This is a genomic window from Bacillus sp. NPDC077027 (assembly GCF_050269555.1).
Lineage (GTDB): Bacteria > Bacillota > Bacilli > Bacillales > Bacillaceae > Bacillus.
This window is the reverse complement of the sequence record NZ_JBNNIO010000005.1, coordinates 1-115,343: the sequence shown is the minus strand read 5'-3', so window position 1 is coordinate 115,343 and position 115,343 is coordinate 1. Positions and strand designations below refer to the sequence as shown.

The 115,343-nt window shown below is 39.6% G+C and carries 113 protein-coding genes, 7 tRNA genes, 1 rRNA gene, 1 pseudogene, 1 riboswitch and 1 other annotated feature (1 of these 124 running past the window's edge); of the genes and pseudogenes, 35 read left to right on the top strand and 87 right to left on the bottom strand.

The window, feature by feature from the left end; translation table 11 throughout:
- From ACQKEZ_RS16480 to ACQKEZ_RS16455, 6 genes are all read right to left on the bottom strand, one after another.
- A protein-coding gene (locus ACQKEZ_RS16480; RefSeq protein WP_427302625.1) for an FtsW/RodA/SpoVE family cell cycle protein crosses the window boundary here: on the bottom strand, positions 1-759 show its 5' portion. The gene continues 501 nt to the left of window position 1, outside the view; 759 of the gene's 1,260 nt are visible here — the first part of the coding sequence; the start codon lies at positions 757-759; its stop codon lies off the left edge, out of view.
- Positions 750-1,094, bottom strand: coding sequence for a PadR family transcriptional regulator (locus ACQKEZ_RS16475; RefSeq protein WP_427302623.1), 345 nt, complete (start codon positions 1,092-1,094; stop codon positions 750-752). The genes ACQKEZ_RS16480 and ACQKEZ_RS16475 overlap by 10 nt, the downstream gene beginning before the upstream one ends.
- 530 nt (positions 1,095-1,624) lie before the next feature.
- The gene (locus tag ACQKEZ_RS16470; RefSeq protein ID WP_427302621.1) at positions 1,625-2,494 is read right to left on the bottom strand and encodes an alpha/beta fold hydrolase; all 870 of its coding nucleotides are present in this window, start codon (positions 2,492-2,494) and stop codon (positions 1,625-1,627) included.
- Between the two features lie 121 nt (positions 2,495-2,615).
- Complete coding sequence (locus tag ACQKEZ_RS16465; RefSeq protein ID WP_427302619.1) at positions 2,616-2,981, bottom strand: VOC family protein; 366 nt, start codon at positions 2,979-2,981, stop codon at positions 2,616-2,618.
- Between the two features lie 104 nt (positions 2,982-3,085).
- Positions 3,086-4,468, bottom strand: a complete 1,383-nt coding sequence (locus ACQKEZ_RS16460; RefSeq protein ID WP_427302617.1) for an amino acid permease — start codon at positions 4,466-4,468, stop codon at positions 3,086-3,088.
- 64 nt (positions 4,469-4,532) lie between these two features.
- Positions 4,533-6,044 carry a class I adenylate-forming enzyme family protein gene (locus ACQKEZ_RS16455; protein ID WP_427302615.1) on the bottom strand — a complete coding sequence of 504 codons (1,512 nt, stop codon included), beginning with the start codon at positions 6,042-6,044 and terminating at the stop codon, positions 4,533-4,535.
- A 263-nt stretch (positions 6,045-6,307) separates the two neighbouring features.
- Here ACQKEZ_RS16455 and ACQKEZ_RS16450 point away from each other — a divergent pair, with 263 nt between their 5' ends.
- Positions 6,308-6,745, top strand: a complete 438-nt coding sequence (locus ACQKEZ_RS16450; RefSeq protein ID WP_427302613.1) for a MarR family winged helix-turn-helix transcriptional regulator — start codon at positions 6,308-6,310, stop codon at positions 6,743-6,745.
- A gap of 62 nt (positions 6,746-6,807) precedes the next feature.
- On the opposite strand, the gene ACQKEZ_RS16445 is transcribed toward ACQKEZ_RS16450, so the two are convergent.
- The 4 genes from ACQKEZ_RS16445 to ACQKEZ_RS16430 form a co-directional block, all read right to left on the bottom strand.
- Positions 6,808-7,830, bottom strand: coding sequence for a quercetin 2,3-dioxygenase (locus tag ACQKEZ_RS16445; protein ID WP_427302611.1), 1,023 nt, complete (start codon positions 7,828-7,830; stop codon positions 6,808-6,810).
- A gap of 91 nt (positions 7,831-7,921) precedes the next feature.
- Positions 7,922-8,473: a TetR/AcrR family transcriptional regulator gene (locus ACQKEZ_RS16440; protein WP_427302609.1), complete on the bottom strand. Its 552-nt coding sequence runs from the start codon at positions 8,471-8,473 to the stop codon at positions 7,922-7,924.
- A gap of 56 nt (positions 8,474-8,529) precedes the next feature.
- A complete protein-coding gene (locus ACQKEZ_RS16435) occupies positions 8,530-9,639 on the bottom strand; it encodes a DUF4272 domain-containing protein (protein WP_427302608.1) in 1,110 nt (369 codons plus the stop codon).
- A 24-nt stretch (positions 9,640-9,663) separates the two neighbouring features.
- Complete coding sequence (locus ACQKEZ_RS16430; protein WP_427302606.1) at positions 9,664-11,148, bottom strand: amidase; 1,485 nt, start codon at positions 11,146-11,148, stop codon at positions 9,664-9,666.
- A gap of 167 nt (positions 11,149-11,315) precedes the next feature.
- Here ACQKEZ_RS16430 and ACQKEZ_RS16425 point away from each other — a divergent pair, with 167 nt between their 5' ends.
- Positions 11,316-12,947, top strand: a complete 1,632-nt coding sequence (locus ACQKEZ_RS16425) for a S8 family serine peptidase (protein ID WP_427302605.1) — start codon at positions 11,316-11,318, stop codon at positions 12,945-12,947.
- An 84-nt stretch (positions 12,948-13,031) separates the two neighbouring features.
- Here the strand turns inward: ACQKEZ_RS16425 and ACQKEZ_RS16420 are convergent, their stop codons facing one another.
- On the bottom strand, positions 13,032-13,562 hold the full coding sequence (locus ACQKEZ_RS16420; protein ID WP_427302603.1) for a GNAT family N-acetyltransferase: 531 nt from the start codon (positions 13,560-13,562) through the stop codon (positions 13,032-13,034).
- A gap of 230 nt (positions 13,563-13,792) precedes the next feature.
- Here ACQKEZ_RS16420 and ACQKEZ_RS16415 point away from each other — a divergent pair, with 230 nt between their 5' ends.
- Positions 13,793-15,007 carry a multidrug effflux MFS transporter gene (locus tag ACQKEZ_RS16415; protein ID WP_427302601.1) on the top strand — a complete coding sequence of 405 codons (1,215 nt, stop codon included), beginning with the start codon at positions 13,793-13,795 and terminating at the stop codon, positions 15,005-15,007.
- Positions 15,008-15,054: 47 nt separating this feature from the next.
- On the opposite strand, the gene ACQKEZ_RS16410 is transcribed toward ACQKEZ_RS16415, so the two are convergent.
- Positions 15,055-15,393 carry a putative quinol monooxygenase gene (locus tag ACQKEZ_RS16410; protein WP_427302599.1) on the bottom strand — a complete coding sequence of 113 codons (339 nt, stop codon included), beginning with the start codon at positions 15,391-15,393 and terminating at the stop codon, positions 15,055-15,057.
- Positions 15,394-15,407: 14 nt separating this feature from the next.
- Positions 15,408-16,238 (bottom strand): YitT family protein, encoded by an 831-nt coding sequence (locus ACQKEZ_RS16405; protein ID WP_427302597.1) that lies wholly within the window; start codon positions 16,236-16,238, stop codon positions 15,408-15,410.
- Positions 16,239-16,563: 325 nt separating this feature from the next.
- On the opposite strand from ACQKEZ_RS16405, the gene mmuM reads away from it, so the two are divergent.
- Both mmuM and mmuP read left to right on the top strand, forming a co-directional pair.
- The gene (gene mmuM, locus ACQKEZ_RS16400) at positions 16,564-17,508 is read left to right on the top strand and encodes a homocysteine S-methyltransferase (RefSeq protein WP_427302595.1); all 945 of its coding nucleotides are present in this window, start codon (positions 16,564-16,566) and stop codon (positions 17,506-17,508) included.
- Between the two features lie 42 nt (positions 17,509-17,550).
- Positions 17,551-18,954 (top strand): S-methylmethionine permease, encoded by a 1,404-nt coding sequence (mmuP, locus tag ACQKEZ_RS16395; RefSeq protein ID WP_427302593.1) that lies wholly within the window; start codon positions 17,551-17,553, stop codon positions 18,952-18,954.
- A gap of 355 nt (positions 18,955-19,309) precedes the next feature.
- On the opposite strand, the gene ACQKEZ_RS16390 is transcribed toward mmuP, so the two are convergent.
- From ACQKEZ_RS16390 to ACQKEZ_RS16380, 3 genes are all read right to left on the bottom strand, one after another.
- Positions 19,310-19,444, bottom strand: coding sequence for a hypothetical protein (locus ACQKEZ_RS16390; RefSeq protein WP_427302592.1), 135 nt, complete (start codon positions 19,442-19,444; stop codon positions 19,310-19,312).
- Positions 19,445-19,569: 125 nt separating this feature from the next.
- On the bottom strand, positions 19,570-20,673 hold the full coding sequence (locus tag ACQKEZ_RS16385) for an aspartate phosphatase (RefSeq protein ID WP_427302591.1): 1,104 nt from the start codon (positions 20,671-20,673) through the stop codon (positions 19,570-19,572).
- Positions 20,674-20,819: 146 nt separating this feature from the next.
- Entirely contained in the window at positions 20,820-21,101 is a 282-nt protein-coding gene (locus ACQKEZ_RS16380; protein ID WP_427302589.1) for a DUF5839 family protein, read from the bottom strand.
- Positions 21,102-21,266: 165 nt separating this feature from the next.
- Between ACQKEZ_RS16380 and ACQKEZ_RS16375 the strand changes: the two genes are divergently transcribed.
- On the top strand, positions 21,267-21,404 hold the full coding sequence (locus tag ACQKEZ_RS16375) for a hypothetical protein (RefSeq protein WP_264010066.1): 138 nt from the start codon (positions 21,267-21,269) through the stop codon (positions 21,402-21,404).
- 51 nt (positions 21,405-21,455) lie between these two features.
- Here ACQKEZ_RS16375 and ACQKEZ_RS16370 read toward each other — a convergent pair whose 3' ends face one another.
- The 3 genes from ACQKEZ_RS16370 to ACQKEZ_RS16360 all read right to left on the bottom strand — a co-directional run bounded on the left by ACQKEZ_RS16370 (position 21,456) and on the right by ACQKEZ_RS16360 (position 26,073).
- Positions 21,456-22,181: a hypothetical protein gene (locus ACQKEZ_RS16370; protein ID WP_427302587.1), complete on the bottom strand. Its 726-nt coding sequence runs from the start codon at positions 22,179-22,181 to the stop codon at positions 21,456-21,458.
- Positions 22,182-22,465: 284 nt separating this feature from the next.
- Complete coding sequence (locus ACQKEZ_RS16365; protein WP_427302585.1) at positions 22,466-23,176, bottom strand: hypothetical protein; 711 nt, start codon at positions 23,174-23,176, stop codon at positions 22,466-22,468.
- A 224-nt stretch (positions 23,177-23,400) separates the two neighbouring features.
- On the bottom strand, positions 23,401-26,073 hold the full coding sequence (locus ACQKEZ_RS16360; protein ID WP_427302583.1) for a S8 family serine peptidase: 2,673 nt from the start codon (positions 26,071-26,073) through the stop codon (positions 23,401-23,403).
- A gap of 257 nt (positions 26,074-26,330) precedes the next feature.
- Here ACQKEZ_RS16360 and ACQKEZ_RS16355 point away from each other — a divergent pair, with 257 nt between their 5' ends.
- Genes ACQKEZ_RS16355 through ACQKEZ_RS16330 form a run of 6 tightly spaced genes read left to right on the top strand, consistent with a single transcriptional unit; the run spans position 26,331 to position 33,819 of the window.
- Positions 26,331-26,789, top strand: coding sequence for a PTS sugar transporter subunit IIA (locus ACQKEZ_RS16355; RefSeq protein WP_427302581.1), 459 nt, complete (start codon positions 26,331-26,333; stop codon positions 26,787-26,789).
- Positions 26,786-27,115 (top strand): PTS fructose transporter subunit IIB, encoded by a 330-nt coding sequence (locus tag ACQKEZ_RS16350; RefSeq protein WP_427302579.1) that lies wholly within the window; start codon positions 26,786-26,788, stop codon positions 27,113-27,115. The genes ACQKEZ_RS16355 and ACQKEZ_RS16350 overlap by 4 nt, the downstream gene beginning before the upstream one ends.
- A gap of 36 nt (positions 27,116-27,151) precedes the next feature.
- A complete protein-coding gene (locus ACQKEZ_RS16345; protein ID WP_427302577.1) occupies positions 27,152-28,270 on the top strand; it encodes a PTS fructose transporter subunit IIC in 1,119 nt (372 codons plus the stop codon).
- 28 nt (positions 28,271-28,298) lie between these two features.
- On the top strand, positions 28,299-30,959 hold the full coding sequence (mngB, locus tag ACQKEZ_RS16340; RefSeq protein ID WP_427302576.1) for a mannosylglycerate hydrolase: 2,661 nt from the start codon (positions 28,299-28,301) through the stop codon (positions 30,957-30,959).
- A gap of 56 nt (positions 30,960-31,015) precedes the next feature.
- Positions 31,016-31,900: an ROK family protein gene (locus ACQKEZ_RS16335; protein ID WP_427302574.1), complete on the top strand. Its 885-nt coding sequence runs from the start codon at positions 31,016-31,018 to the stop codon at positions 31,898-31,900.
- Positions 31,897-33,819, top strand: coding sequence for a BglG family transcription antiterminator (locus ACQKEZ_RS16330; protein WP_427302572.1), 1,923 nt, complete (start codon positions 31,897-31,899; stop codon positions 33,817-33,819). The genes ACQKEZ_RS16335 and ACQKEZ_RS16330 overlap by 4 nt, the downstream gene beginning before the upstream one ends.
- Positions 33,820-34,095: 276 nt before the next feature.
- On the opposite strand, the gene ACQKEZ_RS16325 is transcribed toward ACQKEZ_RS16330, so the two are convergent.
- The 3 genes from ACQKEZ_RS16325 to licT all read right to left on the bottom strand — a co-directional run bounded on the left by ACQKEZ_RS16325 (position 34,096) and on the right by licT (position 38,475).
- Positions 34,096-35,523: a glycoside hydrolase family 1 protein gene (locus ACQKEZ_RS16325; protein WP_427302570.1), complete on the bottom strand. Its 1,428-nt coding sequence runs from the start codon at positions 35,521-35,523 to the stop codon at positions 34,096-34,098.
- Positions 35,524-35,544: 21 nt separating this feature from the next.
- Positions 35,545-37,401, bottom strand: a complete 1,857-nt coding sequence (locus ACQKEZ_RS16320) for a beta-glucoside-specific PTS transporter subunit IIABC (RefSeq protein WP_427302568.1) — start codon at positions 37,399-37,401, stop codon at positions 35,545-35,547.
- Between the two features lie 237 nt (positions 37,402-37,638).
- The gene (licT, locus tag ACQKEZ_RS16315) at positions 37,639-38,475 is read right to left on the bottom strand and encodes a BglG family transcription antiterminator LicT (RefSeq protein ID WP_427302567.1); all 837 of its coding nucleotides are present in this window, start codon (positions 38,473-38,475) and stop codon (positions 37,639-37,641) included.
- A 192-nt stretch (positions 38,476-38,667) separates the two neighbouring features.
- Between licT and ACQKEZ_RS16310 the strand changes: the two genes are divergently transcribed.
- The gene (locus tag ACQKEZ_RS16310) at positions 38,668-38,871 is read left to right on the top strand and encodes a hypothetical protein (protein WP_427302566.1); all 204 of its coding nucleotides are present in this window, start codon (positions 38,668-38,670) and stop codon (positions 38,869-38,871) included.
- Positions 38,872-38,905: 34 nt separating this feature from the next.
- Here the strand turns inward: ACQKEZ_RS16310 and ACQKEZ_RS16305 are convergent, their stop codons facing one another.
- From ACQKEZ_RS16305 to ACQKEZ_RS16295, 3 genes are all read right to left on the bottom strand, one after another.
- Entirely contained in the window at positions 38,906-40,525 is a 1,620-nt protein-coding gene (locus ACQKEZ_RS16305) for an APC family permease (RefSeq protein WP_427302565.1), read from the bottom strand.
- Between the two features lie 285 nt (positions 40,526-40,810).
- Positions 40,811-41,257 (bottom strand): hypothetical protein, encoded by a 447-nt coding sequence (locus tag ACQKEZ_RS16300; protein WP_427302563.1) that lies wholly within the window; start codon positions 41,255-41,257, stop codon positions 40,811-40,813.
- Between the two features lie 81 nt (positions 41,258-41,338).
- A complete protein-coding gene (locus ACQKEZ_RS16295; protein WP_427302562.1) occupies positions 41,339-42,307 on the bottom strand; it encodes a rhodanese-related sulfurtransferase in 969 nt (322 codons plus the stop codon).
- A gap of 225 nt (positions 42,308-42,532) precedes the next feature.
- Here ACQKEZ_RS16295 and ACQKEZ_RS16290 point away from each other — a divergent pair, with 225 nt between their 5' ends.
- Complete coding sequence (locus ACQKEZ_RS16290; RefSeq protein ID WP_427302560.1) at positions 42,533-43,615, top strand: iron-containing alcohol dehydrogenase family protein; 1,083 nt, start codon at positions 42,533-42,535, stop codon at positions 43,613-43,615.
- Positions 43,616-43,681: 66 nt separating this feature from the next.
- Here the strand turns inward: ACQKEZ_RS16290 and ACQKEZ_RS16285 are convergent, their stop codons facing one another.
- From ACQKEZ_RS16285 to ACQKEZ_RS16255, 7 genes are all read right to left on the bottom strand, one after another.
- A complete protein-coding gene (locus tag ACQKEZ_RS16285) occupies positions 43,682-44,509 on the bottom strand; it encodes an aldo/keto reductase (RefSeq protein WP_427302559.1) in 828 nt (275 codons plus the stop codon).
- Positions 44,510-44,568: 59 nt separating this feature from the next.
- Positions 44,569-45,045 carry a DUF523 domain-containing protein gene (locus ACQKEZ_RS16280; RefSeq protein ID WP_427302557.1) on the bottom strand — a complete coding sequence of 159 codons (477 nt, stop codon included), beginning with the start codon at positions 45,043-45,045 and terminating at the stop codon, positions 44,569-44,571.
- A 54-nt stretch (positions 45,046-45,099) separates the two neighbouring features.
- Positions 45,100-45,318: a hypothetical protein gene (locus ACQKEZ_RS16275; RefSeq protein WP_427302555.1), complete on the bottom strand. Its 219-nt coding sequence runs from the start codon at positions 45,316-45,318 to the stop codon at positions 45,100-45,102.
- Between the two features lie 159 nt (positions 45,319-45,477).
- Positions 45,478-45,936 (bottom strand): MarR family transcriptional regulator, encoded by a 459-nt coding sequence (locus tag ACQKEZ_RS16270; RefSeq protein WP_427302553.1) that lies wholly within the window; start codon positions 45,934-45,936, stop codon positions 45,478-45,480.
- A gap of 138 nt (positions 45,937-46,074) precedes the next feature.
- Entirely contained in the window at positions 46,075-46,473 is a 399-nt protein-coding gene (locus tag ACQKEZ_RS16265) for a RidA family protein (RefSeq protein WP_427302551.1), read from the bottom strand.
- 286 nt (positions 46,474-46,759) lie between these two features.
- A complete protein-coding gene (locus tag ACQKEZ_RS16260) occupies positions 46,760-47,224 on the bottom strand; it encodes a FixH family protein (protein ID WP_427302550.1) in 465 nt (154 codons plus the stop codon).
- A 16-nt stretch (positions 47,225-47,240) separates the two neighbouring features.
- Entirely contained in the window at positions 47,241-48,602 is a 1,362-nt protein-coding gene (locus tag ACQKEZ_RS16255) for a PepSY-associated TM helix domain-containing protein (RefSeq protein ID WP_427302548.1), read from the bottom strand.
- A gap of 171 nt (positions 48,603-48,773) precedes the next feature.
- Here ACQKEZ_RS16255 and ACQKEZ_RS16250 point away from each other — a divergent pair, with 171 nt between their 5' ends.
- Entirely contained in the window at positions 48,774-49,151 is a 378-nt protein-coding gene (locus ACQKEZ_RS16250; protein WP_427302754.1) for a hotdog domain-containing protein, read from the top strand.
- A 7-nt stretch (positions 49,152-49,158) separates the two neighbouring features.
- On the opposite strand, the gene ACQKEZ_RS16245 is transcribed toward ACQKEZ_RS16250, so the two are convergent.
- Positions 49,159-49,434 carry a DUF4288 domain-containing protein gene (locus tag ACQKEZ_RS16245; RefSeq protein ID WP_427302546.1) on the bottom strand — a complete coding sequence of 92 codons (276 nt, stop codon included), beginning with the start codon at positions 49,432-49,434 and terminating at the stop codon, positions 49,159-49,161.
- 342 nt (positions 49,435-49,776) lie between these two features.
- The gene (locus ACQKEZ_RS16240) at positions 49,777-50,937 is read right to left on the bottom strand and encodes an MFS transporter (RefSeq protein WP_427302544.1); all 1,161 of its coding nucleotides are present in this window, start codon (positions 50,935-50,937) and stop codon (positions 49,777-49,779) included.
- A gap of 79 nt (positions 50,938-51,016) precedes the next feature.
- A riboswitch (purine riboswitch) is annotated at positions 51,017-51,116 on the bottom strand.
- A gap of 139 nt (positions 51,117-51,255) precedes the next feature.
- Here ACQKEZ_RS16240 and ACQKEZ_RS16235 point away from each other — a divergent pair.
- The 3 genes from ACQKEZ_RS16235 (at position 51,256) to ACQKEZ_RS16225 (ending at position 53,712) form a co-directional block, all read left to right on the top strand.
- Positions 51,256-51,654: a VOC family protein gene (locus tag ACQKEZ_RS16235; protein ID WP_427302543.1), complete on the top strand. Its 399-nt coding sequence runs from the start codon at positions 51,256-51,258 to the stop codon at positions 51,652-51,654.
- 53 nt (positions 51,655-51,707) lie between these two features.
- Positions 51,708-51,902, top strand: a binding site (T-box leader).
- A 44-nt stretch (positions 51,903-51,946) separates the two neighbouring features.
- On the top strand, positions 51,947-53,380 hold the full coding sequence (proS, locus tag ACQKEZ_RS16230) for a proline--tRNA ligase (protein ID WP_427302541.1): 1,434 nt from the start codon (positions 51,947-51,949) through the stop codon (positions 53,378-53,380).
- Between the two features lie 155 nt (positions 53,381-53,535).
- Positions 53,536-53,712, top strand: a complete 177-nt coding sequence (locus tag ACQKEZ_RS16225) for a hypothetical protein (RefSeq protein ID WP_427302540.1) — start codon at positions 53,536-53,538, stop codon at positions 53,710-53,712.
- Between the two features lie 42 nt (positions 53,713-53,754).
- Here the strand turns inward: ACQKEZ_RS16225 and ACQKEZ_RS16220 are convergent, their stop codons facing one another.
- The 5 genes from ACQKEZ_RS16220 to ACQKEZ_RS16200 all read right to left on the bottom strand — a co-directional run bounded on the left by ACQKEZ_RS16220 (position 53,755) and on the right by ACQKEZ_RS16200 (position 57,100).
- Positions 53,755-54,531, bottom strand: coding sequence for a sulfite exporter TauE/SafE family protein (locus tag ACQKEZ_RS16220; protein ID WP_427302538.1), 777 nt, complete (start codon positions 54,529-54,531; stop codon positions 53,755-53,757).
- Between the two features lie 61 nt (positions 54,532-54,592).
- Positions 54,593-54,820, bottom strand: a complete 228-nt coding sequence (locus ACQKEZ_RS16215) for a sulfurtransferase TusA family protein (RefSeq protein ID WP_427302536.1) — start codon at positions 54,818-54,820, stop codon at positions 54,593-54,595.
- Between the two features lie 38 nt (positions 54,821-54,858).
- Positions 54,859-55,986: an MBL fold metallo-hydrolase gene (locus ACQKEZ_RS16210; RefSeq protein WP_427302534.1), complete on the bottom strand. Its 1,128-nt coding sequence runs from the start codon at positions 55,984-55,986 to the stop codon at positions 54,859-54,861.
- Positions 55,987-56,016: 30 nt separating this feature from the next.
- Positions 56,017-56,574: a sulfurtransferase TusA family protein gene (locus ACQKEZ_RS16205; RefSeq protein ID WP_427302533.1), complete on the bottom strand. Its 558-nt coding sequence runs from the start codon at positions 56,572-56,574 to the stop codon at positions 56,017-56,019.
- A 46-nt stretch (positions 56,575-56,620) separates the two neighbouring features.
- Complete coding sequence (locus ACQKEZ_RS16200; RefSeq protein ID WP_427302531.1) at positions 56,621-57,100, bottom strand: DsrE/DsrF/DrsH-like family protein; 480 nt, start codon at positions 57,098-57,100, stop codon at positions 56,621-56,623.
- Between the two features lie 243 nt (positions 57,101-57,343).
- On the opposite strand from ACQKEZ_RS16200, the gene ACQKEZ_RS16195 reads away from it, so the two are divergent.
- Positions 57,344-57,886: a hypothetical protein gene (locus ACQKEZ_RS16195; protein WP_427302529.1), complete on the top strand. Its 543-nt coding sequence runs from the start codon at positions 57,344-57,346 to the stop codon at positions 57,884-57,886.
- 96 nt (positions 57,887-57,982) lie between these two features.
- On the opposite strand, the gene ACQKEZ_RS16190 is transcribed toward ACQKEZ_RS16195, so the two are convergent.
- Complete coding sequence (locus ACQKEZ_RS16190) at positions 57,983-58,441, bottom strand: stage III sporulation protein AH (RefSeq protein WP_427302527.1); 459 nt, start codon at positions 58,439-58,441, stop codon at positions 57,983-57,985.
- Positions 58,442-59,054: 613 nt separating this feature from the next.
- Between ACQKEZ_RS16190 and ACQKEZ_RS16185 the strand changes: the two are divergent.
- Positions 59,055-59,225: pseudogene (locus ACQKEZ_RS16185) on the top strand (DUF255 domain-containing protein); the annotation flags it as partial.
- A gap of 141 nt (positions 59,226-59,366) precedes the next feature.
- On the top strand, positions 59,367-59,909 hold the full coding sequence (locus ACQKEZ_RS16180) for a hypothetical protein (protein WP_427302525.1): 543 nt from the start codon (positions 59,367-59,369) through the stop codon (positions 59,907-59,909).
- 1,001 nt (positions 59,910-60,910) lie between these two features.
- Here the strand turns inward: ACQKEZ_RS16180 and ACQKEZ_RS16175 are convergent.
- Together ACQKEZ_RS16175 and ACQKEZ_RS16170 are read right to left on the bottom strand one after the other, a co-directional pair.
- Positions 60,911-61,453, bottom strand: a complete 543-nt coding sequence (locus ACQKEZ_RS16175; protein WP_427302752.1) for a stage II sporulation protein M — start codon at positions 61,451-61,453, stop codon at positions 60,911-60,913.
- A gap of 119 nt (positions 61,454-61,572) precedes the next feature.
- Entirely contained in the window at positions 61,573-61,863 is a 291-nt protein-coding gene (locus ACQKEZ_RS16170) for a hypothetical protein (RefSeq protein ID WP_427302523.1), read from the bottom strand.
- 657 nt (positions 61,864-62,520) lie between these two features.
- Between ACQKEZ_RS16170 and ACQKEZ_RS16165 the strand changes: the two genes are divergently transcribed.
- The 4 genes from ACQKEZ_RS16165 to ACQKEZ_RS16150 all read left to right on the top strand — a co-directional run bounded on the left by ACQKEZ_RS16165 (position 62,521) and on the right by ACQKEZ_RS16150 (position 68,126).
- A complete protein-coding gene (locus ACQKEZ_RS16165; protein WP_427302521.1) occupies positions 62,521-64,581 on the top strand; it encodes a thioredoxin domain-containing protein in 2,061 nt (686 codons plus the stop codon).
- Positions 64,582-64,736: 155 nt separating this feature from the next.
- Entirely contained in the window at positions 64,737-65,507 is a 771-nt protein-coding gene (locus ACQKEZ_RS16160; protein ID WP_427302750.1) for a SurA N-terminal domain-containing protein, read from the top strand.
- A gap of 311 nt (positions 65,508-65,818) precedes the next feature.
- On the top strand, positions 65,819-67,153 hold the full coding sequence (glpT, locus tag ACQKEZ_RS16155) for a glycerol-3-phosphate transporter (RefSeq protein ID WP_427302519.1): 1,335 nt from the start codon (positions 65,819-65,821) through the stop codon (positions 67,151-67,153).
- Between the two features lie 91 nt (positions 67,154-67,244).
- Positions 67,245-68,126: a glycerophosphodiester phosphodiesterase gene (locus ACQKEZ_RS16150; protein ID WP_427302518.1), complete on the top strand. Its 882-nt coding sequence runs from the start codon at positions 67,245-67,247 to the stop codon at positions 68,124-68,126.
- Between the two features lie 35 nt (positions 68,127-68,161).
- Here ACQKEZ_RS16150 and ACQKEZ_RS16145 read toward each other — a convergent pair whose 3' ends face one another.
- The gene (locus ACQKEZ_RS16145; RefSeq protein ID WP_427302516.1) at positions 68,162-69,550 is read right to left on the bottom strand and encodes an amino acid permease; all 1,389 of its coding nucleotides are present in this window, start codon (positions 69,548-69,550) and stop codon (positions 68,162-68,164) included.
- 321 nt (positions 69,551-69,871) lie between these two features.
- Positions 69,872-70,762, bottom strand: coding sequence for a helix-turn-helix domain-containing protein (locus ACQKEZ_RS16140; RefSeq protein WP_427302514.1), 891 nt, complete (start codon positions 70,760-70,762; stop codon positions 69,872-69,874).
- Between the two features lie 334 nt (positions 70,763-71,096).
- Here ACQKEZ_RS16140 and ACQKEZ_RS16135 point away from each other — a divergent pair, with 334 nt between their 5' ends.
- Together ACQKEZ_RS16135 and ACQKEZ_RS16130 are read left to right on the top strand one after the other, a co-directional pair.
- The gene (locus ACQKEZ_RS16135) at positions 71,097-71,456 is read left to right on the top strand and encodes a hypothetical protein (protein ID WP_427302512.1); all 360 of its coding nucleotides are present in this window, start codon (positions 71,097-71,099) and stop codon (positions 71,454-71,456) included.
- A 4-nt stretch (positions 71,457-71,460) separates the two neighbouring features.
- Positions 71,461-71,850 carry a hypothetical protein gene (locus ACQKEZ_RS16130; protein WP_427302510.1) on the top strand — a complete coding sequence of 130 codons (390 nt, stop codon included), beginning with the start codon at positions 71,461-71,463 and terminating at the stop codon, positions 71,848-71,850.
- A gap of 96 nt (positions 71,851-71,946) precedes the next feature.
- On the opposite strand, the gene ACQKEZ_RS16125 is transcribed toward ACQKEZ_RS16130, so the two are convergent.
- The 16 genes from ACQKEZ_RS16125 to ACQKEZ_RS16050 all read right to left on the bottom strand — a co-directional run bounded on the left by ACQKEZ_RS16125 (position 71,947) and on the right by ACQKEZ_RS16050 (position 83,852).
- Complete coding sequence (locus ACQKEZ_RS16125; protein ID WP_427302508.1) at positions 71,947-73,074, bottom strand: DUF418 domain-containing protein; 1,128 nt, start codon at positions 73,072-73,074, stop codon at positions 71,947-71,949.
- Between the two features lie 224 nt (positions 73,075-73,298).
- On the bottom strand, positions 73,299-74,057 hold the full coding sequence (locus tag ACQKEZ_RS16120; RefSeq protein WP_427302507.1) for a DUF4097 family beta strand repeat-containing protein: 759 nt from the start codon (positions 74,055-74,057) through the stop codon (positions 73,299-73,301).
- Between the two features lie 29 nt (positions 74,058-74,086).
- Positions 74,087-74,785, bottom strand: coding sequence for an ABC transporter permease (locus tag ACQKEZ_RS16115; RefSeq protein ID WP_427302505.1), 699 nt, complete (start codon positions 74,783-74,785; stop codon positions 74,087-74,089).
- Positions 74,778-75,497: an ABC transporter ATP-binding protein gene (locus ACQKEZ_RS16110; protein WP_427302503.1), complete on the bottom strand. Its 720-nt coding sequence runs from the start codon at positions 75,495-75,497 to the stop codon at positions 74,778-74,780. Before ACQKEZ_RS16110 ends, ACQKEZ_RS16115 begins: the two co-directional genes overlap by 8 nt.
- A gap of 1 nt (position 75,498) precedes the next feature.
- Positions 75,499-76,161, bottom strand: coding sequence for a TetR/AcrR family transcriptional regulator (locus ACQKEZ_RS16105; RefSeq protein WP_427302502.1), 663 nt, complete (start codon positions 76,159-76,161; stop codon positions 75,499-75,501).
- A gap of 214 nt (positions 76,162-76,375) precedes the next feature.
- Entirely contained in the window at positions 76,376-77,320 is a 945-nt protein-coding gene (locus ACQKEZ_RS16100; protein ID WP_427302500.1) for an alpha/beta fold hydrolase, read from the bottom strand.
- Positions 77,321-77,374: 54 nt separating this feature from the next.
- On the bottom strand, positions 77,375-77,671 hold the full coding sequence (locus ACQKEZ_RS16095) for a hypothetical protein (protein WP_427302748.1): 297 nt from the start codon (positions 77,669-77,671) through the stop codon (positions 77,375-77,377).
- Positions 77,671-77,883 (bottom strand): helix-turn-helix transcriptional regulator, encoded by a 213-nt coding sequence (locus tag ACQKEZ_RS16090; RefSeq protein ID WP_427302498.1) that lies wholly within the window; start codon positions 77,881-77,883, stop codon positions 77,671-77,673. Before ACQKEZ_RS16090 ends, ACQKEZ_RS16095 begins: the two co-directional genes overlap by 1 nt.
- 208 nt (positions 77,884-78,091) lie before the next feature.
- Entirely contained in the window at positions 78,092-78,697 is a 606-nt protein-coding gene (locus ACQKEZ_RS16085) for an ABC-2 transporter permease (RefSeq protein WP_427302496.1), read from the bottom strand.
- The gene (locus ACQKEZ_RS16080) at positions 78,690-79,556 is read right to left on the bottom strand and encodes an ABC transporter ATP-binding protein (protein WP_427302495.1); all 867 of its coding nucleotides are present in this window, start codon (positions 79,554-79,556) and stop codon (positions 78,690-78,692) included. Before ACQKEZ_RS16080 ends, ACQKEZ_RS16085 begins: the two co-directional genes overlap by 8 nt.
- A 5-nt stretch (positions 79,557-79,561) precedes the next feature.
- The gene (locus ACQKEZ_RS16075) at positions 79,562-79,933 is read right to left on the bottom strand and encodes a GntR family transcriptional regulator (protein ID WP_427302493.1); all 372 of its coding nucleotides are present in this window, start codon (positions 79,931-79,933) and stop codon (positions 79,562-79,564) included.
- Positions 79,934-80,346: 413 nt separating this feature from the next.
- A complete protein-coding gene (locus tag ACQKEZ_RS16070) occupies positions 80,347-80,757 on the bottom strand; it encodes a RidA family protein (protein ID WP_427302491.1) in 411 nt (136 codons plus the stop codon).
- Between the two features lie 469 nt (positions 80,758-81,226).
- Complete coding sequence (locus ACQKEZ_RS16065) at positions 81,227-81,583, bottom strand: DUF2200 domain-containing protein (protein ID WP_427302490.1); 357 nt, start codon at positions 81,581-81,583, stop codon at positions 81,227-81,229.
- A gap of 228 nt (positions 81,584-81,811) precedes the next feature.
- Complete coding sequence (locus ACQKEZ_RS16060) at positions 81,812-82,099, bottom strand: hypothetical protein (RefSeq protein ID WP_427302488.1); 288 nt, start codon at positions 82,097-82,099, stop codon at positions 81,812-81,814.
- Between the two features lie 336 nt (positions 82,100-82,435).
- Positions 82,436-82,603, bottom strand: coding sequence for a pentapeptide repeat-containing protein (locus ACQKEZ_RS16055; RefSeq protein ID WP_078061742.1), 168 nt, complete (start codon positions 82,601-82,603; stop codon positions 82,436-82,438).
- 448 nt (positions 82,604-83,051) lie between these two features.
- Complete coding sequence (locus ACQKEZ_RS16050; RefSeq protein ID WP_427302486.1) at positions 83,052-83,852, bottom strand: RNA polymerase sigma factor; 801 nt, start codon at positions 83,850-83,852, stop codon at positions 83,052-83,054.
- Between the two features lie 272 nt (positions 83,853-84,124).
- Between ACQKEZ_RS16050 and ACQKEZ_RS16045 the strand changes: the two genes are divergently transcribed.
- Entirely contained in the window at positions 84,125-84,865 is a 741-nt protein-coding gene (locus ACQKEZ_RS16045) for an MBL fold metallo-hydrolase (RefSeq protein WP_427302484.1), read from the top strand.
- A gap of 276 nt (positions 84,866-85,141) precedes the next feature.
- Here ACQKEZ_RS16045 and ACQKEZ_RS16040 read toward each other — a convergent pair whose 3' ends face one another.
- From ACQKEZ_RS16040 to ACQKEZ_RS15980, 13 genes are all read right to left on the bottom strand, one after another.
- Positions 85,142-85,417 (bottom strand): Tn7-like element transposition protein TnsE, encoded by a 276-nt coding sequence (locus ACQKEZ_RS16040; protein ID WP_427302482.1) that lies wholly within the window; start codon positions 85,415-85,417, stop codon positions 85,142-85,144.
- A 901-nt stretch (positions 85,418-86,318) separates the two neighbouring features.
- Entirely contained in the window at positions 86,319-88,121 is a 1,803-nt protein-coding gene (gene glmS, locus ACQKEZ_RS16035; RefSeq protein WP_427302480.1) for a glutamine--fructose-6-phosphate transaminase (isomerizing), read from the bottom strand.
- A gap of 571 nt (positions 88,122-88,692) precedes the next feature.
- Positions 88,693-90,039 (bottom strand): phosphoglucosamine mutase, encoded by a 1,347-nt coding sequence (glmM, locus tag ACQKEZ_RS16030; protein ID WP_427302478.1) that lies wholly within the window; start codon positions 90,037-90,039, stop codon positions 88,693-88,695.
- Between the two features lie 24 nt (positions 90,040-90,063).
- The gene (locus tag ACQKEZ_RS16025) at positions 90,064-91,485 is read right to left on the bottom strand and encodes a CdaR family protein (protein WP_427302476.1); all 1,422 of its coding nucleotides are present in this window, start codon (positions 91,483-91,485) and stop codon (positions 90,064-90,066) included.
- A complete protein-coding gene (gene cdaA / locus ACQKEZ_RS16020; RefSeq protein WP_427302474.1) occupies positions 91,478-92,299 on the bottom strand; it encodes a diadenylate cyclase CdaA in 822 nt (273 codons plus the stop codon). The genes ACQKEZ_RS16025 and cdaA overlap by 8 nt, the downstream gene beginning before the upstream one ends.
- A 223-nt stretch (positions 92,300-92,522) precedes the next feature.
- Positions 92,523-93,149 carry an anti-sigma-W factor RsiW gene (gene rsiW, locus ACQKEZ_RS16015; protein WP_427302472.1) on the bottom strand — a complete coding sequence of 209 codons (627 nt, stop codon included), beginning with the start codon at positions 93,147-93,149 and terminating at the stop codon, positions 92,523-92,525.
- Between the two features lie 13 nt (positions 93,150-93,162).
- On the bottom strand, positions 93,163-93,726 hold the full coding sequence (gene sigW / locus ACQKEZ_RS16010) for an RNA polymerase sigma factor SigW (RefSeq protein WP_427302470.1): 564 nt from the start codon (positions 93,724-93,726) through the stop codon (positions 93,163-93,165).
- Positions 93,727-93,933: 207 nt separating this feature from the next.
- Positions 93,934-94,845, bottom strand: a complete 912-nt coding sequence (rocF, locus tag ACQKEZ_RS16005; protein WP_427302468.1) for an arginase — start codon at positions 94,843-94,845, stop codon at positions 93,934-93,936.
- Positions 94,846-94,979: 134 nt separating this feature from the next.
- Positions 94,980-95,051: transfer RNA gene (locus ACQKEZ_RS16000), tRNA-Gln, on the bottom strand.
- Between the two features lie 4 nt (positions 95,052-95,055).
- A tRNA-Tyr gene (locus ACQKEZ_RS15995) sits at positions 95,056-95,140 on the bottom strand.
- A gap of 28 nt (positions 95,141-95,168) precedes the next feature.
- A tRNA-Thr gene (locus ACQKEZ_RS15990) sits at positions 95,169-95,241 on the bottom strand.
- 3 nt (positions 95,242-95,244) lie between these two features.
- A tRNA-Val gene (locus ACQKEZ_RS15985) sits at positions 95,245-95,320 on the bottom strand.
- Between the two features lie 16 nt (positions 95,321-95,336).
- Positions 95,337-95,411, bottom strand: a tRNA-Glu gene (locus ACQKEZ_RS15980).
- A 260-nt stretch (positions 95,412-95,671) separates the two neighbouring features.
- On the opposite strand from ACQKEZ_RS15980, the gene murQ reads away from it, so the two are divergent.
- Genes murQ through ACQKEZ_RS15950 form a run of 6 tightly spaced genes read left to right on the top strand, consistent with a single transcriptional unit; the run spans position 95,672 to position 103,403 of the window.
- Positions 95,672-96,583 (top strand): N-acetylmuramic acid 6-phosphate etherase, encoded by a 912-nt coding sequence (gene murQ / locus ACQKEZ_RS15975; protein WP_427302466.1) that lies wholly within the window; start codon positions 95,672-95,674, stop codon positions 96,581-96,583.
- Positions 96,584-96,596: 13 nt separating this feature from the next.
- Entirely contained in the window at positions 96,597-97,466 is an 870-nt protein-coding gene (locus ACQKEZ_RS15970) for a MurR/RpiR family transcriptional regulator (protein WP_427302465.1), read from the top strand.
- Complete coding sequence (locus ACQKEZ_RS15965; protein WP_427302463.1) at positions 97,463-98,839, top strand: PTS transporter subunit EIIC; 1,377 nt, start codon at positions 97,463-97,465, stop codon at positions 98,837-98,839. The genes ACQKEZ_RS15970 and ACQKEZ_RS15965 overlap by 4 nt, the downstream gene beginning before the upstream one ends.
- A 19-nt stretch (positions 98,840-98,858) precedes the next feature.
- Positions 98,859-100,214 (top strand): penicillin binding protein PBP4B, encoded by a 1,356-nt coding sequence (pbp4b, locus tag ACQKEZ_RS15960; RefSeq protein ID WP_427302461.1) that lies wholly within the window; start codon positions 98,859-98,861, stop codon positions 100,212-100,214.
- Between the two features lie 13 nt (positions 100,215-100,227).
- Positions 100,228-102,150 (top strand): glycoside hydrolase family 3 protein, encoded by a 1,923-nt coding sequence (locus tag ACQKEZ_RS15955; RefSeq protein WP_427302459.1) that lies wholly within the window; start codon positions 100,228-100,230, stop codon positions 102,148-102,150.
- 11 nt (positions 102,151-102,161) lie between these two features.
- Positions 102,162-103,403, top strand: a complete 1,242-nt coding sequence (locus tag ACQKEZ_RS15950) for an exo-beta-N-acetylmuramidase NamZ family protein (RefSeq protein ID WP_427302457.1) — start codon at positions 102,162-102,164, stop codon at positions 103,401-103,403.
- A 54-nt stretch (positions 103,404-103,457) separates the two neighbouring features.
- On the opposite strand, the gene ACQKEZ_RS15945 is transcribed toward ACQKEZ_RS15950, so the two are convergent.
- The 11 genes from ACQKEZ_RS15945 to ACQKEZ_RS15895 all read right to left on the bottom strand — a co-directional run bounded on the left by ACQKEZ_RS15945 (position 103,458) and on the right by ACQKEZ_RS15895 (position 113,896).
- Positions 103,458-104,420: a bile acid:sodium symporter family protein gene (locus ACQKEZ_RS15945; protein ID WP_427302455.1), complete on the bottom strand. Its 963-nt coding sequence runs from the start codon at positions 104,418-104,420 to the stop codon at positions 103,458-103,460.
- Between the two features lie 264 nt (positions 104,421-104,684).
- Positions 104,685-106,070: an MFS transporter gene (locus ACQKEZ_RS15940; RefSeq protein WP_427302746.1), complete on the bottom strand. Its 1,386-nt coding sequence runs from the start codon at positions 106,068-106,070 to the stop codon at positions 104,685-104,687.
- A 156-nt stretch (positions 106,071-106,226) separates the two neighbouring features.
- Positions 106,227-106,982, bottom strand: a complete 756-nt coding sequence (locus ACQKEZ_RS15935) for a glucose 1-dehydrogenase (RefSeq protein ID WP_427302453.1) — start codon at positions 106,980-106,982, stop codon at positions 106,227-106,229.
- Between the two features lie 11 nt (positions 106,983-106,993).
- On the bottom strand, positions 106,994-108,004 hold the full coding sequence (locus ACQKEZ_RS15930) for a zinc-dependent alcohol dehydrogenase (protein ID WP_427302451.1): 1,011 nt from the start codon (positions 108,002-108,004) through the stop codon (positions 106,994-106,996).
- A gap of 66 nt (positions 108,005-108,070) precedes the next feature.
- Positions 108,071-109,324: an enolase C-terminal domain-like protein gene (locus ACQKEZ_RS15925; RefSeq protein ID WP_427302449.1), complete on the bottom strand. Its 1,254-nt coding sequence runs from the start codon at positions 109,322-109,324 to the stop codon at positions 108,071-108,073.
- A gap of 96 nt (positions 109,325-109,420) precedes the next feature.
- Positions 109,421-110,116, bottom strand: coding sequence for a FadR/GntR family transcriptional regulator (locus ACQKEZ_RS15920; protein WP_427302447.1), 696 nt, complete (start codon positions 110,114-110,116; stop codon positions 109,421-109,423).
- A gap of 559 nt (positions 110,117-110,675) precedes the next feature.
- Complete coding sequence (locus ACQKEZ_RS15915) at positions 110,676-110,876, bottom strand: RapH phosphatase inhibitor (RefSeq protein WP_427302445.1); 201 nt, start codon at positions 110,874-110,876, stop codon at positions 110,676-110,678.
- A complete protein-coding gene (locus tag ACQKEZ_RS15910) occupies positions 110,866-111,984 on the bottom strand; it encodes a tetratricopeptide repeat protein (protein ID WP_427302443.1) in 1,119 nt (372 codons plus the stop codon). The genes ACQKEZ_RS15915 and ACQKEZ_RS15910 overlap by 11 nt, the downstream gene beginning before the upstream one ends.
- A gap of 339 nt (positions 111,985-112,323) precedes the next feature.
- A complete protein-coding gene (locus tag ACQKEZ_RS15905) occupies positions 112,324-112,455 on the bottom strand; it encodes a hypothetical protein (RefSeq protein WP_427302442.1) in 132 nt (43 codons plus the stop codon).
- A gap of 17 nt (positions 112,456-112,472) precedes the next feature.
- Positions 112,473-113,402 (bottom strand): hypothetical protein, encoded by a 930-nt coding sequence (locus tag ACQKEZ_RS15900; protein WP_427302440.1) that lies wholly within the window; start codon positions 113,400-113,402, stop codon positions 112,473-112,475.
- 8 nt (positions 113,403-113,410) lie between these two features.
- On the bottom strand, positions 113,411-113,896 hold the full coding sequence (locus ACQKEZ_RS15895) for a hypothetical protein (protein ID WP_427302438.1): 486 nt from the start codon (positions 113,894-113,896) through the stop codon (positions 113,411-113,413).
- Between the two features lie 378 nt (positions 113,897-114,274).
- Here ACQKEZ_RS15895 and ACQKEZ_RS15890 point away from each other — a divergent pair, with 378 nt between their 5' ends.
- On the top strand, positions 114,275-114,889 hold the full coding sequence (locus ACQKEZ_RS15890) for a site-specific integrase (RefSeq protein WP_427302437.1): 615 nt from the start codon (positions 114,275-114,277) through the stop codon (positions 114,887-114,889).
- 169 nt (positions 114,890-115,058) lie between these two features.
- Here ACQKEZ_RS15890 and ACQKEZ_RS15885 read toward each other — a convergent pair.
- The 3 genes from ACQKEZ_RS15885 to rrf form a co-directional block, all read right to left on the bottom strand.
- Positions 115,059-115,131 (bottom strand) — tRNA-Thr (locus tag ACQKEZ_RS15885).
- Between the two features lies 1 nt (position 115,132).
- Positions 115,133-115,207, bottom strand: a tRNA-Asn gene (locus ACQKEZ_RS15880).
- Positions 115,208-115,248: 41 nt separating this feature from the next.
- Positions 115,249-115,343, bottom strand: a 5S ribosomal RNA gene (gene rrf, locus ACQKEZ_RS15875); the annotation flags it as partial.

The window sequence follows — 115,343 nt, the reverse complement described above, 5'->3', positions numbered from 1 at the left end:
TATGATGATTTGTTTAAGGTTAGCTGTTGACGCATGCATAATCGCTATACAAACAATCATGCTGATGATGATCGTTGACAGAGCTCCTGTTGTATACAATAAGATGATTGGCAATGAAAGCACTCCTACTCCAAGCCAAGACTTTGAACGGTCTCTCCAATCCCATGATTGAAAGATCCCTGCAAAGGAAATGGCAAGAAGGAACGGTGTGATGTCAATTAAATTAATATTGAAATAATTCAGGCTTAAATATGGAACGCCATTGACTTTAACGCCAAAAAGCACAGAGAATAAAAGAGCAACATGCGTTGCTATATATAAATGCCAAGAGTACATGAACAATCTTCTATAATCAAAAGTAGATAAGCTGAACATGAGAAGAGCACCAAACAAATAAAAACCAAGGCTTTTATTGAATACTTTCATATCTCGAAGATTTGTAAAAGCAGAATGAAATTGCAAATAATACATAACAAGCAACCCAAATAAACAAGCTCCCAGCACTAGAAGTATTGTTTTAACATCTATTGGCGCTTTATGCGTTTCGTTCAACTGTTTCCCAAGTATTGCAGCATCTCCGATATAAGTTAATGCTTGATCTATAGCCTCTTCTTCAGAAAGTCCTGTACGCATAGCTTCCTCTTTAAGTGTATGAAGATGATCATTTATTTCAAGCCTTATACTAGCATGTACATCTTTATTTCTGATCTGTTTACATAAATCATTTGTATATGTTTCAAATTTTTTTTCTAGTCCCATATGATTTTCTCTCCATTCAGAACTCTATCAACCGCACCTTTGAAAACTTTCCATTCTTCTTTTTTTTCCTGTATAAACTCTTTACCTTTGTCATTTATTTTGTAATATTTCCTTTTTCGATTGCCATTTCCTTCACCCCAGTAAGATACAATTAACCCCTTATCCTCAAGATTGTGAAGAATAGGATAGATCGTGCCCTCTTTGAAGCTGAAAATACCTTCAGATTTCACCTCTAACTCTTTAATCATTTCATATCCATACATTGGTTTGGAATTTAGTAAGCTTAAAATAAGGGTAGCAGTACTACCTTTAAGAAGCTCTTTACTTACCTTCATATACACTTCACCTCTAATACATAGAATTACTATGCATATATTTAATATGTATATACTACATGAAAAATAAATATATGTAAACATTTTATAAAGACGACCTATGGTTGTTTTGTTTATCCTCTCTATTCATCATTACTCTTTTTTTATCTTGGAAAAATTATCATTAGCGAACAAATGGTCAAACAAGAATGGGGAACGGTCAATGTTCGTGTACATCCATATACATTGTATTCACATGTCATAAAACAACTTTTGAACCCATAGAAAAACACCTCCAAATTGGTTGCAGGTATTCTATACCCGATTTTCAACTTAAAGGTGTTTTTTATTTGCCTCACTTTGTGAGGTAAGGTGAGGTCAGTCCCGTCCCGGATGCTATGGTTTTCTTTTTTTCACTTTTAATAATATAGAATATCGCTGGGATCATGACCGACCACAGGTATGGCAACTGCTAGCCCTAAAGTGATCATCGTATTCCAAGGCAATGAACCTAGCTCCCTTCTTGATCCGGTCATCATGCCAGAGCTTTTTTATGTTGTTTGCTGAACAAACTCAAGAAGTAGCTGATTGACAATCTCAGGTTTTTCGTGATTCACCCAATGAGATGCACCATCAATAAAAATCAATTGACCGTTTGGACAAATTTTCATCGTTTCTTTTGCCAATTTTCTACTAAGAAATTGATCTTCCATTCCCCATATCATTCGCACTGGTAGTAAAATCCGCTGGGAGACAGGCTTTTCAAATCCTCCTTTTTTTATCGCTCGATACCAATTCAGCATTGCTGTCAACGCACCAGGCTGTGTCCAAGCAAGTTTATAGCTTGTGATATCTTCTTTCGTAAACAAATGAGGTCTTGATGAGAGTCCAATGGCATCATCCAACTTTTGAAAATGCCTCTCTTGCAAAGCCGCTTCAGGCGCATTTGGTAGCTGGAAGAAAGCGATATATGCACTCTTTTTCCATTGCGGTGGATAAACAGGAAGTACCTTCATCATCACACGGGGATGTGGCATATTGACAACGATGAGCTTTTCTACAAATTGAGGACGTGTCGAAGCTAAATGCCAAGCAACAGCCCCGCCCCAATCATGACCAACTACAAAGGCTTTTTGATTCGGGCTAAGCATTTCAATTAAGCCAACAATATCGTCTCTCAACTGATCTAATACGTATTGCTCAACGGCTTCAGGTTTATCACTTAAATGGTAGCCTCTCTGGTCTGGAACGACCACTCGAAAACCAGCCTTTGCTAGAGGTAGAATTTGGTTTTTCCAACCATACCAAAACTCAGGGAATCCATGTAACAGCACAATTAACGGCCCATCCTTAGGACCTGCTAAAGCCGTATGCAGAGTCACAAAATTTGTGCGTATATATTGAAATTCAATCTTGTCCATCCCCATTGTCATCCTTCTCCCCTTGTTATTGTTATTCTCCCAACATAGCATATTTCACATTTTTCAGAAAATAAAAACACTCACAAAAAAGCCCCCACCAGTCTTGGCGAAGGCCATCACTTTACTTCATATAATTCAGAACCCAGCAAATGCTGTTCTTTCGATCTTGAACCTGTCCATGGAGTGCACCAAAAAAAGTATCTTGTAATTCAACCACAACATCACCATCTGCTTCTAGCGCTTCATACACAGCCTTTAATTCTTCTTCATTATCAAACTGAATGATGATACGTAGATTTTCCGGCTTAGGTGTACGTCCGAACGTATCTGAGAAATGGAGAAATGATTCGCCAAGATGCAACTCTGCATGTAAAATTTGATCTTGATGCTCATTCAATATACGAATGTCCCCACCAAAAATGCTTTGATAGTATTGGAGTGATTCCTTCACATCTTCAACGACAATATAAGGACTAACACTAATCATGATCCATCCTCCTCTTCTTCCTCAAAAACGCTTATTCCTATCTATCTTACCCCAAATCGTAAGAAAAAAGGTGCCAATCGTCTATGGATTCGCACCTTTTGTTCTTATGATTGTTTAGCTAATTGGCTATGTTTATTTGAATAAGCCGCATACATGATCACTCCAAGGAATAACCAAACACCGAAATATAGCCAAGTACGCAGTGGCAAATTCAGCATAAGGAACAGACAGCAAGCCATAGATATAATTGGCAGTACCGGAACAAAAGGTACTCTAAATCCCCGTTCAAGCTGTTTGTCCGTTTTTCTTAGAATCAGGACAGATAAACTAACCATGGCAAATGTTAATAATGCACCGATATTCGCTAGATTCGATAAGTCCTTTAAATCAATAAAACCGGAAATACATGCTGTGATCCCGCCGATCATCCATACACTTGCAACTGGTGTATCGCTTTTGTTTGTTCTTGAGAACAGCTTTGGCAAAAGCCCATCTCTTCCCATAGCGAAAGCAATTCGTGTGGCAGCATAGTTGTTGGCAAAAATAACAGCCATCAAGCCAATGACCGCACCAACAGAAATAATACCTGCCACGCTATTTTGATGAACACTTTGTAGCACGTATGACATCGCTTCTGTCACATTCAAGTGAGTGTAATGCATCATCCCCGTCATCACAAGGCAGACCACAATATAAATAATGGTACAAATTAACAATGATCCAATAATCCCAATTGGCAAATTGCGCTGCGGATTTTTGACCTCTTCAGCAGATGCAGAAATGGCATCAAATCCTAAAAAAGCGAAAAATACAGCTGCTGCCCCAGCAATAACACCTTGCGTACCATATGGCATAAATGGCTGCCAATTTTCAGGCTGTACATAAAAACCACCAACCACAATAAAAAGAAGAATAATTGCAAGCTTCACGAACACCATAATGTTGTTAAAATTCTTACTTTCCTTTGTACCTTTTGATAAAATCCATGTGATCAACAAGGCAATCAAAATTGCTGGCAAATTCATGATACCACCCTGCTCAGGACCAGCTAGGAATTGGTCTGGAATAGACAGGCCAAAGCCCTCCAGCAAACTATTAAAATAGCTGGACCAGCCACTCGCTACAGCAGATGCAGTCAGCATATAAACCGAAAGAAGCGTCCAGCCCATTAAGTGACCTACGATCTCACCCATCGTAGTGTATGAATAAATGTACGCACTTCCGTAAACAGGTAGTGTTGAAGCCATTTCTGCATAGCAAAGGGCGGCTAAGCTACAAACAATGGCGGCAATAGCAAAGGAAATCATCACAGCAGGCCCTGCATCATTTGCCGCTGTAATTCCCGTTAATACCATAACACCCGTCCCAATGACAGCTCCGATACCAAGGAGTGTTAAATCGAGACCGCCCAATGTTTTCTTTACTTTCTGTTGTTTACTCTGTTCCAATAAATCATGAATGTGTTTTTTCCGAAGTATATTCCGCAAACCCTATCCCTCCAAAACATCAGAAAACCAAAATCACTCAAATTTCATTATATCAGAATAGGGACTATACATTCATGACCAATTCACGTAAATCTCTCTTCATAATTTTACCAAGTTTGTTCTTCGGCAGGTGTTTAGTAAAATGGATAGACGGCACTTTATAATCCGCCAATCGCTCCTGACAGTATCGCATCACATCCTGCTCTGTTAATTCGATATTTGGATCCTTCACAATGTAGGCGCTCGGTACCTCACCATATAAGTCATCAGGTACACCGATGACTGCTGATTCAATTACGCCAGGGACTTGGTCAATGACCTCTTCCACTTGATCCGGATAAATATTATCTCCGCCATATACGATAACATCCTTATACCTCCCTGTAATGTAAAGAAAACCTTCATCATCTAATAAACCTGCGTCTCCCATATGGAACCAGCCATCCTTGAGGACCTTTGCCGTCGCATCTGGTTGCTGGTAGTAGCCAAGGAAATAAAAGGGACTTCTCATCACAATTTCTCCTATTTCCCCTACAGGCAGTGTCTCTTGCGTATCTGGATCGACAATCATCACTTCAACATCAGGATCGACCTTACCAGCAGACCCCATTTTGTCTGCCCCCATTGCGGGATGCCACGCACTAACTATCCATGCCTCCGTACTGCCGTAGCCATGCATAAGTACAATCCCTCCATCTTTATACTCCTTTATCAATCGCACCGGAACCTTCGTTCCACCAGATATGCCAAACTCAAAGGAGGATAGATCATAACAGCCTCGCTTCAATTCCTCTAACATATATGTATAGGCGGATGGGAACGCCATCATAAAGGTAATACGTTCTTTTTCAATGGTTTCTAAAATACGCTTAGGTGTTGCATCAGGTAGAAAAACAATCGTATAGCCTTCAATTGCTCCTGCAATTAAATGATTAATAGAGCTCATATGATAAAGTGGATGGCTCGCTAAATAGCGTTTTCCTCTCAGGTCAAACCCTTTATCATTATCATGTCTGGTTAAAAACTGATAAATTCGTCCATGACCGACCATACAGCCCTTCGGATTACCTGTTGTCCCAGAAGTAAATAAAATCATGGCTAAGTCATCCTCTGATACGTCCTCTGCTAGATAGGTGTCATCACTTGAAGCAAGGATGTCTTCAAACAGCTCGGTGGTCTTTTTGTTCACACCCGCTTCAATTATCAAACAGTTTTTAAGTGATACGTTCACAGCAGAAATGACATCTTCGAATTCTCGATCAAAGAAAATGGCTTTTGGGGTCGCTTTTTTCAAAATCCCTTCCAGTTCATAGGAAGTTAATTGAAAGCTTAAAGGAACTGCAACAGCACCCGCTTTTATTGCAGCTAGCATGATGGTTGAAAAGTGATGGTGATTTTGACAGATAAAACAGACTCTATCACCTTTTTTAATTCCTTTTCTGTTTAAATAATTTGCCAGTTGGCTGATGCGATATGCATATTCCTCAAACGTATAAGACACACCTCCGCCAGAAACTGCCTCAAGCTCAGGTGACCGTTCCATTCTGTCGTTTAGTAATGTCTGTAAAGTATTCAATGTTTTCATCTCCAAACTCTTTTTTTCGTTTGGCATTTCTCATATGTCAAACTGGTCGTCAGATTTTATTTCAACACCATTCTAAAATAAAAAAAGAAGAAAGTAAAACTGTTTCATTTTAGAATTATTCTATTAATTAATTGATAATATAGGAAATTTAATAATCGAATTCCATTTAAGTTTAATTTCCTGGTGCTGTTATGATAAGATAGACCTAGTTATGACGGAAAAATCAATGTGCAATAGGAAAAGAGGTATGGAGAATGCATCATTTCGGGCTAGAGGCAAGTTTGCTGGATCACGCACTGACGAAGTACTTAAAGGCGACAAAAAAGATAGATGAAGAAAACATTCCAAAGAACGTGACGAATGTGAAAGGCTTCATTTTACGCATCATCTATCGCCATCAATCATGTACAGTCAAAAATATTTTACAAGAAGTCTCATTATCTCCCTCTGCTACAACCACCGCTCTCAATCATCTGGAAGATGAAGGACTCATTATACGTTCTAGAAACAACAGTGATCGTCGTACAGTATGGATTACGTTGTCTGAATCAGGCGAACAAATTGCAAAACAAATGATCGAAAATCGACAACTACTCGTAAATCAACTATTTGGGCATTTATCAGAAGAAGATAAAAGAACTTTCTTTGAATTAGTTGAAAAAATGATGAATGAACGCACAATAAAGGCTTAGGAGTGACTCCCTAAGCCTTTATTACTTCCTATATTAAAAAGACTGTGTAACCCGTTACACAATCAGTCTTGACATACAATATACATATCGTAATCAGCATATGTCTCAACAGTTGGAATGCGCTGGTCAGCTTTAGTTATATAAGGACAAATATGAGGCCCGCCGGATTCTCCAAACTGCTCAAATACTTTGCCAATTCCTCCGGGTAATAAGAAAGCAAGGAACTTATTTGAATGAGCTTCCAAGCGGTAAGAATGCACTGTGTTTGGCGGAATATACACAAAATCCCCCGGCATAAGGCAAATCTCCTCACCATTTAGATGAAGGATCATCTGCCCTTCCAGACAATAAAACGCTTCTGTGTGAATCTTATGATAATGAGAGAAAAATGCGCTACCTCTTCCCCCTTCTGTCACACACATACAGAAGTTGCTGTCTGTTGTTTCCTCTGTTGCAATTAATTCATGAAGCTGTCCATCAACAAGAAAGCGCTTACCTTCCCCTGCCTCAAGCACATACGACTGAACGTTTACAGGTAATTGACTTTCAAATACAGGAGACGGTCTCGTTGTACTGGATAACTCTCTCAATCCATGGACAAGCAATATATCACTCTGAACTTCAGCTTGCTGAAACAAGTCCAATTCAAATGCATTGTCCATTTTAGACCATTCATCTAAAGAAACGACTTTGCCGATTTGGCTATAAATATCTGTTATCGTTCCGCCCACTGCAAAAGATATAAATCTTGTTTTATGACTGTGCATCCGGTAACCATGAATCGTTTTTGGTGGGATATGAATATAATCATAGGCTGTCACCATATACTTTTTACCATCTAGGATCACTTCTAGTTTTCCCTCTAGGACAAAAATCGTTTCGTACAGATGGTCATGGCGATGAAGAGGGAAATAAGCCCCTTTTCCTCCTGTGACCAACACAAGTTCAAACAATTGATTGGTTTGGCTTGCTTCCGCAAGAACATGGACAAGCTGATTCCCTACAACATAATACGTTCCTGCACCAGAGGCGGCAATAAACGAGTGGTTCCCAAATGGCTCCGTCCGCTCTATTTGCACCGACATCCCATCACTCCTTATGACTATTTGACTATCCTTATTATATAGACCAATCACTATAATAGATAGCCCTTACAACTAGTAATTTCATTCACTTTTAAAATAAACGATGAAGATGTTTTTTCACATCGTGTAAGGGCTTCGTATTTTTTAGCACAATCGTCATTGAAATACTGCCGAGTATCATCGAATGAATGAATGATGCCAGTTCTTCAGCTTCTTCCTCCTCATAATGGCTTGTCATTAATTTTTCTTTCACCATTTGCTGCCAACGAAACATCTCAATTTTACAAGCAAGATGTAGCTTTGTATGTGTGACTTCTGATTCCGCCGCAATTAGCACAATCGGTATACCACATCTTTCTTCCTCATTCGTAAAGCTTGTCATGAATGTGCTAACAAAGTGCTGAAGAGCTTTCAGTGGATCATCTGAAAAGGCAAGACTTTTCTCTATATCTGCAATGATCTTTTTGCTTACAAATTGGACAGCTGATATGGCCAGCTCTTCTTTACCGTTTGGAAAGTAATGATAAAGTGAACCCTTCGGCGCGCCACTTTCCTTGATAATTTGATTCAAACCAGTCGCATGATAGCCTTGTTTTCGAAAAAGAAGCGCTGCTGTTTTAACAATCTTCTTCTTTGTTGTCATGGACACATCCCCCTAACTCAATATCCGCTGATGAGCATGCATCAGCGGATCAATCTTCATGTATGTGTTTCGACTTCATCCCAGTTGTCGTATTCTTCGTCATACACCCAATTTAAGGCTTTATGCCATTCCTTGACAACATCTTCTATAATTGGAACAGGGACGGTCATTCGGCCGCCATTGATTCGTTGTTCAACCGAAATCCAGTGTAGCATATAGACCAAATCAACCCGTTCTCTGACATCTGCTTGAAGCGCTATCTTCTCCAGTAATTCTTCTTTATTTTTCAGTTTGAAAAATAGCTCATTGATAGCATCAACATCACACATATGATCAGGCATCGTTCTCGTTTCGATCATACCTGTTGCTCCCATTAACGCATATAACGCTTCATAGCTCCATACAGCCGTTCGGGCAGCCACTTCCTCTGGCTCTGCTTCACTCATAAATGCCCACTCCTGCGGAGAAAAAAACGACTTCGCCTCAAATCGATCCATTAGCTTAGTGACGACCTCGTTTACTTCAGAGGATGGGACACCTTGCTGATGACCATCACCCTTTACGCTATATATAAATAACGCAATCATGCGACGGCAAATGTCTTCTCTACTTTTAAATGAATCCCGCTCTTCATATAAGGGTAACTGGCCAATTGGCAATTCGTGTGTCACCAATTGATCAATAGTTTGGAATCGTACACCTTTCATATGAAGAGGGTCTAAGCGCCGAAGTTCATTGATTTCTAAAAGCGACTGTCCGTCTCCATCTATGTAGTCGACTCCGTCCACAAATAAAAAACCAGAGTACTGTTTTGCTAGCTTTAATAGAAGCTGAATGACATCATCTGGCATGCTTCGCTTTGAAACAAGTGCAATTGCTGTGCGAGTGTTCGCATTCTTTCGGATCAATTGTTTTTTCACTAAGGGCGCCTCTATTACTTGATCAATATAGCCTCGTTGCCCCATCTTAAGTTCACATAATGCTTGATACTGATCTTCTTCTGATAAAATATTTAACGTATAAACGACTTTAGATAAAAACCTGCCTCGTTGAATGGAGACTCGGTTTTCATCCATATGCAGTGTTTCCCCTTGAAATAATTCCTGAATGGTTTGTATGATTTCCTGCTTACTTCCTTGTGTTAAAAAAATGGTCCCGTTTTTCATTGATAGCTCCGTTTCTATTCATAATTACTCTGGCAACCGTTTGTCTACACCTTGCCAAATAGGAGATTGCTCAATTTCTGCCGCGAGTCTCAGTAACCAATCCTCTTTCCCCTTTGGAGCAGTAAACTGAACACCTAAAGGTAAACCTTCTTTTGTGACATGAACAGGAACACTCATAGACGGCTGTCCCGTTAGATTCGCTAATTGCGTAAATGGTGTATAGGTAAGGCTTTTGAGAAACATCTCGTAAATCATCTCTTGTTGTTTAGGCATATCTAGTTCAGACACCTTCAATAGGCTTTCCGTTTCTTCCTCTGTATGAGTGAGTTCTCCAATACGTGGGGCTGAAAAAGCAGTCGTTGGTGTCACATATAAATCGTACGTATGGTGGAAAGATGCCATTTGTGCGGCAGCTGCATCCCATGCATCAAGGCTTTCTGTATAGGCGGCAACTGTGACATTTTTCCCTGCCTCTGCGAGAACCCATGCTACTATTTCTGTTTCTTCCACTTTAACAGGTCTTCCAAGTGACCGTTCTAATGAAGTGAACAATGCTGACATTTCCCCACTGTTCATCACGTAATATTGCTCCATTAAATGAACACCATCGATTGATGGCTTCGCTTCTTTTATCTCATGTCCTTGTTCACTCAGCCACTTCACTGTTTGAAGAACTGCTTCTTTTGCCTCCTTACTCACCTTCGTTCCTACTGGGGAGTCCACACAATAGGCAATCCGCATGCGTGACGTACGCTTCACAAGGTCTTCAGCATAGCTTCCTGCGTATAATGGTGTTTGAAATGCTGCTTCCGGTTGAATCACTTGGAGCAAATCAAGGAGTGCGGCACTGTCTCGAACTGTTCTTGTGAGGGCAAAATCAATTGACGCACCTTGCCACTGTCTTCCAATCCCAGGTCCTACTGGGGTTCTTCCTCTCGTCGGCTTTAAACCGAATAAACCGGAAAATGAAGCTGGAATGCGTATGGATCCCCCGCCGTCACTTGCTCCCCCTGCTGGAACAATGCCAGCAGCAATAGCTGACGCAGTTCCTCCGCTAGAGCCTCCCGGTGAATGTTCTAAATTCCATGGATTCCTTGTTGGCCCATATAGCACTGGCTCCGTAATATTTTTCAGCCCAAATTCAGGTGTATTCGTATGTCCAATCATCAGAAGTCCCGCGTGTTTCAATCGCTGGACCAGATGAGAATCCGTTTTCGCCTTCAAATCTTTTAGCAACTGAGCACCTGCTGTTAGCGGTTCACCCTTTAACCCCTGTGAAATATCCTTTAGCACAAACGGTACACCCGCAAACGGCTGATGTGAGGTAAGGTGCTGCATCTCTTCCTTGACCTTCTCCTGTCTTGTCCGGACAACTGCATTCAGTACAGGATTCACTTGCTCTAGTCTTGAAAAGGCTGTATCTAACAACTCTTGTGGTGTCACTTGTTGATTTCGAACAAGCTCTGCCAGACCCGTTGCATCATATGTCATATATTCTTTTATATCCATCAGGCATGTCCCTCTTTCTATTATCAATATCTACTATTGTCTACTACATTTGCATGGAATTCAACGAATTCATCACGATAAAAAAGTTCGGTTTCTTCTATGAATCTTTTAACAACAAACCCAAATTCTCCGATATAATAAAGAAAAAAGACGGAGGTATCACACGTATGCACGGAATGCATGCCCTTAAAAAGCGGGCGTTTTTCATCATCGCCTTTCTTATGTTTTTGACAACAACTTCGCCTCACCATGCCTGGGCTGCTTCATCGACAAAAGAAACCGATGTCATTATCGTTTATAAGAATCAAAAAGGAAAACAGAAGGCGATTCATGCTAGCGATAAAGTACAGGCACAATACAAGCACGTTCCTGCTGTTGCTGTGACAGCAGACGAGAAGACAGTTTCTTCACTCAAAAAAGATCCAAATATCGCTTATATAGCCGAAAATACGAAAGTACAACTGTCATCTTCTGCTACAAAAAAATCGACCAACACAGCACAGGACAACCTATTTCAACAGTCCTATAACTTAAAGAAGCTAAACATCAAGCAAGCAATGAAGGACGGCGTTACTGGTAAAAATGTAAAAGTCGCTGTTTTAGATACAGGTATCTACCCCCACGAGGACCTCAAAATTACTGGAGGGAAATCATTTGTCAGCTACACATCCTCTTATTCTGATGATGTTGGACATGGGACACATGTAGCAGGCATCATCGGTGCATTAAATAATGATTATGGCACAATTGGGGTGGCATCCGATGTAAAACTTTATGCTGTCAAAGTGTTGAATAAAAAAGGCAAGGGTGATTTAGTTGACCTTCTTCGCGGAATCGACTGGTCGATCACCAATAAGATGGACATCATCAATATAAGCCTAGGCTTTGAGGAAAACATTCCAATTTTACGCGCTGCTGTTGATGAAGCCTATAAAAAGGGGCTACTCATCGTTGCAGCCAGCGGAAATGAAGGAAATAAAACACCTGTGATTTATCCTGCGGCTTATAGCAGTGTCATCGGTGTATCAGCTACAGACGCCAAGGACAAACTTGCCTCTTTCGCCAATACAGGGAGCTCCATTGATTTTACCGCTCCTGGTGACCAGATCATAAGCACATATGTCAATAATGAATATTGGTATGCAACAGGGACATCACAAGCAACACCGCATGTAACCGGAATGCTTGCTCTGCTGAAACAACTTCACCCAAACAAGACAAATGTTCAGCTTCGGACATTGCTTCGTAGCTACGCATTAGATCTCGGCACAAAAGGAAAGGACAAGCAATTTGGTTACGGTCTTGTTCGCTATGTCTCGCAGTCAACATTTACAAAAACGGCTGACACTTATGTAAAAAAAGCAGAGAAATCGAAGAAACAAGTAGATGTAGATCAAGCGAAGAAAAAGATTAGCATACTTGTAGCTAGCAAAAGTAAAACAGCGTTAAATAAAAGAGTGATTGCTGTCCAAAAAAACATCCATATCAGCTCGGCACGTGCTAAAGTCAAAACGGCTGAAACGAAAAAAACACAAGCAACCATCAAAAGTGCCCAAACAGCCATTAACAAGCTGGACACTGGAACTGAGAAGCAGAAGCTACAAAAACGACTTGATCAAGTGAAAAAACATGTCGCTTATCAAAAAAAGGTCGCTTCCGCAAAACAAAAAGTAAAGACAGCAGAAACCAAAAAAACGAAGAAAACAAAGGTAACTGCTCAAAGCGCAGTCAATCAATTAAAGGCTTCAAAAACAAAAACCACTTTACAAAAACGATTGAATCGCATCAAGGTTCGATAACGAGGAAATCTTCCTCGTTGAATGAGAAAAAGGAAGGACGACATGAGATCGTCCTTCCTTCTTTATGTCTTACACCCTAGCTTATCATGTGGACTGTTCCTTTTTTATGACAAAGCGATAGCTTTTTACATGCGTACCATTGTTCACAAACTCTTTGTCGTAAGCACGCTCAAAGCCCAATTTTTCATATAATCGAATGGCTGCCTGCATTTTATCAGATGTATGGAGATACATGACGTCCTCGCCCCACTCTTTCGTCATATCTAAACTTCTACGTAGTAATGTCTCCGCAATCCCTCTTCCTCTCACTTCTGGATCGACACCTAGAAAACGAACAATAGGAGAGGTGATCCCCATCTCAGGCTTGTCATATGCCTTTTCAGATGAACGGAACATTTGCAGTGCACCGACAATGTGACCTTCCCATTCTGCAACAAGCATGAGCTCTACATGAGGATTTTCTGCTGCTTCTGCCACCTTAGCAGAGTAATCACGCCAGCCTTCTTCTGTAAATTGCGGTTCATACTGTGCATATGATTTCACTAGAACTTGCCGAATTGCCTCTCCATCTTCAGGTTTTGCTTCACGAATGGTGATACCATGATTTTGCGTCATTTCAACGCCTCCCATATACTATATCCGATGATGATATTGAATCTTTATTCCTTTTAGACGAATTTCTTTTTCAACACTACTTATCCAATGTAAAGAGTCGGCTGATAAAGATCAATCATTTTGCTTATGGTGAATTTTCTTCTTTTCTTATTGAAAACAAAACCATTATTCATTATGCTGATGTGAGGATCATTTTCCGTATATAAAACAAACAGGAGCGTTGTCATCATATGAACTCATTATCTCATTCACAAGAAACCAGACAGGGTCGTTTTCTTCTTGCAGCCCTGCTAGGATCATTAACGGCATTAGCACCTCTTGCCATGGATATGTATCTCCCTGCTTTACCTAGTATTGCCCGAGACTTCCATGCGAACACGACACTATCACAGCTCAGCTTGATGGCATGTCTTATCGGCTTAGCACTCGGACAGCTCATTGCCGGACCAATCAGCGATACCATCGGCAGACGAAAACCGCTAATGGTCGGTCTTATGATCTTTATCGTTGCATCTATTTTGTGTACAACCGTCACATCCATATGGGCGTTTATTGCGTTAAGGCTTGTTCAGGGACTTGCTGGTTCAGCCGGGATTGTCATCGCCCGTGCCATTGTTCGTGATCACTATGAAGGATCGGAAATGACCAAGTTTTTCGCACTGCTCATGCTAGTGAATGGCGTTGCGCCAGCAGCAGCCCCTATTGTTGGCGGTCAGATTCTACGTTTTACCACATGGCAAGGAGTCTTTATTTTACTGAGCATTCTTGGAGCATTGATGCTTGCACGTGCCCTGTTTAGCTTGGAGGAAAGCTTACCTGTTGAACGAAGACAGACAGGCGGTTTTAAACAAATCCTTTCGTCCATGAAGCTACTCGCAAATGATCGTTTATTTGTCGGGTATGCTTTATCTCAAGGTCTTGTGTTTGCCGCAATGTTTGCCTATATTTCTGGTTCACCCTTTGTCCTACAGGAAATTTTCAACCTTTCACCACAAGGATTTAGTGCGGCGTTTGCTATAAATAGTCTTGGAATTATCACTGCTGGGCAAGTATTTGCTCGGGTTGCAGCAAGAATTGGTGAAGAAAAAGTCCTGCAAATCGGATTACTGATTGCCGCAACAGGCGGGATAACACTCTTTGTCATGATCGCAATGAATGCCGGTCTTTTTGGTATCCTCATCCCATTATTTTTTGTCGTCTCAAGTGTTGGAATCGTTGGTACATCCGCACCTTCTCTCGCGATGCAACACCACGGAGCAAATGCAGGAAGTGCCGCCGCATTAATTGGTGTAGCCCAAATGTTGCTCGGTGCTTGTGTTACACCGCTTGTCGGCTTAGCAGGCAGTCAAACTGCCTTCCCGATGGGACTTGTCATTATGATTTGTGATGTAGGTGCCCTACTTTGCTATATACTGCTCATTGCGCGCTTTAAGAAAACATCATAAGGAATGAAATTAGACCCGAATCTCACGTAAATCGGGTCTTTGTTTATTTATGCATAATCATATGTTTGAAACGTATACGGCTGTCTGAGATAGTCTCCAATTTCAGCTTTCCATACCTTGAAATGCTCAGTTTCTCTATGCTGAAGCTGATCTTCTCGTGAGTAATAGAATTCAGTCAATAAAAACAATGTAGGATTGTCCGTTTGTTGCAGTACATCGAACCGAAAGACACCCTCTTCTTGTTGACTGGCTGTCGCATTCTTTTCACATGCCTTCTTGAATGCCTCCACATCTTCTTCATTTATGTCAAAAAACACATGGACAATATGCAAAACCGCCTCGCCTCCTACCTTCTTTTCATTAGCTTGTCCAAAAACGATAGTCAATGAACCAGTCTCTCTTATATATTCACGAATCCTTCACCAAACACATCACGCACATCATGAACAACGACAAAAGCATCTCGGTCAATCTTCTTAATGATTTTCTTTAATCGCATCAGCTCTTGCTTTTGAATGACGGCATAGAGGATTTCTTTCGATTCCTTTGAATAATGGCCTCTTCCATTTAAAATGGTCACCCCTCGGTCAAGGGTATGATTGATTTCTTCTGCAATATCATCCTTGCATGTAGAAATGATGGTGACGGCTTTTTTCGTATTGATGCCTTCAATGACAAAGTCCATCACTTTCGTTGCTACGTAAAGCATCACAATGGTAAACATTAGTTTTTCCGCACCAATGATAAAGTAAGAAGCAAACACCACAATGAGATCAAAAAATAAAATCGCATAGCTCACGTTCCAGTCAAGGTACTTATTTGCAATTCTTCCTAATATCGCTGAACCGGCTGTCGTACCACCAGCACGCAGGACAAGACCAATCCCGACCCCAATAATGATCCCTGCAAATATAGCGCCAATAATCATTTCGTGTACGTTTACGACCCAGTTCGTCGTCAAATGTAAAAATAGCGAATTGCTTGCTACAGCAATGACCGTATAAACCGTTGTTTTTTTGTCTAAATATTTATAACCAACGAGTAGCAATATGGTGTTAAACACAAGGCTTGTCAGCCACGGGGAAATCTCAAATAAATAATAGAGAATAATGGATAAACCCGTTACTCCACCTTCTCCAAACTCAAGTGGAATGACAAACATATTAACGGCTGCCGCAAATAAAAATGAACCAATGAGAATAATGGCAATATCTTTCACTTGTTTTTTCATTCTAACCTTCCTCCTTTTTCGGCATATAAAAAACCCTCTTTCTACACGAAAGAAGACTGTCGATTCGCAAAAAAATAAAAATCAAAAGACTGCGACTGCGTCTTTTGACCCTCTAAGCATTCCGATATTTACTTTCCATAATATATATCTCTTTTTTCAGGCTGTCAATGACTTGGTTTTCTATTATTTCCGCTGCATTTTTATGCGTTCCATCCGTTGATATTTAAGGGTTTATCGCATTTTCCTCTCCTTGACAAAAACCCTTTAGTCATTTAAACTACTTCCGCATATAGTTTAAATAATCTGAAAAGGATGCTGCATTCATATGAATCCAATTCAAAGACGACTAAACGTACAGTCTCCTCTTATACTCGACGGCGCACTTGCCACTGAGCTTGAACGACAAGGCTGTGATTTAAATGATAGTCTCTGGTCTGCAAAAATACTCGTGGAACAGCCAGAAATCATCAAACAGGTCCATCTCGACTACTTCAAGGCAGGTGCCGACTGTGCGACAACCGCAAGCTATCAAACAACCATCGACGGTTTCGCCAAAAAAGGCTTCACAGAGAGAGAAGCCATCGAACTGATGAAACGATCCGTTGAATTGGCAAAAGAGGCGCGAGATCTTTTCTGGAATGATAAGACGAATCGCGTGGGGCGTTCAAAACCATTTGTTGCCGCATCTGTTGGTCCATACGGCGCTTATTTGTCTGACGGTTCTGAATACAGAGGGAACTACGGACTGACAGAAGAAGAACTCATGGACTTTCACAGACCACGTATTGAAGCGCTTGTCGAGGCAGGTACTGATATACTTGCTTGTGAGACAATTCCTAGCCTTATTGAAGCAAAGGCACTCGCTCGTTTACTTCAAAATGAGTTTCAAGGTATTTATGTTTGGCTGACATTTAGCGCAAAAGACGAAGCACATATTAGTGAAGGTGACCTCATCAAAGATTGCGTAAAAGTACTCCAGCCCTATGACCAGATTGCGGCCGTTGGCGTCAATTGTACACCACCACAATTCATTTCATCATTAATCACAGAAATGAAAAAAGGAACAGACAAGCCACTTGTCATCTATCCAAACTCTGGAGAAACGTATGACCCAGAGCAAAAGGTTTGGAATGGAGATCCATCAGGCAAAACCTTTGGTAGCTGTGCACATACGTGGTATCAGGATGGTGCGACCATCATCGGCGGGTGCTGCCGGACAAATCCTGAAGATATTAAGGGAATTGTTCAATGGGCTAGACAAACAACATAATCAAGAGCCTACATCACATCAAGACGAAAAAGGCGGGAAGACATGGAGCAACAAAAAGATCAGTCTCAACATTATCAACGAAAAATGACGAGCCGCCACCTGTTTATGCTTTCTCTTGGAGGTGTAATTGGGACTGGCTTATTTTTAAGCTCAGGCTATACAATTAGCCAGGCAGGGCCAGCAGGAACCATTCTTGCCTATCTCGTTGGCGCATTCATTGTGTATTTGGTGATGCTGTGCCTCGGCGAGCTATCTGTCGCAATGCCAGTCACAGGTGCCTTCCACACATATGCAACAAAGTATATCGGCCCAGGTACGGGCTACACCGTTGCATGGCTATATTGGCTAACATGGACCGTTGCCTTAGGGTCTGAATTCACAGCGGCAGGTCTCTTGATGCAACGCTGGTTTCCTCACACTTCTGTTTGGGTGTGGAGTGCTGTTTTTGCGATTCTTATTTTTTTATTAAATGCTTTTACAGTCAAGTTTTTTGCAGAATCAGAATTTTGGTTCTCTAGCATTAAAGTCATGGCCATTATTCTATTTATTATTCTCGGCGGTGCCGCCATGTTTGGTCTCATTCCGCTAAAAGGCAATGAAGCCGCTCCGTTCTTTTCAAACTTTACTGGAGAAGGTGGACTTTTCCCAAATGGATTTCTGCCAATTTTAATGACAATGCTTGCTGTCAATTTTGCTTTTTCAGGAACAGAATTAATCGGGATTGCGGCTGGTGAAAGCGTAAATCCAGATGAAACAATACCTCGTGCCATTCGGACCACCGTTTTGCGCCTTGTCTTATTCTTTGTTGGAACCATTATCGTGCTAGCTGGTTTAATTCCGGTTGAAGATGCTGGAGTCATCAAAAGTCCTTTTGTCGTTGTGTTTGATCGGATCGGGATTCCATATGCGGCCGATTTCATGAACTTCGTCATCTTGACAGCAATTTTATCTGCGGCCAATTCAGGGCTATACGCGTCATCACGTATGCTATGGTCTCTTTCAGAGGAACGCACATTACCTAAACAGCTTGCCAAGCTGACGCCAAAAGGGATTCCGCTGAACGCTTTAATTTTAAGTATGGTTGGAGGTTTCTTATCATTACTCTCAAGTGTCGTTGCACCAGAAACGGTCTACCTTGTCCTCGTTTCTATTTCAGGACTAGCTGTTGTTATCGTTTGGATGGGAATCGCCGCCTCCCAGTTCATGTTTAGGCGATCATTTTTACAAAATGGCGGACAACTGAGCGACCTAAAATTCCGAACGCCATTATATCCAATTGTCCCTATTGCGGCATTTCTTCTATGCTTGGCTTCCGTCATCGGAATTGCCTTTGATCCAAATCAACAAATAGCACTCGTTTGTGGAATTCCATTCATTATTTTATGCTATGTCGCCTATTATCTCACTGTCTATATCAGAAAAAAGAGAGAAGAAAATTTGAATTAGACGATATGAAAGGATATTTGTAGATGAATCAAAAAAAGCTAAATATAGCCTCATTTTGTTGTTTTACGATTGGATTATTATTATGGGCGCCTAACTTACTTTTTAGTTATGGCAGTCCCTTATGGTTGCTGAATTATGCAATCGGGCCTTTAGGAATCGCTCTAAGTATCCTAGGCAAAAACTATCTCCTTACTTTTCTAAATTTGTTCATCACTTTTAGTTTTTTTATTTTTATGTATGTAGGTTATCTGTTTTAGGACCATAATGATTAACGGAACCTGATGCTAGTGCATCAGGTTCTCAGGCTGTCGAGATTTTCTCGACAGCCTGAAGCCCTACGGACAGGGCTTTTTCTTTATTCATTTTTCAACCATTTACCTGGATGCTTTGGGCATTCTTTTTTGCGTTTAATAAAGTACACTATAGCTGTGATGATGACTACAGGTATCACAACAAAAATACCAGCACCGATAATTGTATTCCAAGGCATGTTTGCTATCTTCTACCCAAAGTATCCGTTTTCTGCGGTTTGAAAATCATTTGAGGAATTTATATGTACTGTGGTTGTGATACCCATTAATAAGGTAAGGCTTATTATCATAACTTTCAGGTGCTTCATTCAGTTTCCTCCATCCATGTCAATTTTTTGGTTTGAGATTCCAAACCTTCATCAAAATATTTTGATGCCAGTTTGTGATTATCCTGCTTTTTATAAAATCTTGCTGCCATGATTGACAATTCTGTGGCATCCGTCCAAAGTTTTTGAGTTTTCAGTACATTCAAAGCCTCATCAAGCTTGGTTTCATCATCAGATACATATATTGAATGTATGATGTTTAACTTAGCAATATACGCATTGTCAGATAGTTCATTCGCTAACATTAGAGACTCGTTGTACACATCCAACCCTTCAGCTGTTTTATCTAACTGGAAGAGGACACGTGCTAACATGTACTTTGTTCTCATATGCAAAGTTTTGTGTGGCTTTTTTAGTTCAATAGACAAGACATTTTGGAAAGAGTCCATTGCTTGCCGAAGCTTTCCTTGGCGTTCATAGCATATACCTAGGTTGAGATATCCTAGTGCTTGTGGCAAATCAAGGTTAGAATCTGCTGCTAAATTGATAGCATCCTTATAAGTGGATTCAGCTTGGACAAATTGGTTTAAATCCATTTTGTTTGAAGCGATCACCATTAGAGTAGTCGCTACCCGACTCTCTTGTAAATCTGCTGATTTAAAGCTTTCTAAGGCTTTTTTTGCATGGTTAATGGAGAAGTGACTTTGTGCGATTTCGTAGTAAGCAATTGAAAGCTGATAATTGAATTCAGCGCGTTCTAACTCGTCAGGAACGTTTCTCAGACGAGTCTCTGCAATATGGTAATAGTTGATAGCATCTGAAAATCTCTTCTTATAGAACTCATACATGCCATTGAAGAAGAAATAATAATACTGAATCATGTCATCCGTTTTCTGCTTCTCTTCAATGTCTATTTGCTTCAATAAAGCTTTTGACCCCTCAAACTCCTGCACCATCATTTTGTATCTGGAATCAATCAAGTTAAAGTATAATAAGACATTTTGGTCTTCTTCCATATTTTCAAAAGCTTGTACTATCTCGTTTCTTTTTTTTTCAGCTTTTAGGATATCTTGTTTTTTTATAAGTCCGTACCAATCACCGATCATCTTAGCAACAAATGGGCTTGCTACTTTCTCCGGCAAACAAACCTCCCCCTATCATTTTTCCCTTTATTTTCATTATCGCAGATCACATGACCTTTTTAAACAAATTATGTAAAAATAAGTAATGCGGCTTACCGCCAAATATGAAGAACCCTAAAGCAGAGGAAAATCCACCTGCGAAAGTGCTACTTTACTTTTTCGCGGTCTTTACTGGTTTTATCTACTTGATCCAGAATCTTAATAACCCTCTTATAAAAGCAGCCTGTTTCCTCTAGCTCTTCTCTTGAAACATCAATGACCAGAACCGGCTTTTTTCTGCCTAGGGATTCCACCAGTACAATATCACCTTGTTTAATAAGCCCCCTTAACCTCTTTGGTATATGCCACTTAAAAGGTTTAGGTCTTACCTTTAATTCACCATTTTGCTTCTTACAATGAAAGGCTGTAATCGTATTTTTTTCGTCCATTACATACACACTCCTATTCATTTTAATCTAAGGATATTAGAACTTTCACTTCAACCCAAAACAAGGTGTAGTAAGGAAATTCAATCAATGGTACGATATTGAAAAGATACATAAATATTCAATCCGTTAAAATACAGACAAATTGCACTTTAGGAGGGGTTTTATTTGTTTTTTGTGGGCATTGCGATTTTCATTGTGATCTTTATTTCAACTTTCACCATCGAGAAGAGCTTGAAAAACATCGAGCAGCAAAACAACACCATCATAGAACTGTTAAAAGAGCAATTGAACAATAAAAAATAGCTTGGAAAAACACGTAAGACAACCATATGGTCAGCTTACGGGTTTTTTAGTTTAGTAGTAATTTAACCTTGCAAACATCTTATCATTCTGTGCGTACAGTGTTAGAGTTCGAGACACCGAGTACAATCCCGTCTTATGTGTAAATTGGTTAGTAAAATCAGCTCTTGCGGCATGACTCTTCGTTTCGGTTTTCCGAGTTATTTTGAATTTCTTCTCGGAAACATTATACAAGACCGCATCTACAGCCTGTTTGTTGATTTTTGAGATACTGTCATATCCTTTAGAAACGGTACTTACTGTTGCCTCAAATCGTACATCCCAAATACCATCATGATATCTTGCTTTTACTCGGCAGTTTCTGTACCCCGACCCAGAGGTACAGGATAATTTTGTGACAGTTCCAGTAGCATAATCAAACGCTTGGAATGGAGGAGGTTCTTCTTCCCCTTCTTCCACTAAAAGCACGATGCGTGATCCGTCATCAAATTCAACATATTTCTCTAGATTATCTGTACTAACTGTTAACTGATCGGCACGCTTTGCTACTTCGCTTTCTTTTTGCGCGTCAACCATTTCCCCCTTGGCTACCTTTTGAGTGAGTTTTTCGGCAGTTTTTTCATCAATGCCGATTTTCATAAAATTCTCTTTTTGTTGCTGCAATTCTTCTTTTGTAATTGTGTTTTCACTTGCCTGAGATATTTCGGTATTTACAAAATAGAGTATACAGCCCAAAAGCAAAGTCGCAGCAATTTTTGAAACGATCTTAAAGTTTAACATTTCCCACTAACATACCCCTTTAATGTAAACGAATTATTATTATGTCATAATTAGGTATTATAGTATAGTAATCGAAACATAATGACACAAAAAATCCCTATCCAATTGGAAAGGGATTTTGTAAATATTTAATTGTTCCAGGAGAATCACCTAGAGCTTAGATACGTCTTTTACGCTTTTTTCGTTCCTCGTTTGCTTTAATTAACATTAAAGCCGATACCCCTAGAATGAGTAGCCCTATTTCATAGAGATTGATTATTACCTCTACCAACACATGATTCACCTCACTTTTCCCGCTTCGCGTTCCCTGTTTTTGGGAGGTCATCTTCTACTACATATTGATAATCTTTCTTATCTTTCTGTATAAAGGGTTTAAATAACCATACTATCAAGCGAAACATCATGATATTTATAAAAATCAGATTCACAATCCCTGTTCTATCTTTATTTTCAGCTACAATATTTGTTATCGAATCTAACTTAAAAGGAAGGTGAATATTATTCTCCGTTAATAACACAGAAAATAGTACAACGGCCACGCTAAAGATGTACGTTTTAAGCAACGTTTTTATTGGCTTTATACAATCATTCAAATAACCTTTAACATAAGTTGAGAAGCCCAATTTCCTTGCATATTTAAAAAAACGAATATCTATGCCTTCTTCAATACAGATTCTTTCGGCGTGTTCCCAGGCACTCCATTCATCATATAACATAATTAACCCGCAAAGCGGTCTTAATCTTTCTGCATTACGGCATTTATGAATGAACTTCTGAAAAGTTCTACTCCTTTTTATAGAATCATAATAATGTCCTAACTCATGAGCTAGTGAATGGGCTTGCCTATTGATTCCGCTTTCTGGATGAAGAGGCTCAATTATATAGTTGCCGATCACACTATCATCAGCAACATTTGTTTCAGATTTAAACGTATATTGATTAGGTGAATGAGAATTAGACTGGGAACCTGATGCTAGTGCATTAGGTTCTTTCAAAATTTCACGTTAACAATTTTTTAAAACGCTACATTATTTCGTTCAGTGACATGCTTCACTCCATACCATTTGACGCCAACTTTAGAGTACCTAGAATTTGTCATGGTTGCCGCCCAGCTGTTTAGCTAACAATCATAGGTGGATGTTCATTACGCCCGTCATCTTTTGGCACTTTTCCTGCATCCAACAAAAAACTCCCCCTCTTTTAAAGGGGAAGTCTTGTATTATTTCTTCACAACGACTTTGACAGCCTTGCTTTCTCTTTTTCTTATATCGGTAGCTGTCACATACAACACCGTTTTGGCTTTTTGCTTTTTAATCTTTGCTGAATAGACACCTTTGCTGTTTACTTTTACAGTGCTAATGACTTTCTTTGATTTATTTTTCACTTTGATCGTTAGACCTGCACCTGCCTTACCTTTGACTGCCTTACTTTGGACAGTGACTTTATTAACCTTTGGCTTTGCAGGTGTTTTTCCCTTTTTGACAACGATTTTGATGGCAGTCGCTGCCTTGCCTTTTGCTACTTTGACATGCAGCACTTTGTTTGTCTTCTGATGAGGAATGCTGACATTGAAATTGCCTTTCTTGTTAGCAGTCGTTTTACCAAGAAGCTTTTTGCCACTGTAAACAGACACCGCTGAGCCTGCTTTTGCTTTTCCAGTGACTTTTTGATGATGATCTTCAATTTTGCTGACAGATACATTGAGATCAAGTGCGCTTAATGCAGCATATATATTGAGTCTTCCATGTCCAGTCATCCAATCAACACCAGGGATTTTTGGGTCGTAAACTGGTTCATCGTTTAAATCATAATATTCAACATTTCCGCCATCTACGCTTTTGAACGAAATATCATTTGCCGTTTCTTGTAGAATTTTTTTCACTTGATTTGGCTTCAAGGTTGGGTTTTTCGATAGAATCAAACCAGCCGCAGCAGCTACATAAGGTGTAGCCATTGAAGTACCGCTTAAATAAGTAACGTTTCCATCAGGCATGAGGCTTGGAATATCAGAACCAGGCGCTGACATGCTAAGACCCTTACCAAAGCTTGAAAACTCGGCAACCGTATCCATTCGAGTACTTGCTCCAACAGACATGACATGTTTTGATGTCGCTGGGTATCCCATATCAGGAATCCCATCATTTCCGCTTGCCGCCACAATTAGGACATTCTTATTGGCAGCATAGTTTAACGCATATTCTATAACACGACTATACTCACCACCAAGGCTCAAATTGATGACCTTTGCTCCTTTATCCGCAGCATGTTTAATCCCAAGAGCAATGTGTTCTGTGTCGCCAAAACCCATTTCATCTAGCACTTTGATTGGAATAATGCTTGTATGCTGATTCAGCCCTGCCATGGAATAATGATTATCTGCTTCTGCTGCGATGATGCCAGCCACATGTGTTCCGTGTCCCTCATCATCAATCGCATTTTTATTACGCTCTATGAAGTTTCTACCTAAGTCTGTTCTCACTTTCCCACTTAAATCTGTTAATCTACTATCTACGCCTGTATCTACAACAGCGATTAGGTTTTTATTCATTTTACTAGAACCGATGAGTGTATTCATTTGTTCGAATTTCACATCGGCTCCCTTCGTTCCACTATTCTGCGCACTATTTTTCAATGGCCATTGGTATTTATACTGAATGTCTGTGCTATATGCCTGATAGGTTTTAACAGGTTCAGCAAATTCAACGTTTGGTAAGTTTGATAGTTTTCTCGCAGTGCTTTTAATGGTTGCCTTACTTGCTTTCATCGTCTTTCCACTTGTTTGTTGGTCAGCTGGAACATCATACACGTACATGCCCTTAAACAATTCGTTTGTCGATTGCTGGCTTACTTGCTTCTCTTTAATGCCGTAGCTTTTCATTTGTTTTTTTGACGATTGGAGCGTCTGACCATCTTTTAATTTAAAGATAATTTTGTTCGTGTTGATCTTTTGTTCTGGGACAAGCTTCTGTTTCTCAAGCACGTATCCTACAGATTTTCCTTCTAACTGATGAATGCCTACCTTCTTTCCGAAAGCTTGAATTTGTTTTTTCAAGTAGGATGGGCTTGTTTTTTCGATCATTCGATAAATGGCGGTCATCGCCTTCTGTTCTTTTGCAGTGACGATGTGTCCACTTGAAGCACCATTTTTCTCAATATCCTCAAGCAGTGGTTTTAATGTAAGTAGATGATTGTACAGTGATTGTTGCTCAGAAGGTTTCTTAAGTAGCTTTGATACGACAAATGGTTTCGTCTTGTCAAAAAGCCGAGCTAGCTTCTTCCCTTCATTGGTCTGATCCAATCTTTTGTCTTGGACAGTTCTGATTGTCTTCATGATAGAACGCCCATGTTTTTTTTGATCAATAATAATGAAAAATTCTTCTTCTTCAATAGGGAGCGGTTCAGACGGCGGTTTGTTTTCACCTTGATAACCGATTGTATAAGCTGCTTTTTCTACAGTCGTCTGATCTTGCTCTTCATCTTCTTCACCTAAATATTGCACCTTAATATAGTAAGGTCCCGTCCACGCGTGAGGGAGATGTAGTTCTGCCTCTCCACTTGCTGTATCCACTCTATATCGGATATACGTGTCATCCTTCACTGCTCTATCCTTACTTGGATATGCAGTAATTGCAAGGATTTGTTTACTTTTAATCTTGATTCGCATATGAGAATTTTTTGCGACTTCATTTGACGTTGGTGTGATGTTGTACCAAGATTCTTCCTCAAGCTTTGTGAATTCTCCAGAAATGATTCCACCATTTTTCAAACTGATCGCACTGTTGATGCCAGTTCCTTCACTTGCTGCTGAAGCCTGGTAAGGCGTAAAAGCTGCAAGACATAAAATCGCTGCCATCATCACGATGACAAGTGATTTAACTTGTTTTTTCAACATGAAAAGACCTCCTTTTCTTTGATCATACCTATGGAAGAATATCACAAAACGCAGCAAAGATGTATGGATTTTGAAGATAATTAAACTGGAATTAAGCTACGATTTGAGATGAATCGGTCCAAACATCGCAAAGCCGAAACCATTCATAAACTTTTTGCCGTTTCAAACGGAAAATCATTCTATTTAACACCTTTAAAAAGTGCATTACAATCAACTTGTAAGCGCTTAACAGAAAAGAAAGAGAGAAGGGATCAGCTTTGTTTCAAAAAGATCATGTTTTCACACAAGTTAACGGTCAATCAAAGAATGAGATTTTACAATACATTTCAGAGAAAGCTGAAAACCTTCATATTACAAACGATCCGGCGGGATTATTAAGAGACTTACTTAAACGTGAAGAGGAAGTATCAACTGGACTTCAACAAGGTTTTGCGATTCCGCATACAAAAAGCCAATCTGTCCAAGTAGCTTCTCTCCTTTTTCTAGAACTCGCAGAACCGATTGACTGGGGCAGCTTCGATGATTTGCCAAGCAGCTACCTTTTCACACTCCTTGTACCCGAGGATGAAGCAAATGTGACACATCTCAAATTGCTTTCAGGTGTGGCAACTAGCTTAATGGAGCCTGCCTTTGTCGACAAAATTTTACCTGGTCAAACAGCTGATTATTATTTCAATGTCATTGAACAACAGTTGAAAGAGGGGATCACAAAATGAGAATTGTAGGCGTTACTTCATGCCCAGCAGGTTTAGCACATACACCGATGGCAGCAAAAGCATTGGAAAATGCGGGAAAACAGCTTGGGCACGACATTAAAATTGAACAACAAGGGATTATGGGACAGGTCAATGGCATCTCACCTGAAGAGGCAAAGCAGGCAGACCTATGCATTATTGCCTCGAATCAACACATCAATGATGCCGAACGTTTTGAAGGCATCCCAACCGTTCGTGTTGACATCGGACGTGCGTTAAAAAATGCCGAACAAATTATTACGAAAGCGGTTGCACTTGTCGAGAAAAAGAAATCTGAATCTCAATAAACATGCGCAGTGCCATATAGAAAGGAGCAAAGTAGAATGAAAGCAAAATTAAAAGTAATTGAAGGCCATCTAATGACGGGGATTTCTTATATCCTTCCTGTCATCATCGGAGCGTCACTCATCGTTGGTTTGGCTAAACTCGTCGGTCTTGGCTTTGGTGTATCAGATTTAAGTGCGTATAAAGATGCAAGTGGCTTATTACACGGTGCCTATTTAATGGAACAAGTGGGCTGGACAGGTATCGGCTTAATGAACGTACTCCTTGCAGGGTTCATCGCCTACTCAATTGCTGATAAATCTGGTCTCGCGGCTGGTTTTATTGGCGGGGCTCTTGCTAGTTCCACAAATGCTGGATTTATCGGAGCAGTCGTTGCAGGTTTCTTCGCAGGCTATGTAGCTTTATTGATTAAAAAGAAAATCCAAATTCAAGGCTCTGCCGCAGGACTTGTTCCACTATTAATTTTGCCGCTCATTACTGTTGGCTTAACTGGACTTCTGATGTCTGTTTTAATTGGTGGGCCTCTTGGCGCATTGAACACAGCACTTATTGAATGGATTAAAGGCATGGTTGCTGATGGAACAAGCACAATCGTCCTTGCATTAATTCTTGGTGCGATGATTGGGTTTGACCTTGGTGGACCAGTAAATAAATCCGCTTGGATGGCAGGAAATGCCCTCTTTTTATCAGGTGTTTATCTTCCTGCGATTCTCGTTAATATCGCCATTGTCATTCCACCTCTAGGGTATGGAATTGCGACATTAATTCGCAAACGTAACTTTTCACCAACATTCAAAGAAGCAGGGCGAGGCGGCTTAGTGATGGGGATTATCGGGATTACAGAAGGTGCAATTCCTTTCACACTTGTCAATCCGCTTAAATTGATTCCACTTAATGTCATTGCTTGCGCTGCTGGTAGTGGAATTGCTGCATTATTAGGTGTTCATGAAATTATGCCGCCAATCGGTGGACTATATGGCTTCTTCTCTGTTGGAAACTGGTGGGCATACTTAATTGGCGCGATAACTGGTGCACTCATCATTGGTATTGGTGCTAACCTTCTAGTCAATTTTTCAGAGCGAAAAGAGCCGAATCAACCAAAGAATGATCAGAAGCAAAAAGAAGAAGACGATTTTGACCTTGTACTAGAAGGATAATTTGAAAAAAGAAAGGTGTCGTTATCTTATGACAGTCGACGTACATGTGATTCCACATACTCACTGGGACCGGGAATGGTATTTTACCACCTCCCGCTCCCGTATTTATCTAATGAAAAATGTAATGGACATTTTAGACACCCTTGAGACAGATGAACGCTTCCATTACTTCATGCTCGATGCTCAGGCATCACTACTAGATGACTATTTAAAATGGCGACCAGAGGATGAAAAGCGAATTCAGCGACTCGTATCTGCAAAACGCCTAATCATCGGTCCTTGGTATACTCAAACAGACCAGCTCGTCATTTCAGGAGAATCCATCGTGAGGAACTTGCAATACGGCATTGAACGCTGTCTCCATTTTGGTCATGTGATGAAAGTTGGATATGTACCGGATTCCTTTGGACAATCAGCACAAATGCCACAAATTTATCAAGGCTTTGGCATTAAAGATACTGCCTTCTGGCGCGGGGTATCTGACCATATGACAAACCATACAGAATTCAACTGGCGTGGTGCTGATGGCAGTGAAGTCTTTGCTGTGAATCTACCATTTGGCTACTACTATGGTGGCAATATTCCTGAAAAAGAAGAGGATTTGAAGGCATTTCTCGCAGAAAAAATTGGCGCACTACAAGCGAAAGCAACAACAAATCATGTATACTTCCCGAATGGATTTGACCAAGCACCCATTCGTAAAAACCTACCTGACTTACTTGAACAAGCTAATACCCTTGATGAAAACAACTACAAGATTAGTAGCTTAGAAGATTATATTGCTGCTGTGAAAAAAGAACGCACCTCCTTCGAGACATTAGAAGGCGAACTGATTCATGCCAAGCATATGCGCATTCACAAATCGATTTTCTCAACGAGAGCCGATTTAAAAATATTAAACAATCGAATTGAGAACTATATAGTCAATGTCATGGAGCCGATTTTAACGATTAGTTACTCACTTGGCCACGAATATCCACATGACACTGTACGTGATATTTGGTATCTCATGTTTGAAAATGCAGCACACGACAGCATTGGTGGCTGTAATAGTGATTCAACGAACAAAGATGTCTTTTATCGCTATAAACAAGCAAAAGAAATTGCCGAGAATCTCGTTGATCTACACATGCGTCTCATTGCCATTCGCTTGCAAACTGAACAAGAAATCACACTCACACTTTTTAACACATTGCCAGAAAAGCGTTCAGAGGTCATTGAAGTGGAAACCTTTATCACAGAGCGTCCCTTTACATTAAAGGATGCCAATGGAAAAGTCCTTTCTTACACAGTGAAAAGCAAAACAGATGTCACAGATTATGTGCTCGCACAGCAGATTTCCTTAAATCCAAGTAAAGACGTTTACATGCCAAAGAAGGTGTATCAAGCTGTTCTACTGATCGAAGCGGTTGACCTGCCATCTGTTGGTTATATACAAGTGAATATGGTATTTGACGAATCAAGTGAAACCGCATGGGAAAAAGCAGAGGGACGTGTCATCGAAAATGCGTACTATCGTATTACAGCAAACGATAACGGCTCTCTCGAGATTACAGACAAACAAACAGGCAGAACCTTTGCAGAGCAAATGATCTTTGAAGACAATGGTGACGATGGCGATTCATACAACTATTCTCCGCCAAGAGAGGATTTATACGTCTCCTCTAAAGAAATACAGGCAGATATCACGACTGCAAAAAGTGGGCTACAAGAAGAACTAACAATTAACCTTTCACTGAAAGTACCTTATGACTTGACAGAACGAGCAAACAAAACAACAAGCACAGACCTGCCGATTGTAGCAAAAGTCGCTCTAAACAAAGACGACCAGCTCATTCGCTTCGATGTTCATGTTGATAATCATGCACTAGATCATCGTTTACGTGTTCTCTTTGATACAGGTATTGCTTCACGAGTATCACTAAGCGATCAACAGTTTGGCACGATTGAACGTCCAACCGAGCTGACGCAAGAGCTTGAATGGTGGAATAACGAGCACTGGGAAGAAAAGCCGATTACAATTGAGCCAATGCAATCATTTGTGGCGCTACGTGAGGAAGAATATGGCGTTTCACTCTTCACAGATTGCGTGAGAGAATATCAAATTACTGGTGAGAACTATTCAACAATTGCTTACACACTCTTCCGTTGCTTCGGAAAAATGGGGAAAGAAAACTTACTATATCGCCCAGGTCGAGCTTCAGGAGAAAAAATTGTCGATACACCAGATGCCCAGCTTCAAGGACCGCTCGATTTCACATTTGGCGTTCTCTATAGCACGAAAGCTATCAACGAAGGACTCTTGGCTAAAATTGCTAAAAACTATACAACACCCGTCCAATGCTATGAACGGGCTGACTTTTTAAACGGTCGTTTAATTTTCTCTTTCCGAGATGAGCAAGAAGACTTACAATCTATTTATAGCTTGTTACACATTGAAACAGATGGAGCCGTTTTAAGCGCATTGAAGAAGGAAGAACATGGAACAGATCTTGTGATCCGTCTCTTCAATCCATACTTAGAGCGTCAAACAGCCGCTTCAATTTATAGTTCATCTCTACATCACGGAGAAACAGCGAATCTAGGCGAAACACCTGAAGGACACACCCTCAGGGAGCTTGACGGAGGACTGAGCGTACACCCGCTAAAACCTTGTCAGGTACAAACCTACATTGTAAAGAAAAAATGAACATGTAGGGGCGGATCTTTTTGGATTCCGCCCCTCTTTAATGGAGGGCATTGATCATGCGAATTGGAGGCATCGAAGCAGGCGGTACAAAATTTGTCTGCGGCTATGGAACATCAGACGGAACCATTGAACACATGACTTCCTTTCCAACAGGAAACCCCGTTGAAACATGCCAAAAGTTGATTGAATATTTTACTGAGCATCGTGTTGATGCACTTGGCATCGGGGCATTCGGTCCAGTTGATGTAAAGGAAGATAGCCCAAGCTATGGCACCATTTTAGAAACACCAAAAGTAGCATGGAGACAGTTCAATTTACTGAAAACGCTCGAACAAAAACTGGGTATTCCGATGAAGCTCGATACAGATGTAAACTGTGCTGCACTTGGAGAAGCCCGTTTTTCAACTGAGACAGATCAACCTGCATCTTTGGTTTATTTGACCGTTGGCACTGGAATTGGCGGAGGCGCTTATGTTGAGAATCGCCTTGTCCACGGTATGCTCCATCCAGAAATGGGGCATGTCACTGTACAACGCCACCCTTATGACGATTTCGGCGGATGCTGTCAGTCACATCTTGATTGTTTAGAAGGACTTGCATCAGGTCCAGCTCTAGAAGGGCGCTATCATACCCTTGCACAAAATCTACCTGAAGACCATCCTGCTTGGTCACTCACTGCCTATTATCTAGGCCAATTGGCTGCTAATCTCATCCTCACCCTTTCACCAGAGCGAATCATCTTCGGCGGGGGAGTCATGAAACAGCCAGCTTTATTACCACTCATACATGAAGAAACGGAGAAACGACTCGGCGGTTACTTACACCTACCAAAGCCATTAAAAGAGATTGTGACACGACCTTCCTTTGAGGGCCTTTCAGGCTTAATGGGCGCCATCGCCTTGGGATCTGAAGCCCTTCATACAAAAGGAGCTGCACAATGATGATGACGGCAGATACTCGAACCTATCAACTCATCCAACGACTTTTCGAGACCAAAGGGTTCGTGAAGCTAGAGGAATTGACTGCCTCTTTCCATCTATCTGACCGCTCTATTCGCAATTTAATTAAAGAAGCAAATGAATTATTAACACAAACAGGTGCAATGATTAAAACCATTCGCGGCAAGGGCTATACGTTGTTAACAGGGGATCAGGATACATTTCTACTTTGGCTCCATCAACAAAAACTCCCTGCACGATCACTCGTACCAGTCATGCCGGAGGAACGTGTCCGCTTTATCCTAAGAAAACTCCTGCTACAATCAGATTATTTAAAAATTGATCAATTAGCAGAAGAGTTGTTCATTAGCCGAATGACTGTCAGCAGTGATTTAAAGAAAGGCAGAGATATTTTATCACGCTACGGCATGTCACTTGTCACAAAACCGGGATTTGGCATGAAAGTAGCAGGTGACGAACTGCAAAAGCGGACTTGCTATGCTGATTTGTTACTTGAAGAAGAGCCCGCTTTGTCAGACATCACAGAGCGGGAACAGCTTCACTTCCAGGACATTTCACTAGAGACCATTCGCTCCATTGTTCTGACCAATCTTTATCAGGAATCCTTGTTAATTAAGGACATTGCTCTGAAAAATTTGGTCATCCATTTAGCGATTGCCATCCAGCAAACAAGAGCGGGAAAACGAACAACCGCCAGTAGTAAACCAACGAATCGGCCCCCTGAGCTGACACGCATTGCCAAGAAAATCACACAACAGGTGTGCGAAATCTTTGATGTCATCTTGTCAGAGGACGAAACAGACTACTTACTAATGCATTTATTAGCAAATCAGACATGGAAAAAGACCGATGAGCACCCAGCAACAGAAGAAGTACAAGAAGCGATTTCAGCATTTCTTCATCACTTGGAAACAATAAGTGGTCACCGATTTTCTGAAGATGACATGTTGCGTAAAGACTTATCGCTTCATATGAAGCCATTGTTAAATCGCATTCGTTACGGCATTTCTTTGCAGAATCCACTTCTGCAAGAAATCAAAACATCCTACCCATACCCTTTTGATTTGGCGGTGAGCGGTTTGAATGCATTACACTTAAAGCGAACGCCAAATGAAGATGAAGCAGCATATATCGCACTTCACTTAGCTGCATCTTTAGAAAGAAGTCAGCTAGAAGCATCACAAAAAAAGCGTGCCATTATCGTCTGTGGATCAGGGCTTGGTACAGCAAGACTGCTTGAAATTAAGCTAAAATCAGCTTTTCATCATGAATTAGACATTGTAGAGCTTTTTTCATATCAGGATTATTTGTTTCATGCGACATTGCCATGTGATTTGATCATTACGACTGTTCCACTCGAACCAAAAGGCAAACCAATCGTTCAAGTGAATGCCTTTTTTGAAAAACACGATGTACAGCGTGTCAACCAAGTCATTCAGACATTAAATGGACATGGTATGCCCACACAAGAACTCATGGCTTTTTTCAGAGAAACAACTACCTTACTTGATGCCCATCTAACAACTAAAGAAGAGGCATTGAATGCTTTATGTACCTTACTAGAAGAACAAAAACTTGTGTCTCCAACCTTTCGTTCATCTGTGTTCGAGCGGGAACGGATGTCCTCTACCTATCTAGGGAAAGGCATTGCCATGCCACATCCCCTTGTCACAAACGAAGGCGCATCCTGTGTGGCAATCGCTCGCTTAAAACAACCGATAAACTGGGAAGGTGAACAGGCTTCATTAATTTTCCTATTAGCCATCCAAAAGGAAGATGCCACCTTAATGAACCAATTCTTTGAACAGGCAGTGGACCTTCTAGATGACCCAGATCGAATCAACACACTGATGCACGCTGAAAACTTTGATGAGTTAATAGATCGTTTTTTCCAAGAATAGAATGGTTAAAAGAGTGGCGGGGCAGTCACTCTTTTTAGGCTATTTTATCTGTTAGGCATCCGTATTCTAGTGAAGCAGATCGCGTATTCGTGTAGTCAGTCCTTGTCGGATGTGCAGAGAATTGATCTCTGACTATGCACCTGACTGTTATATCATTGTAGAAATAGATGGGAATTTGGTCAAAACAACAATCCAAGAGCTCCTCCCATTAAAATATACACGTCATTAATGGATATTACATGCAAAAAAGCACCCTCACTGAAGGTGCTTGCTTGTCTATTCTTCATCCACTAAATTTGCGCCATTTTGCTTGATAAGCTCTTCATACCAGTAAGAGCTTTTTTTACGGATTCTGCGGAGGTCTTTCAAGTCAAATTCATCACGGTGCACATAGATAAACCCGTATCTCTTTGAGCATCCTTGATGTGTACTAATTAAGTCGATGGCAGACCACGGAGAATAACCGAAGACCTCTACACCGTCTGTAATAGCCCATCTAATTTGCTTGATATGTTGCTCTAAATAGTCAATACGATAATCATCGTTGATTGTTCCGTTTTCCTCAAGCTGATCAAACGCACCTAGACCGTTTTCCGTTACAATCAGTGGAAGCTGATAGCGGTCATAAATTTCACGCAGTGTTGAGCGGAAGCCGACAGGATCAATTTCCCATCCAAAGGCATTTTTGCTGAGGTAAGGGTTGTTTCCACCTTTGTAAACGCCCTCTTCCCCTGATTTCAAATGCTGGTCTCCCCCACGCGCAAATTCATCCGTTCCATCGCCCTTACTTGCCTCTACTGTTTGAGATGTGTAGTAGTTAAAAGCGATAAAATCAGGTTTCGCACTTTCGAGAATGTCCATATCACCGTCTTCAATCACAGGAAGAATACCTTTTTCCTTCATATAAGCCCATGCCAAGTTGTTGTAACGACCATATACCGCCATATCAAGATACAGCCAGTTGCGAATGGCATTGTAGTTAGCCGCCGCAAGAATATCCTCTGGTTTTGATGTCGATGGATAGATTAAAGCGATATTTGGTGCAGGACCAATCTTCGCCTCAGGTAGCAGACGATGACAAAGGCTCATTGCCTTCGCTTGAGCTACGAGCATATGATGATTTTGCTGATACAGTTCCTTTTTCGGGTTTTCTAAATTAGGATCGAGGGTTCCTAGCGCTGATCCATGCAGAATCATCATATTTTGTTCATTAATGGTAAGCCAATATTTCACCTTCTGCCCATACTCTTTGAATAAAATCTCAGCATAACGCTCGAATGCATCAACAGTCGCGCGGTTTGACCAGCCACCTTTTGTTTGCAGTGCATGAGGCAGGTCAAAATGATACATCGTCACAATCGGTTCAATGCCATAGTGATTAAGTTCGTCAATGAGAGAATGATAGAAGTCGATGCCTTTTTGATTGATTTCCCCATCACCATCTGGAATGATACGTGTCCACGCAATGGAAAAACGATATGTTTTCAAGCCTATTTCCGCAAAGAGCTTCACATCTTCTTTGTAGCGATGATAATGATCACTTGCCACTTTAAAATCTGTTGTACCTTCAGGATAGCTCTCTCTCATATCAATGACAGAAGGTCCTTTTCCATCCTCATTCCATGCACCCTCTACTTGATAGGCGGATGTAGATCCACCCCATAAGAAATCCTTAGGAAATGGTGCCAATGTTGAATATTTCATTTATTTTTCCTCCTCAACCGTTTAGAGTAAGTGTAAAAAAGATTGCCCTGGTTTTGTTTGTTTTTCTTCTGTCTCTATTATATCGCTAAACTGATCTGAGTTTGTAATAATGACAGGCGTCGTGATGAGCAGACCTTCATTTTGGATCGCTTCTATATCAAATTCAGCAAGCAATTCTCCTTCTACTACCTTTTGGCCTTGCACGACTTTCGGAGTGAAATGTTGACCGCCTAGCTGTACAGTATCAAGTCCAATGTGAATCAGAATTTCCGCTCCACTCTCTGATGTCAAACCGTAAGCGTGACCTGTTGGGAATACGGTTGTGACCTCTCCTGTAACAGGGGCAAACAGCTTTCCTTCAGTTGGTATAATGGCCGCACCTTGTCCAAGAGCACCAGATGAGAAAGCCTTATCCTCTACTTCTTCTAGCTTCACAACCTCACCCTTTAACGGGCTTTTGATATGCTCTGCCTTCACACCATGTTCATTCTCTGCCTTTGGCACAACAGGTGCTGGAGCCTCGTCTTCATCAACTGGATCTTTAAATCCAATCAAGTACGTTAACACAATAGACAATACGAATGAGACTGAAATCCCAATTAAAAAGCCGGTAAATCCTTGTCCGTAGAAGATAGGAAGGGTCAATAAACTTGGTAAGCCGGACGCAATCGCAACACTCTGTGAATAACCGATAATCGCGCCACCGACTCCCGCAGAAATGACTGCTGCAATGAACGGTTTTTTCAAGCGAAGTGTAACCCCATACACAGCAGGTTCTGTAATACCAAACACAGCAGAAACTGCTGTAGACCCAGCAAGTGTTTTCAGTTTCTTATTTTTCGTTTTGAGCATAACACCAATTGACGCACCAGCTTGTGAAAATACAGCAGGAGCCGTCGCAGGCTTAATATGATCCTTACCATGTACCGCAATATTGTTTAAAATGACCGGCACAAGTCCCCAGTGGATACCGAAGATGACAAGAATTTGCCATGCCATCGCAATTAAAGCACCGGCAAGCGTTGGGCTAAAGGAGAAGACCTTTAAAATGACAGCTGCAATTCCATTCCCTGCATATACGCCAAATGGACCGAAAATAATTAATGTAAGGGGCACGATGGTCACTAGCAAAATAAGCGGTGTAATAAAGTTTTTCACACTTTCGTGAATGACTTTGTTAAAGAATCGTTCGATATAACTCATTACAAACACTGCAAGAATAATCGGAATGACTGTGGATGTATAAGACATTAAGACAACAGGTATGCCAAAGAATGAGACATCTCCCCCGCCTTTTGCTAACTCCTGAATTGAAGGGTAAATGAGTGCACCCGCAATGGTAACAGCGACAAATGGATTCGCCTTAAATTTCCTTGCAGAGGTGAACGCCAATAGCAATGGCAGGAAGTAAAATAAACTATCGGATGCAGCAAATAAAATTTGATACGTCGTATCCTCTGGTGTCAGCCATTTTGCATTAATACAAATGCCTAAAAGACCCTTTAAAATACCGGCACCCGCCATGACGCCAAGTAGTGGTGTAAATATACCTGAAACGATATCAACGAATTTCCCAAATAGGCTTGTGCTTTGTTCAGATGGACGATCAGATGACTGATTGGAATCATTTAATAGATTCGTGAATTCACCGATCTCCTTATACACTTCTGGTACGGTATTTCCTATCACGACTTGGAACTGACCGCCACTTTCCATAACGGTGACAACACCATTTAATTTCTCGATGGCAGCCTTGTCCGCTTTCGATCTGTCATTTAACGTGAAACGAAGCCTTGTTGCACAATGGACAAGCGAGTGTACATTCTTCTCTGTGCCAATATGTTTGATAATATCTTCTGCTAATTGACGATAACTCATGTAAAAAACCCCCTTCTTTTCAAAAAAAATACGATTTTAGACAAAATAAAAACCCAAACGGACACCAAAAATAATCGCAATTGCTATTGCGTATTTTTTCAGTGAACGTTTAGGTTTTGCCTGCCGAACAGTCACAATCCTCTAAGACGATCATTGTGAAAACGTATTCTTTTATGTTTATGAGCAAATAGTACCACTCTATTTTTTTTATGTCAACGCTTTCTAAATAAATAATATTTAATTTTCTCTTTTGATGAGTCGATTCAAGTGAATGGATAAATAGAGCATTTCCTCAGATGTAAGGTCTCTATGATACGTCTGATAGACATATTCAGCAATTTTCTTTGCACATTCATACGCCTTTGGATATTTGATTTTAATCAGGTGATATAAATCATGATCTTCACTGACAAGCAGCGTTTCATTGATCAGGCGTTGGACAAAGAATCGTAAATGCGTCAGAAAGCGATAATAGTTGAGGGAATCCTCGTCAAACTCCAGATTGAGGTGATATTTGACAATCGTGAGAATGGCGTTGACTTCCTTTGTAATATTGATCGTTGTTGTCATATTTTCATTCAGTTCTGCATTGATAATATGCATCGCAATAAAGCCTGCTTCATCTTCTGGAAGCGCGACATGAAGTCTTTCATGAACCATCTCAAGGCAGTCCTTTGCCACTTGGAATTCATCTTTATATAACCGTTTAATTTCCCAAATGAGGGAATTCTCGATCAGATAATTTTTCTTGAATCGTTCAATCGCATATTGGATATGGTCTGCTAACGACACATGCAGGCTTTCATTGAGCTTTCGATCTAGCTTACTGCTCGCATGTTCAATGATTTCCTCTGTCACCTTCACAACATCGTAAGGAACCTCTTGAAGCAGTAGCTTCATCCGCTCATGAACCGAATGATCCTCTAAGCGAAACACCTTATCAATCAATGCTTCATCCACTGGATCTCCCTGTCTTTTTTGAAAAGCAATTCCTCTGCCCATGACGACAATTTCTTTTCCTAGTTCATCGAGGACACTAATGACATTATTGTTTAGTACCTTTTGAATGCGCACATCCAAACACCTCCACTCTTGCCAACAGCATGTTCAAAATCTGCTCTCATCTTAACACAACTGTCAAAATACTTGCATATTTATATCTGACTTTTGAAACAGAACTGAACAATTTACAGAAACAATCTACCTACTTTTTCACCAGTCTTGCATCCTCTGCTTGTGCATATAATGCATCAAGGAGGCGCGGAAATGAAAAAATTCTTTTGGTCTAAAACATTCTTAATCATGCTCAGTTTGACGCTCGTTTTTCTTGGCACCGTTTTTATCCTCAGTGGACAAGGTTTTCATCAAATTTGGCGGCTTTTAATCATTTCTCTGATCACCGCTTCTGTGCTAAACGGAGTAACGAAATGGCTAAAGCAACAGCTTGCCCAAATGACGTCATCATCATAAAGGCTGCCCAAGATTTTCTTAGGCAGCCTCCGCTTTATTCCTTCGCTGATGCTACTTCTTTTTGTGCATCACGTAGCTCATCATTGATTTTTCTTGCATCCTCTAAAAACTCTGTTTGATAGCCGCTTTTCAGTGCCCACATATAGAATAAAAGTGCCACCACAACAATCAATCCCATATCCCATCCATAATGAATCACATTATATCCGCCAAATTTTTCACTGCCAAGACAGGAAATCGTCATCATCACTAGGAGATAGACAACCATCCAAGCCCCTGCTTTAAAGCTACGCCCAAATCCTTTCCACTTAGCTTTTGCCTGATAGTAAAAATAGATCGGTAGACCAATCAGAATAATAAAAAGAACTTGTCCTGTTAATGGCCATCTTGCCCAATATAGGGTCAAAGAAGCGAAAACGAAGCCGAGTGGCGCAATGATACTTAATCCCTTCAATTTTAAAGGACGATATAAATCCGCACCTGTTTTTCTTAGCGTCATGACTGTCACTGGCCCTGTCAAATATGAAATGAGGGTAGCCACAGAAATAATTTCGGCTAAAACGCCCCATCCTCTGAATAAATACAGAAATATAAAAGAAACTGCCAGGTTGAAGAACATCGCCTGACGTGGCACTCCATATATCGGGTGCAAACGACCAAGTACACTCGGTAAGTATTTATTCTTCTCCATTCCATAAATCATACGAGACGTTGTTGCTGTATACGTAATACCTGTTCCCGACGGAGAAACAAAAGCATCTGCATACAAAATAATGACGAGCCAGTTGATCCCTAGCGCAATCGCCAAATCGGCAAACGGAGAATTAAAGTTTAAGTGACTCCATCCATTCACAATCATTGATGGATCAACCGCACCAATAAAGGCAATCTGCAACAAAACATAAATGACGGTCGCAATGAGGATCGATCCGACAATGGCAATCGGAATCGAACGCCCTGGATTCTTCGCTTCCCCCGCCATATTAATCGGACTTTGGAATCCATTAAATGCAAAAACAATACCTGATGTTGCTACAGCCGTCAATACACTTGCCCAGCCATTCGGTGCAATACTGTTACCAGATGTGAAATTACCACCATGAAAGCCAACAAATAAAAGCGCACCGATCGTCAATCCCGGTATGATGATTTTAAAAATCGTGATCAATGAATTTGCCTTTGAAAACAACCCAACAGTCCAATAGTTTAAGAGAAAATAAACGACAAGTAGCACACTTGCCACGAGTAGACCTTCAGTAGTCAGTACACCCTTTGTCACCAAATGGCTTGTCCACTTCGCCCAATCCCAGGGCCAAGAGCTCATATATTGAACCGAAGCAACAGCCTCAACAGGAATAACGGATACAATCGCAATCCAGTTTGCCCATGCAGCAATAAAACCAATAAAAGAGCCATGTGAATATTGCGTATATTTTACCATTCCGCCTGCTTCTGGGAACATCGATCCGAGTTCACTATAAGACAAAGCAATAAATAAAATCACAACCATCCCAATCAACCAGGATAAAATGGCTGCAGGCCCAGCAATTTGTGCTGCCCGCCAAGCGCCAAAAAGCCATCCAGAACCAATGATTGAACCCAGTCCTACCATCAATAAAGCGAAAGTTCCCATTCTACGATGCAAATGATTCATGTCAAATAACACCTTCCAATTAAATTGCAAAGCTTCTTTTCAATTAAACTAAAAAATAATTCCATAACAGAATCTTTACCTTTATTTAGTTTTTTCGCCTGTTATATTATCTCTTAAAAATTTCTTTTCTGAAATAGTCGAACGTACTCATTTGAGAAGAAAGCGCTATGCAACGAACCAACAAACTATTAGGCCGATTGACTACCTTTACCCTTTTTCTGAAAAAAACAAAACCACATGAAAAAAAGAAGAGGCGATCCCTCTTCTTTTGAAAAAGTGCTCAAGCTAATTGACTTCAACTACAAAGGGATAAGAACCCTCCCCATACCACCAAGATGCTTTGATTTCATATATGAACCGACCAGTTGCTGTCGATGCTTCCCACAAGTTGTTTTTTAGCTTTTTTGCTTTGCCAGATTTATCATCTTTCCATAGTGATATAGAAAGCTTCGGGTTATTTGGAATATGAATCTTGAGGACGGACCCTTTTGGCACAGCGATTGTTTCTAACGTTTCCTCTATTTGATTAGGGCTCGCTGCATCCGTACCTTCAAACACTGACATACTTCCCTTTTTGTATGCCAAACGGTAATTGCCAACTTTTATTTTATATGTCTCCCCTTCTACTTCCATCATTCCAGAAGGTGGAATCGTATATTCTTTTTCTTGTGTACAGCCACAAAGTAAAGAAAAAAGACATGCAATCAGCAAATAAATACGCCATTTATTCATATATGCCCCCTCCTATCTATAAGTTAGTCACATCTCCTGATGAAACGTTACAACAAAAAAAGGATAAAAGGGAGTACCCATTTATCCTTTTGAAACTGTATGCTCGTTTTCAATCACTGCTAATCTCGCCTGTACTTCTTCTTCAGACATATTATGCTGTTTAACGTAAAGATTGCGCTCGCTTGTACGGCATTCATGACTACAACTACGCATATATTTATGCTCGCTTTCCTCTGTTGCAATAATTTTACGATTACATGCCGGATTCGCACAGTTGACATAGCGTTCACTCGGCTCACCTGTGAAGAAGTCCTTACCAACGACGACATGTTCTGTTTGGTTCACTGGCACAGTAATACGGTTATCAAAGACATAGCATTGACCATCCCATAGTTTCCCTTGTACTTCTGGATCTTTTCCGTAAGTGACGATTCCACCATCAAGCTGAGACACATCCTCGAAGCCTTCGCGTTTTAACCAACCTGAGAATTTCTCACAGCGTACACCACCTGTGCAGTATGTGAGGATTTTTTTTCCCTCTAGAATCTCTTTGTTCTCACGAATCCAATCTGGTAGCTCACGGAATGTCTCGATATCCGGACGAACCGCTCCTCTAAAGTGACCGATATCAAATTCATAATCATTACGAGCATCAATCACAACCGTATCAGGTGATTGCATTTGATGATAAAATTCAACTGGGCTTAAATGATTCCCCGTTAATTCTAACGGATTAACATCGTCCTCAAGACTGAGGTTCACAAGTTCGTGACGGTGACGCACATGCATTTTTTTAAAGGCATGACCGTCGGCTTCATCAATTTTAATCGGCATGGATGCAAAGCGTGGGTCTTCTTTTAACGCCTGCATGTACTTGTCCGTCTGTTCAATCGTGCCTGAGACTGTTCCATTTATCCCTTCAGATGACACAAGAATACGTCCTAGTAAACCAAGCTCCTTACAAAACGCAAGATGCTCTGCTGTAAACGTTTCTGGATCTTCAATCGGTACATATTGATAGTAAAGTAATACTCTATATTGTTTTTCCATATATATAAACACCCTGTTCATAGAATTAATAAAACATACCATTCTATATCATACAGGAAATAGGTACTTAAAGGCAATGCGAGAAGCGCAATTTCAAAAAATATCAAGGTGTATATTTTCATTTTACATAAAAAATAGTTCTCATGACCTGTAAGGAAAGTTGACAGAACTTTCTTAAAAATGAGATGATCATCACAATATCATAAAACAAAGGAGTTACATACAATGATACAACCAGAGGATATTGTCAGAAGTGGCCCTAACCAATTCATTTCACAAAATGGTATTTATCAAAAGATTGCTGATTTTACACAATCGTTTAAACGACCTGCTGTCATTACTGGCATCAAGTCATTTGAAGCTTTCTCCCGTTATACAAAACTCCCTGACAGTTGGCAGGTTGTTCAGCATACAGGCTATAGTTCAGCAAACGCCATTGCTCGCATGGCAGATGAGTTACTTGACGCAGACTTGATTATCGGAATTGGTGGAGGCACCATACTAGACACCGCCAAATCAGTGGCAGACGCACTCGATGTAGAAGTGATCATGGTGCCAACAGTTGCTGGGACATGCGCTGCATCAACACCACTTAGCGTGATTTATGATGATCAGGGGAATTTTATTCGTGTCGACTATCATAAACGATCAAGCTACATCACCTTTATTGATCACACCTTTTTGCTCTCATCACCACTCACCTATTTTCAAAGTGGAATTGGTGATACATTGGCCAAATGGTATGAAGCAGAAGCGATCATTCGCAACACACAAGAGACCTTGCCGTTGATGGTGCATGCGGCCTTAAAGCAATCCGTATATGTTCGAGACATTCTTTTATCAGGTAGTAAAGAAGCCGTCAAAAGTATAGAAACGGGTAAGCCCTCTCAGGCATTTGCTAATGTCACTGACACCATCATTGCATTGGCAAGTACTGTCGGTGGATATGGCGGGAAATACGGGCGAATGGCAGGAGCACATGCTATTCATAATGGACTTACGTTTATTGAAGAAACACATCATGTTCTTCACGGTCAAAAAGTCGCTTATGGTATCCTCGTTCAACTGGCAGTAGAAAAGAGACTAGCGGAAGTAGATGAGCTCATTCCTTTATATGAAGCGCTTGGTTTACCTACATCATTACGTGAACTCGGCATTTCCACTCGCCCTATCGAGGCAGCACATATTGTGGCAAAGCATGCAGCAAACCCGCAGGAGACATTTTGCTTAATTGGCAGCTACTCAGCTGATGACATTGTAGAAGCTATTCAAACAATAGAGCAATATGATCTTTCAGAAACGGTTTGACCTATCCTCTCTATATAAGCAAATGAAAAAGCACAGGCGAAGCATTGCCTGTGCTTTCTCTTGCAATTAAAAGTCAAAGTTGTCTGGATCTGGTCCAGTACGTTCGTCTTCATTTAACTGATCAATCACGCTCATATCCTGTGTCGATAGTGAAAAGTCAAAGATCTGTGTATTTTCAATAATACGGCTCTTTGTGACAGACTTTGGAATGGTGATCAGATCATGTTGCAAGTCCCAACGTAGAATCACCTGTGCCACTGATTTACCATGCTTCTTTGCAATGTCTTGAAGCACTGGGTGATTGAGTAGCTGTCCATTGCCAAGTGGTGACCATGCCTCTACATGAATGCCTTTCTCCTTGCAATATTCTCTCAAAGGCTCCTGCGTCAGTTTAGGGTGAAGTTCAATTTGATTCACCATCGGCGCAATCTCTGCATCTGCCAATAAATCCTCTAAATGATGCTGATGGAAGTTACACACGCCAATTGCACGCACACGACCATCTCGATAAAGCTTTTCGAGTGCCTTCCATGTCTCTTTATATTTGCCTTCAACAGGCCAATGAATTAAATAAAGATTTAGCACATCAAGACCGAGCTTGTTCATACTTGTTTCAAAGGCTTCAAGCGTTGATTCATAGCCTTGATCGGGATTTCTTACCTTTGTTGTGATAAAAAGATCCTCTCGAGGAATGCCTGATTGTTTGACGGCTTGTCCTACGCCTTCTTCATTTTGATAGGACGCCGCGGTATCAATACTGCGATAACCAGCTTCAAGCGCTTCATTAACTACACGTACAACCTCGTCCCCGTCCTTTACCTGCCATACACCAAAGCCAAGCTTGGGCATTTTTACTCCATTTGCTAATGTGACGGTATCCCCTAATCCACTCATCCAACAAACCCCCCGCTTCTTTTTTTGCTACGCATGCACTTTACCCTTTTTTCCTTTAATCATGCAGAAATGCGAGAATGAATCCACTCTTCAGTGAGCTGTTCCTCTGATATGACCTCTACACCGTTTTGTTTTAACAATGCAGAAGTGACCCCATCCCCTGACAACACTTCTCCGGTAAAGGTCCCATCATAAATCATCTGACTTCCACAAGAAGGACTGAATTCCTTTAAAACAACAGCCTTTGCCGAAAACGCTTTTACCTGTTTGAACGTTTCATACGCCCCCTTGACGTACATATCCGTTACGTCCGTTCCATACGTATCCATGACCTGTGCCTTACCTGCTAACACATCCGCTCCATCCCCTCCAACAATCTCCGCTGGGGGTCTTGGTGTAGAGAAGCCGCCTAGAAGCTCAGGGCAAACGGTGATTACTTTTCCTTCATCAACGAGCTGCTTAATCCGCTGATCTAGCCGGTGACTGCCGTTATAGCGTACCTTCAACCCAGCAAGACAAGAACTGACTAATATCATGGTGCTCCCCCCGTTTCTACCACCATTTTACCCTCTTTTCAGCAGAAACAAATTTTAATAATCAATTTTTTTCATGGCAAACCTTAAAGGAATGGCAAAGACACTGCACGAGATAAAAGGTAACGCGCAATATAAAACCGCTAGCCAAATATCCTCCTTCTCCACACCCACTACGCCAAAAAAGAAGGCAAATAAGATCAGACTGCTGATAAACCCGGTTACCGGTAGCCACTTCACATATTTCCTTATATTCTCTCTCATTTTTTCGTCCATATCGAAAACCCCTTTACTCCGTTCACTATAGATAGCCATAATTCATTACCAAGTTGTTAATATATAAACATTTTACCATATTACGTTAAAAAAACTGTAAACAATCGCATTGGCTATTGGCGTTTGTTTACAGTCTAAATGACATGCTACCCTATAGTTTTATAGTTTTTCCTTCCATGCACGTAAAAATCGTTCAATGACATCGAGCTCATTCGCACTGAATTGATGCAGGAGATCTAAATAGGATTCCACTGCTCTTGCATGGAGATGATCATGTAATACAGCTAGTTCCTTCCCTTGTTCGGTCAGAGAATAGTACACCGATTTTTTATCTCCGTTTCGATGACTATAATCAATCACGTCACTCTCAATCAACTTCTTGACCGCTTTCGTAATGGCTGGCTTTGAAAGCCTAAGCTGCTGAGATAAAAATGTATTGTTTGATTCTTCTGGATGCGCTTGAATGATCGATAAAATATGGAGCTGGGTCAGCGTCCATTCCTGTTTCAATGTATCCTCCGTCGTAATGAGTGGATCTGTTGGGTCGTTTCGTCTTTTCTCTCTTTGCAAAATTAAATCTTGAATCGCCTTTAATACATGTTGTTCTTTTGTCTCCACCTGAACCCCCACCCATCTCTATTAACTGGTTAATAAAATGTTACTAATAATCTCTACCCGAGTCAAAAGAAAAGTCCGCCCACAGCAAAAATAAAAACCAGAGACACGTAGTCATCTCTGGTTTTTATGAACAAGATTTTATTCAACTTTAGCACACCATAGTTCTATTTCAATTTTTAAGTCGGGCAACCCTAATTGAGAGATATATGCTATCGTCATCGCCGGATAATCATTGCCAAACAGCTCTTCCCACTTCGCGTACAAATAATCCCAGTCTATTTCTTCTGTAGCCCATATGTTCACTTTTATAATATGTTCTTCGTTCAGTTCTTCCGAGTCGAGCACTTTTTTGATATTGATAAAAGTGTTTTTTACTTGATCGTTGAAGTTGGATGGAATATGACCATCCATATCAACTCCAATTTGACCTGATGTGACAAATAAATCAGCTTCTTTTGGAACCCTTGTCATATGAGTGTAGTTCCCAACAGGTTTGGGCATAGAATCAGGGTTTTTTCTTGTAATTTTTCCGTTCATGTCATTACCTCGCCATCAAAAATTTTACTGCTTGCTTTCTACTCCATGAAGACAGACTTCACCAATTTCTTGATGAATCAAAGAAAACAGCAGTAGAGTATCCATAGCCCATAGATAGAAATAAAAGTATTTTTTTCTTCATGACTGAGACACTCCCCTCTTTATACTGGCGAAATAATTTTCATTAAAAATACCATAGCTCATGCTAAATGTCTAATTTAACAAACGAGAACACAGTACTCATCCACATCTAGCAACCGATGCCGATTGAACGACTTCATCACCACTAATGATGGGAATGTGTCTCTTTCTTTTCCCTCGTTTTGTCTTCTAGTGCCAACTTCTCTTCACTCGTCAACTCACCAATCGCCACTCTCTTCGTTGGCATCAAATGCTGATCCCCTATACGCACATCTACTTTAATATCATAGAGCCCATCCTGAGAAAACGTATATTTGACCGCATACGTACCATTGCCTTGATGAGCTGCTTTCATTGAAATCGACTTTCTCTCATCTTGAAATCTCCAAAGGTACACTGTGATATCCGCACCGTCTGTCACAGGCTTACCATCTTCTTTTAAAATAAAGCGGAGTGTTTGCTCCTTTTCAAGAGCGATGTTGCTAGGAATCTTTGTATCTACTTGAATTGGCCTTGATTTTTCGTAAAGATCCTCTGTATTCGGATGAAGTTGACAGGCTGTTAACAATAACACCAAGAAACCTAGTGCACCTACTTTCTTTATCATCATTCATTCTCCTTTCCCACTATGCACCTAAAAACGCCTTTAGCCTTGGTATTCTCTGAATGAGCAAAATATCCACAAGTAAAACAATGATCAGTGAAACGCCGACAAGCGGGAATAAAATACCTAATCCAATCAGCAATAAAAGAAACCACTTCATTCTTCCTTTGGAAGGTGCCTTCGGTGCACCTAGTGAGCCGTTTGGTTTCCGCTTGAGCCAAAGCAGAAAACCGCTGACCACAACCCCTACTATGCCAAGACAAATGAGTAAACCTGCAAGCTGATTGAACAATCCAAATTCAGTTCCTTTATGAAGCGTAATCCCAAGTGCAATGGTTTTACCAATCCATCCATAGTGATCATAGCGATAATCAGCTAAAATCACTCCGGTGTATTGATCAATATGCATGGTTGCCTCATCCTTCGCTTTTGGCGGGAATACAGATAGTGTATACACCCCGTCTGCCTTTTGAGGGATATAAATATCATAAGCTGGATGAATCCTTTGCCCCTCTGCAATCTTTACCACATCATCAATGGATAGTTTCAGAAAGGTTGATTGATTAGACGTTGGCACATCTAGTTGTTCAGCAGCCCATGGCACATCAGCCACATCCTCTGTTTTCAACTGAGACACAGGTGCATCTCCTACCCAAATAGACGGCGGATAGCCCTCTCCTGTGTTCGTCATGATCTTTTGAAACGATTCCCCCCATAGACCAGACCAAGGTAGGCCCGTTAGAATCAAAAACAACATACCGGCAGAAATCCAAAAGGCTGGAACAGCATGTAAGTCTCGCAATAACAGCTTTTTCCCTTTTGAAAATCGAGGAATGACCACACCGCCAAATCGCTTTGGTATAGATGGCCACCATAAATAGATTCCTGTCACAATCAGCACAATCCCCCAACAAGCGGTTAGCTCAATGATGCGATCACCAATGGTACCTGCCATCAATTCACCATGAATCTCTTCTACCCGATTCATCAATTTTGCTTCGTCCTTCATTCTCCCCATGACTTGCCCAGAATAAGGATTCACATAAGCCGTATATGTTGTTCCGCTCTCACTGATTCCGACTTCAGCAGAACGCTCCTTAGATTCACCCGGACGATACCTGACAGCTTCTGACTCAGGATATACTTCCAAAACAGCATCTATTTGCCTTGTTGCGGATATTTTCTCGCCTTCTGCTGTAACACGATATTGCTTATCATACATTGATTGCTCAATCTGAGGCTTAAATAAATAAATCGCACCTGTTATCGCAAGTAGTACGAGTAACGGCATAAAGAACAGACCCGCATAAAAGTGCCAACGCCAAGCGATTTGATAGAAGGATGCCCCTCCCTTTAATCGTTTCTTCTTTTCGGTCTTCTTCAATTTCCCATTCCTCCTCTAAAATATCTCCTCTTATCAGATTACTGAGATAGACAGACCCAAACAAGCAGACAGTGATCATAATTGTGAAGTAAGCCTGAACAATACAAATCCGCAAATGAATGTACATTCATTCATTGTTTTGCTACAGTAAAAAAAAGGAGATGACACATGATGATTCAACAAGGAGACAAATTTCAAGCAAAAAGAACATTTACCCATGAGGATGTATTCAAGTTTGGAGATCTGACCGGAGATCAAGGAGAACAACATACGATTCCAGATGAAAAAGGAAGACTCATGGTTCACGGCTTCTTAACCGCAAGTCTTGCAACAAAACTCGGTGGAGATTTCAATTTTATCGGTAAAGAAATGACATGTACCTTTATCCGACCTGTTTATACTGGTGATACCATCACATGCAACATGAGCGTTACTACAGTTGAAGAGCAGGAGCGTTATCACTGTATAGATTTATTCTCCACCTATCACAATCAATACGGGGAAGATGTCATTATAGGAAAAAGTAAAGGGGTTATTCTAAAAAAATAGCTTTCGTTCACTTATCTAAAGAGTGTTTTTTGATGACTTCTTCTGCCGTAGTTTCTTCGTCAAATATGAGAAAACGGCTATACACTTCACCTAAATGCAATGACTCTTTTTCTAAATGATCTACTAGCTCAAATATATCTAAAATAGCGACGACTTTTTTAGTTGTCAATCCACCTTCTGCATTTTCATAAGTGTCCTCTTTAAAATACTCATGAATGATTTTGCTAATATCATCGGGGTTTTCTGTTTTTACTTGCCCCCATTTATTGAAGACAGAGTACAAACTCTATAGAATACTTCATTCCATGTTAATTGGAGTTGATTTATTAAATGAATCAGATACGTTCTTGGCTAACTGACATGAAAATCATACGTTACTAATAGGAAAGTGTATACCCCCATCTCCGCAATGCCTTTTTGATAATCACCTGTGTTCATTTAACTAAATTCAACAATTTCTTTTAGAAAAGCACACAGATGAATCTAATTGTAGAGTTCACTGGCAAAACTACATAAACATACCTCCCTCTCATGCTCTACCCTAATAAAATGCAAGTTACATGCCAGCATTCATCCATTATCAAGGAATACGAAAAAAGAGCTACCCATCGCAGGTAGCCCTCTCTTATTTACTCTCTATATAAAGTGGTGGCCTTTTCAGCGAGATCACAGTACAGCTGACAGCAATCAGCACAAACACCGCGCCGAATTTCGCTAAATCCACTGATGAACCTGTCATTGAAAAAACTGCGCCGCCTACAGCAGAACCAATGGAAATCCCAATTTGTAATGCAGATGTATTTAAGCTTTGTTGAATATCAGAAGTGACGGGGTCCGTTTGGATCAAATAACTTTGCAGTGCCGGTGTCAAGGCCCAGCTTAGCGCCCCCCATAACACAACCATGATCATAAACAAAACGAACACACCAGCTGTATAAGGAATGATAAACATCACAATCGCAAAGGCAGACGTAACCAATAATATCGCCTTGCCTGAGCCCATTCGGTCGCTTAGCCAGCCGCCAAGACCATTTCCTCCGATAGACGCAAGACCGAATACCAAGTAGCAAATACTAATCCAAAATGGTGTCATATGCAGCACTTCCATTAGAAACGGTGTGAAATAAGAATAAAGCATATAATGGCCTGCAAGCATAAACAAACTAATCAAGTGTGCACTGAAAATTTTCGGATGACCTAATGAACGAATCTGCTCTTTCAGCGGTGTTACTCTCTCTACAGGCATGCGGTCTAATGAGAAATAAATAAGAATCATCGAAATCGCTGCTAATACACTGATCCCTAAAAACATAAACCGCCATCCAAAGGCCTCTGTTACAAAAATACCGATTGGCACGCCGAGCACCAAAGAAGAACTGATCCCGATAAAGATTAATCCGAGTGCCTTGGCACGATGCTTCGGCTCTACCATTTTTGCTGTGATTGTCAGTGACAGCACAACAACGAGAGCCGTACTCATTGCAATGAGTACCCGAGAAATCATCACGAGTAAAAACGTTGAACTAAAATACGTCAATACATTCCCAATTGTAAATACAAACAGTGATATCAAATACAGCCGTTTTCTCTCTATTTTTGCTGTCAACGACAAAAGAACAGGCGCTGAGATGGCGTACGCGATCGCAAAAACAGTAATAAGCTGACCAGCAGTTGCAAGAGAAATGTGAAGATCCTCTGCAAGGCTTGGTAAAATACCGCCCACCACTAGTTCCACCAGTCCTACAGCAAATGTAGAAACAGCCAATATATATACTCTCCAATTCATGTCTATCATCCCTTCTGTACATGTTTGCTTTCACTTTTGTACAGGAGGTTAAAGACAAATAAAAAAACCCTGATTACAAAAAATGAAAGCACACTTTTGTAATCAGGATTTATCGGATCCTGGTAGAAACCCTCAAACCATATTATTGAGGTTATACAAGTCTATTTTTTCATCAGTTATCTTAGCATAACGGTACATAACTGGCAAGCTAGTATTCTTCATCTTTTCTAAAAAACAGAAAAACCTTTTGTAGCCAATACACACCTCTGATAACATCATGTGTGTGATACATTGAACCCTAGAAGGAGTGGACATTCGTTGACAAAAGGACTCATTCACCATATCGAGCTTTACGTATCTGACTTAGAAAAATCCTCTGAATTTTGGGGATGGTTTTTAAAGCAACTAGGCTATCACCCATACCAAACATGGGAAAAAGGACAAAGTTGGAAATTAAAAGATACCTACCTAGTCTTTGTACAGGCTGAGCAGCATAACATCAATCCCCCTTATCACAGATGTCGTGTTGGTTTGAATCACTTAGCCTTTCATGCAGAATCAAGACAAGAAGTTGATGATATGACAGCTAAGCTCAAGAAAAAAGGAATTTCCACCCTTTATGAAGACAGGCATCCCTTTGCAGGTGGAAAAGAGCACTACGCCCTTTACTTTGAAGACCCAGACAGAATCAAAGTCGAATTGGTCGCACCTTCTTAAGAAACTTGATTTTCATTCATTTTACATGTAAACTAATTGAAAATTTCATGAATCAATTAACGCAGATTAGGAAAAGTAGCTGGGATGAGCTTTTACAGAGAGGGAACGGATGTTGAGAAGTTCCTATTGAAATCTCCCGAGTGAACCTGCCTATGAGTTCTGATTATACAGCGGTGCATACCGTTATCATGTTCAAGTGTAAAGCTGTGCTTTAAATTAGGGTGGTACCACCAGGAATGGTCCCTAAATTAAAGCACAGCTTTTTTGTCTAATGAAAAGGAGGAAAGGGATTATGTCAAAGAAGCAATTTGTTGAAAAAATCACCAGCATGGAAGATGATTTTACCCAGTGGTATACAGATGTGGTCACAAAAGCAAGACTTGTTGATTATTCAAGTGTAAGAGGAAGTATGATCATCCAGCCGTACGGCTATAAAATCTGGGAAAACATCCGAGATGAACTTGATCGCCAAATCAAAGAAACAGGACATGAAAATGTGTATATGCCACTCTTCATTCCTGAAAGCTTGTTACAAAAAGAGAAAGATCACATTGAAGGTTTTGCACCAGAAGTTGCTTGGGTCACACATGGTGGTGAATCAAAATTGCATGAACGGTTGTGCGTCAGACCAACCTCTGAAGTGCTATTTGCCGAGCATTACAAAAACATCATTCACTCCTATCGGGATTTACCAAAGCTATACAACCAGTGGTCTAATGTCGTCAGATGGGAAAAAACGACGCGACCATTCCTAAGAACACTTGAATTCTTATGGCAGGAAGGACACACTTGCCACGAAACTGAACAAGAAGCCATCGAAGAAACAGAAAAAATGCTCAATGTGTATGCCTCTATTTGTGAGGAGTTATTAGCCATTCCAGTTATCAAAGGAAGAAAAACAGAGAAGGAGAAATTTGCAGGCGCAAGATTCACCTACACTGTTGAAAGCCTGATGCATGACGGAAAGGCACTACAAACGGCCACCTCTCATTACTTTGGAGATGGGTTTGCTCAAGCATTCGGCATTGAATTTCTCAATCGAGAAGGAAAACGCGAGCACGTCAAGCAAACATCATGGGGATTCACAACAAGAATTATCGGTGCCATGATCATGGTTCACGGTGATAACAGAGGCCTTGTCCTCCCGCCAAATATCGCACCAACACAAGTCATGATTGTCCCAATTGCTACACATAAAGAAGGGGTACTCGACCACGCCTATGATATAAAAGATCGACTTACCTCCACTGTTCGCGTGGACATTGATGCAAGTGATAAACAGCCAGGATGGAAATTTAATGAATGTGAAATGCAAGGAATTCCTCTACGTGTTGAAGTCGGACCAAAGGATATGGAAAAAGGGCAGGTCATGCTCGTTAGACGAGACACCGGCGAAAAACAAGCTGTCTTATTTGAGGAACTTGAAGCAACCATAAGTACATGCCTCAAGGACATCCAACAAACACTTTATGAAAAAGCCAGTCAGCGACTCAAAGAAAAAACATGGATCGCCCATACACTAAAAGACATGGAGCAAACCTTAGAAAAAGAAAACGGTTTGATCAAAGCCATGTGGTGTGGCGACCAGGCATGTGAGGATGAGATCAAAGACAAAACGGGTGCTACATCACGCTGTATTCCATTTGATCAAGAAACACTACATGACACCTGTGTATGCTGTGGTAAGCCAGCGTCAGACATGGTATTTTGGGCAAGGGCTTATTAACAACATTGAAAAAGGAAGCACACATCGTCGTGCTTCCTTTTTCATGAATTTCGTGCAAATAAAAACCAATTATTCATTGACCTCACACATCAAATAACCTATAATTCACATTAAAATAATAGGTTTTTAATCCTTTGAACATGAGGTGATTGCTAATGAAGTTATGGCATTTTTTATTTGCCGAACGTTGTCCTAAATGCGAAAAAACATTAGACGTTACACGATCCAATGCGCTACAAGGGAAAATCATTAAAACCTGTCCAAATCGCCACTACCAAAAAGAATATCATCCAGCACTTGAGACATATATAGAACAAGATGAAGTCAAATAAAAAAAGACCAACGATGTTAAAAAAAGCTGTTGGTCTTAACTCTTATAGAAGCTCTAACCAAATCTTTATAGCTGTCACCGAAATAATGATCGCTAGCGCCCACTGCAAGATTGTCGCATTGATTTTTTGCCCAACCTTTGCACCTAAAGGGGCAGCGATTAAACTCGCAATGATCAAAACAAGTGCAGGCACAAAAAGCACCTGTCCTGTCGCAACCTTTCCTACCGTTGCGCCAATGGAAGAGAGAAAGGTAATCGCAAGTGACGAAGCAATTGTCACGCGAACAGGTATCTTCAAAACTGACAACATGATCGGTACAAGGATAAAAGCACCACCTGCCCCTAAAATACCTGATAAACCGCCAATGATAAAAGCAAGCGAAGTAGCCAATCCTTTATTGAATGACACTTCCTCATCTATTTCAAGCTCACGTCCTTTTTTAGAAATCATCATGAGGATCACTGCAATAATCGCTAGAATGCCATAGATGAAATTGATGCCCTCCTCAGGAATAAGGTCGGACATGTAACTACCCAATAAACTCCCAATGAGAACACTGCTCCCCATATAAAGGATTAAAGAATGATTTAAAAACCCGCTCTTTCGGTAAGCCCAAACACCGCCAAGTGTCGCAAACAATACTTGAATTGCCCCAACACCTGAAACCTCATGCGCTGAAAGCGACATCACTCCTACTAACGGCGGGATGTACAAAAGCATAGGATAGTTAATCACAGAACCCCCGATACCAACCATCCCTGATAGAAAGGAACCAATAAAACCGATGATCAATAATGTGATGATAAATGCCATATCCATATTGGTTACCTCCTTTGCAAAGGCAAGAGGGTATCATATCAGAAGATACCCTTCACACCCATTAACCTTTTTTCATCCAGAATTTCAGCACAGCCTCTTCTTCTACATGCTCAAGCAGATCATGACCGCCCGACTTTGCCCAAGCAACTAAATCTCGTTTAGCTCCTTTATCAGTCACATGTATCTCTAAAATTTGACCTGATGTCAGTTCAGTCATTGCTTTCTTTGTTCGAACAATTGGCATTGGACATGCCAATCCTTTTACATCTAATAGTTTATCAGATTTCACGTTCATCTCTCCTCTTTCTTTTCGTTAAATGATCTTTTTTATCGAACTGCACAACGGTTAGGACCAATTTCCATTTCACGCTGCTTCTCTTCATCAGGGGTCATTTTCCCCATGTTGGTATGGCGAATCTCTTGATAAGCGTTTGGCTGCGGTGGCAATTGTTCAGTCACAATCTTTGTAAATTCCGCTTCACTCTCGATATTCAGTCCGTGATTTTCCTCTATTAATTTCCCTAAATTTTTTCTGACACTTCCATCTTCATTCAATTCATCAATCACCATAAAATGCGCTGGTAACACAAGCAAATCCTGTGAAATCTCTTGATATCGCTCATAAAGTGTTGTGCGCAAATCTCCAACCCAATTCTCCGCCATGCCCGCTAAATCAGGTCTTCCAATTGAATCAATGAATAAAATATCTCCTGTCAGAAGATACTGCGCATCAATGATAAAGGACGTGGACCCAATCGTATGACCTGGTGAATAAATTGGCTGTATCAAAATGTTTGTGTCGCCAATGGCGATACGCTTTCCTTCTTCTAGTGGCTGATAATCAAAGACGACTTCCTCTGCATCTTTTGGCGGTAACCAGTAGGTAGCTTTTGTTTTTCCAGCAATTTCTCGCCCACCAGAAATATGATCAGCATGAAGATGTGTATCAAACACATGAGTAATAGCCGCTCCCTTTTCCTTAGCAAAATGAAGATACACATCCGTCATACGTGACGCATCAAAGATCGCCGCTTCTCCACCTGAGATCATCATATATGACAAGCACCCTTTGCCAATACGCACGAACTGATACACCTCACCACCTTCTTTTAAGTCACCGACTTTAACTGGCTCTAAATGTTCACTCCATGCTTTCATGCCGCCACTTAAATATCTGGCTGTCAGACCTGCTTCTGCAAGCATCTCAGCCACCATGATGGATGAACCTTCCTTTGCACACACCACCAAAAGCTCAAGATCAGATGGAATTTGATCTAATATGCCTTCAATCCCATCCAATAGCTCAAAATAAGGAACATTCAAATGCTGAAAAGAATGTCCTTCTATTTTCCAATCATGAAAATCCGCTTCATTTCGTACATCAAGAATAAAGAGAGGCTCTTGATGCAATACTTTTTGTGTGACGTCTTTCGCAGACATGGCCTGTATAGTCATTTTTTCACCCTCCTATTTACTCTTACGTCTTTATTCGACTTCCCCAGTCCAATTACACATACCAGGGACAACATTCACCACATGCTTAAATCCTTGTTTTTTCATTGCTTGTGCAGCAATTTCACTTCGTCTGCCAGAATGACAGATGATATATATTTCATCATCCTTATTTAACTCATGAGACCTCGCTTCTACTTCACCAAGAGGAATATGCTTCACTCCTGGAATATGAGCAGATTCATATTCTTCCATCTCACGAACATCTAGAATATGAAGCGCATCATCACCCTCTACCTTCTGCTTGAAGGCTTGCAATGAAATCTCAGGAATCGCCTGTTCACTCACCTCTTCAGACACTCCACCTTTACGCAGGAAATGCCGAAGCACCTCTCCCTCTTTTTCCGTCCCAAGATACTCATGCCCTGAGCTTTTCGCCCACGCTTGAAGGTCTGCTGTAGAGCCTTTATCTGTTGCCTGAATCTCTAACACTTCTCCAGCCGCTAAATCATTCATTTTCTTTCTCGTCTTCACGATTGGCATAGGACATGCCAACCCTATTGCATCTAACACAGCATTTACTTGAAACATTGATTTTCCTCCTTTATTCATATAGGGGTGGGGGTATTGAAATAGGCTAAATAAACAAATTCACGTTGCCTTCTTCAGCATCTGCCAAATAAGCCCCTACACCTGCATAATCAATACCAGCTAACAGCTCATCTTCCTGTAAACCAAGCAAATCCATTGTCATCGTACATGCAACAAGCTGAATCTCTTGCTCTTGCGCCATCTCAATTAACTGCGGTAACGTCAATGCATGATGCTTTTTGATGACATGCTTGATCATCTTCGGACCCATACCAGCCATATTCATCTTAGACAATCCCAGTCGATTCGCACCACGAGGCATCATTCTGCCAAACATCTTTTCAAGGAAGCCTTTATTCACTGGAACCTGTTCCTCCTTACGCAATGCATTCAATCCCCAAAAGGTATGAAAAATGGTCACCTCATGATCATAAGCTGCGGCGCCATTTGCAATAATATAAGCAGCCATCGCTTTATCATAATCTCCACTAAATAAAACAATGGTCGTTCGTTTCTTTTGTGTCATCCTGATCCTCCTCTGTAATTACCCTATAGGGTATAAATGAAATCAAAAAAATAATACTTATACCTGTATGGGTATATTAACCGAAAAAAAAACATTCGTCAACCCTCTTGATCCTAAGCGATAAATCGACGCGTCAAGTATCCAGCCGATGGAAAAGGTTGTTATAATGACAAATATGCATATCGACAAGATCTGAAAACGGAAAAAAGAAGCTGATGACAAATGGAGGAGAGGGGAAATTGATTGACTTTACATCATTTTATTGGGGCTAACAAAAAACTTCCTATTGGTGAGTTTGGTCACAACCCAACATTTAAAACAATTTCTGAATTAAGCATAAAAAGTGTTGCTTTCAACAAACAATTTGTTAGAAAAAATCGATATAAAAGTGAAGATTCACTTGTAATGGTTTATGAAACAGAAGAAGATGCCTACGGAATAGATATCGTTCATTTAGCTCCTGAAGATGAAGCGGTCATAAACAAATTTACACATCCTTATATATATGAAGTACAAGGTTATTTACACGCTAACAATACACCTGGTCAACGAAAATCTATTCAATCACTTTTTCTTTACATCGAAAAACACTTATCAAAAGGTGACTCAATTGAAATATATTCCTGTTTAGACGGTTATGAGGATGAAGATAAAGATGAAGGTTTGGATATAGTGATTCATTTAAATACTCTACAATTTGGTAACCATATAAAATTGAAAGATATAAATCACCTTAGTCAAATATTCTATTTGGAAGACAAACAATACATCTTAATTAAGAAATAAAGATGAGAACGCCCATAACATTTTAAAAGTAAGGAAACTATCTTATTAGCCTCCTTACTTTTATATCAATACACTATTATTGAATACTAAATAGCTTTAATCCCATTTTTCCATATGTACTTTTAATTCTGGTATACTTAATATCCTTTGTATCTCTGTATCATTTTCCGTCTCTATATAACTTTCTTCTTCGTGAGAAGATGTAACCAGCCATTCTTCTCCATTTTTGAAGAAGGACAAGTCTTCTGGTAAATTTGGTTGCTCCCAATCATATAAAGAATTTGCGAATTCTTTTAGAATACTCTTCGCATTTTCATCTGTATAAAAGTAATAAACTTTTGCTGTTTGATTGTTTAATAGAATTGTGCTAGCCCATTCTGATTGTTCTTTCATCTCTTTCAATGAACTTTCGAGTTTTTTTAGGAAGGGATCAAAAGATTTTAAAGATCCCATATTTTTTCTTAAAACTAAATGAAACTCATCACAAATTTCGAAAGCCAAATCAATTAATTTGGAGTACTGCTCACCTTTTGGATTTTGATCAATAACTAACATATTTACACCTTCTCATATACCCATTTTTTAGAATTATTTGAATGTATGTTCTTTTATGCTTCTTAAACTCAGATTATGCAACATAAGTAACTCCTGTAATAGTCACCGCTAGACCTATTGAAATTAAATGTGCTAAAAGTGCTTCTCCACCTAACGAAGAGATTACTAGAATTAATAGTATATATTTTTTATTTCCAACACCACTTTTAACACATATTTTCACAAAAACACAAAGCTATTATAACAGCTTGTTATTAATAATAAAATACATAAAAGGGATAACTAGTAATAAATTCCATTTAAAAGGCGTTAATATAGTTTTTCCATAATTAATAAAGTTAATAAAAGACTTGAAAACGAATCTATCGAAAGTTAAAATTTCCACAGCAGTTCCTATAAATCTTTGATCTAATAATAGTTTTTTGATTTTTGCTCAGGTTCAAAATTTTGGAAAATAAAGAACTGTCGATTATTATTCTACGTAACTTTGTTGAAGTAGTACTATCTAAATTCAAACGAAATTCCTTAAGCCTATCACCCTTTACACTCAAAAAGATTTGATCAATTATTTTATTTACTCATTTGATAAATAAATATGAAAGGAGGAGATTCCATGTCCACTAACAATAAACCCAACAGATTAATCACTGAAAAATCACCCTACCTCCTTCAACACACCCACAATCCTGTTGACTGGTATCCTTAAAGCTAAGAAGCCTTTCAAAAAGCAAAACACGAAAACAAACCCATTTTCGTGAGTATTGGCTACGCCACTTGTCACTGGTTGCCATGTTTGCACAGCTACACACGAAATAGGTTATTCTATCCTTAGGCTTTATAAGCTATTTTACTAAATGCCTGTAAAAACTGTGTATTATTCAAATTCACATAAAATATTTGTAGATATAATAAAGGAGGAGCCAAATTGACTTTACATCATTTTATTGGGGCTAACAAAAAACTTCCTATTGGTGAGTTTGGCTATAGCCCAACATTTAAACCAATTTCTGAATTAAAAATTAAAGGAGTTTCTTTCAACAAACAATTGTTTAGGAAAAATCGATATAAAAGTGAACATTCACTTATAAAAGTTTATGAAACCGAAGAAGATGCATACGGAATAGATATCATTCATTTAGCACCTGAATATGAATCTGTCGTAAACAAATTTACGCACCCTTATATATATGAAATACAAGGATATCTACACTCAAATAATACAACTGGTCAACGAAAATCTATTCAATCCCTTTTTCTTTATATTGAAGAACACATATCAAAAGGTGACTCAATTGAATTATATTCCTGTTTAGACGGTTATGAGGATGAAGATAAGGATGAGAGTTTGGATTTAGTTATTAATTTAAAGACTCAAAAATTTGGGAAACATTTGAAGTTCAAAGACATAAATCATCTTAGTCAAATATTCTATTTGGAAGACAAACAATACGTATTAGTCAAGAAATAAACAAGCAAATAACTCGTTAGTTTCATAAGTAAGAAAACCAAAAAGGGATGCTACACGCTGCGAAGATTCTTGTGCAAGTAGTTCTCTAATTCCTAAGCTTAAGAAATGAGTTTGAAGAGATGTTCAAGAACAGATCGCCAACAACATCTTGGTTCCATTTTTGAAAAAGAAAGGAAGAGTGCCTACAATTAAAAATTGGTCATAACCTGGAACTCTCACCTACAGACATTATCATTAATTAAATGTAAATTAGAATTAGAGGCATCATTTTTTACAATGTATATTATATAATTACATAAATTAGTGTAAGTACACTTAACTGTAACAATACAACAATCACAGCAATAGATGATAGATTTTTGCTTGTTTTATTAGTATAAACCTTATAAGCAATCCAATTACTCATCATCATAAATAAAAAAAGAAATATAAAGATAATAAATTTAGTCATAAAAATTCATTCCTTTCTTTAGTATTGAGTTCAATTATACGTTAAAAAAAGATACTTAAAAATTCGCCTAGTAAAAAGAAAAATCCTACTAAACATACTAAGCTATAAATGAATTTTATATGTTTAACAACACTTTTTGTCAAAATAAATAACGTGATTAATTGTAATGACAAAAACAAAATCGTAAATAAAATACCATTATTTTGATAATACTCCTTCTTTATAAAAGTGGAGATAATAGCTTCTATCGACTGTATTGATTGAACAACCACAAATATTTTAAATAGCAGACTAACTTTTATATTTATATCGAATTTGAAGATTCCTAATAAAGAAGAAATATATGCAAGTACTATAATACTTACCAATGAGAAAGCGATCTGTACTAATACCACTATGAATATGATTATAGAGTAAATGTTTGGTGGTATAGAATAATCCTCTATATATTTCTGAATTACGTCTTTTTCAAGTTCAATAAATAGATAGTTAGCCAATAAATTGTTAAAAATGAAGAATATAAAATAGTAACCGCTCTTTAACTTAAGAATCATAATATGAACCTTTCAATTAAAAATGGTGTTATGTATGCTTCTACTAATGCTCCAATAGAAATTAAGATTATTGATAATATGAAATATTCTCTGATTCTCTGAGAAAATTCATGAAACGTATAGTTAGTTTTTGTTTTAAGCGGATATAGTTTACTGAATAAAAATTTGTTTATTTCCCATAAAATAACCATAACTATAACAGTTCCGGGAATCTCAAAAAGACCATGTGGTAAAATACTAAACAAAAAAGATGGATCATACTTTATAATTCCTAATATAAGTGTTTCTCCTAAATAGAAGGCATTTATTAAAATTATGATAAATCCTATTAACCCACAAGAAATGGCACCTAACACAAAACAGGTGAAAATTACCGAAACATTATTCTTTAAAATACTGATAAAGCTCTTACTTTCATTATTAAAAGTAATAATTCCATGAGTGGAATCGTTCAAAAAAAATGGAATGAATATTACAGATAAGTAAATCAATAAACAAAAAAAAACTTTTTCAAACTCAATTCTCCTTATAGACCACATTTTATAGAAATAAAAACAAAACCCCATTATATAAACCTAAAAAGGTTTTACTTGCTACTTCTTATAATTAAATTAACTAACAAGAGTAGCAAGTATTTTAAGGATAAGAATATTTTAACCTACCAAGCAATGACAACTGCTGCACTCATTTTATTCAGCATAGCTTTTGCAGTTAACAAGACACCCACGCTTATAAGGTTACCAGTTGCAATCATCCCTAATATTGTCCATACTCCTAAACCAGCATTTAGCCAGTTAACAATTTGAGTAGCCATTGCAGCATTAAGAGTAGTGTTGCTTGTAATGTCTAATAGATAGTTACCCATTGTTGAGTAAACACAAAAACTAACAAGAAGAGCTGTGGCAATAGCAAGTAATTTATGTGATAGGAATTTGTTAGCTAATTTCATAATATATTCTCACCTCCTATTTCTTAAATTCCATTCAATCAACTACATTACCTTATAATGGATTTAAAGTAAATATTTATTATTTTAAATTTAAAGGTATGTACAAAAATATACTATTTTCTAGTTTCTTTAAAAGTTGAAAGCAGTTAAAGTTTTCACTCATCATTCCTTTACGGATTGAAGACGATAACATTTTGGAGAGCCGATTTATTCTGAAAGAACTTATAGCAGCATACTCACCTTTATTTGTTGCTTTTTAACAATTTTTTGTTGGCTTTTTACTTGGTACTTAAATGAGAGAAGCCAAAGAAAGCAGGAAATATACAATAGTAAAGAAGAACGTTACGCTAAGTTATTAAAAGCTATAAAAGGCTTTTATGTTAATTCTCAAAATCCAGAGCTAATATTCATTTTTATTGATTAAGTTATTTGTGCTGATTGTATTGTCCTGATCAACTACTATATTAACTCTACAACTTTTTGGAAAGTGTTAAGAATAGTTCAACTGAAGTACAAAAACTAAAGACGCTTTGATAATTAATCGTTGAAAGACTTAATTAAAAATTCAAAACTCAACTCTGTTTTAAACAAGATATTTGATAAAAATAATCTAAGTCAAAATAAGGTATGTAAATTAAATTGAAAGAAGGTGATCCCATGCCAAACAAAAAAATACCCAACCGATTAATCACTGAAAAATCACCCTACCTCCTTCAACACACCCACAACCCTGTTGACTGGTATCCTTGGAGCGAAGAAGCCTTTCAAAAAGCAACACACGAAAACAAACCCATTTTCGTGAGTATTGGCTACGCCACTTGTCACTGGTGCCATGTCATGGCACATGAGAGCTTTGAAGACGAGGAAGTCGCTGCCATATTAAATGAGCATTTCATTTCAATCAAAGTTGATCGTGAGGAGCGTCCGGATATTGATTCGATGTACATGTCTGTGTGTCAGATGATGACAGGTCAGGGGGGCTGGCCGCTCAATGTCTTTTTGACGCCTGAGCAAAAGCCGTTTTATGCGGGGACGTATTTTCCGAAGAGGAGCCGTTATGGTCGTCCTGGGCTTATCGAGGCACTCACCCAATTGATAGACGTGTACCATCGTGATCGACAGCATGTAGAGTCTTTGGCAGAGAAAGCCACAAACAATTTGCGGATCAAAGCATCAGGAGACACAAATCATACCTTGCAAGAAAAAGTCCTTCATGAGACGTACTACCAACTGATAAGCAACTTTGATACAGCACATGGCGGTTTCGGATCAGCACCCAAATTTCCCGCTCCACATATGATTGGTTTCCTATTCCGCTATGCTCAATGGTCCAAGCAAGAAAACGCGCAATATGCCTCGATGAAAACTTTGGACGGTATGGCAAACGGAGGCATCTACGACCATATCGGTGCTGGCTTTGCACGCTATTCAACAGATGAGAAATGGCTTGTGCCTCATTTTGAAAAAATGCTGTACGACAATGCCTTACTTATGATTGCCTACACCGAAGCTTTCCAGATCACAAAGAACAAGCGTTATCAAGACATCGTCAACAACGTTATCACCTTCGTGAAACGAGACATGACGAGTGAACAAGGGGCTTTTTATTCAGCGCTTGATGCTGATACGGAAGGGAAAGAAGGACGTTACTACGTGTGGTCAAAGGATGAGATCATGACCCATTTAGGCAAAGACCTCGGCTCCCTCTTTTGTGCTGTCTACACCATTACAGAGGAAGGGAATTTCGACGGACATAACATTCCTCATACGATTTTCACTCATTTTGACAAAGTGAAAGAACAATTCTCGTTAGATGACGACCAACTTCATAAGCAATTATCATCCGCTCGTGAAACATTGCTTCACATCAGACAAACCCGACCAGCGCCACTCGTCGATGACAAAGTGCTCACCTCTTGGAATGCGCTGATGGTTGTGGCACTTGCAAAAGCAGGCAAAGTCTTTTCATCCTCTGAACATGTGGACATGGCAAAGACGGCGATGTCTTTCATTGAACAGCAACTCACTATAGATGGCAGGCTCATGGTTCGCTACCGAGAAGGAGATGTAAAAAACAAAGGATTCATTGAGGATTATGCTCATGTGTTGTGGGCATATTTGGAACTGTATGAAGCAACCGATGACCTTACTTACCTTGAAAAAGCCACCACAATTGGTGAGCAAATGTTTGAGCTGTTTTGGGATCATGAGAAGGGTGGATTTTACTTCTCTGGTACAGATGCAGAAGCGCTCATTGTTCGAGAAAAGGAAGTATATGACGGGGCAATGCCATCAGGCAACAGCACCGCACTCATTCAGCTTCTCACATTAAGCAGATTGACTGGAAGGCTTGATTGGACAAGGAAGTTAGAATCCATGTTTTCTTCCTTCTTCATTGATGTTTCCTCTTATCCAAGTGGACATACTGCCTTTTTACAAGGATTCATGCAACAGTTCGCCACCAAACGTGAGATTGTCATCCTCGGACGAAAAGACGATCCAAACAGACAGCGTCTCTTGCATTCTCTCAGACAAGCCTTTATGCCATTTGATGTCATACTTGTCGCTGAAACAGGGGGCGATTTAAAGAATATCGCGCCATTTGCAAAAGATTACAAAAGAAAAGGCAATCAAACAACCGTCTATATTTGTGAAAACTATAGCTGTCAACAGCCTTTAACGAATATCGACGAAGTACTGAATCAGCTCATATATTAAGGACTATGTCATATGATGACTAACAGAAGTCAGAGCGAAGACAACCACATTAAAAACATGTCATTCCGCTAACAATTCTTCTGTACGGTTTTCTTTTCTCTCGCAAACAGTTAGAATGCGCACTAGATGTTCTCATACCGAAGGGAGAGAAAATGATGAAAAAATTCTCATATGCACTCGTCGCTGGTCTGTTATCAATTGGACTTGCCGCTTGTTCTTCAAACGATACCAAGCAGAGCAAAGATAACGATCAATCAAGCGAAAAGCAAACAGCGCAAAGCAATCAGAAAGAACAACAAAAACAACTAGAAGAAATGCAAAAAAAGTTAGATTCTCAAAAAATCGATGACAAAAAAGTCGTCGCTACAGTCAATAGCGATAAAATCACAGGCAGTGAATACAACAGCGCATTATCTACAATACAAGGTCAGCTTCAGCAAACAGGTCAAGACACAACGACCAAAGAAGGGTCAAAGGAAGTAAAAAAGCAAACAGTTGATGCACTCGTTGGACAACAGCTCATTTTACAAGACGCAGAGAAAAAAGGCTTCAAAGCCTCTGAAGACCAAGTGGACAAACAGCTAAAAGAAGAAAAGAATCAATTCAAAGATGAAAAGAAATTCGAAGATGCACTCAAACAAAGCGGACTGACCATAACGCAGCTAAAAAATGACATTGCTGACAGCATCAAATACAGTCAATATGTCGACAAAGAAATCAAAGGAACCTCCATTGCTGAAAAAGACATCAAAGCCTACTATGATCAATATGCTGAACAAGCAAAAAGTCAAAAGCAAAAGGTTCCAGCATACAAAGACATCAAATCACAAATCAAAAAACAACTAGAATCACAAGAAAAACAAAAGCAAGTACAAAAAGAAATCAAAAAACTAAAGAAAAATGCAAAAATCGACATTTCCATTTAAAAGTGAAAAAGAATCCGTCACCGTGCGGATTCTTTTTTTATAATGAACTCTTGCAACACGATTTAAAAAAATCACCCAATTAGCTTCAGTCCGTTAGCCGATCATACACATATAGTTTCACCATTTTAAATCTTTTTCCAAAATGATGACAAACGACTCATCATAAATTCCCTACATAACCGATATGATGAGAGTACAAAAAAGAAAGCGTTAACAACTTTTTTTCTCATTACAATACAGGGCATTCAGCATGTCCCTGACTTTTACTATATGGAGAAAAAAGACCAATTTATTGTAAAAGGAGGATCATCATGTTTCGTTTTTTCAAACCAGCTCCACATATCGAGAGGGTGGATGATGCCAAAACAGACGAAACGTACAAACGATTACGACTACAAGTATTTCTCGGCATCTTCATCGGCTACGCCGGCTACTACTTATTAAGAAAGAACTTTGCCTTTGCCATTCCTTATTTGCAGGAAGAAGGCTATAGCAAAACGGAGCTTGGCTTTGTACTTGCAGCTGTTTCAATTGCCTATGGATTTAGTAAATTCATCATGGGCATGATCTCTGATCGCTGTAACCCCAGATACTTTTTAGCGACTGGATTATTCTTATCAGCACTCGTCAATATCCTGTTTGTCTCATTTCCTTGGGTCACATCAAGTGTCTGGATCATGTTCCTATTTATGTTTTTAAACGGCTGGTTCCAAGGGATGGGCTGGCCACCCTGTGGACGAACAATGGCACACTGGTTTTCAATTAGTGAACGTGGAACGAAAATGTCGATTTGGAACGTCGCACACAATATTGGAGGCGGCATCCTTGCCCCACTCATTACACTTGGTATTGTCATGTTTGCTACGTGGAAAAGCATCTTTTTCTTCCCAGCATTCATTGCCATTATTGTCTCTTTTGTCATCATCCTGCTTGTACGCGACACGCCTCAATCTGCCGGACTCCCACCTATCGAAGAGTACCGAAACGATTATCCATCAGAGAAATATGAAGATCAAGAAAGAGAATTAAAGGTAAAAGAAATTTTATTTAAATATGTCCTTAATAATAAATTTCTTTGGTACATCGCCATCGCCAATGTGTTTGTCTACTTTGTCCGATATGGGGTAGTCGACTGGGCTCCAACGTATTTAACAGAAGCTAAAGGATTCTCACCTGAGGATTCACGCTGGTCGTATTTCCTTTACGAATATGCAGGCATCCCAGGAACACTGCTATGCGGCTGGATCAGTGACCGCTTTTTCAGAAGTCGACGCGCACCCGCAGGGGTCCTCTTTATGGTCGGTGTTCTCATTGCGGTACTCGTCTACTGGCTGAACCCAGCAGGCAATCCGCTTGTCGATAACATCGCACTCATTAGCATCGGCTTCTTAATCTATGGACCTGTCATGCTGATTGGACTTCAGGCAATTGATCTCGCACCAAAGAAAGCCGCAGGAACAGCAGCCGGCTTGACTGGTTTTTTCGGTTACATCGGCGGATCAGCTTTCGCAAACGCCATTATGGGTGTAGTGGTCGATCACTATGATTGGACTGGAGGATTTATCCTGCTTATCGGCTCGTGTGTACTAGCGGTTGTCTTCTTAGCCCTCACTTGGAATACTGGCAAACGTGTAGAGCACGTTTAAGAAAATCACATAAAAGATTTATGTCCGCCAAACATGGGCTTTACATCTATTATTTATGATAGAGGCAGTTACCGTAAAAGGAGGATATCATATGAAGAAAAGTAGATTACTTGCTTTCGTGTTGCTCTCTTTTGCTTTACTGTCGCTTGTGGCGGTGCCGACATCACTTTCGGCACATGAAAATCTTTTGTCTCCTGATCGAATCTTAAACATTGCACACCGCGGGGCATCAGGGTATGCACCAGAGCATACCCTCGCCTCTTATGAGCTTGCCAAAAGCATGAAAACAGATTACCTCGAACTCGACCTGCAAATGACAAAGGATGGACACCTCATCGTCATGCATGATGAAAAAGTTGACCGTACAACAAACGGAACAGGTTGGGTCAAAGACTTAACCCTCGCTGACATCAAACAGCTCGATGCCGGCTCTTGGTTTAATGAAGCATATCCTGACAAACAACAGACAAACTATATCGGCCAACAGGTACTCACACTAGATGAAATCTTACAGCGCTTCGGCAAACGAGCCAACTATTACATCGAAACAAAGAAACCAGAGCTATACCCGAAAATGGAAGAAAAATTACTCGCTTCCTTAAAGAAATACCGGCTGATTGGAAAACATAGTAAAAAAGGGCAAGTGATCGTTCAATCCTTTAGCCAAGAGAGCTTGCTCAAACTGCACCACCTTGCCCCACACTTACCAAAAGTACAGCTCCTAGATACAACACAAATGTCTGCCATCACAGACGACAAGCTGAATGAAATTCAAACATACGCTGTTGGTGTCGGTCCCAATTACAGAGCCCTAACGGCTGAAAATGTATGGCAAATCCGCAGCCGCCATCTACTGCTCCATCCATACACTGTCAACAATGAATCTGATATGGCTCGCCTCTTACAATATGGCGTTACAGGTCTATTTACAAACTACCCCGACGTCTTTCATCGAGTCAAAACTTCACTGTAAAAAAAGCCTTGCGATGTGTTCGCAAGGCTTCTCATTTAATTCAATGTCTCATCCCTCAAAGCAGTATCCAAGGGCTTTCGCTTTCCAATCCCAAAGGCATAGAAGCTTAATGTCACAATGGCAAGGAACACGATCCCTACAATCAGTGAAATACGTGTATCCTGATTAATAAACATAAACACAAGAACCATCAGTAAGAAACCGATTGTGACATAATTAGAAAGTGGCGCAAGCGGCATCTTGAATGGGTGCTGATCAAGCGCTGCCCCCTTTGCATTTCTAAAGCCAATATGACTAATTAAAATCACAAACCAAGGCACCATGCCAGGAAGGACGCTCGCACTGTACACATAGACGAAAATATTTGGAGGAGAAACATAATTTAGGACAACTCCTACCGCTAGACCGATCAGCACAGCGAATGTCCCAAAATACGGCACACCGTTCTTTGAGATTTTTGTAAAGAAAGCAGGTGCCTGTCCATTCACACCTAATGTATAAAGCATACGTCCCGCACTGAAAATACCACTATTACAGCCAGACATAGCTGCGGTAATCACGACAAAGTTAATGATACCTGCCGCCGCTGTAATTCCAATTTTCGCAAACGTCGCCACAAATGGACTGCCAAGGGTATTCAGCTGATCCCAAGGATACACAGTCACAATGACAAAGATCGCACCAATATAGAAAATCAAAATACGCCAGATAATACTTTTAATTGCATTTGTCAGCGTCTTTTGCGGATTTTGCGCCTCACCTGCTGTAATCCCAATTAACTCTACGCCTTGATAGGCAGCAATGACAAGAGACAACGCAAACAAGAATCCACTAAATCCACCTGTAAAGAACCCACCATGCGCCCAAAGATTAGACAACCCAATCGCTGTTCCGCCATTTCCAAATCCAAAGAAAATAATCCCTAGACCCGCAATGATCATTAAAATAATCGTGACAATTTTGATCATCGCAAACCAAAATTCAAACTCTCCGAACGACTTGACCGAAATCAAATTGGCCGCTCCTAAAATGATCATCGCAATTAATCCTGGAATCCACGCCGGTAATTCTGGAAACCAATATTTCATATAAGCGCCTACTGCAATGATTTCAGACATCCCGACAATGACCCACTGGAACCAGTTACTCCAAGCCGTCATATACCCCGCAAGCGGATGAATATATTGATGCCCAAATGTAGCAAACGATCCAGTACTCGGTTCAAGATATAACATTTCTCCCATAGCACGCATAATAAAAAAGATAAAGACGCCACACACTGCGTACGCAAGAAGAACCGATGGACCTGTCCATTGAATGGCTTTGGCTGAGCCCATAAACAACCCAACACCAATCGTACCCCCAAGCGCGATCATTTGAATATGACGGGCACTTAATCCCCTCTTCAATTCCTTTTGAGCCACTCTAGTTCCCCCTCTTCAATCTGTCTACTAAACAACCAGTGATGATCAAACAGCGATAATAAGTAAAAATAATCAGAAAATTCGTTCTGATTTTGAATAATAAATGAATTGACATATATCATCATAATAAATCTACCTATAAAAAACAATTGTTTTTTTGAGAGGAACACTATGGACTGAATATTATGACATAAGAAATCGTTCAAATTATTTTATGTCAATATAAAGGAAAATCCAATCCATCCCTTTTGAAAAGAATAAGGCTGAATCCATATCGTTATATCAAAAACAGAAAATTTCTGTCATAAAAAAAAGACCGATCTAACGGTCTTCTTCGTCAAAATATAAATTAACAGGTTCTGAAGGAAGTGCTTCAGCTATCGTCATATTGGTCACTGGTATATTATTGTCGACTGTTTCAAAACGGAAACCATCTGCCCAAACCGTCCCTTTCCCATTGAGCAGAACCCCAAAATGAATCGCCTCACTACTAGACGGAACATCCAATACGATAGAATACTGATTCCAGCCAGTCGTACCAGTCACCGCTCGATTTTGCATATTATCAAATTGTAATGTATCACCCTTTTGATCATCCACTCGCATCCAAATTCCACAGGACAACACATCTTCTGTTTTTAAAAAGGCTGATAACCTTACACGCTCACCATGATATGCCTTCGCCTGAAAACCTTGCATCATCGTGGCAAACTGGTCTCCCTGCACCTCTTGCTTTGCAGACAGTACACCAGACTGTTTTCCTGAATGAAAAACGGCTGAATCCACGCGCATCTCATATAAATCTGGACGTGATCCACTCAATCCCCAACCTAAAACTGCATCACTTTGCTTCATAGCCACCTTCTCCTCCTCTTTCATTTGCATCGCTCTCATCAACCTACGATATGCACCTGGAGGCAAGGAATAGATGTCCTTAAAGGCACGCGTAAAGGCTTCCTGAGATTGAAACTGTAAATAAAACGCAATATCTAAAATCCCCTGATCCGAATATAAGAGAAGCTTAGCTGCCGTCGCCAAACGACGAACCCGTATATATTCGCCCATGGACATCCCCGTTTCCTTTTTAAAAATCCGCAACAAATGAAAATACGAATACCCCACTTTTTGCGGAACTTCACGAAGGGATAGCTCATCCATCAAATGAGCCTCAAGATAGGCAATGACCTCCTGCGTCACCTTACTGTACATCATTATGTCTCACCTCCTCTTTATCATAAATCACTTCACAACAAACGTTTTGATCAAGATTGCGATATTACCAGTTGAAAAATAAAAACTTATTAAAAAAATACCGACAAAATGGATTATAATGGTCATAAACAGCTCAGCAACTCTCTCACTCAGAGGAGAATCTATGCAAAAACATTTCTTCAAATGGACAATCCAAAAGGATTGACTGTTCAAACTAACTTGGGATGGCATGACCACGGGAAATGCAGAAAACAAAACCATCACAATTCACCAGTCAGAAAATGGATTTAGAAATAACAAAGAAAAAAACGCTTTAAAAAAGGATAGATGACGAATGATTAAAACAATCTTTTCAGGCTTTATGATTTTCTATTCCATATTTAACCTTGCCCTCTTTTCGTATCGATTCACACAAAGTGGGTTAGAAGGGAGCAGCGAGATAGTCATCTATATCATCTTACTTCTATCCTACATTCCAGCTCTAGCGGTGTTCAGCTATTTGATGTTTGATTACATGATTCGCTTTATCCATATTCGACCGGTTCTCAAAAACGTCCTTGTTGCAGTTTTAACCTCTACTTGTATAAGTATCTTTTTAAAGATTCAATTAAACGACCTGTTTTTTACCCTCACCTCTTTTGCTTCTGCGCTTATCATGAGTCTGAGCTTATCCTATATGAAAAGAAAGGGCTGAAGATATGGATATAAAGAGCTTATTTTCAATTACATCTATTTTTTTGATATTTATAACAGGTTGCCAAAACGAAAAACAGGTGAACAAGGAAAAATATGATTCAAGCATAAATCAAGTCATAACACTAGAGAATAAAAAGCTACAAAGCGAAGGAATACTCAATGAGCATGAAATATTAAAAAGAGAAGATGTATCAATAGTAGTTTACACAAATGGAGACTATATAGAGTTGATCTATGAACTGAAAAAAAACAAACAACAAAAAGAGACTTTATACAAAAAAGAAAAATCAAACATGTTCACAGTTATACCAACAGCCAAAATAAAAAATGGAGACGTGGACGAACCAACTGAAAATACAGATTATGTAGAAAATTTAATACTTAAAGAATAAGCAGGTTCATTTCCTAGCCTGCTTTTCTACTTAATGATCGTATTCTATCCAAAAAAAAGCCCATGAAGAAACACTCCATGAGCTTTGTAAACCTTATTATTTCAAATACACCCATTTCCCCATCAACCATTCAACAGGGCCTTTTTTCCATTTCTTTAGATACCAATGACTCAATAATAGCTGTACTGTATAAAGGCAAAGGGCTAGCACGAAACCAAACAACATACCCATTTGTCCAAATAACCCTAAACCGTATTGATAAAAAATCGTCGTGCAGATGAGCGATTGAGCCAAATAATTGGTTAGCGACAGACGTCCAAGTCCCGCGAATAGACGCTTGACACCAGTCGCCACGCTAGAATAGTAGAACACAATAAATCCTTTGATATATCCAATCGCCAATACATAAGCACCAACTGTCACAACGACTTCACTCAAAGGATGGTCACTAAAGGTCGCGCACTTCAAAGCCCACCCAATCAAAATGAACCAGAGCCAGCCCTTACAATACGCCTTCCCCTGATCCTCTTCAGTCAAGTGCCCTCTCTTTGCAATCGCCATACCAAGTAACGCAAAAGGTGCAACCATGATTGGTCCCATCACAGAGCTGAGTATCAATACCAACACAATCATAAACACCGCAATCAGGATAGAGACAACGAGCATATCATCTGTCATCCCTAAACGATGCTTCACCACATCCGCATACATTCCTTCTGCAAAAACATCAGTGAAAAGATCAGTGTCCCCATATAAAACAATCATAAGATACGGAATGACAACTAGAGATAGAGCGCCCAAAATACCTGCCCATATCAAATCTATCTTCTCCTTACAGCCAAGGAAAATCATGAGGAAAATCGTACACGCCCCATAAAACATGAGAATATCTCCATCCCACACAAACACATAATGCAACAGTCCTAAAAATACGAGACCAAATCCACGCCGAACAAGAATGGCATTCGTATTCAATTCCTTCGCTTTCGTCAATTCGACTAGTTTAATCAGTGAATATCCGAAAAGGAAAGAAAAAATTGGATAAAATGAGCCTTGCACAAAAATGGCAGTAAAATAATAACCAAACTCATTTCCCCATTGGTTTAAGGAAAGTAACTCCTCAATATCGGCATTGTATTGAAATGACAACATATTCGCAATTAAAATCCCTAACAAACTAAAACCTCTTAAACTATCAATCAGTTCAACTCTAGACCCTTTCAATACGCCAGCTCCTTAAAAAAATACAACAAATTCTACCTAACACTCATATATTCTACCAGATACTTTAAAAATTGGTACATGAATCTTCCATCAGATAAGACCATTTTTACATCATTTTCAATTTATAATGGTTTCCCTTATAACTATTAAAAAACTACAAAAAAATAAAAAAACCAGTGAATTGTGATCACTAGGTTCTCTCATTTAGATTTAGGAACGAAAAATCAACGTGTTTTGCTTAATCTAAACTTTCCGCCTCTTATTTCTATATCAAATAACTTCAATCCATCCTTATACACGTATTTCCCTTTTTCAGCAACAGAGATGAACTCATTCTGAAAGGCACCTGATACTTTTTTTAAACGACAAGTAAATCCATTATTATCTGGAATCACAACGTGAACAGACGCTCCCGTTGAAATAGAATGGAGAGAATTCAACATAGTTGAAGAAGTAATATGTATACGTCTAGCCGTTGAATTTACATGAATGTCAGAAAACTCTCCAGATAGATCTACTCTTGACGACGTCGTCTGTACATTTAATTTCTGATTGAACAACTGTCCACCCGAGATATGGCATCCCACTGCATGTATAAAGAGATTCTTCATATTCCCTGATAACACAGCCTTGCCTGAAGTCAATTGCGCTTTGAAATGTTCAACATCCATATCATTCGTAAAAAGGTGCGCACCTTTACTATGAATAGAAAAAGAGTTAAATATCCTTTTAGGAAGATAAATGTCCAAATCAGTACGATGAAGATGAAACCCTATACTCATTCTCCTTTGCCTTCCATCCTGAATCAGCAACGTTCCTTCCCTCAGTTGATAATCAAACAGATACCGCTCAGGAAAGGAGTTACTCGTTATTTGATGAACAAGAATATCAGGTTGATCATGCTGATAAATATGAATCTTTCCTGTCAACCAATCTATCGACAAATCAGATACCACTTCTTCAATCCGAACCGTATGTTTCACATTTCTCCCCCTCTTTAATAAATGATTTCTCATTTCACTTCAAGTCGGTTCACCTCTTTCATTAAATCAAGGGCAACAACGACAACTATTACGATCATTCCTCCCAAAAAAACAAGATTCAATAGATCATTTCCGAAGAGAGCCATCAAGACGTTTCCAAAAACGGCACATAGTATAATGGCGGTTAAAATAGTGGTCGGAATAGATTTTTTGATAAAACCAATTCTCATCGCAATAAGACCGATGCAATTCATACAACACGTAAAAATAAGGAATGTCTTGATCAAAGAAAGTAGCAAATCGACTGTCAACGTATCTTGAACAATAGGTAAAACAGATTCCGTTAAACTAAAAACAACAAAAGGAGGAATCATACTAGCAATCATGGCAACAGTTGAAAAACACACAACCAATAAAATTTTTGAAAGCAGTATTTTTTTTCGATTGATTGGATAAGAAAGAAGAAGAATTAATTGACGTCCCGTGTATTCAGTGATAACAAACCGACAATACATGACAGCCGTCAAAATGGAGAAAAAGATCATACATATGGTGCTCGTTAGCAAATAAATATTGGCATATTGTTGAAAGTCTGCTTCCTGTTCAACCTGAGCGACATACGCAACAAAATAAATAAATCCAATGAACAACACACTCGCCATTATACTGGCTCGAATGTATTTTCTGATGTCGCTTTTCCTCAACTCAAGTCTCATTAATTCAAACACGAATACCACCCCTATCTATCACATGAAAATAGTACTCTTCTAATCCTGAAAAATTGTGTTTAATGCGTGATAATGACGCTTCTTCCTCCAGCACTCCATTTACAACGATACCCACAGTGTCAGCAATTTGCTCCACTTCACGAAGAAGATGGCTAGACATTAGAATCGTGATCCCATGCTGCTTAACGAGATCTACAAACAACTCTCTCATCTCAAGAATCCCACTAGGGTCCATTCCATTTAACGGCTCATCCAAAATCAATAACTCTGGATTATGAACAATCGCTCTAGCAATCGCTAAACGCTGCCTCATCCCTAAAGAAAACTGTGAAACAGGCTGAGAAGCCGTATCACTCAGCCCAACTTTATCAAGAGTTTGCAAAACATTTGTCTCTGTTACACCTAAATAGGCAAGATGTAAACTCAAGTTCTCCCTTGCAGAAAGATGCTCGTAAAACACCGGAGTTTCAATGAGGCTACCGATTTTCCTCAACATGCGTTCCCGCTGATCCGCCACGTTCAATCCCAAGACCTCAATCATGCCTGAAGTAGGCGAGAGCAACCCTGTTAGCATTTTAAAGATCGTTGTTTTCCCCGCACCGTTTGCTCCTAAAAGTGCATAGATGCTCCCCTGCCTGACAGTCATCTGACAATTTCGAATCACTTCAACACCTGAAAACACTTTGACGAGCTGATCCGTTTTAACACTCATCTCATGATTCATCCTGTCCGTATCCCCCAATACCTGCATAATGCTCTGCAACCTTTTGAATAAATTGATCACTCACAATATCAGCCTCAAGTCCTTTCATCATGTGTTGTAAAAAGAGTAAACGCTGAACAGTTGCCTCTTGATTACGTTCAAAAAGAGTCGGATTGATCCATATGTTCACAAGAAGCATAAACACTTCTGCACATTCAGCAGGAAATGCCGTCGTCATAGAACCATCTTCAATGCCTTCAAGAATAAGATTCTTGATAATGGAAGCATCCTGATTCACCCCTGCCTTGATTCCTTCAACAACGAATTGTGGGTTTTTCATTTGATCAATCAAAATACCATCAACAGAATGAGACTGTGGGTCTGCCACAAGATGCTCTAAAATGAGCTGCAGCTTCTCCTTAGCATGAGCAGCTTCCGTATGTTGAATCAGATAATCAAGCTTCTGCGTCGCATAACGAAATTGCCGATCCATAACCGCACGTAATATTTCCTCCTTAGATTTAAAATGATGATAAATAGCTCCCTTAGACATATCCAACTCACGAATAATATCCTGCAAACTCGTCTTTTCAAACCCTTTTTCCTTAAATAATTTCGTGGACACAGCCAAAATTTGTTCCACCGTCTTCTCCGGATATTTATTCCGCGCCATAATAAACACTCCTTTTTACATACCGACCGTTGGTATGTATATTAGTCTAAATCATGTTAAGTTGTCAATACATTTAGTACATGATATCAGTCAGAAGAATGATATAGATGAATAAAGAAACTCAGTGAATATGGATGTTCACTGGGTTTTCGGTGTCTATTCTGCTAAGGATGAGGAAGCGAAAATTCTAAATTTTTTTAGAAATCGCGTCGCCCTAACGATCTTTTTCAATTTTGGATATAAAACCTCTAAAATCTTCTGCAATTTCTTTTGATTTCGTGTGATGCAAGTAGTGACCACCTTTAAAGGTAACGACTCTTCCATCATCTGAATTTCTCAATAAATCCTCATGCATTGGTTTCCAACTTGGTGTTTCTGCCTCGCTTTGATCAGCTAGGTAGAAAATAACAGGAAGTTTCTTAGGATAATGTAAGCGTTGGGCGCTTTTAAAATTATTCGTGAAATTATCTGCCTCACTAGCTTGGCTTTCATTCAAGAAGTTTTTAAATGTAAGCATTTTTATCTGCTCTTTCGTTTTGTCATCCACTTTAGGTGTAATCAGTTGATCTGGATTCAGTTTCAATAACAACCTGTAAAAGCCTGATTGATTGAGTTGCTGTAAACTGGAGATTGGCAATTCTTCTGAATCCTGTTTAGGAACACTGCTATCAATTCCAACAAATGCTGTGACTTCTTTTTCATACTGATTGACATATTCCAAGTCATATATCCCAGAAATCGAATGACCCATCAGCGTGTATTTTTTAATATTGAGCTTCTGCAAACATTCATGAATCTCATCCACAATGTTTTGACTTGTACGTACTTTATCAGTATCATCACTTAATCCATAACCAAACGGTTCAATGACTACGACTCTGTAATATGGCGATAATTCTTTCACAAGCGGCATAAAATCAATCACTGGTGAAGCAGTTCCGTAACCTGGGAGTAGCACGACTGTTTCTTTTCCTTTGCCTTGAATCAGCACGTTCATGTTTTTACCATCAACCGAGACCATCTGCCCATATGCTTCTATTTTATCCTTCTCTCTCTCCTTGCTAAATATGTTGATAAAGTAAACACTTGCTATAAAAACAACGATGACGGTAATAATTGATATGATGAATATAAGCATAAACTTCATTACTTTTTTCATTTTTTTCTCTTCCTCTCATTAAGGACTACAGCTTACATCCATAGGTTCAATAAACTAATACTTTTTTTCACAATAGATAATACCTATTGCATTTGCGCAAACACTTGATACATACATAAAAGTAATAGCGATATAAAACCATTCTGTTGGAGAGGAAAATTGATGAACTGAAGATTGAATGACAGCAATCAATATATACGCTAAAGCTACGCCAACAATAGAAAAACTTCCTGCTTTCGCCAAAATAAACTGCCCTCGTTCATCATGTTTATACTCACGGTTCTTCTTGAATTGAAAACCTGTGCTTATTAATGAAATGATAATTAAAGCATAAAGTAAAATAGTCGTCATCACCGTTGTTCCCCCTCACCGACTTCTTGAAATACGTCATACAAGTCAACGTCAAATGTCCTAGCAATTTTAAAAGCTAGTTTTAAAGACAAAGAATATTTACCGTTTTCAATAGATGCCACCGTTTGACGAGTCACACCTAACTTCTCTGCCAAATCTTTCTGGGTCCAATCTCTTTCTGCCCGTAGCACTTTTATTCTATTTTTAATCATCCATTTCAAATCCCTTTCTTTAAGGATGTTTTATTTAACTTAATGTTAAAAATAATTAACATTTTGTAAAATAATAATAACCTTCATTCTGTTTCATGTCAACTTCCACTCATTTTTCTCTAAAAATAAAAATCATCCATTTAAAAAATGGATGATCCTCGAACCGTTTTAAGCTACAGTGTTATTCATATAAGCCTTCTCTTCCGAACTAGAACGCTTTCCTCAGATAAATCACAGTAGATAATCCCCATGACATCATGTACACCACCATAATCACAATAGCTGATCCAGTATATAAAACTGGAATGGATAAATTCATTATGAAATGAGTGATGACTGTTAAGTGTTCAGCTAAATACATGACAATTGGCGGACCTATCGCTGTTAAAAGAATAAAGCTAATAAGCACCATAGTTGTAATATAACCGGGTTTTAAAATATAAAACAATGGAAAAGTACACGCAGCAAATAATAAAAACAAGCCACTTCCAATCGCAATATCCGTCATAGTAAACAACCTACCGAAACTAAATAACGCAAGACTTGTCAGCCCAATAGCCAATATCATATAAACGAGTGCACCAAGGTAACGTGAGGCAATGATTTCTTTACGTGTATACGGCAAAGAATTTAATAAAATATTCGTTTCTGCTTTTTCATCGTAAGCATATGTGTTAAAGGGAATGAAAACACTGGCTATGAGAAACGTCAAAGCTGGATGTACATCCATAATGATAAAGAATAGAACAAAAGGGGGAAAAATGATGAGTTGCTTTTTCTGCAAGATCAAATCACGTCTGATTAAATTAAACATGCGACAAGCCACCTTTCAAATAAAACATAATATCTTCGAGAGATGCTCGTTCAATGACAACTGTGTCCCCAAAAATATGTTTCACTTCTTCAATATGATCCGTTAATGCTTCAAAACCTGTGGATGTACGCTGAATATGAACAAAAGCCTTTTCTGTGTCTCTGTCCAATAGATCCAACCTTCCTTTCACAAGCGCGTAACTCTCGGCTACATCGTGAATCGACTTTTGAAAGATCAACTCCCCATTTTGTATAAAAGCAATATAATCTGCAATCCGATCTAAATCAGTCGTCATATGTGTAGAGAAAAAGATCGTCCGATTCCCATCAACCATTAATTCCTGTAAAATTCCCAACAACTCTCGTCTAAAAACAGGATCTAGACCTGCTGTTGGCTCATCCATTATAATCAGCTCTGCATGATGCGACAGCGCAATTGCCAATGAGGCCTTCATCTGCATCCCTTTTGAAAACGTTTTGATCGCTTTACGAAGTGGCAGACCAAATTGTTCAATATACTGATAAAATATTCTGTCATCCCATTGTTTATAGGCGGGTGCAACAATCCGTTTAATATCTTTTAAGTTTAACCCCTCAAAAAATACATTACCATCGTATACAAACCCAATCCGTTCCTTTATCTCTTTTTCATGTGTATGATAATCTAAGCCAAAAAGCTTGATCTCACCAGCATCTGGCTTTAATAAATTCATCATCATTTTAATGGTGGTCGACTTACCAGCACCATTCTCCCCAATAAACCCTGTGACAAAGCCTCGCTTGACTTGTAAATCAAGATGATTAACTGAAAAACCCTTGAATTTTTTCGAGACATCTTTGAATTCAATCACATTTTCCATCCCACTCACTCCTCATATAAGAACTTCATTAACTGCTGCAACTCATCAAAAGACAATCCCAATTCCTTGCTATTCGTAATCACTGCACTCAGCTGCTCCTCAATCACCTTCAGCTTCTTCTCTCTCATCACTTCTATGTTTTGCTCTGCAACAAATGAACCCTTACCAACAATGGAATAAATAAAGCCCGCCTTCTCCAACTCCTCATATGCACGCTTTGTGGTGATGACGCTGATTTGCAAATCCTTTGCAAGCTTACGAATAGATGGCAAAGCTGCACCCTCTGTAAGCTCACCCGTTAAAATCAGCGACTTGATTTGATTCGTAATTTGCTCATAAATCGGCTCCTTTGATTGGTTGGAAATCATAATCTGCATATTAAAACCTCTTTTTCGTCATGTCTTGTACTGCTGTTTGAAATAAAGAAACCCACATAATGTATATACTCTATATATACATTATATACACACTTAAAGAATATTCAACAACTTTAAAAAAAGTTCTCTACAATTTTTGATGAAGGTTAGATTCAGCTTCTCGCTTCTGTATGTCTGAATATAAGTAAAAAAACCGCACAGCCTTTAAGCTATGCGGTCTTTAAAACAAAAATGAAAAAATCGGATAAAACAAACCCTGAAACAAAATTATGTTCTAAATAAATGATGAAAAGGAAAATAAATCATTTACAAAACAAAAAAGATTGGGCATCAATATCCCAATCTTTTTCTCTTAATATGTTTTTCTCTATATTGCATGATTGAAAAACTTCTTATCTCAGCAAGCCATTCCATCAAACCGACTCATCAACTGAAACCATATCTCGGCACGCCCACGCATCCACCTCTACCTTTAAAGCAGGAGAAGCCAAGGCAACCACATAAATCATTGTCATACAAGGCAAGTGGTCACCTAAGAACTGACCCATGATTCGCTTTCTGCTCTCAGCATCAAACTCCCCAACTAGATAAAACACAAGTTTCGTTATATCTTCCACTGTCATATCAGCCGCTTCTACATTTCGTTTCACATTCTCTAACGCTAGTTCGAGCTGCTCCATCGGACTCTCTGGGATGGTTCCATCTACTTCCATCCCCACTTGACCTGATAAGGTTAACCATCGCTGTGGTCCTGTTGTCTCTATTTGATGGGTATACGGTGCAACTGGTTTATGAACTGTCTCAGGATTACGTGATGTTTTCATATATAGAACCCCTTTTCAGAAAATATAATAAATTCAAACCAATAAATCTATCATATCAAACTTTCTTTTACATTTCAGATTTTTATGCTCCTAGAAAAATGCAATAAAGAAAGTCCTTTCAAGAGAAAAGACACAGACAGATTGTTGACAAAGGGCATGATAATGTGTGTTTAGATTTCTTTATACTTCTTTTCACTATTTACTAAATACATATCTCTTTTCCATAAAAAGACCCTTTAGATACTCATATCCGACTCAATGAGTACCTCCTGCTATAATTCTTGAAAAAACATATGTTGATCTTGAACGTTCTCTTTTTTCTAATAGGATTGTTCCTTTTTTAGAAATCATGTGTTTAACCCATCATAAATTTCTATAACAAGCAAGCCCGGGAGCCCATGAAGCAGGTAAGACAACGACAATCCGGTCACTTGCTCATGTCCTTTTTAAGTACAACAGAGACTGTAATTTATGATGAACCTCGCAAAATCTTTTCCATCGCCTTCCCCTTAGCTAACTCATCAATCAGCTTATCCATATACCGAATGTTTTTCATGGTTTCTTCCTCAATGTCCTCTATTCGAACACCACAAATGACTCCTTTGATTAAGCTACGGGAAGGGTGAAGCTCAGGAGCCTCAGCAAAAAAGGCTTCAACATCTGTCTGTTTATCCACCTGTTTCTTTAACTCTTCCGGACTGTACCTTGTCAACCAACAAATGATCGCATCAACTTCAGCCTTCGTTCGTCCCTTTCTCTCTGCCTTTGCGATGTAAAGAGGATAGACTTTTGCAAAGCTCATTGTGTAAATTTTTGGTTTAGTCATGTGTTATTCTCACTTTCTTCGTTAAAAGTTAATACTGTAATGTCTCCGAAAATTGCTACTCTCTCATGAATATGATGCCTATTCCTTTTATTTTCATGCAAACTTGGTATTCTACCCTTGATGATGAAAATAGCATGATTAGCTCTTTTTAAATCTTGACGTTTCTCCTAAATTTCTTCATCTACGCTATTCACAGTCATACACTTTGTAAATTCTTTTATGCTCTATCTATAGACGATGATATAAACCTTTTTTATTTCTTTCATTTTTTTTAAAATCCCTAAATTTAAGAAATTGAACGAAACAGAATCCTAGAAATACACAAATCGGTCCTTCGACGGTAGCAGGACCACCAATCAACAAATAAGAGCTAATAAACAATGCGATATAAACGATGAAGAAAAAAGTAATTCCCCATTTTTCCTTTTTTAAATATTCACTCATAATGACTCCGCTCTCTTGAAGATGTACGATCTTATCGAATCTATCTTTCATTTTAATTAGTTCTTTAGACACAAAAATACCCCTTTAGACAATTATATCTAGTATCAAATGTTGCTTTGGAATAAAGTTTGATTAAAAATACCTCACAAATCCGTATTTTCGGCAAATAAGAAGAATCCATTTTGAAAAAAGTTTGATCAAAATAGATCCCCATCTAGCAAATTTAAGTTTCAGTTTTATAAAAAAGATTGATCATTTTTACCTTTAGTCTTCCACAATTGCGTCCCTTTGCTGAAGATCGTTTCAAAGACGTTATTAAAAGCCCTTTATAGTACAATAAGGGCGTTGAAAAGTTGACTAAAACTGCGTGGTAATCTTTTAGTTTAGACAATGGTTTGGACTTTCTAACTAGTCGGAAATTTGGGTTTGATCATCTCCTCTTGCGGAATTGATTTGTGACTGTGTTAGAAAAAGAGCTTCTTTCAAGTTAGCGCCACTTATCTCTGCGTCTCTTAGGTCAGCTACAATAAAATCAGACCTTCTCAAATTACTATGGCTTAAATTTGCTGCAATCATTAATGTTCCTCTAAAACCTCGGCCTTGTAAGTCCAACCCTTTTAGGTTTGCTTCTACGTAATCTAGATCTTTCTTTACTCTTTTCTTTTTATAAGAAGACTTACTCCATTACATGGTCTGATTGCGCAACAAGAAAAAAAACTGCATTTCATTACCGCAGGATTTTTGATCAAACTTTATTATAAACGATCAGACTTTTATACATGATCGAACTTTATTTCGACGTCACTGGTCATCCGTTTTTTGTTTTCAGCCATAAAATGACCAGCAAATGATCAGCCATGGACATACTGAACCTCATAAACAAAAAATGTTTCCACAATTCCCCTGAAGAAACAGTAGATAAAAGATGATATTGTTGCTTCTTTTTACCCACTAAAGAACTTTATTTCAATAAAGCATCAACGAAAAGTGGAATCACAATAACTATTCAGATAACCCCTTTTTATTATGCTGCCAAAAAAAGTTCTTCTTTCAATTGAGTGAAGAAAGCTAGCCATTCTGACCTATAAAATGGTATACAAACTAAATTTCCATCTTTTTTCCTGAGCGTAACAATTACGTATGAAGTTCCGAATCCAACAATTGGTTGAATTGTCATCTTTGGATTAGAACCTGATAGGGTAGTTATTTCCACCATACGTGGTTCACCAATTTCTTTCCGGAAAAGATCGACAATCATTTCAGGTTTTCCACTTTGGAATGCGGTAATATACGTTTTGACGTTGTCGTCCTCCGAATAAATAGTAGCTTGATTTCTTACTTGTTTTATTTTCCTTCGGGCCCGATGAAGAACCGCCTTTACGGCCCCCTCAGTTGTCCTCATCATAATTGAAGTTTCTTGCATTGTGTAATTAAATCCATCAACGAGTAACACTGCTGTACGCTGTTTTGGCGAAAGTTCCTCCAACAATAATTGCATTCCTTCTATAAGAATATCTGAATTTGTTTTTTTATCGGCTAGTTCTGAAACATCTTTATTAAAGTCTTCGTTAAGCCTTTGTTTCCGGTTTCCATCAATCCATGTATTGCTTGCAATTCGGAACAAATAAGATTTGGAAACTGGATTTAATGTTGTTGAGTAACTTTTATATGCCTTCGTCAATGTATCTTGCATCAGGTCTTCTCCATCCCAAGTCGATTTCATCAGGGAACGGCAATAGTTCTTCAAGTCTTTCATGTAGGGTTTAACAGCATTTTCGAAGTTTTTATTCGCTTCAGTAGTAGCGTTTTGATCAATCGCTCGCATTGAAATCCCTCCTTTATTTTTGCTTTTCATTTATTATAAACGAAATATGAGATCAAAAAGGGACTGCGAATACAAAAAATATCGACATCCCCGTAACTATTTATAACGCTTTTTCGTTTTGTTAATTGAGAGCTGTATTTTTCAAGGCCACCCTATTAAAAATATGGATATCAAATTCATCTTAAACAGGCATTATCCTTATAATTACTGATCCACTAAGTAACCGATCCTCAGAATATTTAACGTATTAAAACTAGAAGGGAGAAAGAAATATGGAAATTTCGAATGGAGTAAAAATGATTGAACTACAGATTGAAGCCTTTGGTGGTCGTCAAGAATTGAATCCTACTCTTATTTGGGATGATGAGACTGCTGTTCTGATTGATACTGGAACACCTGGTCAATTGGAGCAAATACGAACAGCAATGAATGATGCTGGAGTCTCTTTTGAAAAATTAAAAGCTATTATTCTAACACATCAGGACATTGACCATATTGGTAGCCTTCCTGAAATCTTGCAGGAATCTGATTCGCATATTAAAGTTTACGCTCATGAAATTGATAAGCCCTATATTGAGGGTAAACTCCCCCTCTTAAAGGCAAACCTTGAAAGTATGGCTTGGCAATTAGACGACCTTTCAGATGATAAACGTCGGGTAATAGTGGCTCAAGTTAACAATTCCCCAAGGGCTAAAGTTGACAAAACATTGTTTGGTGGAGAGGATCTCCCATTCTGCGGAGGAATCCACGTTATTTTTACACCCGGGCATACACCCGGGCATATTAGCCTTTATTTGAAGCAAAGCAAAACCCTTGTTGTAGGGGATGCAATGTATAGTGTAGAAGGTGTTTTGCAAGGACCTCATCCACCGTCCACTCCGGATATGGATACAGCATTCCGTTCCATAGCAAGCTATTTGGATTTCGATATTGAAAAAGTGATTTGTTACCACGGAGGATTAAGTAAAAATAATGTTAAAGAACAGCTTAAAGGCATAGTTGAAAAGGAGTAACAGCTAAAAGCATTGGAATGGGCTACTAATTTAATTTAGCATTCAACCATAAACAGACGAGGGATGTTTATGGTACGTATTTAGTAAAAGTTGCGTTTGGTGTACCTTCTTGTGTTGTATTATTGTTACAGATTATAGAAACTCTTATCGCTTACGGCGGTGACAAAACAAGCGTCCTATGAGATAGCTCGTTTTGTCATTAAATAGAGGATTTCATTAAAAAATGAAATCATACTGTATGCTACCGCCTTAATCCCAGAGCAATTCACATATTGTTTATATCAACTTATTCAGCAATAGTTCTGCTCGGTGTCTACTATTTTTCTTACTATGTTTCATCTTCCTAAAGTTTACGCCCTTATTTTCAAGGTTTTGCAAAAATTGGCTTGACCAAACCCCACTACTATTTACGAGATTTAAAAGTAAACTCTTGTATATATAATTCCATTCTTTAATCTTATTAGATGATAAAATAAGTATGGATAGTGAACGATCTTCACGCTCAATCTCGAATTTCTCTAACACTCGTCCATCTAATAGCTTATGTTTCATCTGATGAGCGTATGGGATGCATCATCTGCTAGGGTGAACGTTCAAAGGTCGTTTGATTAGGAAAGTTATACTAATGAAGCGGCATCCAGTTCAGAAATTAACATCGTTAGGATTTTTCATCATCGTCGTAACAAGGTTCATGGCCATTAGGGAGAGTCATGAACCTTTTTATTATTTAAGAACAGGGAATACATAGGAAGGGAACCAGTACATTTTCTTATCATTTTGTCATTAATTGGTGAACACTCTTGTTATCCAACAACAAAGTGAATAGTTAAGGTTAGGTCATTTTACTTCTTTGTTCTGTACCTATTAAAGATTCTCACAATCTAGACCAATCTATCTTGACTCTCGCATAGAAAAAGATAGTGGGAACTCTTTTTAAAACACTTATGACTTAAATAGCCCTTTAGACGTATCTCTAAAGGGCTAAAACAGTGCAACTTTTTTATAATCCGTTCATCTTTTTTTAAAATGGTGCAACTTCATTTTAAAGCCACAAATGATTGACCATGTCAAGATGGAAAATATGTTAAAAAGTTGGATTTCCACATGTCTTAATCAATGAATGACAGATCATTAAAGGGTAACAAGGATCGTGAAGGGTCATCATTTTATTATTAAAATAGCGATGTGGTGTTTGTCAATTTTATTTCTTGAAAGCACATTCTAAAATCATATTAAAAGTACTAATTCTCATTATCCCCACGAAACGTTAATTTAACAACTGAATAAGTTGTTAAACTTTCTTTTTTCTCTAAATTAAACACTCTATAATCCATATCCAAACTTTATCCCAATAGAAAAAAACTGTCAGCGGGTTCTGAGTAAGTAAGTGTTCCCAGGCTGACAGCTCTAACAACTTTATTAACATCAATAAAAGTGAATAATCTATTTAACCCTACTCCACCGTCACACTCTTCGCAAGGTTACGTGGTTTATCCACATCACACCCACGATGAAGTGCGGCATAATAAGCGATCAACTGTAACGGGACAACAGATGCAAGTGGTGCAAGTGCTGGGTGTACAGCTGGAAGGACGAAACGGTCGCCTTCGTCTTCTAGGCCTTTCAGTGAGATGACACATGGGTTTGCGCCGCGTGCAACGACTTCTTTGACGTTACCGCGAATGCTGAGGTTCACGTGCTCTTGCGTTGCAAGGGCAATGACCGGTGTGCCTTCTTCAATTAAAGCAATTGTGCCGTGTTTGAGTTCTCCGCCAGCAAAGCCTTCTGCTTGGATGTAAGAGATCTCTTTTAGCTTCAGTGCACCTTCAAGACACACATAGTAGTCAAGTCCTCTTCCGATAAAGAATGCGTTACGTGTCACTGTGAAGAAGTCACGAGCGATTTGCTCCATTTCATCCTTTTGATCGACAAGAGCCCCCATAGCATTTGCGACAATTCCAAGCTCTTTCACAAGGTCAAAGTCAAGGGATTGACCGTTAAGTTCAGCTGCCACAGATGCTAGGATCGCAAGAACAGCAATTTGTGCTGTGTACGCTTTTGTTGAAGCTACTGCGATTTCTGGACCAGCATGCAAGAGTAATGTGAAGTCAGCTTCACGTGATAAGGTTGATCCTGGTACGTTTGTGATCGTTAATGCTTTATGACCAAGTTCTTTCACTTGGACGAGTACTGCACGACTGTCCGCAGTCTCCCCAGATTGAGAAAGGAAGATGAACAGTGGCTTTTTCGATAGAAGTGGCATGTTGTAAGAGAATTCACTTGCTACATGGACTTCTACAGGTACTTTTGCCCAGTCCTCAATATATTGTTTACCGACAAGTCCGGCATGGTAGCTTGTTCCACAAGCCACAATGTAAATGCGGTCTGCTTCTGCTACTGCGCTTGCGATATCGCCTGCGACTGACAGCTTGCCATTTTCGTCTTGATATTCTTGGATGATTTTACGCATTACAAGAGGCTGCTCATCCGTTTCTTTTAACATGTAGTGAGGATATGTGCCTTTCTCGATGTCGCTTGCATCTAGCTCAGCGATGTAAGAAGGGCGTGTCATGACATCACCATCAAGGTTTTTAATCACAACCTCGTCTTTTGTGACGATGACCATTTCTTTATCCATTAGTTCTGCATACTCATTTGTTACTTGAAGCATCGCCATTGCGTCAGAAGCCACAACGTTAAAGTCTTCACCAAAACCGACAAGTAGAGGACTTTTGTTTTTTGCGACATAGATTGTTTCTTTGTTTTCATTATCGAAAAGAGCAATTGCGTAAGAGCCTTTTAATTGAAGAAGTGTTTGACGGAAAGCTTCCTCTGTATCAAGACCTCTATTCACAAATTGTTCGATGACTTGAACAACAACCTCTGTGTCCGTGTCGCTTTTTAATGTCACGTCTTGTAAATATTCGCGTGTCAACTGTACATAGTTCTCGATGACACCGTTATGAACAAGCGTAAAACGACCAGAAGTACTTTGATGCGGATGCGCATTTAGATAACTTGGCACACCGTGTGTTGCCCAGCGTGTATGTCCGATACCTGCTGTTGATGCTACATTTGCATCTACTACTTCACGAAGCTCAGCAATACGTCCTTTTTCTTTGAACACATGCACGCCTTCTTCGTTTGCCACAGCGATACCTGCTGAGTCATACCCACGATATTCAAGCTTCTCTAAGCCTTTTAGCAAAATTTCCTTCGCATCACTCTGACCAATATAACCTACGATTCCACACATAAAATTTCTTCCTCCCGAATATGAGACAGGGACAAAGAAAGCCTACTAAATGAGAAGGGACTTTCTTCTGTCCCTCTCTACATGTTGTTTTTGGAAGATCATGTGTATTCCCTTTGTTCAAAGAGTCACCTCTTTGGTTTAAAGAAACACTTACGGCTGTGATCTCTTTTGATCAGCCGGGAGGCATCCGCCGAAAATTCGATAACCTCCATCCTCGTCAACTAAGCATCTTTCGTCCGATCGCTTAGTCCGGGCGCTATAATTATAAGAGTTCTGAACATCTACCCTTCCTTTCCTCCTAAAATAAAATCCAGTAACACAAGGATGATTGTACTATAAGGTCTGACCATCGTCAATTAGGCATACTCGCTCGCCCTTCAGATGGCTCCCACTCTACACTATATGCGATGCGGCTTGTCACGTTCTATCTTCAATGCACTCAACACATTATGTACAAAAAGATAAAATTTCACCATCCTTTATATGATTCGTGATAAATCTCCTTCTTATGCCGGTTTTACCAGAAAAAATAAAAAAACAAACCACCTCAAGGTGATTTGCTTCCATCTCTTTATTCAATTCCCATTTCTTCTTTCACAACAGCTGTGATACGAGACACATACTCATCACAAAGTTCTTTCGTTTTCGCCTCTGCCATGACTCGCACAAGCGGCTCTGTGCCAGAAGGTCGAACCAGAATACGGCCATCACCGTTCATTTCCTTTTCAACCTCTGTAATTACAGCTTTTACTTTTTCATTTTCTTCTACTTTATATTTATCCGACACTTTAACATTTACAAGTAGTTGTGGAAATTTATCCATTTCCGCTGCAAGCTCTGATAAAGGTTTACCTGTCGCCTTTAATGTATTTACAAGCATAATCGCAGAAAGCATGCCATCGCCTGTTGTGTTGTAATCAAGGAAAATCAAGTGACCAGACTGTTCACCACCAACATTGTAGCCATCATTTTTCATTGCCTCTACCACGTAGCGGTCACCCACAGCTGTTTGTACACTTTTGATCCCTTGTTTCTCAAGCGCTTTATAGAAGCCTAGATTACTCATGACAGTCGATACAACTGTATCATCCTTTAAGCGACCTTCATCTTTCAAATAGCGTGCGCATATGTACATGATTTGGTCACCATCAACGATTTGTCCTTTTTCATCCACAGCAATCAAACGATCGCCGTCTCCATCAAAGGCAAGGCCGATGTCAGCTCCCTTTTCTTTCACAAAAGCAGCAAGTGTCTCTGGATGTGTCGAACCAACGCCGTCATTAATATTTAAGCCGTTTGGCGACGTGCCCATCGTGGATACATCTGCATCTAAATCAGCGAACAAATGCGTGGCAAGCGAGGAGGTTGCACCATGTGCACAGTCAAGGGCAACGTGAATGCCTGTGAAATCTTCATCCGCTGTTTGTTTCAGAAATTGTAAATATTTCTGCCCGCCTTCAAAGTAATCATTCACAGTTCCTAAGTCCGCGCCAACTGGGCGAGGTAATTCATCTACTGGCTGATCCATTAACTGTTCAATTTCATTCTCTTGCTCGTCAGACAGCTTGAAGCCATCACCGCCAAAAAATTTAATGCCATTATCTTGCACAGGATTATGTGAAGCAGAAATCATTACACCTGCTTCTGCATCCATTGCTTTTGTTAAGTAGGATACGCCTGGTGTTGAGATCACACCAAGACGCATCACTTCTGCACCAATGGAAAGCAAACCTGCTACCAGCGCTCCCTCTAGCATATGACCGGATACACGTGTATCTCGTCCAACTAGCACCTTTGGACGTTCTTTATCTTTTGTCAGGACATAGCCGCCAAATCGCCCAATTTTAAAAGCGAGTTCTGGCGTTAACTCACTATTTGCCACACCCCTTACACCATCAGTTCCAAAGTACTTGCCCATGTTTCAATCGCTCCTTTTTTCCATTCAAGAGGTAGCTGAATCCTCTTTTGTATCTTTTTTGATACTTTGCTTTTGACTTGATTCTTTTTTGGATTTATTCTTTGTCGACTTCTCTTCGCTCTTCTCCTCTTTATCATTAGAGTCAGAAGTAGCATCATTTTTGTCTTTTTGCTCATTTGTGGAAGCCGGCTGATCATTTGACGTGTCAGTAGATGTCAATTTGACCTTCGCCTTTGATTTCGATAATCTCCAAGTCGCATTTTGAGGACCATTTACTTGCACCTTGACTTCATGCGTTCCTTCGTTTAAGTCGGTCAAGTTGACATATAGTTCAAAGTCAGATGCCTTCAGGCTGTTAATTGTGTTACGTGAACCCACGACATTCAGCGTGAGCCTGCCAGAGGAAGGGCTCACAAATTCAGACTTTACATCCTTGCCAAGCCCAACGACGGAGATCGGTACATTATCAATCTTTTTCTCCTCGGCACTTGCCACCTTCACCTTGATTTTCACTTTTTCAGGTGAAACCTTCTTTACACCGTCTGGCAACGGGATGTCTGCATTTATTTCTGTATCGTCTTTTATTTTACTTAAATCTAGTTTGACTCCATCAATAAAGTCCAACGCATCCAATACCTTTTGTGAGCCATAGACCGTCACTTCACTCGGGCTTGTCTCAATGCTAGAAATGCTAATACCATCTGGTAAACTGCTTGTACGGTCGATTTTAAAAGGTACCTTTTTGCTTGGGCTTGTGATCGGCACCGTAATATCCACAACAGAAGGCGTCACTTCAACCGGCAGTTCATTGCCACTGCTGTCATATACAGTCAACTTCGCTTCTTTTTCGATTTGTTCGTCGACATCCTCTAAGTTAATAAATGCCTTAATCACAGAGATTTTATCGATGACATCTTTAGAGCCAGTTACAGTCACATTTTTCGGATTGACAATTGGCTGCTCCGGTGAATATCCATCTTTCATCTTATTCTGATTATAGAACTCTGTCTCTACAGGAAATTCCGCTGATGTCCGTTCCTGAATCGTGACCGTTGTCACAGACGGATTGATTGTCAATGTGAGACCTTTCGAAACATCTCTCGCTTTCAGCTTTACCTTATGCGTTCCTGTGCTTAAATTCTGCATATCTGCGTAAATTTCAAAATTTTTCGTTTGCCTAGCAGTCTTGACTGCACTAGTTGAGCCCTTAATTGTGACATTGACCGTCTGCGGTACACCTGTCACTACATATTTTTCATCATCATAATAAGCCTTTACGGGAATGTCCGTTAAAGTTGCTTCATCCGTCGTAGATGTCGGGAAAAAGGATTCACCGATTTTTTTCGGTGTGGGCGCTTGCGCTGAATTGACTGCTCCATACAGCAATAAAGCGAAGACCAATGCAAGAAACTTCACTGCCCAGCGATTATTTAAAATCTTATCCATTTTTCTTGCCCCTCCAATACCATTTGGTCGAGGAAGCATCCTTGGTGTTTTTACTGAATTCCGCAACCAGCATTTCTTCAAGCGCTTCTTCTGTCAACTCTCTATAAAGATCCCCGTTTTTCGCGACACTGATGGCACCTGTTTCCTCTGATACAATCACCGTCAAACTATCGGTCACTTCACTGATCCCGACTGCAGCTCTATGCCGAGTACCGAGCTCCTTTGAAATAAACGGACTTTCAGATAGCGGCAAATAACAGGCCGCAGCTGCAATTTCATCTCGCTTCATAATGACAGCACCATCATGAAGTGGCGTATTCGGAATAAAAATATTAATCAATAGTTCAGAGCTTACCTTTGCATTTAAAGGAATCCCTGTTTCTATGTAATCATTCATTCCAGTATCACGCTCAATCGTCAATAGCGCACCAATTCTACGCTTCGCCATATACTTTATTGCTTTTGTTATCGCCTCGATCGTTTTCTGCTGCTGCTCCTCAACAGGCGTTCCGCTCCTTGAAAAGAAGCGACCACGGCCAAGCTGTTCAAGCGCTCGCCTTAACTCTGGCTGAAAAATAATAATGATCGCAAGAAAACCCCACGTAATCGCTTGATCCATCAGCCATTGAAGCGTGTTCAGACCAAGATACGCACTTCCCATCCTGACGAGAACAATGACCACAATTCCTTTTAAAAGCTGAACCGCTTTTGTTCCGCGGATGACCATCATTAGTTTATATATCACATACCAAACAACGAGAATATCAACAGCATGACCGAGGTACTGCAAAATAGGAATATCCCCTAAAGCCATTTCCTCGTCCTCCAGAATTTTCAGTTATTCTTCGTATGGTGCATTTTCATAAAAAAAGAGACTATGTGTATCTACATAGCGTGGCTATTATACCACATTTTGTTTGAGCAAGGAAAACAGATACGCCATAACTACCTGTCCCTTCTTAATTATAATATGCGCCGCGTCCTTGATCACAAGAAAAAGAGCAGCTCTGAAAATGAACTGCTCTTTGACGGTTTGATTATTTTTGCTCCTCTGGGCCAATGACCCGCATGACATCTTGCGTAGCGGATTTCATTTTGTACCAAACCCAATCAAACACTTCATTAATTTCATTGATTTGACCAGTGACTTGTCCGGCAGAAGCTGTCAACTGTTCCCCATTGACGATCGTTACATCTCCTTCGACCTTACCTTCTACAATCAACTTCCCGTTTTTCACAGTGACATCACCTTTGACTGTTTCGCCCTTAGGCACAGTCACTGTATTGTTTTCCACAACGAGATTCGGCTGTTTTGATACACTGAAATTGTGATCGGTGTTCCAGCTTGTAAACAGGCTGCCTCCCATGAGAATCATGAAAAGGGCGGCTGCCACAATCAGCGGATGGGCCTTAATCCACCTTTGAATGGATACACGTTTCTTCTCCTTCGGCAAACCTGCCATAACCTTTGCAGTAAAGTCAGACGGAGCCTCTATATGTGATGTACTTTGCACAAGCGCAATGGATTTCTCAATCTGCTGAAAATGAGTATGGCACTCCTCACACGAATACAAATGGTCCTTTAATACTTTTTCGTCTTCGGGCAGAATATCCCGATCTAAATACTGATGCATAAGCTGGACGATTCTGTCCTGGCAGCTCATCAAATCACCTCACTCAAAGGTCTCTCAACTGTTTCCGGAGAGCCTCTCTACCCCTGTGTATCCTCGTTTTCACCGTACCAACAGGTATATTAAGAATTTCACTAATTTCCTTCAGTGAAAGCTCATCAATATACTTTAATACGATGACAGAGCGATATTTATCGGGTAATCTTAAAATTTTCTGCTGAATGGTGCTCGACAGCTCAAGAGACACCACTTCATCCTCAGGCAATACACCGTCGGCAGCAATTTGAGAATACATGTTCAATCCTTCTGTTCCTGCCACCTCTGCATCTAAATAATAATCCGGCTTTTTTTTACGGATACGGTCGATGGTCAGGTTGGTTGCAATTCGATACAGCCATGTGGAAAACTTACGGTTCACATCAAAGCTTTCAATATTCACAAAAGCACGAATAAACGCCTCTTGCGCAATATCTTCCGCCTCGTGTGCATTCCCAAGCATACGATAGCACAGCTGATAAATTTTGTCTTTATACAGGTCTACGATGTCTGCAAATGCGTTCTGATCGCCTTTTTTCACTTGCTTAATTCTCTTTTTTATCATTGTTTCCATAGTATATTCAACCTCTGCCTTCACCGGTCTTTATGTATACGAACCTCTTTTCAAAAGGTTTCATCATCCTATAAAAATAGTTTAACAAATTTTTGACACCGTGTTATGCTTATCAGCCGTTTAAAACCTTAACATATTCTTAAATTTCATGCCGCCCGTTTTAAAACAAAAAAGATCGGGGGTTATTCCCGATCTTTTTCATCCTATCTATAATAATTTTTCACCCATTAAAGAACCAATAAGTGCAACAGCAGCTTCTGCCGTTTTATTTCGTTCATCAAGAACTGGATTAACCTCAACAAATTCAGCAGAAGTCAAAATCCCTGACTCCTCTAAAAGCTCCATCGCCAAATGACTTTCACGATAGCTAATTCCTCCTGCAACCGGCGTTCCAACCCCCGGACATTCCGCTGGATCTAATCCGTCTAAATCAAGTGACAAATGCACACCGTCTGTTCGCTCCTTCAAATATGCAATGGCCTCTTCGATCACCTTCGTCATACCAATTCGGTCAATTTCATGCATCGTATATACCTTAATGCCTTTTTCCTTAATCAATGCCCTTTCACCTTCGTCTAACGAACGCGCACCAATTAAAATAAGGTTTTCCGGTTTAATTTTCGGTGAATAACCACCAATATCTGTTAAATCAAAATGACCTAGCCCAAGGCTTACAGCAAGCGGCATCCCATGAATATTGCCAGAAGGAGAGGTTTCCTCCGTATTCAAATCCCCATGTGCATCATACCAAATCACACCAAGATTCTCATAATGCTTTGACACTCCTGCCAACGTACCAATGGCAATGCTATGATCTCCACCTAAAACAAGTGGAAATGAACCTGATTGAACAATACCGTCTACCTGATCAGCCAATAACGCATTTGCACCAGCATTCTCCGTCAAGTTTTTCAGTTTCCCATCCGTTTTAAGCCCTTTCTCATCATCTCGTTGAGCGACTGGAATGTCTCCTAAATCCTCCACCTCAAAAGAAAGCGATTCCAATTTTTCTTTTACGCCTGCACAACGAATAGCACTCGGGCCCATGTCAACGCCCCTTCTCATTTGACCAAGGTCCATTGGAACACCAATCAGTGCAACCTTCTTTTTACCCACCATATGAATAACCCCTTTCCATCCATCCTCCTTATTTTATATTCCGAACGTCTCTTGACTCAACTGGACAATTTTTTGAATAGTTATACATTTCACCACAAACGAAAAAAGACACCTTTCTGAAAAAGGTGTCTTGACTGGGCTAGCTGGATTCGAACCAACGCATGACGGAGTCAAAGTCCGTTGCCTTACCGCTTGGCTATAGCCCAAAAATGGTGGAGGGGGGCGGATTCGAACCGCCGAACCCGGAGGGAGCGGATTTACAGTCCGCCGCGTTTAGCCACTTCGCTACCCCTCCACATATAAAATTGATAAAAGTAAAACAGTGCCGGCAAGAGGACTTGAACCCCCAACCTACTGATTACAAGTCAGTTGCTCTACCAGTTGAGCTACACCGGCATATGGTGGAGGATGACGGGCTCGAACCGCCGACCCTCTGCTTGTAAGGCAGATGCTCTCCCAGCTGAGCTAATCCTCCACATTCAAAAAAATCATGGTGACCCGTACGGGATTCGAACCCGTGTTACCGCCGTGAAAGGGCGGTGTCTTAACCGCTTGACCAACGGGCCAGTTTGTCAAGTTTATTGTCTCTCTGAAGCTGACAAAGGTTATTATATACATGATAAGTGCCCTTTGTAAAGGGAATTTTTATTTTTTTTATTTTCAAACTTTTTGAGCGCTTTTATCCCTACTTTTTTCTATATATATTTCCTCTATCTAAAATAATATTTCACAAAATAAAAAATATATTGAAATTTTATACCGCGACGAATATACTGAAAATTAAGAAAGAAAAAAAGTCCCATAAACGCCAGGAGGTAGGTTTAGGATGCAGCCATCCCAATTGCGATCTTTGACAACAGAATCAAGAAATCCAAATACAACGAACATTTCACAAGCAGATCCGCTCGATATGCTCAAAACCATTAACCAAGAAGATATGAAAGTCGCACAAGCCGTAAATGGCGTACTAGAGCAAGTCAAAATAGCGAGTGACTTTGCTTATGAATCCATCTCAACTGGAGGAAGACTCATTTACTTAGGAGCTGGAACGAGTGGCAGAATTGGCGTCATGGATGCGGTTGAATGTCCGCCTACGTATAGTGTTGCACCCGATGTGATTGTTGGCATTATGGCTGGCGGTGACTCCGCATTCTCACATGCAGCTGAAGATGTTGAAGACAGTGAAGAAGCAGGCAGACAAGACCTTGAACACATCAGCCTTTCGCCTAAGGATACGATTGTTGGCATCGCAGCAAGTGGCAGAACGCCCTATATTATCGGTGCACTTTCCTATGCCAAAACTGTCGGAGCCAAGACTGTTGCACTTAGTTGTAATGCCCAAGCAGAAATTAGTCAGCTCGCAGACTGCGCCATCGAAGTCATTGTTGGCCCTGAAGCCATTACAGGCTCTACAAGAATGAAAGCCGCAACAGCTCATAAAATGATTTTAAACATGCTTTCCACCTCTGTCATGATTAGACATGGGAAAGTGTATGAAAACCTCATGGTTGATGTGAAAGTAAGCAATCACAAATTAAAGGAACGTGCCATCACCATTATTCAAACTGTCACAAACGCCTCATACAACCAAGCAAAACAAGCACTTGAAGAGGCAGATTTAGAAGTCAAAACAGCCATTGTCATGCTTCAAACACAAACAGACAAAAAAACAGCAAAAACACTACTCGATCAAGCAGACGGACACATTAACAAAGCCATAGAAATACATCAATCATAAAGGAGGCGATCACATGTCAGCGGGTGGACTTACCCTTTTACACGCGATCAAACCACAGCTTCCACAATCTGAAAAAATCATCGCAGACTACATGCTAGCCCATCCCGACAAAGTCATCAAAAGCACTGTACATGAAATCAGTCAGGCAGCTGGGGCGAGTAGCTCAGCTGTCATTCGCCTCTGCAAATCCCTAGGCCTTGACGGATTTCATGATTTGAAAATGCGTATCGCTGGAGATTTAATGTATCCTGAAAAACAAGGATATCGTGACATTAAGCAAGATGAACCCATTCACTCTATTATTCAAAAAACAGCAGGCAACTCCATTCAAGCTATTAAAGACACCTCGTCTATTCTGAATGTAGAAGCATTAGAAGAAGCCATTCAACTGCTTCTTTCAGCCAAACAAATTCATTTTATCGGTGTCGGTGCATCAGGTATTGTCGCCTCAGATGCACAACAAAAATTTTTAAGAATTAATCAACCTGCAACTGCCTTTTCTGATATGCATATCGCCTCCACAGTAATTGCGAATGCAGGAAAAGATGACGTTGTCTTCGGTATCTCTTTTTCTGGAGAAACAGAAGATATCATCCAAGCACTACAGCTAGCAAAAGACAATCATGTCAAAACAATTGGTCTAACACACCCAGGTCACACAAGCGTCTCATCTCTTTGTGACGTTCAGTTGTCGACATCCGGATCTAATGAAGCACCATTTCGCAGTGCAGCCACTTCCTCCAGAATGGCACAGCTTTACATCATCGACGTGTTGTTTCTCGGCTTAGCTGCCCGCCAATACGAGAAAACAGCCCAATATATAGATAAAACGAGAAATGCCATACGCTCCATGAAAAGAAAATCAAAGGGGGATTCATCATGAAAGATCAAAAAAAGTATCAGCAACTAGCTGAAAACATTCTTGCGCTTTGCGGTGGACCTGATAACATCACCTCCCACACACACTGTATGACACGACTCCGCATAACACCCGTTGACAATGAGAAAATAAAGACAGCAGAAATAAAAAAAATAGACGGTGTCATCGGGGTCGTTGAAGCAGAATCACTACAGATTATCTTAGGCACAGGTGTAGTCAATCAAGTATCGAATGCTTTTGAAAAGTTGCTTCTTAATTCCAAGCAATTCGATTTAAAGAGTGAAGCAGACAAAAACAAACAAGCGATCTCACAAAAGAATCGAACACCCTTCAAATTATTCTTACGTCGAATCGCTAGTATCTTTATCCCTATCATTCCCGCACTCGTTGCATCAGGACTCATTACTGGTATCACAAAGGCTATTGTTCAAGCAGGTTGGCTCGATCAGAAATCTCAAATTGCCATCATTTTAACCGTTATCGGCTCAGGTCTCTTCGCTTATCTTGGCATTTTAGTTGGATCAAATGCCGCGAAAGAATTCGGTGGATCTCCCGCCTTAGGTGCTTTAGCCGGAATTTTAATCATCAACCCTGCATCTGCCGACATTACACTATTTGGCGCAAGTATATTACCAGGTAGAGGTGGATTAATCGGGGTTCTGTTAGCAGCCATCTTTATGGCATTGATTGAAACTCGAATTAGACGCACAGTCCCACAGTCACTTGACATCATCGTCACACCAACCATCACACTTCTCATTACAGGAATCGTTACCTATGTCATCTTCATGCCAGTGGGCGGATTCATTTCGGATACAATTACCTCCGGACTGACATACTTATTAAACATGGGCGGCATCGTTGCCGGTTTTATCCTAGGCGCAACCTTCCTTCCACTAGTCGTTACAGGTCTTCACCAAGGTTTAACACCCATTCATATGGAACTGATTAATTCAATTGGAGATGACCCACTTCTTCCGATTTTAGCGATGGGTGGTGCTGGTCAAGTTGGAGCTGCATTTGCCATTTATCTCAAAACAAAAAAGAAAAAACTAAAAAGAGCCATCGCAGGCGGGCTTCCGTCAGGTATGCTTGGTATTGGTGAACCCCTTATCTTTGGTGTTACCTTGCCGCTCGGCAGACCTTTTCTCACTGCCTGTCTCGGCGCTGGAATCGGCGGTGCATTTCAATCGGCCTTTCAGATTGCTACTACGTCCATCGGAGTCTCTGGGCTACCACTCACCTTCTTAGTGCACACACATCAAATTGTCCTTTATCTCATCGGCCTATTGATCGCCTATGTTGCCGGATTTATCTTCACCTTCCTCTTTGGCTTTCATGACGACATGGCTGCTGAATTTGACGAAACTGCATAATAAAAAGGAGGACCAACGATTGAAGAAAAGCTTTCTTTTGACTACTTGTCTGCTTCTGTTCCTTGTCATACCTGTACAAACTTTTGCAACGAGTCCCCTTCCTGCTTCGTCTTTGTCTAAAACAGCACCTGAAGAATATCCGGTATTAACAAAAGCAAAAAAACCAGAACAAGTTGGTTTTTCTTCTAGGCAGCTTAGGAAGGTTGACCAAATGATTGAAAAAGACATCAAAGCTGGATTTCCAGGAGCAACACTCATCATCATTAAAGATAACAAAATTGTTCATCACAAGGCATACGGCTATCGTCAAAAGTATGATGGCACAAGTGAACTCAAGTCTTTCAAAAAAATGAAAAAAGACACCCTCTTCGACCTTGCATCTAATACCAAAATGTATGCCACAAACTACGCTTTACAAAAGCTAGTCTATGAACAAAAACTAGATATCAACGAGCACGTTCAGTCCATTCTTTCTGACTTTAAAGATGATCCAAATGAGAAAGTAACAGGTAAAAACAAGCTTCGTGTAAAAGATTTACTAACCCATTCCGCCGGGCTTCCATCAAGTGTTCTTTTTTACAGCAAAGAAGCTGCCGGCTCCTTCTTTTCTCAGGATCGCAATCTGACCATGAAACTCTTACCGAAAGTACCACTTCAATACGAACCAGGAACTCAGCATATTTATAGTGATATTGACTATATGTTGCTTGGAATGATCATTGAGAAAAAAACAGGAATGACCCTCGACCAATATGTCGAGTCCACCATCTATAAACCACTAGGTCTCAAACATACCAAGTTCAATCCACTGCAAAAAGGGTTTCAACCAAAGCATTTTGCGGCAACTGAACGCCTTGGCAACACACGCGATGGGGTCATTACCTTTGAAAACATTCGACATCATACAATCATTGGGCAAGTACATGATGAAAAAGCCTATCATTCAATGGCGGGTATTTCTGGACACGCTGGACTTTTCTCAAATATAAGCGATATGGCGGTTCTCTTACAGCTCATGCTAAATGACGGCGGGTACGGAAAGAAGACCATTTTCGATAAAAAAGCCATTGACCTATTCACCAAGGCATCAGATACGAACCCTACCTATGGATTGGGCTGGCGTAAAAACGGCAACGCTGATATGGAATGGATGTTTGGAAAGCATGCAAGTAAGGAAGCATATGGACACACCGGCTGGACAGGAACGATGACATTGATTGACCCAAAGCATCAGCTAGGTGTTGTTCTACTCACCAATAAAAAACATTCACCTGTCATTTCACCGGAAACCAATCCGAATCAATTTGAAGGCGACCTTTTTCCGACAGGCACTTACGGAAGCATCATGACCGCTATCTATGAATCATTAAAGTAATAGGAGGAATTCGATGTTAAAATCTTTGTTCCCCGCAGCGATTCTTTTTGCCCTGCTGATCTCTTCTATACCCTTGGAAAAGGTCAGCTCTGCCCCTGTTACACCAGGTGCGAAACAAATCGTTCAAAGCATGACATTAGATGAAAAAATTGGGCAAATGCTCATGCCTGATTTCCGTCATTGGCAAACAAAGGATGAAACAACTCCCACAGGATTGACAAAAATGAACGATGAAGTCGCTGATATTGTCAAAAAATATCATCTTGGCGGAGTGATTCTATTTGCAGAGAATGTCACTGGCACAGAACAAACAGTCAAATTAACACATGAGTTTCAAAAGGCTTCTCCAACCATCCCCTTACTCATTTCCATTGATCAAGAGGGTGGTATTGTCACACGACTTGAAACAGGCACACATTTCCCAGGAAATATGTCGATTGGTGCCGCAAGAAGTAAAAAAAACGCCTATCAAACTGGCAAAATCATCGGGAAGGAATTAAAAACGTTAGGAATCAACACAAATTTCTCTCCTGTCCTTGATGTGAATAATAACCCAAACAACCCTGTGATTGGCGTTCGTTCTTTCAGCTCAGACCCAAAACTCGTATCAGAGCTTGGCTTACAAACAATGAAAGGTCTTCAAAAGCAAGACACTATCTCTACCCTGAAACATTTCCCAGGACATGGTGATACAGCAGTAGACAGTCATTACGGATTACCTCTTGTAAAACATGGCATAGATCGTTTGAAAAAAGTAGAGCTTTATCCATTTCAGCAAGCCATTAACGCAGGTGCCGATATGGTCATGACAGCACATGTCCAATTTCCCGCGATCGATGACACAACCTATACAAGTAAAAAAGATGGAGAAGACATCATGGTTCCAGCCACACTGTCTAAGAAAGTCATCACTCATTTGTTAAAAGAGGAAATGGGCTTTCAAGGCGTTGTCGTCACAGATGCCTTAAACATGAAGGCAATAGCAGATAATTTTGGTCAGGAGGAAGCTGTCATTATGGCACTAAAAGCAGGTGTCGACATCGCGCTCATGCCCGCACCTGTCACATCGCTAAAAACCGAAAAGAATTTAGAAAGCGTTTTCAAATCAGTGAAGGAAACTATACAAAGTGGAGAAATCCCTCTCTCTCAAATCAACCAATCAGTCGAAAAAATCATTCACTTAAAGATCAAACGTGGCATCATCACCAAACAAAAACAAATCAACCTAGAGAAAAAAATCAAGCAAGCACAAAGAATGGTTGGAAAGAAATCACACCTGAAAACTGAACTTAAAATGGCACAGGCAGGCACCACCATTCTCAAAAACAACCATAAAACCTTGCCGTTCAAGCCAAAGAAAAAGGATCATGTACTAGTAATGGCACCTTATGAAGATCAAACAGAAGCCATGTCTAAAACCATTGAATCCTTAATCAATCAAAAGAAAATCAAACCTGTATCCATCGAAACATATGCCTTTGCAGACAAAACATTTTCTTCACAAACAGGCGACCAATTAGCAAAAGCCGATTACATCATTACTGGCTCTTATGTTGTTCAAAATGACCCCGCTGTGAATGACGGTGTCATTGATGACAATGTTCAAGATCCGAAAAAATGGGCAACTGCATTTCCCCGCGCTGTGATGAAGGAAGCAAAAACACAAAACAAACAGCATGTCATCATGAGCTTACGAAACCCTTATGATGCGGCAAATTTTGAAGAAGCAGAAGCCTTAATCGCCGTCTATGGGTTTAAAGGCTATTCAAATGGTCGATTCAAACAACCGAATATTCCAGCCGGCATTGATATCATTTTTGGCGCCGCAACACCTAAAGGAAGACTCCCAGTTGATATACCATCAGTGACAAATCCAGATCAAGTCCTTTACCCTTTTGGCTATGGACTCAATATGAATGGAAAACCAATCAAATAGGAGGAACACTCGTGAAAAAAACCGCATGTATATTGCTCGCTAGCATCATGATGATTGGTACACTAACTGCAGCCTCTCCCACTGAATATCAGCTTTCTAAAGGACAAAAAACAACTGTCAAAACTGGCATTGAAACATTACTTACAAATCAATTGTCATTGCTGAAAGGAAAGAACGTCGGACTCATTACCAATCCGACTGGTATTGACGCGAACCTGCAAAGCAGCGTCGATCTCCTATACGAGCATCCTGACATTAGATTGACCGCTCTATACGGTCCTGAGCATGGCGTTCGTGGCGACGCTCAGGCAGGTGAAGGCGTTGAATCGTATATTGATGAAAAAACAGGCATTCCCGTATATTCTCTATACGGTAAAACAAGGAAACCAACAGCAGATATGCTAAAAGACATTGATATTCTGTTATTTGATATTCAGGATGTGGGAACACGCTACTACACCTATATTTATACGATGGCTTATGCGATGGAAGCCGCAAAGGAAAACAACATTCCTTTTGTTGTACTGGACAGACCAAATCCAATAGGTGGGTTAAAAGTAGAAGGGCCTGTACTAGAACCGGAATATGCATCATTCGTTGGGCTTTACCCAATCCCATTAAGACACGGGATGACGACAGGAGAACTAGCTCGTATGTTCAATAAAGAATTCAACATCAATGCAGATCTAACCATTGTCAAAATGAAAAAATGGAAGCGCTCGATGACCTTTGATGACACCGGACTCCCATTTGTCTTGCCTTCACCAAACATGCCGACTGTAGACAGCACCTTTGTCTATCCAGCAACAGGCTTAATTGAAGGAACGAACATCTCAGAGGGACGAGGAACAACGAAACCCTTTGAACTCATAGGTGCACCTTATATCAATAGCAATGAGCTGGCAGATTACATGAATAGATTAAAACTGAAAGGCGTTCAATTTAGACCCGCTTCATTCACACCAACTTTTTCAAAACACGCAGGAACGCTATCTCATGGCGTTCAGTTATATATTACGGATCGTACTTCCTTTGAAGCTGTCAAAACAGGAATATCTCTCATAAAAGCCATTCATGACTTATATCCAAAGGATTTTCAATTCCTACAAACAGGTAGCTTTGATAAGCTGATTGGCAACGGCTGGATCAAAGAGGACATCAACAAAGGGACATCTATCAAACAAATCATGAAACGTTATGAACATGATCTAAAAGCTTTTGAGAAAAAACGTAAAAACTATCTTATTTATTAGACAACAGGCTGCTTCCCAATCGGGGCAGCCTGTTTCTAATTAAGGTTCACTCATTTATAATGCCTTTGTCGCCATGACGTTTTTTAGCTCAAACCGATTCAACAAGTACCCAAACAACGCTGCGAGCACCTGCTGAAACAGCATCCCAATCACGACTGGTACAGCAACAGCAGATGGGAAAAAACTAATAGCAAGAACTGCACCAGCACTAATATTTCTCATACCGCCTGTATAGACAATCGCCACAATTTCCTCTTGGGAACATTTCATCAGCTTTCCAATGAGCCAAGCAAAAATATAACCGCTCAACGCAATCAAAAACACAACAGCCGCTTTACCAAAAAACGCCGCATCCAATACACGCAAATATGGTGCCACCACAGAACTATTAATAGAAACAACAACAAATAAACCTATTTTTGAAAAAGGAGCAAGGGTTTGATTGATGCCTTTCGTTACAGAAGGCCTCGCATACTGGTTTACTAGCATACCTAGTATAGAGGGAAGAACAACCATACCAAATAGCCCCTTCATCATTCCCATAATATCCATATGCACGTGCGTTCCAACAAGCACCGACATACTGGCAGGCACAATAAAAGGAGAAAGCATCGTATCAATTAAAATAATGGATAAAGTAAGTCCTACATTGCCTTTATACATCGCTGCCCAAATCAAACTAGACACACCTGTTGGAATAACCATAGCTAATGTTAAGCCTGCAATCGTCATTGAATCCCCTGAAAAGATTAGGTGCCCTGTCATCCATGCGTATAATGGCATGAAAACATGAAGTATCAAAAATGACAAAATCAACGGTAATGGATGCATGACTGTATGCTTTAAAGAGGAAAAATTAGCGCCTAAGCTCCCCACAAATGTCATCACTGCAAATATCCACGGCACCAAAAACGTCAAATCCTGCAAATATGCCGCAAATAAAACACCCAACAATACACTTGCAGGTGTAATAAGCGGCATAATACGGCCGAGCACTTGATTCAACCGCACAAGCATGTCGGCCACCCCCATTCTTCTCTTTCAATTCACTTCATTCAGTGTATCAAAGATAAAGCAAAAAAGCCCAATATCCACAAAGTGTATAAGAGGCTTTTTCATATGATGTGAGCAGGTTACTTGCGGTATCCTTTCTGACTACATCAATTGGTATACCAGTTGCTCGATGTTTTTCTGTCATTCGTTCAATAGCCGACACACCTAATTCATCATTTTCGCAACAAAAAAAGCAGCCACTCTACCTGAGCTGCCCCCTTTTTCTTCTTAATCTCTTACCCCCAACGAGTCATCATGCAATTCCAATCGTTTAATTTCTCCTACAATCAGCAAGTAGCTTAACATAGCAACAATCGCATTGACGCCTACGAAAACGAGAGCTCCATGAAATGAACCGGTTGCATTTATGATAAAACCAATGATAATAGGTGTTGTAATGCCAGAAATATTGCCAAATGTATTAAATAAGCCGCCACTTAACCCTCCAATTTCTTTTGGAGAACTATCAGCCATTACCGCCCAGCCTAATTGTCCAAATCCTTTGCCAAAGAAAGCCAATGCCATAATTCCAACTACAAGCCATTCTGCATTTGTATAATTACATGCGATCATACTGCTTGATAGAATCATCCCAATAATAATTGGCGTCTTTCGAGCAAAAGTGAGCGATTTTCCTTTTTTCAGCAAATAATCCGAATAGATTCCTCCTAAAACACCGCCTATAAAACCGCTAAGCCCAGGCAAAACTGCTACAAATCCCGCTTCTAGTATTGACATCCCTCGTTCTTGTATAAGGTAGACAGGAAACCATGTCATAAAAAAATATGTGAGTGTTGAAATGCAGTATTGTCCAATGTAAACACCAACGAGCATACGACTTTTCAAAATTTGCTTAATATAAGACCATTTCATTCCGTTTTTATGTGCGGTCCCTTTATTGGCGTTTGAATCCATCATATCCAACAGACCGCCACCATCTTCAATATAATCTAACTCTGCTTGATTCACACGAGGGTGATCTTTTGGATTATGAATTACTTTTAACCAGATAAAAGAGATAACGATCCCTAATGCACCCATGATGGTAAAGACATGTTCCCATCCCATGTACGTTGTGATCCAAGACATAAATGGCGTAAATACAATAATCGCTAAAAAGGCGGATGCACTAAAAATAGCGGATGCAGTTCCACGCTCATGATCAGGAAACCACGAAGCTGCGACCTGACTATTCCCCGGGAACGATGGGGCTTCTGCAAGACCTACAATAAATCTAAGAACAAAAAGCAAAATAATAGCTGTAGAAGCATTAAAAAAACCAACAAATCCTTGTAATAACGTAAAGAATGACCAAAGAAAAAGACTCCAAAACAATACTCTCTTCGTTCCAAATTGATCTAATAACCAACCACCAGGAATTTGACCAAGTGCGTAGGACCAGCTAAAAGCTGAAAAGATAAACCCCATCGTTATTGCACTGATACCTAAATCACTTTGTAAAGGCGTTGCCGCAACTGAAATAGTGGCACGATCTGCATAGTTAATTGTCGTCACAATGAATAAAAAACTGACAATGAACCAACGAACTTTCGTTTTCTTTACTTGCACTGGAACTGCCTTGTTTTCAGGAATTGGATTGCTGTCTACCCTCATCATATTCGCCCCTTTGTTTGTATTTCTCTTACACACGTAAGTCAGATGCACATAACGAAAACGCTTTCAAAAAGGAAGGGAATCCACTCAGCATGATGTATCTTCAGTGCCCCCTCTTTTTATCGCTCACGGAGGCACATCTTAAATTGCTGTTCATTATCGTCCAAGCCAACCACCATCAACAGCTAGTAAATGACCATTCACGTAGTTTGCAGCATCTGATGCTAAGAAAATAGCCGCACCTTTAAAGTCATCTGGATTTCCCCAGCGACCTGCAGGAATTCGTTCTAAGATTTGCCTACTACGAACAGGATCATCAATCAGCGCAGTGTTCATTTCAGTCGCGATATAACCTGGCACTATCGCATTTACATTAATTCCTTCGGAAGACCATTCATTTGCAAGTGCTTTGGTCAGTTGACCAACTGCCCCCTTTGCAGATGCATATGCAGGAACATATAACCCTCCTTGGAATGTAGCAATAGAAGCGATATTGATGATCTTTCCACTTTTTTTGTCAAGCATATGTCTTCCCGCTTGCTGACAAAGAACCCATACAGCTTTTAAATTTACTTTGATCACATCATCCCAATCCTGTTCAGTAAACTCAACAGCTGGCGCCCTTCTTTGAATACCTGCATTATTCACTAGAATCTCAACCGAACCCATAATCTCGATTGCCTTTGGAATCGCCTGTTTTACTTCATCTAAATTTTCCATATCACAGCGAACTATTTCACACCGGACACCTAAAGCTCTAATTTGTTCTTGTGCCGATGTATCATCCGATCGTTGGAGCAAAACAATATCTGCTCCCGATTCAGCTAGACCTAGAGCAATTGCTTTACCAATCCCACGCGTTCCCCCAGTTATCACAGCAGTTTTACCTTGTAAATTAAATGCCTGATTCATAAACACCACTCCTATAGTTCAAATAAAATTTTCAATGCCTGATCGGGATTTTCCATCAAATCAAAGCCAGTCTGTATTTCCTCTAATGGAAGAGTGTGAGACACCAATACATCAAGTTGAATCTTTTGTTGTTCAAGTAATTCAATCGCTTTTGAAAAATCACTCGAACTATAACAACGTGTCGTTGTTAATGAAATTTCTCGGAAATGCATCGCTGCAAGTTGTATCGTTGGAGATTTTTTATAGACACTAACCACCACAACTTCACCTTGATATTTCACACATTCAATCATTTGATTAGCTGTCGCCTGATTGCCCGCTACTTCAAAAACGACATCAGCCCCAACACCATCTGTATATTTTTTAATGACGTGAGAAATATCCGTATGTCGTGCATCAATTGCTTCAAATCCCATCTCGTTAGCAGTTTCTAAACGCATTGAACTTACATCAGAAATAACAATCCTTCCAGCACCTGCCTGTCTTGCTATTAAACCTATCAAAAGCCCAATAGGACCTGCCCCAAGAATTACAACTGTATCACCAATCTTTAGCTTCGATCGTCGAACGGTATGAACAGCTACAGCCAGAGGTTCTATCATTGCCCCCTCTTTTTCTGTAACGGATTCTGGCAAGACCCTAAGCCTGTGAACAGGAATGGCAACATACTCAGCAAAACCACCATTCTGGTCAATGCCTATATATCTCAAATCCTTGCAAACTTGCGCTTGCCCTTGTTGACAAGCTGAACAAACCCCACAGTGTAAAAGTGGTTCTATCACAACCTTATCTCCCTTTTTAACATGATGATTTTCATCAGCTTCTATCACAATTCCACTAAATTCATGTCCAAGAATAAGGGGTGCTTCTGCCCTCGGATGTAACCCATGATAAATCATCATATCTGTGCCACATATCCCTGCATAAGAAACTTTAATTAATGCTTCATCCTTTTTGGGTACTGGAATTTCCCTTTCCGTCATTGCTACACATTTTGGTGATAGATATGTCCCTGCTTTCATTCAACCCGCTCCTTCTACAAGAATTATTTTGTTTTTTAGCAATAAGCTTCATCATCTTTTTCATCCTTAAGGTCGAACGGCAGTCCCGTCTGGTGTACGAGCAAGTGTCCATGAAGGAATTCCGCCTAAAGGTGGATATTGTTTCGCTTTCTCTTCATCAATGTCAACACCTAAACCAGGTTTGTCATTCACATAAGCAAATCCTTTATCAACGTTTGGACAGCCTGGGAACACTTCCTGTAACGCCTCATTAAACACTGTCCATTCTTGAATTCCAAAATTCGGAGAAGATAAGTCTAAATGAAGATTAGCAGCCACACCGACTGGAGAAATATCCCCTGGCCCGTGCCAAGCTGTTCTTACTCCAAATAATTCACTGAATACAGCCAATTTCTTCGCTGGCGTAATTCCTCCGATTGTACTGACATGACACCTAATAAAATCTATTTGTTGATTGATAATCAAGTTTTTCCACTCATTTACGTTGGTAAATAACTCCCCTATCCCAATCGGTGTTGAGCTTTGCTGCCTAATCGTTTGAAGCCATTCGATATTTTCTGGAGCAACAGGATCTTCTAAGAAAAACAAGTGATATGGCTCTAAATTTTTGGCTAGTCTTACAGCTTCGATTGGTGGAATCCGTTCATGAACATCATGAATGAACTCCATATTAAAACCTATCTTAGATCGAAGATAATCAAATAGCTTATCAACGCTCTTTACATAAGCTTCAGGATCAAAATAGCAGCCAGGTAAAGCACCCTTTGGAGAACGTTTAGGTATAATTCGATTGGATTTCTCATAAACCGTTGCAATTAGACGTGTATCCGTCGTCCCGCTCCCACCATACATTCCCATTTGACACCTTGCATATTGATATCCCTCTTCCATTAATGCCAGAACATTTTCCTCAACAGCCTTTTCATCTGCACCATCAGCATGGCGATAAAGAGGAATACCATCCCGACATTTTCCTCCTAATAATTCATACACAGGCAAATTAGCTAATTTACCTTTAATATCCCAGAGTGCCATATCAATGCCAGATAGAGCATTATTCATGATTGGCCCGTTCCTCCAGTAACCGCTTACATTAGAAGACTGCCAAATATCTTCAATTCTTCTCGGATCTTTCCCAATAAGAAATGGTTTCAAATAATCCTCAATTGCCGATTTCACAGCAAATATCCGCTGTGTAAAAGTAGCACACCCTAAACCATATAAGCCTGGTTCATTTGTTTCAACTTTTACAACGACTAAGTCAATATTTCCAGGTGCTGTTAAAATCACTTTGACATCACGAATTTCTAAATCCATCATGGTAGAGCTCCTTCCCTATAAAAACATTTTGGTTATTCTTGTCAGTTGTCCTACAAGTTTATGAAAAAATACTACCTCTTAATAAAGAGGTAATGTTTAATCCTTGATCATATTGATTTTTTCTATATTATCTTCCATCGCCTGATTCAATATCTCTTTGGCATTCTCGGCATCTCTGCTCTGAATGGCCCTGAATAATTGCAAATGAACTTCAATACTCTCCAGCGTAACACCGATCACTCGATTCAGCTCTTCTAAATAACGATAGTACAGATCTCGTATAGAATGGATGACACTATAAAACACCTTATTGTTCGAAGCCTTAGCAATAGCTAAATGGAAGTTAAAATCAGCCTCTGAATATTTCTTATAATCATCACGATATCTTAACATCGCATTGAGTGCATTCTCCATATTTTCAAAATCCTCATCTGTTGCATGCTTCACAGCCAAATCAATGCATTTGTATTCAATTGTCTGCCGAAAATCCATCATATCCAAAAATTCTTTCTCACTTAAATGCAAAATCATTTGAATATCATGTATGTCAAATTGACCAACCTTCTCTGACACAAAAGATCCTTTACCATGATGAGTAACAACAATCCCCTGATCCCTTAGTCGTTGAATAGCACTTCGAACACTTACTCGGCTCACATTAAACATTTTCTGTAACTGCGGTTCAGATGGCAGTTTGCTTCCAGGCTCCCAGTTACCATTTGCGATATTATCTTTAAGCTGTTCATATACCATATTCACAATGTTTTGTTTGTCTATAGAGTCAAATTCCAAATTTATTCCCTCTCTTGTAACATGTCATACAAGTTATGAATTGATCATAGCATGAAGTTACCCTCCAAGTAAACGCTTTCTTTTTGTTTTTTTTAATAGCCATGGAGAGCCTACGGAACCTCAACTGAAAGCCTCTTACAAATTAGCATTTTCTCATAAAAAATGATTCAAAAACAACTCTACTTTACTTTCATTATCTATAAAACCAATGAAAGAAACTGATACTCTCACAGAAATAGTAATATCATTCCGATCCCAAAATCATCCACAACTTAAAAATCTAAACATAAAAAAAGCCTACTCATCATCGAGAAACCTTGCCAGATCAACCTATTGAGGAAAGCTTCCAAGCGGGCTCGAACCACTGACCTCTTCCTTACCATGGAGGATGTCAGCAAAAGTCTTAGAAAATGTATGTATGGAATAACCCGTTATAATAAGGTTTCGTTTATTGTGTTTATGGTTTAGAAAAGATTAGAATGAGGGTGACAATTTTAGTTCGTCCCCAATTTGTCCCCCTTAAAGAAAACAGACCAATCAAGGTCTGTTTTCATTTTGTCTATATGTTATGAGATGTTGTATTCCGATCGATCATGGTCGTGTTTGGATCGATTTTTTGTGGAATGAAAGTTGTATTTCTATTCGACTTCTCCATTGTTGTATTTCGGTTTGATGCTGGTTTAATCATACTAGATACTTCATATACACCTGCACCTAGAAAGATAATAGAGCTTATAACAATCATTTTTTTAAAACTCATAAAGACACTCTCCTTTTTGAATATTATGTTGGGTTTGAAATGCCATCCTGTAATATTCTGTTGCTTTCTCAAACTTTCCTCTTTTTTCATGAATAACTGCAAGATTTTTAGTGAATTCTTCTACGAAAACAAACAACTGCTTTTCTTCAAATGTCTGAAGCATAGCTTGAATCTCATCCTCATCATTACTTTCATATGTTGTTCTTATAGAACGTATTAATAAAATTTCGTGTGGGTTCTCTTTATGAGAGACAAGTTTCAAAGCTTTATCCACTAATTTGGATGCTTCATCATTTTCTCCTGTCTTATATAGCGCCCAACAAAGGTTAACATATATGACCGATTTTACATCGTCCACACCATCTTCTGATATTTCAAGGGACTCTTGATAATATTGGATAGCCTTTGCATAATCTTGTTTTTTTTCATAATTGTTTCCTATATTTAAAAGTACCTTGGCAATCAACCTATTATCCGCTATTTCTTCAGCGATGGAATAGGCTTTATTCAGATGTATTAATGCTTTTTCATACTGTTTAAAATCATCATAATTTCCTGCTATCACAAATAAGCATTGAACTTTTCTAATCTTGTATAACTCATACTGATCGTAAATTTCAAGCGCCTTTATTATGTGATGCATAGAAACATGAGTTTGTTTCATAATATAGTAGGCTTCAGCCACTTTGAAATGAAACTCCGCTTGCTCAATATCATCTACAACCAGTGCGAGCTGCCTCTCAGCAATCTTGTAATATTGAATAGCCTGTACGTATTCTTTCTTACTGAACTCATACATGCCTCTAAAGAAAGCATTATAGTATTGCAACATTCCGGAAAGTTGATGATTAGAATTTTCTATTTTATCAACCAGATCAGAAACGGAAGGCGACCTCTCTTCTGATGGTTTAATGTAATCTAACATAATTTGATGCCGAAAACACATCAATTGATAGTAGATCAGTAAATCCTGATCCTCTTCCATCCTCTCAATCTCTTGTTCCACTTCCGCTTTCAAAATCTCTGCATCTGGAACACTAAATTGACGTATCATTCTATACCATTCATTTATTTTCACACCAACATGTGAAGAAATAACTTTCTCCATCCCTATACTCCCCTTCCACCAAAATCCCTTATATTACATATATTATCATATGCAATAATTTACAAGCACCGCAAGGAAACCGCAAAAAGAACAAAAAAAGACCTGACTACATATATCAATAGTCAGGTTTCAAGACTTCTTATAAAAGGGGTGAATTACTATTTAGATTATAATCAAAACCGATCAAATGTTCGTTCGCAAAAATAACTCCCTTTTCTTTAGCTGTATACATTGTTATTCTTTTTTTACTTTTAATAAAGTAGATTACTACTGTGATAATTACTACGAGTATCTCAACAATTATACTGGCAGTGATAAATCATATTCCCATGCATGTTACTATTTTGGTGGATGCTTATCATCTAATAATTTTATAATTTTTTCATTAGATTGTTTAATATTTCTCAAAAGCGACACCATGTTCCCTGTAAATCCAATCAATACAATCAGCAAAATAATAATGATCCACATAAAATTGCCTCCTAATCCTAAGGTTGAATTAACGTTCTGATAGAAGAATAGCCTCTAAAATTAACTTGCTCAAATTTAGAACTATTATCAAAAGGTGCAGGAAAAGCAATTACTTGAAAATTCTTTTCCTCTTTAACTCTTGGCAATTTCATTTTATAAACATTTGTTTTTTCCTTTTCTACAGATACATACATCACATGTTTCCCATCGAGTTTTTGTTGTTCGTGTTCCAAGAATGCGACTAAAGCATAATTCATTTTCACATCACTTGTATTATCAATTTGGAGATAGACAGGCATTTGGCTTTTAGAGGTATATAGCACTTTATTTGAAATTTTTGCTGAAGCCATGAAAATTTCCTCTCCAGTCAATTCATCTGTTTTATATATAGGAGGTTGTTCACTTCTAATTTTGTAAGATGAAGCATTTTTTGTAATGTATCGCATAATGAAGTTCTCTTGTAAGCCTGTGGCTATATCTATATCGTTGTCTTTCAAATGATACTTTGCTTCAGGAACGACAACAAATGCTATTTCTCCAACATTTTTTGGTAATATGGCTTTGATAGGTAATGTGATCACCTGGTCTTTAGTCATCTCAAATGTGTATGAGTTAGCTGGTCTTTGATCATCTGCAGAAAATTCTATTTGCTTGAAATTTGCAAGTAACAATAACGTGTACTTTCTATCCGCGTCTATATAGTGCGAAAAGGATAGAACTTTGTTAATCTGGTTGTTTTTAATGACTCCTATATCTAATTTATCAAGTAGCTGTCCTTCAGGTTCGTAGATACCATATGAAACGGTTTCAGTTCCTGGACCAGTAACATCCATCATTTCATCATTATATTCTTTTTCATCAGAGACTTTTTCTTGTCTGACAAATAAAATAAATGTCACTAGTAATAGTATGGAAGTTGTTATGAATAAAGTCGTTCTTCGTCTCATAATCACTATTAAATTTTAAAAGTCTTTTGGCGACTCACAGTTTTATAGCCGTCATCTTTATATAATGAATTTCCAATTGCTTTGCCTTTACATCCCCAACCTGCATCTACGGGACCGGCAGCATTAGCTCCAGCATAATTTGATTTTTTCGCAGAATCGGTTTTACTTTTGGAAAGGCCGCCATCTCCACCGTATAGTCGTGATTTTGCTTCAATATAATCAATTTTCCCTTTTGATTTCGCTGTCGTTAACATGCTGTAGTTACATTTAAATATCTCCCCAATCACTCCACCGGTTTTTCTTAGTTTCCAATTAGTAACATAGTCAGCTTTGGCCAAGATTTTGTTAGTTGAATGTGATACAGAATCAGTTGAGGAATCTTCTGCAATCGTTATCCACTCAGTTTCATCAACATTTGTTGCTGAAACAGTTACAGGAAATATTGTACCAGCTAAAAGTATTGAAGAGAGTAGTAATGTATTGATTTTTTTCATAATTTAAACCACCTTTAAGTTTAATTTAGTAATTATGCTACAACAATACAATATAATGGTATTCACATTAAATGAGCTTTAAGTTTTATATATTCGACATTAAGCACTATCCCTTCCCTTTTTTACAAAATTGCTAATTACGTAAAAAAGAAAAGCAATAATTGCTAATACATACACTGGCAACATTAATTGAGGCACAAAAGTGTTTACTGCATATAATCCTAGACCCGTTAAAATCATGATACTCAAAAAACGTAATATGACGATCATTTTTATAGCTGCCTTCACCGAACTAATTAAATCCTTATTTCAACAAATTTACACACTAAAAATATATAGGGATATTTATGCTTTTATACGAGGATACACCTAAGCAAATTGACATATTTTATATTTTGTAATAATATACCACAAAATGACATTTACACCGAGGAAGAGATCAAATATCTCTTTAAATTGCTAGATGAGGAAGTGGAACTATTTCATATTCATAGGGTAGAAATCAAATTTGCTCTTACAGGTGGTTTCAGACGCGGTGAACTAATTGCAATTGATGAAAGTGATCTCTCATTTGAAACGAATGAAGTACGAATTGATGAGAGCCTACAATATACTAAAAAGTATGGATACCGCTTTAAAGAGCCTAAATCTAAATCAAATCGCACCATCTCATTACCTGTGGAAATAATGAAAGAAGCAGCGATCTTATTAAGAGAAGTAAAGAAAAACAGATTGATGTTAGGTGAGCTGTGGGAAGGTTGTCCCGGAGATAAAGATAAGCTTTTACTATTTGGTGGTGATCGTGGCAAACCGCTTTATCCAACGTCTTTGAATACATGGTGGGAGCGTTTTACTAAAAGACATGATATAAAGAGAATACGATTGCATGATATGCGACACACACATGCTACTATGTTAATTAATCAAATCGGGAAGATACCTGGCTTTAATATTAAAACGTTTGGGACACGCAAATGTAAAAACAACACTTGATACGTACACACATGCAGTCAAAGAAGCAGACACTTTGGTGGCTGATGCTATATCAAACTTATTGCAAATTCGATAATGCGTCCCCATTGCGTCCCCAGGCAATAAAAAAAGACATAAAAAAAAGCCTTCTCATCATCGAGAAACCTTGTCAGATCAACATTTAGAGGAAAGCTTCCAAGCGGGCTCGAACCGCTGACCTCTTCCTTACCATGGAAGTGCTCTACCTACTGAGCTATGGAAGCATGGCTCCGCAGGTAGGACTCGAACCTACGACCGATCGGTTAACAGCCGATAGCTCTACCACTGAGCTACTGCGGAATGATAAAGAACTTCTTCCATTGGAAGGATATAATCAAAAGGCTTGGCGGCGTCCTACTCTCACAGGGGGAGACCCCCAACTACCATCGGCGCTGAAGAGCTTAACTTCCGTGTTCGGTATGGGAACGGGTGTGAC

What these genes read in the sequence shown, in the direction of transcription:
- ACQKEZ_RS15945 (WP_427302455.1), bottom strand. Translation starts at nt 104,420, where the DNA reads ATGCTTGTGCGGTTGAATCAAGTGCTCGGCCGTATTATGCCGCTTATT.
- ACQKEZ_RS16415 (WP_427302601.1), top strand. Translation starts at nt 13,793, where the DNA reads ATGAACTCATTATCTCATTCACAAGAAACCAGACAGGGTCGTTTTCTT.
- ACQKEZ_RS15895 (WP_427302438.1), bottom strand. Translation starts at nt 113,896, where the DNA reads ATGAAAAAAATCAATACATTACTACTCTCTTCAATACTTTTAGCTGGT.
- ACQKEZ_RS16140 (WP_427302514.1), bottom strand. Translation starts at nt 70,762, where the DNA reads ATGATGTACAGTAAGGTGACGCAGGAGGTCATTGCCTATCTTGAGGCT.
- ACQKEZ_RS16065 (WP_427302490.1), bottom strand. Translation starts at nt 81,583, where the DNA reads ATGACTAAACCAAAAATTTACACAATGAGCTTTGCAAAAGTCTATCCT.
- ACQKEZ_RS16435 (WP_427302608.1), bottom strand. Translation starts at nt 9,639, where the DNA reads ATGAAAAACGGGACCATTTTTTTAACACAAGGAAGTAAGCAGGAAATC.
- ACQKEZ_RS15940 (WP_427302746.1), bottom strand. Translation starts at nt 106,070, where the DNA reads ATGAGGGTAGACAGCAATCCAATTCCTGAAAACAAGGCAGTTCCAGTG.
- ACQKEZ_RS16080 (WP_427302495.1), bottom strand. Translation starts at nt 79,556, where the DNA reads ATGGAAAATGTGATTGAATTCAAAGATGTCTCGAAAAAATTCAAGGGT.
- ACQKEZ_RS16165 (WP_427302521.1), top strand. Translation starts at nt 62,521, where the DNA reads ATGCCAAACAAAAAAATACCCAACCGATTAATCACTGAAAAATCACCC.
- ACQKEZ_RS15905 (WP_427302442.1), bottom strand. Translation starts at nt 112,455, where the DNA reads ATGTGGATCATTATTATTTTGCTGATTGTATTGATTGGATTTACAGGG.
- ACQKEZ_RS16210 (WP_427302534.1), bottom strand. Translation starts at nt 55,986, where the DNA reads ATGACTATACAGGCCATGTCTGCGAAAGACGTCACACAAAAAGTATTG.
- ACQKEZ_RS16100 (WP_427302500.1), bottom strand. Translation starts at nt 77,320, where the DNA reads ATGAAAAAAGTAATGAAGTTTATGCTTATATTCATCATATCAATTATT.
- ACQKEZ_RS16170 (WP_427302523.1), bottom strand. Translation starts at nt 61,863, where the DNA reads ATGAAATTAGCTAACAAATTCCTATCACATAAATTACTTGCTATTGCC.
- ACQKEZ_RS16430 (WP_427302606.1), bottom strand. Translation starts at nt 11,148, where the DNA reads ATGGATATAAAAGAATATATGACATATGATGCAACGGGTCTGGCAGAG.
- ACQKEZ_RS15930 (WP_427302451.1), bottom strand. Translation starts at nt 108,004, where the DNA reads ATGAAAGCAGGGACATATCTATCACCAAAATGTGTAGCAATGACGGAA.
- ACQKEZ_RS16330 (WP_427302572.1), top strand. Translation starts at nt 31,897, where the DNA reads ATGATGATGACGGCAGATACTCGAACCTATCAACTCATCCAACGACTT.
- ACQKEZ_RS16150 (WP_427302518.1), top strand. Translation starts at nt 67,245, where the DNA reads ATGAAGAAAAGTAGATTACTTGCTTTCGTGTTGCTCTCTTTTGCTTTA.
- ACQKEZ_RS16205 (WP_427302533.1), bottom strand. Translation starts at nt 56,574, where the DNA reads ATGTTTCAAGTAAATGCTGTGTTAGATGCAATAGGGTTGGCATGTCCT.
- ACQKEZ_RS16335 (WP_427302574.1), top strand. Translation starts at nt 31,016, where the DNA reads ATGCGAATTGGAGGCATCGAAGCAGGCGGTACAAAATTTGTCTGCGGC.
- ACQKEZ_RS16405 (WP_427302597.1), bottom strand. Translation starts at nt 16,238, where the DNA reads ATGAAAAAACAAGTGAAAGATATTGCCATTATTCTCATTGGTTCATTT.
- ACQKEZ_RS16280 (WP_427302557.1), bottom strand. Translation starts at nt 45,045, where the DNA reads ATGATATTAGTCAGTTCTTGTCTTGCTGGGTTGAAGGTACGCTATAAC.
- ACQKEZ_RS15970 (WP_427302465.1), top strand. Translation starts at nt 96,597, where the DNA reads ATGTCAGCGGGTGGACTTACCCTTTTACACGCGATCAAACCACAGCTT.
- ACQKEZ_RS16445 (WP_427302611.1), bottom strand. Translation starts at nt 7,830, where the DNA reads ATGTCGGTGCAAATAGAGCGGACGGAGCCATTTGGGAACCACTCGTTT.
- ACQKEZ_RS16260 (WP_427302550.1), bottom strand. Translation starts at nt 47,224, where the DNA reads ATGATGATAAAGAAAGTAGGTGCACTAGGTTTCTTGGTGTTATTGTTA.
- mngB (WP_427302576.1), top strand. Translation starts at nt 28,299, where the DNA reads ATGACAGTCGACGTACATGTGATTCCACATACTCACTGGGACCGGGAA.
- ACQKEZ_RS16265 (WP_427302551.1), bottom strand. Translation starts at nt 46,473, where the DNA reads ATGAACGGAAAAATTACAAGAAAAAACCCTGATTCTATGCCCAAACCT.
- ACQKEZ_RS16160 (WP_427302750.1), top strand. Translation starts at nt 64,737, where the DNA reads ATGAAAAAATTCTCATATGCACTCGTCGCTGGTCTGTTATCAATTGGA.
- ACQKEZ_RS16135 (WP_427302512.1), top strand. Translation starts at nt 71,097, where the DNA reads ATGATTAAAACAATCTTTTCAGGCTTTATGATTTTCTATTCCATATTT.
- ACQKEZ_RS16320 (WP_427302568.1), bottom strand. Translation starts at nt 37,401, where the DNA reads ATGAGTTATCGTCAATTAGCAGAAGATATTATCAAACATATTGGCACA.
- ACQKEZ_RS16090 (WP_427302498.1), bottom strand. Translation starts at nt 77,883, where the DNA reads ATGATTAAAAATAGAATAAAAGTGCTACGGGCAGAAAGAGATTGGACC.
- ACQKEZ_RS16305 (WP_427302565.1), bottom strand. Translation starts at nt 40,525, where the DNA reads ATGAATCATTTGCATCGTAGAATGGGAACTTTCGCTTTATTGATGGTA.
- ACQKEZ_RS16240 (WP_427302544.1), bottom strand. Translation starts at nt 50,937, where the DNA reads ATGAATTGGAGAGTATATATATTGGCTGTTTCTACATTTGCTGTAGGA.
- ACQKEZ_RS16295 (WP_427302562.1), bottom strand. Translation starts at nt 42,307, where the DNA reads ATGGAAAAACAATATAGAGTATTACTTTACTATCAATATGTACCGATT.
- ACQKEZ_RS16075 (WP_427302493.1), bottom strand. Translation starts at nt 79,933, where the DNA reads ATGCAGATTATGATTTCCAACCAATCAAAGGAGCCGATTTATGAGCAA.
- ACQKEZ_RS16440 (WP_427302609.1), bottom strand. Translation starts at nt 8,473, where the DNA reads ATGACAACAAAGAAGAAGATTGTTAAAACAGCAGCGCTTCTTTTTCGA.
- murQ (WP_427302466.1), top strand. Translation starts at nt 95,672, where the DNA reads ATGCAGCCATCCCAATTGCGATCTTTGACAACAGAATCAAGAAATCCA.
- ACQKEZ_RS16310 (WP_427302566.1), top strand. Translation starts at nt 38,668, where the DNA reads ATGAAAAAATTCTTTTGGTCTAAAACATTCTTAATCATGCTCAGTTTG.
- ACQKEZ_RS16420 (WP_427302603.1), bottom strand. Translation starts at nt 13,562, where the DNA reads ATGACGCAAAATCATGGTATCACCATTCGTGAAGCAAAACCTGAAGAT.
- ACQKEZ_RS15925 (WP_427302449.1), bottom strand. Translation starts at nt 109,324, where the DNA reads ATGATGGATTTAGAAATTCGTGATGTCAAAGTGATTTTAACAGCACCT.
- ACQKEZ_RS16085 (WP_427302496.1), bottom strand. Translation starts at nt 78,697, where the DNA reads ATGTTTAATTTAATCAGACGTGATTTGATCTTGCAGAAAAAGCAACTC.
- ACQKEZ_RS16190 (WP_427302527.1), bottom strand. Translation starts at nt 58,441, where the DNA reads ATGTTAGTTATTGATCAAAATCCAAAAGGTGAGCAGTACTCCAAATTA.
- mmuM (WP_427302595.1), top strand. Translation starts at nt 16,564, where the DNA reads ATGAATCCAATTCAAAGACGACTAAACGTACAGTCTCCTCTTATACTC.
- ACQKEZ_RS15935 (WP_427302453.1), bottom strand. Translation starts at nt 106,982, where the DNA reads ATGAATCAGGCATTTAATTTACAAGGTAAAACTGCTGTGATAACTGGG.
- ACQKEZ_RS16350 (WP_427302579.1), top strand. Translation starts at nt 26,786, where the DNA reads ATGAGAATTGTAGGCGTTACTTCATGCCCAGCAGGTTTAGCACATACA.
- glmM (WP_427302478.1), bottom strand. Translation starts at nt 90,039, where the DNA reads ATGGGCAAGTACTTTGGAACTGATGGTGTAAGGGGTGTGGCAAATAGT.
- rocF (WP_427302468.1), bottom strand. Translation starts at nt 94,845, where the DNA reads ATGGTGGGTAAAAAGAAGGTTGCACTGATTGGTGTTCCAATGGACCTT.
- glmS (WP_427302480.1), bottom strand. Translation starts at nt 88,121, where the DNA reads ATGTGTGGAATCGTAGGTTATATTGGTCAGAGTGATGCGAAGGAAATT.
- mmuP (WP_427302593.1), top strand. Translation starts at nt 17,551, where the DNA reads ATGGAGCAACAAAAAGATCAGTCTCAACATTATCAACGAAAAATGACG.
- ACQKEZ_RS16105 (WP_427302502.1), bottom strand. Translation starts at nt 76,161, where the DNA reads ATGGCGCGGAATAAATATCCGGAGAAGACGGTGGAACAAATTTTGGCT.
- ACQKEZ_RS16450 (WP_427302613.1), top strand. Translation starts at nt 6,308, where the DNA reads ATGCATCATTTCGGGCTAGAGGCAAGTTTGCTGGATCACGCACTGACG.
- ACQKEZ_RS16025 (WP_427302476.1), bottom strand. Translation starts at nt 91,485, where the DNA reads ATGGATAAGATTTTAAATAATCGCTGGGCAGTGAAGTTTCTTGCATTG.
- ACQKEZ_RS16055 (WP_078061742.1), bottom strand. Translation starts at nt 82,603, where the DNA reads ATGATTGCAGCAAATTTAAGCCATAGTAATTTGAGAAGGTCTGATTTT.
- ACQKEZ_RS16290 (WP_427302560.1), top strand. Translation starts at nt 42,533, where the DNA reads ATGATACAACCAGAGGATATTGTCAGAAGTGGCCCTAACCAATTCATT.
- rsiW (WP_427302472.1), bottom strand. Translation starts at nt 93,149, where the DNA reads ATGAGCTGCCAGGACAGAATCGTCCAGCTTATGCATCAGTATTTAGAT.
- proS (WP_427302541.1), top strand. Translation starts at nt 51,947, where the DNA reads ATGTCAAAGAAGCAATTTGTTGAAAAAATCACCAGCATGGAAGATGAT.
- ACQKEZ_RS16200 (WP_427302531.1), bottom strand. Translation starts at nt 57,100, where the DNA reads ATGACACAAAAGAAACGAACGACCATTGTTTTATTTAGTGGAGATTAT.
- ACQKEZ_RS16390 (WP_427302592.1), bottom strand. Translation starts at nt 19,444, where the DNA reads ATGCCTTGGAATACAATTATCGGTGCTGGTATTTTTGTTGTGATACCT.
- ACQKEZ_RS16225 (WP_427302540.1), top strand. Translation starts at nt 53,536, where the DNA reads ATGAAGTTATGGCATTTTTTATTTGCCGAACGTTGTCCTAAATGCGAA.
- ACQKEZ_RS15915 (WP_427302445.1), bottom strand. Translation starts at nt 110,876, where the DNA reads ATGAGTTTTAAAAAAATGATTGTTATAAGCTCTATTATCTTTCTAGGT.
- ACQKEZ_RS16220 (WP_427302538.1), bottom strand. Translation starts at nt 54,531, where the DNA reads ATGGATATGGCATTTATCATCACATTATTGATCATCGGTTTTATTGGT.
- ACQKEZ_RS16465 (WP_427302619.1), bottom strand. Translation starts at nt 2,981, where the DNA reads ATGATTAGTGTTAGTCCTTATATTGTCGTTGAAGATGTGAAGGAATCA.
- glpT (WP_427302519.1), top strand. Translation starts at nt 65,819, where the DNA reads ATGTTTCGTTTTTTCAAACCAGCTCCACATATCGAGAGGGTGGATGAT.
- ACQKEZ_RS16095 (WP_427302748.1), bottom strand. Translation starts at nt 77,671, where the DNA reads ATGACGACTATTTTACTTTATGCTTTAATTATCATTTCATTAATAAGC.
- sigW (WP_427302470.1), bottom strand. Translation starts at nt 93,726, where the DNA reads ATGGAAACAATGATAAAAAAGAGAATTAAGCAAGTGAAAAAAGGCGAT.
- ACQKEZ_RS16050 (WP_427302486.1), bottom strand. Translation starts at nt 83,852, where the DNA reads ATGCGAGCGATTGATCAAAACGCTACTACTGAAGCGAATAAAAACTTC.
- ACQKEZ_RS16360 (WP_427302583.1), bottom strand. Translation starts at nt 26,073, where the DNA reads ATGTTGAAAAAACAAGTTAAATCACTTGTCATCGTGATGATGGCAGCG.
- ACQKEZ_RS16040 (WP_427302482.1), bottom strand. Translation starts at nt 85,417, where the DNA reads ATGAAACATAAGCTATTAGATGGACGAGTGTTAGAGAAATTCGAGATT.
- ACQKEZ_RS16275 (WP_427302555.1), bottom strand. Translation starts at nt 45,318, where the DNA reads ATGGACGAAAAAATGAGAGAGAATATAAGGAAATATGTGAAGTGGCTA.
- ACQKEZ_RS15965 (WP_427302463.1), top strand. Translation starts at nt 97,463, where the DNA reads ATGAAAGATCAAAAAAAGTATCAGCAACTAGCTGAAAACATTCTTGCG.
- ACQKEZ_RS16345 (WP_427302577.1), top strand. Translation starts at nt 27,152, where the DNA reads ATGAAAGCAAAATTAAAAGTAATTGAAGGCCATCTAATGACGGGGATT.
- ACQKEZ_RS15910 (WP_427302443.1), bottom strand. Translation starts at nt 111,984, where the DNA reads ATGGAGAAAGTTATTTCTTCACATGTTGGTGTGAAAATAAATGAATGG.
- ACQKEZ_RS16370 (WP_427302587.1), bottom strand. Translation starts at nt 22,181, where the DNA reads ATGTTAAACTTTAAGATCGTTTCAAAAATTGCTGCGACTTTGCTTTTG.
- ACQKEZ_RS16425 (WP_427302605.1), top strand. Translation starts at nt 11,316, where the DNA reads ATGCACGGAATGCATGCCCTTAAAAAGCGGGCGTTTTTCATCATCGCC.
- ACQKEZ_RS16110 (WP_427302503.1), bottom strand. Translation starts at nt 75,497, where the DNA reads ATGAGTGTTAAAACGGATCAGCTCGTCAAAGTGTTTTCAGGTGTTGAA.
- ACQKEZ_RS16325 (WP_427302570.1), bottom strand. Translation starts at nt 35,523, where the DNA reads ATGAAATATTCAACATTGGCACCATTTCCTAAGGATTTCTTATGGGGT.
- ACQKEZ_RS16045 (WP_427302484.1), top strand. Translation starts at nt 84,125, where the DNA reads ATGGAAATTTCGAATGGAGTAAAAATGATTGAACTACAGATTGAAGCC.
- cdaA (WP_427302474.1), bottom strand. Translation starts at nt 92,299, where the DNA reads ATGGCTTTAGGGGATATTCCTATTTTGCAGTACCTCGGTCATGCTGTT.
- ACQKEZ_RS16285 (WP_427302559.1), bottom strand. Translation starts at nt 44,509, where the DNA reads ATGAGTGGATTAGGGGATACCGTCACATTAGCAAATGGAGTAAAAATG.
- ACQKEZ_RS16130 (WP_427302510.1), top strand. Translation starts at nt 71,461, where the DNA reads ATGGATATAAAGAGCTTATTTTCAATTACATCTATTTTTTTGATATTT.
- ACQKEZ_RS15900 (WP_427302440.1), bottom strand. Translation starts at nt 113,402, where the DNA reads ATGAGACGAAGAACGACTTTATTCATAACAACTTCCATACTATTACTA.
- ACQKEZ_RS16475 (WP_427302623.1), bottom strand. Translation starts at nt 1,094, where the DNA reads ATGAAGGTAAGTAAAGAGCTTCTTAAAGGTAGTACTGCTACCCTTATT.
- ACQKEZ_RS16380 (WP_427302589.1), bottom strand. Translation starts at nt 21,101, where the DNA reads ATGGACGAAAAAAATACGATTACAGCCTTTCATTGTAAGAAGCAAAAT.
- ACQKEZ_RS16250 (WP_427302754.1), top strand. Translation starts at nt 48,774, where the DNA reads ATGATTCAACAAGGAGACAAATTTCAAGCAAAAAGAACATTTACCCAT.
- ACQKEZ_RS16300 (WP_427302563.1), bottom strand. Translation starts at nt 41,257, where the DNA reads ATGAATAAATGGCGTATTTATTTGCTGATTGCATGTCTTTTTTCTTTA.
- ACQKEZ_RS16175 (WP_427302752.1), bottom strand. Translation starts at nt 61,453, where the DNA reads ATGTGGTCTATAAGGAGAATTGAGTTTGAAAAAGTTTTTTTTTGTTTA.
- ACQKEZ_RS16070 (WP_427302491.1), bottom strand. Translation starts at nt 80,757, where the DNA reads ATGAAAACATCACGTAATCCTGAGACAGTTCATAAACCAGTTGCACCG.
- ACQKEZ_RS15955 (WP_427302459.1), top strand. Translation starts at nt 100,228, where the DNA reads ATGTTAAAATCTTTGTTCCCCGCAGCGATTCTTTTTGCCCTGCTGATC.
- ACQKEZ_RS16470 (WP_427302621.1), bottom strand. Translation starts at nt 2,494, where the DNA reads ATGGACAAGATTGAATTTCAATATATACGCACAAATTTTGTGACTCTG.